The organism is Paenalcaligenes sp., assembly GCF_030152715.1.
Taxonomy (GTDB): domain Bacteria; phylum Pseudomonadota; class Gammaproteobacteria; order Burkholderiales; family Burkholderiaceae_B; genus Paenalcaligenes; species Paenalcaligenes hermetiae.
This window is the reverse complement of sequence record NZ_JASLIX010000049.1, coordinates 1-93,848: the sequence shown is the minus strand read 5'-3', so window position 1 is coordinate 93,848 and position 93,848 is coordinate 1. Positions and strand designations below refer to the sequence as shown.

Sequence of the window (93,848 nt, the reverse complement as noted above, 5' to 3'; positions counted from 1 at the left end):
AAACCCGAGAACAATAATCGGGTTGAGTTTTTATTTGAACTCGAGGGGGAGCCCGACAACCCCGATAGCATCGTGCACCTCATACCACGTGTGCGCAACGCCCCTTTGGGCTTAATCACCGCTGAAATGATGATTTTGGCTAACAATCTTTGGGGTGGCTTACTCGCCCAATACGATGTACCTGGGATTTATCGCTCACAACAAAACATGCGTACCCGCATGTCGACCCATGCCCTGCCTCACGAAAGCATTGGTGTGCCACAATATGCCTGGTCAACCTCTCCGTTACGCCGCTATGTGGATTTAGTCAATCAGTGGCAAATTATGGCGGCAGCTGAACATGGGGTATCGGCGCGGCTTGTTGCGCCTTTTAAACCTAAAGAAGCCGATTTATTTGCAATTATTGGGGCGTTTGATGCGCAATATACGGCATGGAATGAATTCCAACAACGCCTTGAACGCTACTGGGTATTACGTTGGCTAAAACAACAACAAATTGAACAAATCCCCGCCACTGTCATCAAAGAGGATCTTGTACGCTTTGATATTGCACCTTTTATAACGCGTGTGCCTAGCCTAACAGAAGTAACACGTGGGCAAAAAGTTATACTGGACTTACTCACCACCGACGAGTTAGCGCTTACCGTTAGCTGTCGCGTTCGTGAAATTCTTCCTCTACCAGAACCCGATCAGGCTCCTTTGCCCGAATGATGATAAAGCGCCTCTTATCTCCTTTTGATTACCTTTGGTTAGCTATTGCCTTATCGCTCACCATTCATGGCGCTTTTTTTTATCTTTTCTGGCCCACCAACCATTCCTTACGCTTATCCAACGAACCAGAAGTGGCTCTCATTAACTACAAAAATGATGAGCCTGTGCTTGAAGCACTGCTGTTAGCACAATGGCAGTCCGCTGGTGGAGGGAGCGGGCAGCCTACCAATGCCGCCAGCGTACCATTTAGTGGGCAAGCCCTACCCACCCCCAATGAGCTCGTGCTACAAGCGCTACGCGAGCGCTTGCGCCAAGCAGAACAAGAACAACTACAATTGCTGATGCAACTCGAATCCGAGTGGCAACATGCGCAACAAGAGTCTGCCAAAAGTCAGACTGAAACCCTTCACGCCGCTCAGGAAACCACTCATCAAAATGAGCTTGCACAAAAAATTCATGTGCTTAAAGCCAAGATCGAACACCATAATGCCCAACCACGCATTCATTTTGATGCACCTACGACCAAAGCCTCGCCCTATGCGGCGTATATCGAGGCTTGGCGCGCTAAAGTCGAACGCTTAGGCACAGAGCATTATCCGGAACAAGCCAAGGGACAGCTCTCTGACCGTTTACAAATGACGGTATATATAGATAATGAAGGGCATTTACTCAAGGTCGATATTCATCAGCCAGCTCACAATCCGCTATTTAATGTAGCGGCTCAGCGCATTATTCGTTTAGCCGCTCCTTTTGAAGCATTTAGTCCAGAAATGAAAGCAGAGATTGATGTGCTTGCGATCACACGGAGCTGGCATTTCACCCAAGGTCAACTTAGTACGCAATTACCATGACTTCTTATCCCCTACAATGTGCCGTCATCGGCAACCCCATTGCGCATAGCCGCTCTCCAGAGATTCATCATGCCTTTGCCAAGCAGTGTGGATTGGCTCTGCAGTACCAGCGTCTCTTAGCAAATGATAATGATTTCTCTGATCATGTGCGTGGTTTTTTTGCTCAAGGTGGACGGGGCTTAAATGTCACGGTCCCTTTCAAGGAAAAAGCCTTTGCTTTAGCAGATGTAATCAGCCCCCGTGCCCAACAAGCAGGTGCAATCAATACTCTCTGGATGCAAGATGGCCAACTACATGGTTGTAATACTGATGGTATTGGCTTAGTACAAGACTTAATCCGCTTAGATTTTGACCCAAAGCAGCAACGTGTATTGCTTATTGGTGCGGGTGGTGCAGCGCGCGGCGTGCTTCTTCCTCTTATCGAAGCAGGGGTCAAGCAACTACGTGTGGTTAATCGCACAGCAGCCAAAGCCCAACAACTCATCAGCCCCTTAGCACATACGACTTCAGCTTTAGAGGCCGGCGGTTTAGACAACACCCAGGGCATCTGGGATATCGTTATCAATGCCACCTCGAGCAGCCTACAAGCGCGCCACCCATTAGACGTACCCCTTAGTTTTAGCTCACAGGCGTTGGCTTACGATATGGTGTATGGGGCTCAGCCTACGCCATTTATGCAAAGCTGCTTACAACAAGGCGCCAGCCACAGTGCTGACGGCTTAGGTATGCTCGTTGGCCAAGCAGCAGAAAGCTTTGCGATTTGGCATGGACAACGTCCAGATCCTGCCCCAGTACTGACCTTTTTACGCCAACAATTGGAGTCATGAAACGCTCATCCTCTAGCCCTGCTAAACGGCTTGCCGTTGTCTTAATCGTATCCATAGCGCTAGTACTGTTGTATCAACTAAGCTTCTTAGTACGTATCGTCTGGTTTAATTTTTATAATCCTAGCTCCAGTGCGGTGATGCGTCAGACCCTAAGCGAGCTACGCAAAGACGATCCAAACGTACAGCTACGTTTTGAGTGGGTGGATTATGATCAAATCAGCCCACATATTAAACGCGCGGTAATTAGCTCCGAGGACGCCAACTTTTTAGATCACACTGGCATAGAATGGGAAGCCATACGTCAGGCCTGGGAGTACAATAAAAAACAGGCCGCTCAAGGCTCCGATCGACGTCGCGGTGGCTCTACCCTAACGCAGCAATTGGCTAAAAACCTTTTTCTTTCTACGTCCCGTAGCTATACACGTAAAGGCCAAGAGCTCATCTTAAGCTATATGATCGAATACGTGATGCCTAAGCAACGTATATTAGAACTGTATTTAAATATGGCCCAGTGGGGGCAAGTAGACTTCGGCGTCCAGGCGGCAGCGCAGCGCTATTTTAAAACCCACGCCAAACAGCTTAGCGCTAGCCAAGCGGCGCGGCTTGCTGCTATGCTTCCTAACCCTGTTTTTTATGACAGGAATGGCAACACCCCTTATTTACAACGCCGCACTAACACCATCATGCAACGTATGCGCCAAGTTCGCATACCTTAATGGATTTACTTTATGCGCACCGCTCGCCGTTACATTGCATCCGAAATTTACCGCTCCAGTGCAGTTGTCTTACTGGCTCTGATTGGTTTATTTAGCTTTTTTAATTTAATCGAGGATTTAGACAAGTTAAGTGCTACGTTTAGCCTAACCAATCTGTTGTATCTACAAGCGCTTAGCTTACCTAGTCAACTCTATGAACTTTTACCCATTGGGTTGCTCATCGGTGCAGTATTAGCATTAGCTGGACTAGCACAACGGAATGAGCTTGTTGTGCTGCGTGTTGCGGGTATTAGTGGTTTACAGCTGCTATTACTTTTGTGGGTGATTACGATTCCAGCCATGCTAGGGGCATTAGCCCTATCCGAATACATCACCCCACGCGCGGAAATCCAAGCCAGCGAAAGCAGTTTAAAACTGCTGGGGCGTGCGGGTGGAGGGCGCTTACATAGTGGCTACTGGTTTAAAGAAAACGAGAGCCAAGACACAATGCGTCTCATCAATATCGGTCGCTTAGCCGATAAATCCACGGTGCAAGAAATTACGGTTTTTGAATTTAACTCACAACAGCATCTACGCGCTTATATTCAAGCAGAAAGCGGTTACTTCCAAGACGGTCAACTGCATCTACAACAAGTGCAACATGCACAGCTTCCTGAAAATGTCTTAGATGCCTTACAGCAAGGATACGTACGTACTGAACCCTTACTCATTCGTGAAAGCATTGACCATCTACGTTTAAACACAAGCTTAAGTGCAGAGCGCTTACTCGCTCGTATTCTCACTCCTGAGCGCATGACGATCAGTGACCTGATGGATTATATTGATTACTTAGACAGTAACCAGTTGCAATCCGACCGCCAAACCGTAGCCTTATGGCGCAAAATTGCCTACCCTTTTTCTCTATTGGTCATGATTACCATTGCCGCGCCCATTAGCTTTATGCAGACACGCCGTGGTGGTGTGGGCAGTAAAATCTTTATTGGCATTTTAATCGGGGTCGGCTTTTTTATGATGAACCAGCTCGCCTTAAACGTTGGCATGCTAAGCCGTTGGCAACCTTGGGTTACGGCTTTACTACCCAGCTTATTGGCTTTGTGTTTGGCGCTACTGGCTTTGTTTATTATTGAAAATAAGCACCGCTGGCGTAAAAAAATCACTTCGGAGCATGCGGCATGACACACCCTTCTTCTATTTGGGTCATCGGCGATATACAAGGCTGCGCACACAGCCTACGTCACTTACTCCAACAACCTGCACTGCAAGACCCCAACGCTCACTTTATTTTTGTAGGGGATTTGGTCAATCGAGGTCCTGACTCTGCCGGAGTATTGCGTCAAATCCAAGCTCTAGGAAAACGCGCACAAACGGTACTCGGCAACCATGATCTGCATTTACTTGGTGTAGCGGCTGGTCAGCGCAAATGTAATCGATCGGATACATTGTCTTCGGTGCTAACCGCTCCCGATGCCGATGCGCTGATTCACTGGTTACGCCACCAACCGTTAGCGCTGCACCATGCCGGTCACCTTATCATTCATGCAGGGCTACACCCTGCTTGGTCCTTGCAGACAGTATTACACCTAGCCCATGAAGTTGAGCAAACATTACAAAGCCCTCATTGGCAGGACCATATTGCTCAACTCTTTGGCAATCAGCCCAGCCAGTGGGCAAACGATTTGGAGCCCATCGCAAGACAACGCTACACCGTTAATGCGCTAACACGCTTACGGCATTTTACAGCCAAAGGTGAAATCGACCATCAATATAAAGGCGCCCCCAAAGCCCAACTAGGCCTCACGCCCTGGTTTGATATGGAAAACCGCCAAATCGAAACACCTGTAATCTTTGGCCACTGGTCGACACTAGGCTTATATATGCGTGCCGATGTGATGGGGATTGATACCGGATGCTTATGGGGCGGACAGCTCACGGCGGTGGATTTACGTACACGCCAAATTGTACAAGTCGCCAACCAAGACGGTCCCCTACGCCCAAACTAGCATAGTGCTAAAGCGCTTTTTGGATAGCGGTCTGAGCTTGAAGTGCTGTTTCCACGCGCCCCTGCTGTCGATTCTGCGCATGCGGCAATACGGCTAAAAACTCACACTCCACCCGCACTCCGGGGCGACTTAAAAGCAACCACATATTTTGCAAAAGACTTTGTTCCCCGACAAACGCCACTCGGGGGCTGCGCTGTTCACCATCATAAAAACGCAACACTAAGGGCTGAATATCTACCCCTGTGCTCAATGCGGTTTCAAATAAGCTTGCATGAAAACTGCCCACTGCCAAACCATCAGAAGTTGTGCCCTCAGGAAACAATCCAACCGCTTGATTTTGTCTAAACAACGCCTGCATTTGCTCTGATACATGCTTAATGGCTTGGCGCTGCCCGCGCTCGATAAACACCGTGCCAGCCCCCGCTACTAGCCAACCCAATACCGGCCAACGGCGGATTTCACTTTTTGCCACAAAAGCCGTTGCACGCTGAGCATTCAAAATAAAAATGTCTAACCATGACACATGATTAGACACAAATAACACCGGTGTGGCCGTCACCACCTGCCCTATATAATCCACGCGAACTCCGCACCAGTGCAATAATCCACGGGACCACCACCGAACTTGCTGATTACGCCCTGCTTGCTGCAAAAAAGGAAAAACTAAAGCAAGTAAAAGCAGCCCCAGCCCTACCCACAAAAAAAGCGCGCTAAGGCGCCATACAAATCGCCACACGCTCATTCTGCTTTTTGATCCAACCACCGTTGTAATATCACCGCCGCTGCCACTGCATCATCGTCAGCATGCGTCGCTAAAATAGCCTGTGCCTCTAGACTTGAGCCTCGTTCATCGACTAAGTGCACCATTAGACCATAGCGTCCATGCAGTTGATGCGCAAAGCGCCGACAACGCAGCGAACTATACTGCTCCTGCCCATCTAAAGTTAATGGCAGCCCGACGACAACCGCATCAGGTTGCCACTCCTCTAATAACTGCTCGATTTGAGCGAAACGCTCTTGCTTTGTCACGGGACGTAAAATTGTCAACGGACGCGCCTGTGCGGTTAGGGTATTGCCTATGGCCACACCGATTTTTTTAAGGCCATAATCAAAGCCGAGTAATGTTGCGGCCTCAGGCATGACCTGCAGTTCCTGTCAACATAATAGGATCAATACCAAGCTGCGCTAACGCGGCTTGGTAACGCTCCGAAGCGGGGATAGTAAACAAAATATCCACATTGGCCTCCACATGGAGCCAAGCCCCTTGGGCCATTTCCTCTTCAAGCTGCCCCTCGCCCCAGCCTGCATAACCCAGAGTAACCAGCAGCTGATCAGGACCACCACCAGCTGCCACCTCTTGCAATACATCACGCGAGGTCGTTAACGCCACATCCCCCATACGAATACTCGAGCTGTAATCCCCTACAGGCTGATGCAGCACAAAACCACGATCGGTCTGTACCGGCCCCCCAAAGAACACCGGTGTGTCTTGACGCACCCCAATCTCTAGTGATAAGTCTAAATCAATGCGCTGAAGTAGGTCGCCCAAGGTTAAATCCGTCGGTCGATTGATCACAATCCCTAAAGCGCCCTCTTCGTTATGCTCACAGATATAGATGACCGTATCCGCTAAGCTTCCTCCCACCATGCCGGGCATGGCGACCAGCAACTGCCGCGAAAAATCCACGCGCTGTAGGTGGGACGATGTTGTTGTGGTTGGCATCACAATCTCCTGGAATCAAAACAACCAAGGGAATAAGGCGTTAAAGACATGGATGCGTTAGACTTCAATCATTTCAAAGTCTTCTTTACGCGCACCACACTCAGGGCACACCCAGTTAGGGGGGACGTCTTCCCATTTGGTGCCTGGAGCGATGCCCTCTTCGGGTAAACCAGCTTCCTCATCATAGATCCATCCACAGATCAAACACATCCATGTACTCATAATAAAACTCACTAAAAAACAGGGATTGCCCGAAACAAGAGGCAATCTATTAAAATGAACTGATAATACTGAAAATAAACAAAAGATAGTACCTGTTTATTTTTGATTCACGCTAATCGTTTCGCATTTTTTCATTTTCATGGCTGCTATGACTGCAACCCCTCCGCCCACCGTATTGATTTTTGCACCATTAGACCCAACGGGGGCTATGTATCTGCCTGCCGATGCCATCAGCTGCGCCGCTGTCGGTTGTCACGCTTTGAGTATCGTCACCGCATCACATGTTCAAGATACGACTCACACGGAACAAATCACCCTTACAGCACCGGATATTCTGTATGATCAAATGCGGTGCTTACTTGAGGATATGTCGGTACATAGTATCAAAGCCGGTCCTATTTATAGCATTGATACCGCCAGCGTGTTAGCGCAAATCGCAGCGGACTACCCGGATTTGCCCTTGGTGCTCCACCTACAATCCATCCCTGACGACAGTATTTTAAGCAATGATGCCGATGTAGATGAGATTACCGACGCCATCTGTCAGCTCGTTGTCCCACAAGCTGATTTGGTCGTGGCTGACCAGACCCTTCTTATGCAATGGCAGGCAGACGGGCTGCTGCCCGAGCAAAACAACCCGATCAATAGCTTATTGGACTGTGGTACCGAATGGGTATTTTGCTCACTGCCCCAGCCTGAGTCCGTTACAGTTTTGCACCAGCTTTATAATCAAGATGGCTTACAACAGCAATGGCAAAGCCCTGTGCCATCAGCACGGCTGCAAGACACCGAAGGATTATTAAGCACCAACATCTGCGCTTTTTTGGCCAAAGGACTACCAATGGCCGAGGCCTGTGCTGCAGCAATCCACCATATACATGATGCCATTCCCCATGCTTTTCAAGCAGGAATGGGCGCTCGCATTATAAACCAAGGTCTGAACCGGAACTAGAATGACAGCCTCTTTACCCTTACGCTTTCCACGTGGCTTATACGGTATCACCCCCGAATGGGAGGATACTGCGCGCCTACTGGACGCGATTCGTGCTGCTTATGATGGGGGCATGCAAGTGCTGCAATGGCGTCGTAAGCTCGCTCCAACGGCCTTACACCACCAACAACGTCAAGCGGTACAAACGCTTTGTCAACAACTGGGGCTACCGCTCATTATCAATGACGACTGGCAAAGCGCTCGCGAGCTCGGTGTGGCCGGGGCCCATTTAGGCCGCGAGGACGGTGAGCTGCGTCATGCCCGAGCCGGGCTCGCTCCCCAGCAATGGCTGGGTAGCTCCTGCTATGACCGTCTTGACCTTGCCGAACAAGCCCTGCAAATTGGTGTCGACTATGTGGCATTTGGTGCGGTGTACCCCTCACAGGTTAAACCTAACGCCCCACGTGCCACGCTCACTATTTTGCAACATGGGCGAGCGCTTTGCGAGCGCTTTGCTCAAAATGAACGTGCTGCGGTGGTGGCAATTGGTGGGATTACCTCAACCAATGCCGCGCCTTTAATCGAGGCCGGTGTAGATAGTATTGCAGTTATCAGCAGTCTATTTGAAGCCGAAGACATCTACACCGAAGCCCGTGCCTTTAGCCGCCTTTTTCAAATGTAATTAACAGGATTTTTTATGTCTACCAATAAAGAACTTTTTGATCGCGCTTGCCAGCATATTCCAGGCGGAGTGAACTCGCCCGTGCGCGCTTTTGGCTCCGTGGGTGGTACACCACGCTTCATTGCCCGCGCCCAAGGTGCTTATGTGTGGGATGCCGAAGGCAAACAATACATTGACTATGTTGGCTCTTGGGGGCCAGCCATTTTGGGTCATGCCCATCCTGACGTGGTAAAAGCCGTACAAACAGCGGCTGCCGATGGCTTGTCCTTTGGTGCGCCCACAGCAGGCGAAGTGGAACTGGCCGAGCTAATCTGTCAGCGCTTGCCCTCTATTGAAAAAGTTCGTTTGGTTAGCTCTGGCACCGAAGCCACCATGAGTGCAATTCGTTTAGCACGCGGTTATACCGGTCGCAACAAAATCATTAAATTTGAAGGCTGCTACCACGGTCACGCGGACAGCTTGTTGGTAAAAGCCGGCTCGGGCTTGCTAACGTTTGGCAATCCCACCTCGGCAGGCGTACCCGAAGATTTTATTCGTCATACCCTAGTTCTAGACTACAACAACATCGAAGCCGTTAAAGCCGCATTTGCAGAGCATGGCTCAGATATTGCTTGCGTTATTGTTGAGCCGGTAGCCGGTAATATGAATTTAATCAAACCCGTCGCCGGTTTTTTAGAAACCCTGCGCGAGCTCTGTACCGAACACCAGTCCGTTTTAATTTTTGACGAAGTCATGACCGGCTTTAGGGCAGGGCCACAAGGTGTACAAGGCCTAACCGGCATTAAACCGGATATGACCACCCTCGCTAAAGTGATTGGCGGCGGTATGCCTGTCGGTGCTTTTGGTGGCCGAGCCGATATTATGGATACCATTGCCCCGTTGGGCGGCGTTTATCAAGCCGGTACGCTATCCGGTAACCCCGTGGCGGTAGCTGCTGGTCTCGCTACCTTAAAACTGCTAGATAACGAGGCGTTTTATCAACAGCTTGCTGCACAAACCCAAAAATTAGCACAAGGCCTAGAAGCCGCAGCCAAAGCCGAAGGCATCACTTTTTGTACTGATTCCGTCGGCGGCATGCTTGGCTTGTATTTCAGCGAAACCATACCTACCTCTTTTGCCGAAGTCTCTGCCAGCAACACCACAAAATTTAACCAATTCTTTCACGCCATGCTCGATGAGGGCGTGTATTGGGCACCATCGGCCTTTGAGGCCTCGTTTACCTCCGGCGCTCATACCGACGAGGTGATTCAAGCCACGCTCGATGCCGCCGCTAAAGTTTTCAAGCAGATTAAAGACTAACTCTTTGATTCTCTCTTGATTATTCGCAAGGCATAATCATTTTGCCCCCCATAGAATCAATACCATGTTCAATTTAAAAATGGTATGACATATTGGGGGGCATAATAATGATGATTAATGACATTCCAGCCGAAACCACTCTTACCGAGCTTCCTGACCTTGAAAGTCGTTTAAATCCTACCGCTTGCGACCATTTACGGACTTGGCTACGTTTCCAAAGCTGCAACCGCTTGATTGAAAATGAAATTCGTAGTCGTTTACGCAAAGAATTCAATACGACCCTACCTCGCTATGACTTGATGGCACACTTAGAAAAATTCCCTAAGGGTATCAAGATGAGCGATTTGTCGCGTCACATGATGGTAACCAATGGCAACATCACCGGCATTACCGATCAGCTCGTCAAAGATGGCTATGTACAGCGCGTAAAACTACCACAAGACCGTCGTAGCTCCCTGCTTAAGCTCACCGCAAAGGGGCGCGTACACCTGGCAGAAATCAATGCTGCTCACAATGAATGGGTATGTGATCTCTTTGGACAACTTTCTGACCAAACCGTACAAAACATGTTAAGCAGCCTAAACGAGCTCAAAATGCTTTCTCATCTTTTCACAACGCCTAACCCCTAATCAATAAGCTAAAAGCGCGGTAATATAGATCCATCTCTATTATCAACGCTTTTGTAGGTGTGTTATGGCTGTTAATCTTGTTATTCCGCCCCAATCAGAAATCCATGCGGTCAAAGGGGTAAAAATTGGTATTGCCTCCGCTGGTATCCGCAAGGCTGGCAACAAAGACATCACGATTTTTCAGTTTGCCCCGAATACAGCCATTGCTGGCGTATTCACCACCAATCGCTTTAAAGCCGCACCCGTTCAGCTTTGCGAAGCCCATTTGGCCTCTGACAAAGACCCTCAAGCCTTAGTCATCAATACGGGTAATGCTAATGCCGGCACGGGCGAGCCCGGTTTAGTCGATGCGCGTAAAACCTGCGAAACCGTAGCCGAGCTTTTACAACTACGCCCCTCTCAGGTACTGCCCTTTTCCACTGGCGTGATCTTAGAGCCCTTACCCATGGAAAAACTACTTGGTGCCCTACCCGCCGCGGTTGCCGACCTACAGGATAACAATTGGTTTAATGCTGCTTACAGCATTATGACCACGGATACCCAACCCAAAATCCATTCCACACAGCTCCAGCTCGAAGACCAGACCATTACCATTACAGGTATTAGTAAAGGGGCGGGTATGATTCGCCCGAATATGGCCACTATGCTAGGGTTTTTGGCCACAGACGTAGGCATTGCGCCTGACCTACTCCAAGAAATGACACGCGCTATTGCGAACAAATCCTTTAATCGCATCACCATCGACGGTGATACCTCTACGAATGACTCTTTTGTGATTGCCGCTACGGGTCAAAGTGGCATCCATATTGATAGCGTAGCCAACCCGCACTATGCTCAGGTTTTTCAGGCTCTCAAGGAAGCCGCCATCGATTTAGCACAGAAAATTGTGCGCGACGGCGAGGGCGCCACTAAATTCATCACCATTACCGTAGAAAAGGCCGCCACCTCTGAAGAAGCACGAAAAATCGCTTACGCAATTGCTCACTCTCCCTTAGTTAAAACCGCATTTTATGCCTCTGACCCCAACCTAGGTCGGATTTTGGCAGCAATTGGTTATGCCGGTGTCACGGATCTGGATGTCAGCCAGCTCCGCTTATGGCTAGGGGATGTACTGGTTGCCATTGACGGGGGGCGCAATCCCGATTACCTTGAAGCCGATGGCAAACGTGTTATGGAACAAAGCGAGATTCTCGTGCGTGTGGACTTAGCCCGCGGCGAGCACAGTGAAACCGTTTACACGTGTGACTTTTCTCACGATTACGTAAGCATTAACGCTGATTATCGCTCCTAATCCTCACTGCTTTTCCTGCCCTGTAACAACAGGGCAGTAGTGCATATCACTCACGGTGCCATCCACCCCATTGGGATAGGTGTTTTATTTACCTGGAGACAACACTGTGACGGCTACCGATCTTATTCTCACTCATACTCATAATCATATTGGCTACCTGACTTTAAATCGCCCCCAAGCCTTTAATGCACTTAATATCGAGATGATTCGAGCCATGCAACAGCAGCTCGACGCTTGGCAACACGACCCAGATATTTATGCCATATGTATACGCGGTAACGGCGAAAAAGCGTTTTGTGCAGGCGGAGATATTCGTGATATGTATCACAACCACCTTAAAGATCCGGCCTTAAACGTCACTTTTTTTCAAGAAGAATACGCGCTGGATTACACTTTGCACACGTATAAAAAGCCCGTAATAGTTATTGCTCACCAGCTCGTTTTAGGCGGCGGAATGGGGTTACTCCAAGGCGCTGACTTTAGGGTAATCAGTGAGCAAACACGCTTAGGTATGCCCGAAGTTGCCATCGGCTATTTCCCTGATGTAGGTGCCAGTTATTTTTTATCACGCTTACCGCATCAAGCTGGGGCATATATGGGCATTACGGGTAATACACTCAATGCCACCGACGCGCTCACCGTGGGTTTAGCGGACTACTGCTTACCCCTTTCCCATCTGGCCCATCTGCAACACGAACTAGAACAAATCCACTGGGAGGCAGACGCTTTTGAAACCATTCAACGTCTGCTACTGCAGCAGCCCTCCACACAACCTGATTCTGAACTTAACCCCTATTGGGCGGCTATTGAACAACACTTCCAGCACAACACCGTCACCGATATCGTTGCTTCGCTACAAAATGAATCCCGTCCTGAGTACCAAAACTGGGCACAACAAACCTTAGCCACCATCACCAGCCGCTCGCCTATTGCTATGTGTATGGCTCTAGCATTACAGCAACGAGGCAAGCACATGACACTAAAAGACTGTTTCGATATGGAACTCTATATGGATAGTATTTGGTTTGAGCGAGGCGACATTATGGAAGGCGTTCGTGCCCTGAGCATTGATAAAGATAAAAAACCTGTGTGGAATCCCGCAACGCTAGAGGCGGTCACCCCCGAGAAAATTCAGTCTTTTTTTACTGATTTCAAATAAAAAAAAATGTCAACAGGCTATAACCCGATCAGTATTATCCCCTTATAAAAGCCCATACCCAAACCCACAATATATTGATATTCTAATTAAAAGATCTCATCCCCAATGTAGCAACATCCATTGGGGGGTTACTGTAATACACCATAATTAAACAGTAATTCACTACCCGTAGTATTTGTAGCAGGAGGAGGCGCATGAGTCGCAGTAGCTATGTACACGGCAGTACCCAAGTTGCACTCACCAACCAAACCATTGGTGATTATTTTGATCAAATCGTACAAAAGCAGGCGAACCATGATGCGCTCATCAGTTCTGCTGAAGGCCTGCGTCTCAATTGGCAACAACTACACCAAGCCACTCAAACCTTGGCTGCGGGGCTGCTTGCTTTGGGGCTAACCACTGGCGACCGGCTCGCCATTTGGGCACAAAACAGCAGCACGTGGCTTATCACCCAGCTCGCTTGCGCCAAAACGGGGATTATTCTGGTCAATATTAACCCCTCTGCCCGCAGCAGCGAACTAGCACAACAGCTAAATGCCGTGGAAGCCAAGGCCTTATTATTTCAAGCAAAATTCAAAAGCAGTGACTACACCCATATGGTGCAAACGCTGCTGCCAGAGCTTGCCCAAGCCCAGGCGGGTCAACTACAAGCCCAAGCCATCCCGTCATTGCGGCATGTGATCCAAATCGATGATGATGCCCCGACTGGTATGTGGGATTTACGCACGGTCAAACAGCTTGCGCAGCGCGTTTCTGCCGAGCAAGTAAACACCGTTCAGCGCACATTGCATTGCCATCAGCCCTGCAATATTCAATTTAGTAGTGCGCTTGGTACCGAAGCCGCACCGGTCACGCTTAGCCACCACAACATTCTCAATAACGGCTACTTTATTGGCCAGCAGCTTCAGCTCACTCCCGCTGATCGAATTTGTATCCCTGTACCGCTATTTCACTGTTTTGGTATGGTCATGGGTAATATGGCTGCCATCGCCCATGGGGCGACGATGATTTATCCCGATCAAGCCTTTGATCCTGAAAAGGTATTGCATACGATTCACACCGAACGATGCACAGCCTTATACGGGGTTCCGGCTATGTTTGTCAGCCTACTTGATCATCCCATGCTGGCCCAAAGCGATGTTAGCTCCCTACGTACAGGGATTATGGCCGGTGCGCCCTGCCCCATTGAGGTAATGCAGCGCGTCACTACAGAGCTCCATATGCCTCAGGTTGTCATTGCTTATGGCATGACGGAATCTTCTCCTGTTTCTTTTATGAGCTCTGTTCATGACCCGCTTGATCGACGGGTCAGCACCGTGGGTCAGGTTCAACCCCATATCGAGGCCAAAATCCTCGATGAGAATAATCAAATCGTTCCCCTTGGCACTGTAGGTCAGCTTTGTGTTAAAGGCTACCACGTCATGCAAGGCTACTGGCAACGTCCCGATCTTACCCAACAAGTCATTCGCGAAGGCTGGTTATATACCGGTGATTTAGCGCGTTTTGACGAAGACGGCTACTGCCAAATCGTGGGCAATATCAAAGACATGATTATCCGCGGCGGGGAAAACATTTATTTAGCCGAGGTCCACGCTTTTGTGCGGCAGCACCCTGCAATTGCCGAACTTATCCTCTTTGGCGTACCCGATCCGCGCATGGGCCAAGAGCTCTGCGCAGCCATTCGCCTACACGAGGGTCATACGCTAGACGCCGATGGCCTTCGTCAGTACTGCCATGGTCAAATCGCCCATTACAAAATCCCTCGTTATGTGTTGTGTTATGACCAATTCCCCAGCGCAGGACCAAATCAATCACTTAAAGATCTGTTAGAAGCAGACGCCATTCAAAAACTCGGTCTCTAGTCCGAAAACTTATACCTAGATTGGGCGACGCTACCAAAGGTCGCACTGTGAGGAAGACATCATGAGCTTAACGTCAACGTTAACGTCAACAGCACCTAACAACGAGGTGGTGTTAGCGTGTCATAACATCAGTCGGTGGTTTGGCGGGTTACACGCCGTCAAGCACGTGACGATGGAAATACGCAAAGGAGAAACCTTAGGATTAGTGGGGCCAAATGGTTCAGGAAAAACCACTACGGTAAATGCCATTACTGGCTTTTTCCCACCCCAAGAAGGTGAGATTCTCTATATGGGGCGCCCTATCCAAAAAATGCGCCCGCATGAAATTGCACAACAAGGCATTGCACGAACTTTCCAGAACGTCGCTCTGTTTAAAGGGATGAGTGTCTTAGACAATATTTTGCTAGGGCGCCATAACTTTATGAAACCCAGTGTATTACGCGCCATGCTCTATTGGTGGTCTGCACAAAAAGAAGAGGTCAGCAACCGCTATAAAGTCGAAGAAATTATCGACTTGCTGCAATTAGAGGATGTGCGCGATGAAATGGTTGACGTAGTGCCACTAGGCACCCAAAAACGGGTCGAGCTCGCCCGTGCTTTGGTCGCTGAGCCTCAGTTCTTGATCCTTGATGAACCCATGGCGGGCATGAACCAAGAAGAAAAAGAATACATGGTTCGCTTTATTTTGGATGCTAAAGAAGCACTGGGTCTCACTATTTTGCTCATTGAGCACCATATGGATGTAGTTACTGCCATTTGTGATCGACTCGTCGTGCTGAATAACGGCGAAAAAATCAAAGAAGGCCAACCGCTTGAAGCCATTAGCGACCCCACAGTTGTCGCTGCCTACATTGGGAGGGTTGATAATGCAGCAGCTTGATGCCCGTGAATTATCGCGCCAGCTCCACCCACACTGGGAGGACACAGACCATTTACTGACGCTACTGGCTGAAAATGCCAAAAATTTTCCTCAGCAAGTCGCCATGCGCGAACGCGACCACGGTATTTGGCAAGAATATACGTGGCAAGACTACCTTGACCATGTCATCGGTTTTGCGGCGGGTTTAGAACAGCTTGGTGTCAAAGAAAATGACATCGTATTGATTTTGGGCGATAACCGACCCGCGTTATATTTCGCCATGTTAGGCATTATTGCCTTGCGTGCCATCCCTTCGCCAGCCTACCCTGACACCACCCCCGAAGAGCTCTCTGGTCAAATCGAACGCGAGCGCATTGCATTTGCGGTGGCCGAAGACCAGGAACAAGTGGATAAACTGCTACATGTAGTCAAAATCCAAGGGGATCAAAGCGGCATTCGCCGTATTATTTATGATGACCCCCGCGGGCTGGAGCAGCAGAACCACCCCCTGACCATCGCGTTTAAAGAGGTGGTTGCCAACGGCCAAGCGCGCCTTAACGCCGAACCCGCGTTATTTAACGACCTAATTAATCGCCCTTCGATTCATGATACGGCGGCGCTCTTGCACTCGTCAGGGACAACCGGCGTCCCCAAAGGAATCCCTCTTAAACACGGCCATATCTTATATGGCGCACGGAATGCGGCGAATGCAGGCTACTTTTCCGAGGGGGAAGTACACATGGCGTATCTCCCCATAGCTTGGGTGGGGGATTTTATTTTCTCCATTGGGGCGGCTTTAGCCTTACGCTTTGTGGTAAATATCCCCGAACGCCAAGAAACCTCTCAGCACGATTTGCGCGAAATTGCCCCCACCTTGTACTTTTGTTCACCACGAGCTTGGTCGAACATGCTGACTCGTATCCAAGTCGGCATTGACGAATCCCCCCCCTTTAAGCAGCGCATGTATCACCACTTTATGAATTTTGCCCTTGAGCTCGAGCGCAAACGACTGAATGGCAAACAACCTTCGTTTGGGCAAAAGCTGTGGTACTGGGTCGGCGAGCAGCTTATTTATGGACCGGTCAAAGACCATCTGGGCTTATCGCGCGTTACCAAGCCCTATACCGCAGGAGAAGCCATCGGAGAAGATGTGTTCTTATTTTTCCGAGCGCTAGGCTTAAACTTGCGCCAATTCTATGGACAAACCGAAAACTGTGCTTTGGCCGCGGCGCAATCCGCTGATGAGGTCAAACTGCATACTGTAGGACGTCCTTTCCCCGGAGTAGAAATCAAAATCAATGATGATGGCGAAATCCTTATGCGGGGAGATAACGTTTTTGACGGCTATTATGAAAAGCCCGAAGACACGGCTGAAACCTTACGCGATGGCTGGATGCACACCGGTGACGCGGGCTATCTCGAAGAGGACGGTCAGCTGGTGGTGTTAGGGCGTGTCTCTGAAGTAGTGTACACCGCCCAAAAAGAGCGCTTTATTCCCACCTATATTGAAAACCGCTTACAGTTTAGTCACTACATTAAAGACGCCTGCATTCTGGGTAAGGATCGTGATTATCTCACGGTCATTATTTGTATTGATTTTCAGGCGGTGGGGCATTGGGCTACAGAAAACGGGGTGCCCTATTCTTCCTATGCCGAGCTTTCTCAGCAGCCCAAAGTCTATGACTTGATTCGTGAACAAATCCTCAAAACCAATCACATGCTCCCAGAGCCATTACAAATCCGTCGCTTTGTGAACTTGCACAAAGAGTTCGATGCTAACGATGGCGAGGTCACGCGCACACGTAAACTGCGTCGCAATGTGATTGACCAAAACTACAAAGCCATTATCGATGCTATCTATAACGGCCACGAATCCATTGAATTTGAAGCTCCTATTGTCTACGAGACTGGGGAAACTGGTGTACTAAAACGCACCCTCCAGATTCAAGACGTGACTAGCAAAAGGAATTAACCATGGCGTATTTCCTCGAACTTTTGATTAACGGTGCGCTAACTGGCTTGATGTACAGCCTCGTAGCGCTAGGGGTGGTGTTGATTTATAAATCCGCCGGGGTACCCAACCTTGCCCAAGGCGCTATGGTGATGTCCGCCGCCTACATTGTTTGGGTTTTAAGCTCCTACGGCGTGCCCATGTTGCTTGCCATTCTGATCGGGGCGATCATCATGTTCATTTTTGGCATGCTCGCCGAGCGCTTTTTACTGCGCAAAATGGTGGGGCAGCCCATCATCATGATCGTGATGTTAACGCTAGGGCTCGAGATTTTCTTGCGCGGCTTTGGTCCAGGTATCTTAGGTGCTGCGCCCAAACAAATCAGCATTGGGGTTTCGCTTGCTCCAATTATCATCGGCGATGTGTTTATCAACCGAATCTATCTTGTGGGTGGTGTAATTGCCTTGTTACTGATCGGGGCATCTGCACTGTTTTTCCGTACTCGCACCGGTACAAAACTGCGTGCGGTATCCGATGACCATATTTCCAGCTGGTCCGTAGGTATTTCGGTAGAGCGTGCCATTGGTGTGTCTTGGGGTATTGCAGGAATTTCAGCCTTGGCTGCTGGGGTGGTCTGGGGCTCTGTACAAGGCGTGGACTGGACCTTATCCGAACTACTTTTCCCTGCGATTGCCGTCGTCATCCTTGGGGGGTTAGACAGTGTGCTTGGGGTGCTGATTGGCGGCCTAATCGTTGGCATTTTAGGCAGTGTTATCCCTGGCTACCTGGACGAAATCGCAGGGGGTGGCACACGCGATGTGGTGACCTCTGTCATTATTTTGCTCACCATCATGTTCCGTCCCTATGGGATTTTAGGTCGCGAAGACATTGAAAGGGTGTAATTATGTTTTATCGTTTATCTGGCATTCACCATACTCGCTATGAAACCGCTCGTCGTCTTTGGCCTATACCCGCAGATCGACGCCAGGTTTGGTTTTTACTCCTACTCGGCCTAGCCGCCCCTTTTGTATTTAGTAATTTTTATCTTACTAGCTACATCATGCCTTGGCTGATTCTCAGTGCGGCCGCCCTTTCCCTGACGCTGTTAATGGGAATTGCTGGTCAGTTGCACTTTGGTTTTGCCTCCGTAATGGCGATAGGGGCTTATACGAGTATTCACCTGACTCGGGCTGGAGTACCTTTAGAGTTCGCCCTGCTTGGTGCCGGCTTGGCCTCGGCACTGATTGGTAGTGTTTTTGGAGCAGCCGCGCTACGCGTCAAGGGGTTATATTTGGTGATGGCGACTTTAGCAATGCAATATCTGGTCGACTGGACCATTATCAACGTGCCCGCCATTAGCGGCGGCGCACAAGCCACGCTGCAAACTCCTGCCAGCACCTTTTTCTTTATCTCCTTAAAAACCGATATGGCGCGCTATTACTTAGCGCTGCTCTGGGTAGTTTTTGTCACGCTATTGATTCTCAATATCAAACGCACCAGTATCGGCCGAGCTCTGGTCGCAGTCCGTGATAAAGACTATGCCGCCGCTGTCATTGGTGTCAACGTTGTACGTTATAAACTGGTCGCCTTTTTTACCAGCTCCTTTTTAGGTGGTGTCACTGGTGCTATCTTGGCCTTCTGCTATTACCAAGCGGTCACCCCCGAGCAATTTAATTTTAATATCTCTGTACAGTTAGTCGCCATGGTACTTGTGGGAGGCTTAGGCAGTGTACTAGGGGCATACTTAGGCGCCGGCTTTGTATTGCTTGTCCCCATCTTACTGACCAACGGTGTGATTCTGCTCTCAGGGATGGGCTGGTTAGATGTATCCACTAACCTTTTAGCACATATCCCACTCATGATTTACGGGGCACTAATCATTGGCTTCTTGCTTTTTGAACCCCTTGGCTTAGGCAAAATCTACGATAACTTCCGTAATTATTTACTGGTTTGGCCTTTCCGCCACTCAAAGCTGTAATTCCTATAACGAAGTAAAAACGATACCTCTAGGAGGATAACGATGAGACAACAGATGAAAAAACTAACCGTGGGCGCCGCTTTAGTCGCTGGCATGCTTTCTTTTGGTGTGGCGCATGCCAAAGACCCCATTAAATTTGCGGCCCCCTTAGACTACACCGCAGTCTATACTTTTTTAACCAATGAGTACGCCCAAGGACAAAAAGACTACGTCACCATGGTCAATGAAAGTGGTGGTATCGATGGGCATAAAATTGAGTATATGACCTCGGATACCGGTAACCAGCCCCAACGCGGTATCGAAGCCTATAACCGTGCCCTACGTGATGGCGCTATTTGGTTTGACTTTCTCAGTACCCCCGTTGCGCGCGCCATGGTCAACCGCGTACTTGATGACAAGGTGGTGATGATTACAGCTTTTCATGGGCGGGGTGATGCCAGTGATGGAGAGACCTTCCCTTATGTTTTTCCTGTGATGTCCACCTATTGGTCCCAAGCTGCTACGCTGATTGATTACATGGAGCAACACGAAGGCGGCTTAAAAGGCAAAAAAGTTGCTCATGTTTATATTGACTCCCCTTTCGGACGCGAGCCCATTCCCGTCTTAGAAAAACTCTCGGATAAGCTTGGGTTTACCTTGCGCACCTTCCCTTACGCCAGCCCAGGTAACGAGCAATCCTCCACATGGTCTGAGGTGCGCCGCTTCCGTCCTGATCAAGTCATTATTTGGGGTGCCGGTGGCGGCCAAGCCGTTTCTGTACGCGAAGCCATTCGTAATGGCATTGCCCCTGAAAAAATTCACTCGGTAGTTTGGCTCGCCGAAGCGGATATGGAATCCGTTGGCAAAGACACCGCCAAAGGCATACGTAAATTTGAAGGCACAGACAACGGTACAAACTCTGCTTTGATTCAAGAAATCATGGCAAAAGTCATCGAGCCAGGTAAAGGATCCGGCCCTAAAGAAAACGTTGGCCGCTCTTACTACAACATCGGTGTTGCTACCATGGCGGTCTCGGTAGAAGCTGCTCGCTTAGCCATGAAAGAATTTGGTGCTCCTTTAGATGGAGAAAAGCTACGCAAAGGCTTTGAGATGATCAAAGACTATGACGCCAATGGTTTACTGCCCCCGCTATCCTTTAGTGAAAAAGATCACCAAGGGGGTGGCTTTGGACGCGTATCCCATTGGGATGGTGAAAAATGGGCACCTTTAAATGAGTGGTCTAACCCCTATCAAGACATTGTCTGGGAGTCCATTCGTCAAGATGCCGCCGCCTTTAAGGAGGGTCGCTAATGCTTAAACTGAGCAACGTGGAGGTGGTCTATGACAAAGTGTTCTTAGCCATTCGCGGTGTCTCATTACAAGTCAATGAGGGCGGCATGGTCGCCCTACTTGGCTCCAACGGTGCGGGTAAAAGCACAACGCTCAAATCCATCAGTGGGCTTCTTGCCCCTGAGCGAGGCGAGGTCACTCGCGGTAGCATTGAGTTTCTAGGGGAAAATATTCTCCCCTACGGTGCACCCAAACGCGTTGGCATGGGACTAGTACACGTCATGGAGGGCCGTCGTATTTTTGGGCATTTGACCCCAGACGATAATTTACTTGCCGCCTATCGTAATGGCGGCTCGCGGGCGCGCTTAAACCAACTGCGCGATATGGTCTATGATTATTTTCCTCGTTTAACCCAATTTCAAAAAACCAAGGCGGGCTACTTATCGGGTGGCGAGCAACAGATGCTTGCCATTGGGCGCGCGCTCATGACCGAGCCCAAGCTCATTATGCTCGACGAACCTAGTCTAGGATTGTCGCCCCGCTTGGTACAAGAGATTTTTGGGATTATTCGTAAGATCAATCAAGAAAATAACATGAGTGTTTTGCTCGTGGAACAAAACGCCGCGGCTGCACTCGAATTTGTCGACCATGCCTACCTGATTGAAAATGGTAATGTGGTCATGAGCGGTGAAGCCAAAGTCCTCAAGGAAAACCCAGATGTGCAGGAATTCTATCTTGGGGGAGCCGATCGGGTGGACTACCATAATGTTAAGCATTATCGACGCCGTAAACGCTGGCTGGCTTAATCCACGCAACAAAAAACCCAAAAGCGAACCACGTATTCGCTTTTGGGCTCAAAGTCCACCACGTTAACTCACTCTTATCGCTACCGCATCATACCGCGGATCAAACTTAATACAGCTAATACTAAAAAGACAAAAAATAGCACTTTCGCAATGGAGGCAGCGCCAGCCGCAATGCCACCAAATCCAAATACGGCGGCTACAATCGCTACAATAAAAAACAATAATGCATAGTTCAGCATAATATCCCCCTATTTATTTTTACCTCCAGCACTCAGGTTGCACTGGAGGACTCCCCCCTACTAATTAGTAAGGGTTGTTATCGTAAAAGTTTTTCACTTCTTTTTCTGCTTCTTCTTTCGTTTTGCCATAACGCTCTTGCACCAAACCGGCTAACTGCTGGGCATCGCCTTTGGCCTGTTCAAACTCGTCATCAGTAATTTTGCCCCATGTTTCGCGAGCTTTACCTTTGAGCTGAGTCCATTTGCCTTCTAGGGTGTCTTTGTTCATAACAAAATTCCTTTACATAGTAATAAAACGGCGCTCATTCGGTCACAACCAAATATGGCCGCATGACTACTACCCTACGCCGATTTGCGCGGCACGGAAGTCGCGAGGCATTTCAAATGTAAGAAAAGTGCTCACGACTTGCCTTGCTACACACTGGTAATGGGAGTTTTCGCATACAAAAGGTTGCATTTGAAGCAGATCAGCAACTGTTGTGATTGGGTCGCAAAATCAGAAAAAAGGCTTGCATTTCAATGGCTTTGCTATTTATAATCATTAATTAGCCAAAATTTAGGCTAAAAAAGACTCAATTATTAGTTAAATTTTTAATAGGAATACCCTATGTACGCGGTGATAAAAACCGGCGGTAAACAGTACCGTGTTTGCGTCGGCCAGAAATTGAAAGTAGAACAGATACCGGCAGACATTGGGCAGGAAATCACGCTAGACCAGGTTTTATCCGTAGGCGAAGGCGATGCACTTAAATTGGGTGCACCCTTTGTTGATGGTGCCAAGGTAACTGCTACTGTTCTTGCACAAGGCCGTCACGACAAGATCAAAGTGTTTAAAATGCGCCGTCGCAAGGGCTATCGTCGCACCCAAGGTCATCGTCAAAACTACACCGAAATTCGTATCGACGCGGTTAACGCCTAACCCCTTAACCACATCGATCACGATCACGGATACAACCCATAGGAGTGCATTACCATGGCACAGAAAAAAGGCGGCGGCTCTACGCGAAATGGACGCGACTCACAGGCTAAACGACTAGGCGTCAAAGTTTACGGTGGCCAAGCTATCCAAGCTGGCTCCATCATTGTTCGTCAACGTGGTACCCAATTCCACCCCGGTACTAACGTAGGCATGGGCAAAGACCACACCTTGTATTCCTTGGTAGATGGTCACGTAAAATTCAGCATCCAAGGCGCTATGAACAAGCGCACGGTCTCCGTTATCGCTGCTGAATAAGCCCTCGTTCAAACACTGAACACCAAAACTGCACCCTTGTAGTCGGAACCTGTGTCCGCTGCAATTGGTGCAGTTTTTTGTTATTAAGCCATATTGCGCATCGGCAAGACGGGGCAAAACGGAAATACGCTACCGGTATATTGGAATAATTATGAAATTTGTAGATGAAGCCACCATTGAAGTCCAGGGCGGCAAGGGCGGAAACGGCTCTGCCAGCTTTAGACGTGAAAAATTTATCCCTAAAGGCGGCCCTGACGGCGGTGACGGTGGGCGCGGCGGCTCCATCTTTGCCGTAGCCGACCGTAACATTAACACCTTAGTTGACTATCGCTATGCGCGCCTACACAAAGGCAAAAATGGCGAGCATGGGCGCGGCTCAGATCAATATGGAGCCGCAGGTGCTGATATTACCTTGCGCTTTCCCGTCGGCACCACCATTTATGATGCCGACACCGGCGAACTACTTTTTGACCTAGACCATCATGGGCAAACGGTCACCCTAGCCAAAGGGGGGCAAGGCGGGCTCGGTAATCTGCATTTTAAAAGCAGTACTAACCGTGCCCCACGCCAATTTACCTACGGCGAGGAAGGCGAGCAGCGTCGTTTACGCTTAGAGCTCAAGGTTCTAGCGGATGTGGGTCTGCTCGGCTTGCCTAATGCCGGCAAATCCACCTTTATCAGTCAGGTCTCTAACGCGCGCCCGCGTATTGCCGACTACCCTTTTACTACCCTACACCCCAATTTAGGTGTGGTGCGCAGCTCTGCCGCCCATAGCTTTGTGGTGGCGGATTTACCCGGGTTGATTTCTGGTGCCTCCGAAGGCGCAGGACTTGGGCATTTATTTTTGCGCCACCTTTCTCGTACCCGTTTGCTGCTTCACATCGTCGATGTCAGTCATTTAGATCCCGAAATTGATCCCATCGAAAAAGCCTGCGCAGATATTGCCGCAATTATTGAAGAACTGCGCTTATACAGCCCAGACCTCTATCAAAAACCACGCTGGCTTGTTTTAAATAAGCTCGATATGGTCGAGGACCCCGACGCCTTCAAAAAAGCACTTGTTGCTCGCTTAGGGTGGACAGGTCCTGTCTTTGGGATCTCCGCCCTAACGGGTCAGGGCACACAGCCTCTGGTTTTACAGATTCAAAGCTGGTTGGATCAGCAAAAAGCCCAAGAGCAACAAGCCATCGATGAGGCTGCACCGGACTTTGAGCCCGATGATCCTCGGTTTAAACCTAACCGTCAAAACATCGATCTTGATCAATAATTGCCAGCTCAACAAGCAAAGCAACGCCTTATTTCGAGTAAAATAAGGCGACTTTGCTTTCTTTTTATGGTTCTTCTATGTCCGACACCGCACAATCTGTAGTCGCCGACTCGCATCGGCTCGTCGTTAAAGTAGGCTCTTCTTTAGTCACCAACCAAGGCAAAGGCATTGATCGTGCTGCTGTAGCGCACTGGTCCGCCCAAATCGCCCAGCTTCATCGCCAAGGCAAACAAGTGGTTCTGGTTTCTAGCGGCGCCATTGCCGAAGGCATTGTTAGACTAGGCTGGCCACGCCGACCTACAGCGATGCACGAACTACAGGCGGCAGCGGCCGTTGGGCAAATGGGCTTGGTGCAAGCCTACGAGGTCGCTTTTGCCGAACACGGCATTCGTACCGCACAGATTCTACTCACACACGAAGACCTCGCTGATCGTACACGCTATCTTAATGCGCGCAGTACACTCTACACGCTATTAAACTTGGGCGTGGTGCCAATTGTTAATGAAAACGACACGGTGATTACCGATGAAATCCGTTTGGGCGATAATGATACGCTAGGCGCTTTGGTCACTAATCTGATCGAAGCGGAATCACTGATTATCCTCACCGATCAAGCAGGCCTTTATAGCGCCGACCCGCGCAATAACCCTCTAGCACGTTTTATTTCTCATGCACAAGCCGGCGACCCGGAACTTGAGCAAATGGCTGGCGGAGCCGGCTCAAATGTGGGTACGGGTGGCATGATTACCAAAATCTTAGCCGCAAAGCGCGCTGCCAATAGCGGTGGCCATACCGTGATCGCCTCAGGCCATGAACCAAATGTCTTAGTGCGTCTGGCTGCCGGTGAGTGCATTGGTACCGAATTACGAGCTGAGCTGCCAATACAATCCGCCCGCCAACGTTGGCTCTCTAGCCATTTACGTGTACGCGGAAAAGTTCGCTTAGATGCCGGTGCCGTCAAAGCCCTTACCGATGGGCATAAAAGCCTACTGGCTATTGGTGTTACTGAGGTCCTAGGAGATTTTAACCGTGGGGACGTCGTCGCTTGCATCGATGCAGACGGCAAAGAACACGGCCGTGGGTTAATCAACTATTCCAGCGCCGATACCCGGCGCATTATGGGGGAGCCTTCCCACCGTATTGCTGATATTCTAGGCTCAATGTCTGATCCTGAGCTCATCCATCGGGATAATATGGTGGTTAACTACCCCTTATAAACGCAAACTACTAAGGAAAAATCATGAAAGTGCTTGTGCTAGGCGCAGGTGTTACCGGTGTCAGTAGCGCCTATTTTTTAGCCAAACAAGGTCACAGCGTTACGGTGATTGATCGTTTAGATGCTCCAGCCATGGAAACCAGCTTTGCGAATGCAGGGCAGGTATCATTTGGTTATGCCTCACCCTGGGCAGCGCCCGGTATCCCCTTAAAAGCCGCAAAATGGCTTTTTGCTGAGCACCCTCCTTTTAGTTTTCGTCCTGATGGTACCTTGTTCCAGCTTAAATGGATGCTACAAATGTGGGCTAACTGCACGGCTAGCAGATATAAAATCAATAAAGAGCGCATGGTGCGCATTGCAGACTACAGCCGTAAGTGTTTGGCCCAATTACGCGAAGAAACCGGCATACAATACGAAGCGCGCCAAAAAGGCACCCTACAATTATTCCGCACCGCAGAACAAATGGAAGCGGCAGCGGCCGATATGCGCGTACTCGAAGAAATGGGGGTACCTTTTGAACTTTTACAACGCGATCAACTTTCCACCCCCGAGCCAGCCTTAGCGCTAGTAAAAGACAAGTTTGTAGGAGGCCTACGCTTACCCGAAGACGAGACCGGTGATTGCCATCTTTATACACAAAATCTGGCTCAATTAGCGACAGAACTAGGTGTAGAGTTTCATTTCAATGAGTCCATTCAGCAAATCCAACGTCAGGGGGACACGATCACTGGGGTTATTAGTAATAACCGACTGATTACCGCAGATGCCTATTTGATCTGCTTAGGCTCCTGGTCTACCCGTCTGATGCGTAATATTGCTCCCATTCCAGTGTACCCACTAAAAGGCTATTCCATTACTGTACCCATTGACGAGCCTGACTATGCGCCTCAGTCCACTTTGCTAGACGAAACCTATAAAATTGCCCTAACACGCTTTGATCAGCGTATTCGCGTTGGTGGCATGGCCGAGGTCGCTGGTTTTGATAAAACCCTTAACCCAAAACGCAAAGCTACCCTATTAATGGTGCTTAACGACTTATTTCCCAAAGCCAGCAAAGAGAAGCAGAATGTGAGTTTCTGGACGGGCTTGCGTCCCAAAACCCCCGACAGCACCCCCATTATTGGCCAAGGTCCTGCTAAAAACCTATATTTGAATACAGGCCATGGCACACTCGGGTGGACCATGAGCGCCGGTAGTGGACAACTGATTGCCGACATTATTTCCGGCAAAGAGCCTGCCATCCGCGTTGACGATTTAAACCTAAGCCGCTATTAGCTATTCGATACATACGGGGGCACTAAACATATATCCCCATTTGTGCACAGAACGGATGGGGATGGCAACCCCCTCTAAGCTGCCTTTACGCTTGAGACGACTAATTATGACTCCTAGTCGGTTATGTGCGATCACAGGATCGCTGGTGTCCTCCTCTCCATCATTTAACGCGCGCAAAAGCTGTTGATGTGAGGCCCGTTTATCCGGCTGCCGACATAATTCTAATAACAAGAACCGCTCGGTAGATGTTAGTGTTATTGAACGACCATCGGGGCTAAATAACTGCCAACCCTCGTTAGCTAAAGCCCACATAGGATCAGGCGGAGAGAACGACTTCGCTGAAGAAACTTTCGTCACATCTAACATAGGCACTGATACCCTGATTCGTCGTAATAGACTAGAAAATTTCGCAGCCCATAGCTCAGGACTGTCTGTACCAATGCAGTATGCGTCTACTCCACCATACAAAAATGGCAATAAAGTAGCCTCGTCCCAAACAGACTGCACAATCACCAAGGGCACATAAGGATCCTGTGCTCGCAAACGAGCAATTAGACTCAAAGCACCTTTTAAGTGTGCAGAAAGTAGAAAAATTGCCGGGGAAAACTGACCATGATTTTTTCTTTGTGTGGATGTGACGGCTTGAAATAAGGCTTTGTGGTCAGATAACACTTGGAGCTGGAAACCCGTCGCTTCAAGCGCTTGTTGATGAGCCTGATAGATTTGCTCCATTTCAGCCTGTTCAGCACCATACCAGTAAAGAGTTGGAATACACTGTGGCAGCATTTCCCCATCCTTTTTTACCAAATGAACCCATTCGTTACATACATAGCTTAAATATCACAATAGTAATAGAAGCAATCACCAAAGTCATGAGTTTTGAGCGTTCAATAAAGGAGTGAACACATTTGCTCAACGCCTTTTGTATGCTCGTACTCAACGAGGTTATACCCAGTCTCAATTAGCTAATTTGTGTGGGGTTTCCCAAAGCACAATTGCGAGCTATGAAAGTGGGGCGCGCTTGCACACCCGAAATTTATTTAATCTTGCTAAAGCACTAAGAGTAAATCCACTTTGGCTAGATCAGGGGATTGGTGCAATGCACCCTACGCTACAAGAATCGAATCAAAGTTACAGTCAAACGTGGCCTTTTTCGCGGGTAAGCCCCGATAAAATAAATCAATTAACTGATCAGCAACGTATTTTAATAGAAAATGTACTTGAAACCTTAATCGAGACATGGGAAAAACAGAAATAAAACTGCCACTATGTTTTTATTATCCTACTACTAAATATACACACTAAGACGCGTACTGAGAGCTTCTTAATGCTATTAACTAAGGTTATCCCTAATTTATTTTAAAGCCCAAGAGAAATCTTATATACTGTTGGATACGCGGGGGTACTTATTGTGCAAATGGTTGAGCTTTCAACTACTTGCGCTTTAGGTTGAGATAAACCCTTCGTACCAGTACGGATAATGCCGATGCTGGGAGCGTGTCGCACCACACATTATCCAAAATATAAGCGACTCTTATATCTCCCCTTCGGCTCCATTTATTCACCTTGGAGCGAATCTTGACTAAAAATCCTGAATTTTCCGCACAAACCGCTACCGTAGACGAAGCGGCCATTAAGCCTTTACCAAATTCACGTAAAATTTACGAAATTGGCTCACGTCCTGATATTCGTGTACCCTTTCGTGAGATTTCTCAAAGCGATACGGGTGGTATTTTTGGTGACGAGAAAAACCCACCGATCACGGTTTATGACACCAGTGGCCCATACACGGATCCTGAGGTCAAAATCGATATTCGTAAAGGGCTTCCTGCCCTACGCGCCAAATGGATCGAGGAACGCAACGATACCGAAGTCTTAGATGGACTTTCCAGTGACTACGGGCGGGCGCGCCAAGACGATCCAGCTTTAAAAGCCATGCGCTTTGAGCTTACCCGTCAGCCTCGCCGTGCCAAGCCAGGCAAAAACGTAACCCAAATGCACTATGCACGTCAGGGCATTATTACCCCTGAAATGGAGTTCGTCGCAATTCGCGAAAATCTACGCCGCGAACAATATATTGAGTCCCTGCGCAACAGTGGTCCAGATGGCGAGCGTATGGCTCAGCGTCTAACCCGTAGTCACCCTGGCCAAAGCTTTGGTGCTTCGATCCCACCTGTGATTACACCCGAATTTGTCCGAGATGAAATCGCTCGTGGTCGCGCTATCATCCCTGCCAATATTAACCACCCAGAAATTGAGCCCATGATTATCGGGCGCAACTTCCTGGTCAAAATCAATGCCAATATTGGTAACTCTGCCCTAGGCTCCAGCATTCACGACGAAGTCGAAAAAATGACATGGGCTATCCGTTGGGGTGGTGATACCATCATGGATTTGTCTACCGGTAAAAATATTCATGAAACGCGTGAGTGGATTATCCGCAACTCGCCCGTTCCGGTTGGTACGGTACCTATTTACCAAGCCCTAGAAAAAGTAAATGGCGTTGCCGAAGACCTAACATGGGAAATTTTCCGTGACACCCTAATCGAGCAAGCTGAGCAAGGGGTAGACTACTTCACCATTCACGCTGGTGTACGTTTGGCTTATGTCCCCATGACTGCTAATCGTATGACTGGCATTGTGTCACGTGGTGGCTCAATCATGGCCAAATGGTGTTTAGCGCACCACAAAGAGAGCTTCCTCTACGAAAATTTTGAGGAAATCTGTGAAATCATGAAAGCCTATGACGTTAGCTTCTCATTAGGAGACGGCTTGCGCCCAGGCTCTGGTTACGATGCGAACGACGAAGCCCAGTTTGCTGAATTGAAAACCCTCGGTGAGCTCACACAAATTGCCTGGAAGCATGATGTACAAGTCATGATCGAAGGCCCAGGCCATGTGCCCATGCACTTAATCAAAGAAAACATGGACATGCAGTTAGAGCATTGTCACGAGGCTCCTTTTTACACTTTAGGGCCACTGACCACTGACATTGCCCCTGGCTACGACCATATTACTTCTGGGATTGGTGCTGCCATGATTGGCTGGTACGGTACAGCCATGCTGTGCTATGTCACGCCTAAGGAGCATTTGGGCCTACCGAACAAAAAAGACGTAAAAGATGGGATCATCACGTACAAAATCGCCGCGCATGCAGCAGACCTCGCCAAAGGTCATCCCGCTGCAGCGATTCGTGATAATGCCCTATCTAAAGCACGCTTTGAGTTCCGCTGGGAAGACCAATTTAACTTGGGGCTAGATCCAGATACCGCACGCGAATTCCATGATGAAACTTTACCCAAAGACTCCATGAAAGTCGCCCACTTCTGCTCCATGTGTGGGCCCAAGTTCTGCAGTATGAAGATTTCCCAGGACGTACGTGATTATGCACGTGAGCACGGTTTAGATACCGAAGCGGCCTTACAAAAAGGAATGGAAGAAAAATCCATCGAGTTTGTACAAAAAGGCGGTAAGCTCTACCACGAGGCTTAAAATCACAACAGGGCAGCATAAAGCTGCCCTGTTTTTTTTACACAAATGCCGATCTTAAATAGAAGGCTACTGCTGAATGGCGTACAAATATAGCTCAACACGACGGTTCATCGCACGGCCCTCTGGTGTGCTGTTATCAGCAATAGGGCTATTAGGTCCACGGCCCTCTGCCATCAAATACCCACCATTAACACCACGCTGCACAAGGTAGTTCGTTACCGCGTGAGCTCGCTCTAACGACAAGCGCTGATTCAAATCTGCACCACCAGTGCTATCGGTGTGACCAATTGCTTTGGCGCGAAGCTCAGGGTGCTGAACCAACGCCCGAGCAACGCTATCCAATACAGGCAATAGCTCTGCTTTTAATTGGGCTTTACCAGAATCAAAAGAAACATGGCTTGGGATATTCACGCGTAACGTGCCATCAGGCATTTCTGTTACATCCACACCTAAACTGGTTGCCCCTGATTGCTGTACATCTTGTTTAATTCCGGCCCAGTTGTAGCCAGCCACCCCACCTGCAACCGCACCAATCCCTGCACCAATAGCAGCTGCTTTACTGCTATCCCCAATTAAAGCACCTAAGCCCGCGCCTACAGCGGCACCAGCACCAGCACCCACTGCTGTGCGCCCACCCTGAGTGTCTGTAGCAGCACAACCTGCTAGCAACGCCACAATACTCACACTGGCTGCAATTTGACTGAGTTTTTTCATTTGCTTCTCCTTGTTATATCAATCTCACTTTAAAATGTAACCGATGTAGGCAATTGAGTCTGTACCCTATTGTTACAAAGACCGCTTATTAAAGGGCTTTTAACAAAGCTTAACCAAAAACGCATTTTTTATACGGTTCCCACTCTTGGGATGCTTTACGGCATAATAGGACTTTATGCTATTTTCTCTTTGCCCTTATGATTGAGTTCAAACACGTTTTTAAATCCTACGGTCGAGGGCCAAATATTTTGGCGGATATTAATTTTCATATTCAGCCTGGCGAATTTGTGTTCATTTCTGGCCCATCTGGAGCAGGTAAATCAACATTATTACGCTTAATTGGCGGTTTAGAAACTCCCACACGTGGAGCAGTACATGTCAAAGGGAATCGTATTGATCAGCTCCCTGCTCGCGCTCAACCTTATATTCGACGAAATATCGGCCTAATTTTACAAGACGTACATTTACTCAATGACCGTCGTGCTATCCAAAACGTCATGCTCCCTCTAGAAGTCTTAGGTGTAGAGTATAAAATCGCCGCAAAGCGTGCACGTGCTGCCATGGAAAAAGTCGGTTTAGCTGGCAAAGAGGACCAATACCCTATTGAAATGTCTGGGGGTGAACAACAACGCCTAGCAATAGCTCGTGCTATTGTAAACAAACCTGCCATTGTTATTGCTGATGAGCCGACAGCTAACCTTGATGCCGTCAGCGCCAAACGCATTATGGATGTTTTTAAAGATTTTAACCGCGTGGGGGTTACCACTTTGATCGCTTCACATGATCGAGCTCTCATGGCCCACTATGCACGCCGTACTCTACTCATTGAGCCAGATCGTTTTAGCGATCTCATAGGCACCCCTCTTTAATCCCCGACATTACACAACATTCTCTATGAAAAGCTGGCTTAGACAACATCAATACGCATTTCGGGTGGCTATTTTACGTTTATTAGCCCAACCCTTTTCCTCGTTGACTAATATTGTGGTCATAGCGCTGGCCTTGAGTGTGCCCCTCGTCAGCTGGGCGATCTTGTTATCAGCACAACCCGTTGTGCAACAAATCCCCGTTGCCACAGAGGTGACGATCTACCTGAAGCCTGATCTCGAAGCAAAGCAAACAGAGGCTTTAGCCAAGCAGTTGCAATCGCAGCACGCAGAACTCATAGAAAACATTCAAAAAATTGATAAAAACCAAGCTATTGACCAACTAAAAAAAGACCCCACCTGGGCCGATGCCCTCGCCGTTTTGCCTCATAACCCGCTCCCCGATACACTAGTGCTACGCCTCAAATCCGGCGAGGCTCAAAGCACAGCAGCGGTCTTGCTTGCTAACGAAATCCAACAAATGACACAAGTCGATCGCGTCCAACTGGACCGTGACTGGCTTAAGCGCCTCGAAGCGTTATTAAGTTTTGGGCGTATTGCCTTATTTATTTTGAGTGCTAGTGTAGGCATTATTGTAATTGCTACTGTATTTAACACGATTCGCCTGCAATCGCTTACTCAACGCCAAGAAATCGCTGTCGCGCGCCTCGTTGGTGCCACCGAAAGCTTTGTCCGACGCCCCTTTTTATACGTCGGTGCACTAAGCGGCGGGCTATCCTGCTTATTAGCTATGGGACTAAGTCAAATTGCTCTCAGGCCTATTAGTGAAGCCTTAAACCGACTCGCCCTAAGCTACAATACGCAACTAAGCTTAACACTCCCTGACTCTGGCGACCTGCTGGTTGCTACCCTCGTTGTTATGGTGCTGGCCGCCACCGCCGCGCGCTGGTCCGTTACTCGTCAATCTACCTTTTAATGTCTGTTTATCTTTCTACCTTTGCCCAGCGCATTGTGCGCTGGCAGCGGCAACACGGTCGCCAACATCTACCCTGGCAGCATACCCAAGACCCCTATCGAATTTGGCTGTCAGAAATTATGCTCCAACAAACCCAAGTCACCACGGTACTCGATTATTACACGCGTTTTTTGACGCGCTTTCCTACCGTGCAAAGCTTAGCCCAAGCCCAACAAGACGAGGTCATGCCTTATTGGGCTGGACTTGGCTACTATGCTCGAGCCCGTAACTTGCACCGTTGCGCTCAAGTCATCGTCAAAGACTATCAAGGGGTATTTCCACCCCATAGTGAGGTCTTAGCGACTCTACCTGGTATTGGTCCTTCTACGGCTGCTGCTATTGCAGCCTTTGCTTACGGTGAACGCGCCCCCATCATGGATGGCAACGTTAAGCGTGTTTTTTGTCGTTATTTTGGTATAGAGGGGCTCACCCATCTTCGCGCTACCGAAAAAAAACTGTGGGAGCTAGCCCATCAAGTACTAAAACTCGCCCCTACGGATCTTGATATGACCGCGTATACCCAAGGCCAAATGGATCTTGGTTCCCAAATTTGTACACGGGGGACACCTTCTTGCGCGCAATGCCCACTTGAAGACGGCTGTTATGCCAAAACACATCAAAAACAACATCTACTGCCCACGCCAAAACCACGCGCCAAACAACCCGAGCGTCGTTGTCATTTATTAATTTGGGAACAAAACGAACAGATTTTAGTAGAACAACGCCCAGATCAAGGCATATGGGGTGGCTTACTAGCCCTACCACAATTTGAAAATCAAGAGCAACTACAACAGTTTTTGCTTAATCATGGCGTATCACTGTCAACCAAACAAAAAATGGCGACACTCACCCATGTTTTTAGTCATTTTAAACTGCATATTACCCCTTGGTGGGTACGCCAAGTAACTGTCCATGAGCCTGCACCTCATCAACAATGGCTATCTTTAACTCAGGCCCCCCACGCCGCTTTTCCAGCCCCGATTAAAAAGCTTATACAAGCAATATGCGCTACTAAAGTTAAAGTCGGCGATGAGTAGAGTCCACCACAGGCTGATAACGACTAATGCCCATCAGCATGCCACACGCTACCCCTAAGGTTAACAGTGCCGTTCCCCCATAACTCATAAACGGCAACGGCACACCCACCACGGGCAAAACCCCTGTCACCATCCCAACATTGACAAACACATAGGTAAACAACATCATTGATAAAGCCCCTGCTACCAATCGGCTATATTGATCAGAGGCATTCGCGGTGATCGCCAAACCCCGCACAATGATTAACGCGTATAAAGCCAAAAGCATTACCCCACCATAAAGACCAAATTCCTCGGCAAACACAGCAAAAATAAAGTCTGTGGTGCGTTCAGGAATAAAATCTAATCTGGACTGGGTGCCAAGCATATACCCTTTACCATAAATCCCACCCGAGCCTACGGCAATCATCGACTGAATCGTATGAAAACCTTTTCCTAAAGGATCCATACCTGGGTTAAGCAGGGTGCAAACACGATGTTTTTGATATTCTCGCAAAATCACCCAGTCAAAACCCGGTTCGCATAAGGTATCCTCAAAGTACAAAATCACCCCAAGCCCTAACACGAGTAAAATAGCCGCTGGGACAAGAAGCTTAAAGGATAAACCCGCAAAATAAATCACAAAAAAACCAGCAGCTAATACCAATAATGCGGTTCCTAAATCAGGCTGACGCACAATCAGCACAAAAGGCACTGCCAACAACACCGTAGCCACCATAAAATCCACGAGTCGCAGCTCGGTGTTTTGACGCTTATGAAAATACCAAGCCAGCATAATCGGCACGGTAATTTTCAGCATTTCAGATGGCTGAATACGCGTGAAGCCTAAATTTAACCAACGAGTAGCTCCTTTACTGGTTTCCCCAAAAAACTCCACCCCTAGTAATAAAGCTACTGCGACCGCATAGACATAGGGTGCAGCGCGCATGACCCACGGCGGCGGTATCATGGCAACCGCCCACATAACACAAAAAGCCACCATAAAATGTTTAGTTTGCTCTGCAAAACGCCAATCGGTTCCACCTACAGCAGAATGCATGACGGTTAGCCCCAACACGGCCATCAACATAAGCAGTACAAACAGGGGCAAATCTAACGAACGAAATGCGTGCGCTATACCTAGCCATAACCGTTTCATTGCAGTAGATTTCCTCGCTCGATAAGCCAATAATCAAAAACAGAGCGAGCTACCGGCGCAGCCACTGTCGCCCCCCAGCCCGCATTTTCCACAATCAATCCTACTGCGATTTTAGGGTTATCTGCAGGAGCATAGGCCATAAATAAAGCATGATCACGTAAACGCTCATCAATCGTACTAGCGTTGTACTTAGCACCACGCAAACTAAACACTTGTGCTGTCCCCGTTTTGCCAGCCGCTTGATAGGGCGCATTCGCAAAGGCACGGCGTGCTGTTCCCGTACGCGTCACATCCACAAGAGCCCGCTTTACCACATCAATATTCTCCTGCTTTAACGGAATCACATGCGACGGCTCTGTCACTGTTGCTGTTTTTTCCCCTGTTGCAGGATCTACAATATGCTGTACAAGATGTGGCTTCATATAAACGCCATCATTGGCTAAGACCGAAGTAGCTTGAGCTAACTGTAAAAGCGTAAACGAGTTATAGCCCTGCCCCACCACAACAGACACCGTTTCTCCCGCATACCAACGTTGCTGCGATGGGTTTTTATACGCTTTACGCTTCCATTCGCGCGATGGCAAAATCCCTCGACGTTCCCCCTCTAAATCAATGCCTGTTATTTGCCCAAAACCAAATTGTTTACTAAAGTCATGAAGCGCATCCACACCAATTTCAGGCCCCAAAGAATAAAAATATGTATCAGAGGACACCACTAAGGCTCGATGCATATCGGTCCACCCATAAGCGGCTCCTCCTGCATTTCTAAAACGCTGACCACCAAACTCAAAATAGCCTGGATCCGGAATACGCTCATGCGCCTTACGTTTGCCCATTTCTAGAGCGGCTAGCGCCACAAATGGCTTATAAGTTGACCCAATAGGATACGTCCCAAACAAAGGACGATTAATCAAGGGGTGATCAGGAGATTCGTTAAGCTTGCGCCAATTATCTACATCAATACCATCAACAAATAGGTTTGGGTCAAATGAAGGAGCGGAAACAAAAGCCAATACCTCTCCTGTAGCAGGCTCAATGGCAACAAGAGCACCGCGTCGCCCCTCAAAAAGTGACTCAGCATGCTTTTGCAAACCGATATCAATAGAAAGCTGTAAATCAGCCCCAGGAATCGGATCCACCCGATTTAATACGCGTACGGGGCGCCCCGATGCGGTCACCTCAACCTCTTCTAACCCCGTTTGCCCATGTAGAACTTCTTCCCACGTTTTCTCTATCCCCTTTTTACCGATAATTGATGTGCCTCGGTAGTTCCCCAAACGCCCTTCTTCTTCGAGTTGTTGCTCATCGGCTTGAGATATACGACCTACATAACCAATCACATGCGCTGCGGACTCGCCTTGGGGATATTCCCGTACCCAGCGCGCCTGTAACTCTACCCCAGGAAATTTAAAAGAATGAGCGGCAAACCACGACGCTTCTATTTCATTTAGATTATTACGCAGTACTACCTGCGCATAACGACTGGTCTTGCCTAAACTCTGTAAAAATCGACGACGATCACGGGCAGAAATATAAACCAATGTGCTTAGCTCATCGAGCATGGACTCTATCCCACCCTCTACTCGAGCCGGAGTGACCATTAACGTGTAGTCACGATAATTACGCGCAAGTACAACACCATTACGGTCAACAACCTCGCCTCGCCGTGGTGGGATAGGGACCACTGCAATGCGATTCTGGTCCGCACGCGCCGCTAACCCCTCGTAACGTACTACCTGCAAATACCATAAGCGAGAAACCAAAATGCCGAGCATCAAAATCACAACCAACCCAGCCACACTGGCACGAATCACTGTGCGTCGACGTAAGAGCTGAGACGTTTTTTTGAACTCAAACATACAATCCTGCTAGGCGGAGCTTTCAGTATCCTCATCCATCAGACGATGAGGCAGTAACAACAATAAATCGGCAATAGGCCATAAAGCAGCCATAAAAACAGCTGACCACAGCCAATCCCACCCCGCCCATTCACCTGCTAGCCAAGCGTGAGCAAAGCGTGAGGGAATAAACGCCAACAGCCAAATCGGTAACAAGTGGATTAACTGTACCCATGGCCCAAATAGGAGTAGTCGTCGACGTAATAGCCCTACCCCATAAATTGCTAACACATAGCTTAAAGCATGCTCACCTAGTAATGCCCCTCCGTGTACATCCAAAAGCAGTCCTAGCACAAAGCCAGATAACATGTTGACTCGACGTGGCTCGTGCAAATTCCAAAAGCACAACACCATCAATAACAAGTCTGGAGCCATCAGCCATAGCCTCCAAGGCAACAAGGCTAACAACCACATCAGAAAAACCGACCCCCACACCATCCAAGGGCTGGAAGTAGGTTTAAAAGGCGAGCTATCAATAGGTTGCAATGAGCTCAGCGAGCTTTTTTGGGGCGCAGCAGATTTTTTAGATTGAGAATAGGAAGTATTATTCATGGTGCTGCTCAGCATCTAGCTGCAATTTGGGTTCATCCACCAATAAAACCAAAAAGTGACGATAACGCTCAGGATGAGATAATGGTTGCGCTACGGCTACCGCAAAACCTGTTGCAGGATCAAAATCAATACGCTCGACCTCGGCCACTGGCAAGCCAGCTGGGAATAGGCCCCCGATACCACTAGTAATTAAAACATCCCCAACCTTTAAGTCCACTTCATTCGTAAGGTAACGTGCTTCAACTTTTGCTGCTGAGTGCCCCCCAAAAGCCACCAGACGCAAGCCATTGCGTAACACCTGTACGGGAATAGAAACTTTGTCGTCGGTGATTAATGCGGCCTCTGCCGTATAGGGGGTTACACGTATGACCTGCCCAACAACACCACCTTCGTCAATTACCGGCATACCTGGTCGAATACCATCTGTCGCCCCTTTGTTAAACACCAAACGACGATTAAAAGCATTGGGGGGCTCATAAAATACCTCAACGGCGACCGCTGGCTGTGTTACCGTATCAGCGACTTGTAGTAAACGTCGCAGCTGTTCATTTTCAGTTGCTAGTTGTGCTGCATGGGTGGAAAGCTGTGCCAGTTCAATACGCTGACGCTGCAAGGCTTCTTTTTCACTATGCACCAACGCTGTGGCATTCATCCACGTATCGATATACTGAAACAAATCACCCGGCGCCATCACTGCGCGCTGAAAAGGGTAAATCGCCATCGACAACGCTTGCCGCGCCGGCTCTAAAACCGTCCAACGTGCATCCGTTACCATTAACACAACTGAAAGCAACGCAAAAAGGGCTAAGCGCACCCCTGGCGCCGTGCCACGCTTAAATAAACGAATAGAACGCTGTACTTGCATGTGTAACCATCAATAGCACCAGCCAAGAGAGCCAAAGCTGGCGCTATCTGAACTGGACGGCAAGATTAATCGTAAATGAATACGGCACCTAGTTTTTCTAGGTGTTCTAATGCCTCACCACAACCACGCACCACACATGTTAACGGATCTTCTGCCACCACTACAGGCAATCCAGTTTCCTCTTGGAGCAAACGATCAAAGTCATGCACTAATGCACCACCACCTGTTAGAACAATCCCTTTTTCTGTAATATCCGCCCCCAATTCTGGAGGGGTTTGCTCAAGTGCCGTTTTAACGGCAGAAACAATCTGATTTAACGGATCAGTTAAGGATTCAAGAATCTCATTAGAGGACACCGTAAAACTGCGGGGCACCCCTTCAGAAAGATTACGGCCCTTGACCTCGATTTCACGAATTTCAGTACCTGGAAAAGCCGAACCGATTTCCTTTTTGATGCGCTCAGCAGTAGGCTCACCAATAAGCATACCGTAATTACGACGAATATAGTTGATAATGGCTTCGTCGAACTTATCACCGCCAACTCGCACCGAGCCTTTATAAACCATCCCGCCTAAAGAGATGACGGCAACCTCGGTCGTGCCCCCCCCAATATCTACAACCATTGAGCCGCTTGCATCTGAAACTGCCAAGCCCGCACCAATCGCTGCTGCCATGGGTTCCTCGATAAGGTAAACTTGACTAGCACCCGCTCCCAGTGCTGATTCACGTATCGCTCTACGCTCTACCTGAGTCGAGCCACACGGCACACATACAATAATACGTGGGCTCGGCGCAAACATGCTACGCGGATGCACCATGCGAATAAACTGCTTAAGCATCTGCTCAGTCACGGTAAAATCCGCGATCACCCCGTCTTTCATGGGGCGTATGGCTTCGATGTTGCCGGGAACACGGCCCAGCATTTGTTTGGCTTCTTGACCAACTGCTTGGATGATTTTTTTGCCGTTAGGACCGCCATCATGGCGAATGGCAACAACCGATGGCTCGTCCAGTACAATGCCTTTACCCCGCACGTAAATAAGGGTGTTGGCGGTACCAAGGTCAATAGCCATGTCGCTAGAGAAATAACTGCGTAGGAATCCGAACATGGGTGCGCAATGTAGATAAGGATTGGTATAAACAGGTGTCAGTTCGACGCGGCCTTCGCACAACGCAAAGTAGGCACACCTGCCCTACGTAGGCGAACACGCAAAAAACCTGACAATGAAACTGTCAATGATAACTTATAATTTAAGTCTATTCAGGATGAATTACAGCCTAAAACATCTGCTAGGCTATATTTTTAAATAAAATAGCCCCAAAATGGGGACAATGCACTCATTTTTTAATTTTGATACGGACTCAGGGATCTATTTATGGCAATTACACAGCAAGATGTCGCGCATATTGCACAATTAGCACATATTGCGCTGACGCCTGAGCAAACTGCCCAAGCCGAACAGGATTTCACTCAAATTATCGAGCTTATTCAAGAGCTACAAAGCGTGGACACCACGGGCGTAGAGCCCTTGGTACAACCCTTAGCGGTTATCCAAGAGGTCAATCTGCGCATGCGCCCCGACGAACCTGCTCCCACCAACACCCCCGAACAGCGTGAGCAGCTCATGCGTAATGCTCCAGCACAAACCGAAGGGTTGTTTTTGGTTCCTACTGTTATCGAATAAGCGTTTATTACTATGTCTTTATTTTCCGATTTTCCCGATATCACCGCATTGGGACAGGCGCTACGCGATGGCAAAATGAGCGCGCGCGAGCTTGTCCAAGATCGCCTAACCCATATACAACAAAGCGATCTGAACGCCTTTATTGACGTCAACCCTGATCTCAGCTTGGCACAGGCCGATGCCGCAGATGCGCTTTTACAATCTGGGCAGGCCACTGCACTCACGGGTATTCCTATTGCGCACAAAGACGTTTTTGTCACCCAAGGCTGGCGCACCACCGCAGGCAGCAAAATGCTAGAAAACTACCTTAGCCCTTTTGATGCTACTGTGGTTTCACGCTTACAACTGGCAGGAACCATCTCTTTAGGTAAGCTCAACTGTGATGAGTTTGCGATGGGTTCCGATAGCACCACCTCTTATTTTGGAGCGATTAAAAACCCATGGGATCCAACTCGCACCCCTGGTGGCTCCTCAGGTGGCTCTGCGGCAGCCGTTGCCGCTGGCTTAGTCATGGCTGCCACAGGGTCAGATACAGGCGGCTCGATTCGCCAACCAGCCGCTCACTGCGGCATCACTGGGATTAAACCCACCTACGGCACCATTTCTCGTTTTGGCATGATTGCTTACGCCTCCAGCATGGATCAGGCCGGTCCACTAGCCCGTAGCGCACGTGATGCTTTGGCGTTACTCGAAGCCATGGTAGGTTTTGATGCCAATGACCCCACCAGTTTATCGGACTGCTCGGGGCAGCCTAACACGGGCGCTCGTGTGCGCGAGCAGTTTACCCAACATCAAACCCACTATGAGCAACAAGGAGAACAACCCCTCAAAGGCCTACGCATTGGGGTACCGGACGAATTTTTCAATGGCAATATCGATACCGACAGTGCCGCTGCCATTGAAGCCGCTTTACAGCTTTATGAATCCTTGGGTGCCACACGCGTTGCTATTTCATTGCCGCTCACACAAAAAGCCATCCCCGCTTATTATGTGATCACACCCGCCGAGGCCTCTAGTAACTTGTCGCGTTTCGATGGGGTTCGCTTTGGTCACCGCGCTGCTGAATACACCGACCTTCAGAGTATGATCAGCAATAGCCGCGCCGAAGGTTTTGGTCCCGAAGTCATTCGCCGTATTTTGACAGGTACCTATGTGCTTTGCGAGGGCTATTACGATGCCTATTACTTACAAGCACAGCGCGTGCGTCGCTTAATTGCCCAAAGCTTTCTCAGCGCTTTTGAGCAATGTGATGTGATCATGGGGCCCGTTGCTCCACGGCCGGCTCCTCGCTTAGATCATCAAGAATCCGACCCAACGGCGGATTGGCGCAATGATGTTTACACCCTATGTGTAAACCTTGCTGGCTTACCCGCTATGTCTATTCCATGTGGTTTTAGCCAAAACCAGCTGCCCATTGGTTTACAGCTAATAGGAAACTACTTTAGCGAAGGTCAGCTCCTTGCCATTGCCGACCGTTTCCAACAACACAGCGACTGGCACCAACGCATTGCAGGAACAAAATAATGGAATGGGAAATTGTGATTGGGCTAGAAACGCACGCCCAGCTATCAACAAAATCGAAAATTTTTTCTAACAGCAGCACAGCGTTTGGTGCTGCGCCGAACACACAAGCCTCAGCCATCGACATGGCGCTACCAGGCACGCTGCCCGTATTTAACGAGGCCGCCGCAGAAAAAGCCATTCGCTTTGGTTTAGCCGTCGACGCGACCATCACCCCGCGCTCCGTGTTCGCACGCAAAAACTATTTTTACCCCGACCTACCTAAAAACTATCAAACCAGTCAGTTTGATCTACCGGTAGTCGTCGGTGGTAAAATCCATTTTTTTGTGGGTGACGAGCCGCACTGCGTCAATCTGACCCGTGCTCACCTCGAAGAGGACGCCGGCAAATCCCTACACGAAAACTTTACCGGTTTACATGGTGAATCCTCTACCGGAATTGACCTGAACCGCGCTGGCACACCGTTATTAGAGATTGTCTCTGAGCCCGAAATGCGCTCTGCCGCCGAAGCCGTAGCCTATGCCCGTGCGCTGCATGCGCTTGTTGTCTGGTTGGGGATTTGTGATGGCAACATGCAAGAAGGCTCATTTCGCTGTGACGCGAACGTTTCCGTACGCCCCAAAGGCCAAAAAGAATTCGGTACGCGTTGTGAACTAAAAAACATCAACTCATTCCGATTTTTAGAGCGTGCTATTAACTACGAAGCTCGCCGCCAAATCGAACTTATCGAAGACGGGGGCACGGTGATCCAGGAAACACGTCTTTATGATGCCGACCGCGATGAAACGCGTAGCATGCGCACCAAAGAAGATGCGAACGATTACCGTTATTTTTCCGATCCTGACTTAGCGCCACTATTTATTAGCCCCGAGTGGATCGAGCGCGTTAAAGCCGATATGCCTGAGCTGCCCGCACAAAAGCGAGCCCGTTTCGAATCCGAACTGGGTTTAAGCGCTTATGATGCCAACCAGCTGACCGTATCACGCGATGTAGCGGACTACTTTGAGCAAACCTATGCGGCCTTAGGGCAGGATCACGCTAAACTGGCAGCCAACTGGATTATTACTGATCTAACAGCGGTATTAAACCGCGAAGAACTGGAAATATCCCAAAGTAAAATCACCCCCCAACAGTTGGCTAAACTCATCACACGTATTGCGGATAACACAATCTCTAACAAAATCGCTCGCGATGTTTTTGCTGCCATGTGGGAAGGCGAAGAAAACGCCGATGCTGACGCCATTATTGAAAAACGTGGCTTAAAACAAATCAGCGATACCGGTGCGATCGAAGCCATGGTCGATGAGGTTTTAGCCGCAAATCCCGAGATTGTGGAACAGTACCGCGCGGGTCGTGACAAAGCCTTTAACTCATTAATCGGTCAAGTCATGAAAGCCGCTAAAGGTAAAGCCAACCCCAAACAGGTTTCTGATATTCTAAAAGCCAAACTGGGTTAACACTCTGGCACATCCCCATAAAAAAACCCCAGCTTGTAATAAGCTGGGGTTTTTTATAGTAAATACTATTTAGACGCCGCGACTACTTCGATTTCAATGAGCCATTCGGGCATCACTAAACCGGCAACTTGCATCGCAGAGCGAGCGGGTAAATTAGGCTGGTCTTTAGTGCCAAAAAACTGCTGGTAGCCTTTCATAAACCCCTCAAAGTCCATTTTATTGTCCTTGTTCGGGTCAGCAACCAAATACACCTGCATTTTAACCACGTCGCCCATACCTAAACCTAACGCTTTAAGGTTGGATTCAATGGTTTTTAAAACGCTAATGGTTTGGGCTTCGGTATCACCATAATGACCTTGAGCGTCCTTGCTGGGAACCACACCACTTAAATAATGTAATTGTGCCCCTGCAGGAATACTCACAGAGGTAGCTATAGGAAAGTCATTCGGAGCTGGCACACGTTGAATCTCTTGCGCCTGCACGCTAAAGGCAAGTAATGCCCCCGCCACCAAACCAACCGTTTTTAACGTTGTTCGCATTAACATATAAGCACTCCTTAATCTAACGTGCCGTAATCCGCATCCGGTTTGCGCATTTTTGCCACTTGCTCAGGCGTGAAATCGGGTTTGAAATCATTACCAAAGCTCGTACGAATGTAATTCACAATCGCTGCTATTTGGTCGTCATCTAAATAATTTCCAAAACCAGGCATGCCCTTTTGACCATATAACACAATATAAGCTGGGTACTCCGCCGCCATTAAACGCATATTATTCGCAAAAGCCGGGAACTGCCCAGCGCCCTTAGCACCTTTGCCTTCGGCCATATGACAGCTAATACAAACGGTTTGGTAAATTTCTTTACCGGTTTTGGCTTCAATACCCGTCGTCACATCATTCATCACCGCCGAATCCGCAAAACTGGCTACAGACACGACCGATAACACCGACGCTAGACCTAAAGATAACAGGGATTTTTTCATGATCTAGACTCCTTATTGCGCCATGGCTTTTTCGTGAAGCTGTTCAATGGCAGCTAAACCCGACAACATGGCTCCTTCCATCCAGGCTGGAATATAAGAAGCATGCTCCCCTGCTAAAACAATACGCCCGTCCATTCGACACAAATTATCGTAGTGCTCTTCGCGCTTACGGTCCGTCCAGATCCCAAAACACCCCAGCGTCCAAGGTACTCGGCTCCACGCCATTGCCATACTGTTTTCCGCTTCTTCTTTAATTTGCGGGTGGATTTGTGCGCTGTATTCCAACGCTTTAGCAATACGCTCTTTGGGTGGCATCGCACTAAACTGTACGGCATCAACCCCAAACACATACCCATTTAAAAGCACCCCTTTGCCTGAGCTAAACATATTGTCGCTGGGGTAAGAAATCTGTGTAATAGGTAAGTCTGTGTAGCTGATACCACCATAAATCTGTTCGTCTTCTTCCCAGAAGCGGCGTTTATACTGCGTGCCCACTTTCACTGCTGGCGCATAAGGTACCGCATTAATGGCATCTTGCATTTTGCGATCCACATTCATGGGGATTTGGCTTAAAACAGACAAGGGCAAGGTACAAACACACCAGTCCGCCGTCTCTGTTTTTACTTCTTCGCCACCATTGCGGTCTTTGTAGCTAATGGTTACGCCGTTATCATCCTGCTTGATCTCTACCACTTGTGCGTTTAGCTGAATCAAGTCTTTTAGCTCACGATGAAAGGCTTCCCCAATTTTGCCCATTCCGCCGACTGGTTGAAACATGGTGTTTTGGAACTCTTCCAGAAAATGCACATCCATGTTTGCCCAAACACGAGAATCGATTAGCTCTTTAAAATTAATAGGCTCAGAAGGCTCTGGACGCGCATTCAATCCACCGCCCGGTGCTTTGGCATAGCCACGGCGCGCGCTGGTATCCAAGCTTTTTACATATTTATACTCGTCATTCAAAGCGCCATGATTTTTCAATGCTGCCAGAAGAATTTCTTTATCTTCATCCGTTACAGGCATATCAAGCTTATCGGTATTCACCGCTTTGGCTAACAGCTCGCTGATCCCACCTCGAAAATCCGATACCACATGCGCATAGCGCTGTGGCTTACCATCAAAAGCATTTTGAGCATGCAAATACGCATTAAAGTTCATCTGAATGAACGGCTCTAGCTTCACATTTAAGCGCTTACAGTACTCTAAGACGGCATAGTGATGATAAGGAATACGCCATGGTCCAGGGTTTAAGTAAAGGCCCTCATCAAATTCACAAACCTGCTTTTCGCCACCTAGCTCGGTATATTCGGTGCCACCGTACCAAGACCAGTTGCGACCACCAGCACGATCCTGATACTCCAGAATCTTCACTTTATAACCTGCATCGCGTAGCTCTAAAGCAGCCACCATACCAGCCAAACCAGCACCCAATACAACGACTGAAGACCCTTTTTTCGGTGCGCCTTGTAATTTCTTACCACTACGGTAAGGGGATTCTGCTGCATAGCCTAGACTTGTCATGGATTGATACATCACCGAGGCTCCGGCGGCGTAACCAATCATGGACAAGAGCTGGCGTCGTGTCATAGGAAGACCTTTTGCCATCATTTCACCTCTTAAATGCCCTTTTAAGGCATGATTGTTTTGTACCCTTTTAGGGAAAAATATCTGTGTGTAGTTGACCTACCGACAAGTAGGTCTTGCTCTTTTATGCTAATGAACCTAAAAGCTAAGCTATAAAAAAACACTACTGCTAGTAGGCGTATCGAAAAATAACACAATTAAACCAAATGTGTTTTAAGCTTAAAATATATGGATTCGACATAAAAAAGCCGCACGTACAAGGCGTGCGGCGACTTATTTGATCATAAAATAATAAAAATGGACCAATTATTTTATTTTATGACAATGTCAAGAATTATAAAGCTCAACTATAGGCAAACTGCTTAACTTGCTTACACCCCATATTTTTGACGATAAGCAGCGACGGATTGTTGATGCGCAGCTAATTCTGAATTGTTCTCCAGGTAGAACATAATATCGGCCAATGATGCGATACTAATAACAGGCATCCCATATTTTTGGCTTACTTCTTGTACGGCTGAGTGTGAAGAAAGCTGTTGATCCGTGCCCGCGCGCTCCATGCGATCAAGAGCAATCAATACACCCGCCGGCTCCGCACCCGCTGCCCGGATAATATCCACGGATTCGCGCACAGAAGTACCTGCGGTAATCACATCATCGATGATGATGACCTTGCCCTGTAATGGGGCACCCACCAGCGTGCCCCCTTCGCCATGGGCTTTGGCTTCTTTACGGTTAAAAGCAAACGGTATATCGCGACCAGCAAGATCAGGATGCTGTGCCAAGGCCACGGCTGTTGTCGCCGCTAACGGAATGCCTTTGTATGCTGGACCAAACAACATATCAAAAGGCACCCCCGAGCTAACAAGCGCTTGTGCATAAAACTGTGCCAAACGCCCCACGGCAGCACCACTATTGAACAACCCAGCATTAAAAAAATAGGGGCTTAGACGACCTGATTTAACTTTAAATTCACCAAAACGCAATACGCCCTGTTCCAGAGCGAAGCGCACAAATTCATTACGTTGAGAGAGCATGATGTGCTTCCAAATAAAGTGCATCCATAAACCCCACTATTATTCCATGAAAGCCTCAAAGATGTATGGCTAAAATCAGCCCATCGGCTTTACCTAAAAAGGAGAATTCTTATGAGCATGCCCGTTTTTTACTTATCCCATGGTGGTGGCCCATGGCCTTGGATGGAACAAGGTCTGGTGCGCTATGCGGATTTACAGCGAAGCCTAACGGCGCTTCCTGCAAGCCTACCCCGCCCACCCAAGGCGATTTTGATGGTATCTGCGCATTGGGAAACCGAAGGCCCCCTACGAGTACAAAGCCACCCTAACCCCCCAATGGTCTATGACTATTATAATTTTCCTGCCCATACCTACGAGGTCGTTTACCCGGCTTCTGGTCAGCCCGCATTAGCTCAGCACGTCCAGCAACGCTTAGAGCAAGCCGGATTCGATGTGCAACAAGACGCTGAACGCGGTTTTGATCACGGGGCATTTGTTCCTGCTTATGTCATGTACCCCGACGCCTCTATCCCTATGGTGCAACTTTCTATTGATGCGCACTATGATCCGGCTTTCCATTTACGCATGGGTGCAGCCTTACGCGCTTTACGCGACGAAGACGTATTGATTCTCGGCAGTGGTGCCAGCTACCATAATTTACGTTTGATGGGGCCCGAGGCCGCGCCCGCCTCGCAAGCCTTTGATGCATGGTTAGATCAAACACTTTTACACACCCCAGCTCCTGCACGCGAGCAAGCCCTCTTACATTGGGACCAAGCCCCTGGAGCGCGTGTGGCTCATGCGCGCGAAGACCATCTAGTGCCTTTATTTGTGGTTGCTGGAGCCGCCACAGAGCAAGACCCCGTCACACGAATTTTGAATAGCACCAGTACAACCGGTATTATGAACGGCAGTTATCGTTTCGGTTAGGATGATTCATCCGTCTTTTTTAGAGAGTTTCCGTGTTACGCATTTGTAGTTTAAATATGAACGGCATCCGTGCCGCCTATAGAAAAGGCTTTGCTGATTGGCTTCAAGCTCACCAACCCGATATGGTTTGCTTACAAGAGGTTCGCATTCAAGACAAAGACCTAAAAGATCCCATGCGCCATCCCGACGGCTATACCGGCTACTTTAATCTAGCCGAAAAACCCGGCTACAGTGGTGTGGGTTTATACCTAAAAGACGAGCCCCAAGCCGTTCATATTGGCATGGATTGCGATGAATTCGACCCCGAAGGGCGTGTGATCCGTGCTGATTTCGACAAACTGAGTGTCATCAGTGCTTATTTGCCTTCAGGCACCAGTGGTGACGAACGTCAGGCTGCCAAATATCGCTTTTTAGATCGATTTGAAGCGCTTATGCAGGGTTTTATGGCGGACCATCAAGCTACCGGTCGGGAATATATTATTTGTGGTGATTGGAATATTGCTCACCATGAAATCGACTTAAAAAACTGGCGTGGTAACCAAAAAAACTCCGGTTTCTTACCCGAAGAGCGCGCATGGCTAACCAAGGTATTTAATGAAATGGGCTGGGTGGATGTTTACCGCCACCTTTACCCTGATCATACCGGAGAAAGCTACACCTGGTGGAGCAATCGCGGACAAGCATGGGCCAATAACACCGGTTGGCGTATTGATTACCATGTGGCCACCCCAGGTGCTGCCGCGGCCGCTCAAAAAGCATGGGTATACAAAGACGAGCGCTATAGTGATCATGCCCCGCTCATTGTGGATTATGATTTAACCCATTGTTAATTGTTTTAGAGACAGACCATGCACCAACCTGACCCCGCTTTTTTACAAGCCTTAACCGCTATCGTGGGCCCAGATCATGTAATCACTGATCCTAGCCAAAGCCAAACCTATTTCACGGATTGGAGTGGCGAACAAGGCAACGCCCCTTTGGCCGTTGTACGCCCTAAAACCACCGAGGATGTCAGCCGTATTCTCGCGCTTTGCCACCAGCAGCGTTGCGCTGTTGTTCCCCAAGGGGGGCTAACAGGTTTAGCTGGCGGAGCCACGATACGCGGCGCAGCCATCGCGCTTTCTTTAGAGCGACTCAAAGGGGTCATTGAACTGGACGCCGAATCCGCTACCATGACTGTCTGGGCGGGTACCCCGTTAGAACTCATTCAAAACGAAGCCGAAAAAGCGGGCTTTTTGTTTGCGTTAGATCTTGGAGCGCGCGGCTCCTGCCAAATTGGTGGCAACGTCTCGACCAACGCTGGCGGCAACCGCGTCATCCGCTATGGCATGACTCGCGATTTGGTGCTGGGACTAGAGGTGGTTCAAGCCGATGGCACGATTTTGTCTATGCTCAACAAAATGGCAAAAAACAATGCGGCCTTTGATCTGAAACATTTATTTATTGGTTCTGAAGGCACCCTAGGCATCGTGACACAAGTCGTCCTACGCTTGCACCCTAAAGTCAATGGCGCCAATACGGCCTTGATTGCTTTACCCGATTTCAGCGCCGTAACACGCCTTTTACGCTATGCTCAACAAGAGCTTTCGGGGCTGGTGAGTGCCTTTGAGGTCATGTGGCAGGATTATTACCGCATCGCCACCACTGTAGGGGGCAGCCGTGCGCCCATTGCCGCCGATTATCCCCTCTATGTATTAATGGATCTGCAGTCCGCCAACCCTGAAACAACCGCTGCTCCCTTCGAGGCGGTGCTAGAGCATGCTTTTAATGAAGGCTGGGCGCTGGATGCCGCCGTCGCACAATCACATGCCGATGCAGAAGATTTTTGGATATTACGCGACGCCGTTGCCGAAATCCTACCCCATTATGCGCCAACCATTAACTTTGATATTTCCTTCCCTATTTCACAAATTGGGTTAGGAGTTGAGCGTTTACGACAAAGCGTACACGCGGTAGACCCAACATTAACCACAATGTTTTTTGGTCATGTGGGTGATGGCAATATTCATCTGCTCGTTGGCCCTATCCCCCACGGAGATAAAACCATGGAACACGAGATTGAAAAACGCTGTTATGAAGTAGCCCAAGCGCTTCAGGGGTCGATCTCTGCGGAACATGGGATTGGTTTACACAAAAAGCCCTGGCTTGCCTACAGCCGTACCCCCGCCGAGCTGGCTCTGATGCGTACCCTAAAGCAGGCTTTAGACCCCCATCAGATCCTAAACCCCGGTAAGGTCTTTGATTAATAGAACCAAGCCCCTACCGTTAGCTCAACACTCCTACAAAGGCGGTAATAATGATAGCGTTCACAAAATCAATGAATAAGGAGCCAACCAAAGGAATAACAAAGAACGCTTTAGGTGACGGACCATTTACCTCGGTGAATGACTGCATATTAGCCATCGCATTAGGAGTGGCCCCCATCCCAAAACCACAATGACCAGCGGCCATTACGGCCGCATCATAATCTTTGCCCATAATCCTAAAGGTAACGTAGGTCGCAAATAAAAACATGACCGCTGTTTGCACAACTAGGATCACAAGTAACGGCCCCGCTACATCCGCTAGCTCCCAAAGCTTCATAGACATTAAAGCCATTACCAAGAAAAACCCCAGAGAGACGGATCCAATAGCATCTAGCTGTGCTTGTGGAAAACGAAAACCACGCCAGTCAATAATATTGCGCACGACCACAGCAATCAGCATCGACCCCAAATACGCTGGCAACGTCACCCCTTTGGTTTGCAGCCACTCAATAAGCATCGAACCTAGCCCCATACATACGGCTAGTAACAGCACAGAGTACATCGACAAATCAAAAAGTGGTTCTTTTTGAGGGGTGGCATTTTCCTGAGTAGCAGCCCCCCCTGTAGTAGGGGTTGGCACTGACACAGCGGCTCGCTGCCGAGGACCTTTTAAGCCATGTTTACGCATGAGACGTGAGCCCACAGGCCCCCCAATCACACACCCTGCAACCAAGCCCCACGTGGCAGCAGCAATAGCAGCAGGTAGCGCGCCGGTTACCCCATACGATTCCAACAAGGGACCAAACGCTGCCGATGTCCCATGTCCACCGGTTAAAGAAATCGACCCCGCCGCTAGTCCTAATAAGGGGCTCGCTCCCATGACATAAGCCAAGCCCGCACCAATGATATTTTGCAAGGTCAACAGTAGAACTGCAGCCACTAAAAACAGGGCCACCCCTACCCCACCCTTTTTCAGCATTTCAAAACTGGCAGAAAAACCAATGGTTGTAAAAAATGCCATTAGCAAAAAGGCACGCATATTGTCATACAGCTCAACCGAGAAGCTTTGCGTCTGATGCCCATATAAAGCAATAAGCGCAAATACCAGCCCACCAATAATGGGACTCGGAATAAAATAACGCGATAAAACAGGCACTCGATTTTTGATAAGTTTCCCTATCACTAAAAACACCGCTGCCAACGCTACGGTTTGTGCCATATCAAGCTGTATAAGCATGGTTATCCTCTGTGCGACGTGGTAGCCCTAAGCGCAACGAGCGCGTACCTGCTCCCAAATAAAAGCAGCAACATCCTGAGGTTGATTTAAATCTAAGCAGATACGATCAGTCATAGCCAATGGTGTATCTGTCGCAATGGCGACCACTTTCTCTGTATGCGGATAAACTGGATCTACCCCACGCGATGGGCGATAAACCTCTAAGCGCGGAATATCTGCTTGCCGATATCCTTCTACTAAAACCACATCAACCGGTTGCAAACGTTGTACTAAGTCTACCAATAACGGCTCGTCGTTTTGATTTAAGTTATGAAACAAAGCGTAATGATAGGGGGAGGCCACAATGACCTCGCGTGCACCGGCATTACGGAAGCGAGCGCTATCTTTATGGGGTGGTTCGAATTCCAAGCGATGATGACTGTGCTTGATCACAGCCACCTCTAGACCTTGGGCATTAAACCAAGGCATCATGGCTTCAATCAGCGTGGTTTTACCACTACCTGAGCGCCCAACAATACCAAAAACCCGCTGCATAGTGATTAATGGTCGCGCTGCACCGCAGCGGTACAAAAATCAACCAATGTTTGCTTATAAATACTGTCAGGAAAAACCTGTATGGCCTGTAAAGCTAACTCAGCCTCGGCATCAGCAGCTTGACGGGTATAGTCAACCGCATCGGTATTCGCGATGGCGGCTGCCACCGCCTCAAAATCCGCATCCCCGGTTTCAATGGCGGATTTAATTAACTGTTGTTCGGCTGGGGTACCGACTTGCATCACGCGAATTAAAGGAAGCGTAGGCTTGCCCTCGCGCAGATCGTCGCCCACATTTTTTCCTAGCGCTTCCGCGTCACCACTGTAATCCAAGACATCATCAATCAGCTGGAAAGCCGTACCAATATGACGCCCATACGCAGCAGCGGCCGACTCAAGCTCGGGGCTGGCTGCAGATAAGATCGCCCCCACTTGTGCTGCGGCCTCGAAAAGCTTGGCGGTTTTATAGCGCACCACCTGCATATAGCGTTCTTCGGACACATCCGGATCGTGTACGTTTAACAGCTGTAAGACCTCGCCCTCGGCAATGATAGTAGTGGCTTCAGAGAGTACTGCCATAGCACGCATTGACTGCGTTTCCACCATCATCTCAAAAGAGCGAGAGTATAAATAATCACCCACCAACACACTAGCAGCATTACCAAACACCGCATTAGCCGTACTACGGCCTCGGCGTAAGTCAGACTCATCAACCACATCATCATGTAATAACGTGGCAGTATGGATGAACTCCACCACACCCGCCAATAGATGATGATGTGAGCCTTTGTAGCCTAATGCATTGGCGATTAACAATAACAAAGCGGGGCGCATTCTTTTGCCACCCGCGCCCACAATATATTCCCCAATAGTACGAATAAGGACGACTTCTGAGTTTAATCGCCCGCGGATTACCGCATCAAGGGCTTTCATGTCATCTGCGATGGGGGTCATTAGATTTGGGAGATTCAAAGCGCGTTCCGAACGAAAAAAATACCAACCTTGGTAAAAATCCAAGAGTAAAGGGATAATTATACGGTGTTGTGGCGATAACGCCGAATTTAGCGCCGCATAAAAATCACAAAGACAAAAAAACCACGTCTACCCAGCATCATACGTCTTTTAGCCTAAATGGAGAATATGTTGAATTACGACTTAAGCAATTTGTTACAACGCGCCGAACGTGTGCTTGAACAGCTCGAAGCCTATTTGCCGCCAGCCCCACCCGCTATTAATTGGGATGCCCACGCGTTTATCTGGCGGCGTCGAGGCGCGCGTGGCTGGTTAGATGCCGTAAAACATATTGCCACCATTGCCCCTGAAGATTTACAACATATTGAGCAACAAAAAGATATCATTACACGCAACACCGCTCAATTCGTAGCAGGCAAACCCGCCAATAATGTCCTTATGACAGGAGCCCGCGGCACGGGCAAAAGCTCTTTAGTCAAAGCTATGCTCAATCAATTTGCAGATCAAGGTTTGCGTTTGATTGAAATTGATAAAGACGACATGGGAGACCTACCAGATATCATTGAATTGATTGCTGACCGCCCCGAACGCTTTATTATTTTTAGTGATGACTTATCCTTTGAAGACGGCGAAAGCGGTTATAAAGCATTAAAATCTGTACTGGATGGCTCCGTCGCCGCTCCCAGTGATAATGTTTTGATTTATGCGACCTCAAACCGGCGCCATCTTATGCCGGAATACGCAGCGGAAAACTTACAGACCAGTACACCTGCTACGGGCGAACTGCATTATGGCGAAGCCGTAGAGGAAAAAGTCTCTTTATCTGAACGCTTTGGGATTTGGTTATCGTTTTATCAGTTTAAACAAGACGATTATTTGGATATTGTGTATTACTGGCTTAAAACACTGGGCTATCCTGCTGAGCGTGTCGAGGATGCCCGTCGCGAAGCCTTACAATGGGCCTTACACCGCGGCTCCCGCTCGGGGCGTGTTGCACAACAATTTGCACGGGACTGGGTAGCACGTCATGACAACTAAAACCCATCCCCCCTACGTTCGGGTTGCCGTGGGCGTTATTCTGGATCCAATGGGACATGTACTACTTGGCAGTCGTCCTGCCGATAAACCCTGGCCACATTGGTGGGAGCTGCCAGGCGGTAAAATCGAAACCAATGAAAGCGTGCCCCAAGCGCTCATCCGCGAGCTCCACGAGGAAATCGGTATCCATGCAACGACCCTATTACCTTGGATCCGCTATATCCATCACTATCCACGCAGTACGGTAGAGCTTAACTTTTATCAAGTCACCGAGTGGCAGGGCACTCCAACCCCACAAGAAAATCAGCAGTTAGCTTGGTGTCATCCCGATCAGCCTATTCCATTAACGATAGGGCCTATTTTGCCTGCCACCTTCCCGATTCTCCGTTGGTTACGCTTACCCAAACACTATTTACTTAGCAATATCGGACAAAAAAGTGGCGTATCGATCTGGCTAGAAAAGCTGCATCAGGCATTACAACAGGGAGTACGACTGGTGCAATTCAGAGAGCCTGCTTGGGAGAACAACCATCCCAATGACCCTGATTGTTTAGCCGCCTTACAGCAAACAGTGGATTTATGTCACCAATGGGGAGCCCTCTGCTTACTGAATAGTATCCACCCTTGGGATTGGGTTGGTTATGCTGACGGACTCCATTTACGCAGTCACGATGCGGCTCGCCTTGCACAAAATCAACACGCAGCCCCCATTAACAAGCGCCAGCTCCTTGCCGTCTCGGCTCACCACGCGCAAGATATAAAGCACGCACAACAACTAAATAGTGATTTTGTTGTGATTGGGCATGTATTAGATACGCCATCCCACCCAAATCAACCGGCACTAGGCTGGGAAAGGTTTTACGAGCTCGCACAACAAGCAGGGCGACCTGCCTTTGCAATTGGGGGACAATCCCCTACCACCTTTAAACAAGCGCAAACATTTGGTGCGCACGGTATTGCCGGTATCCGACAACTCATTACTGATTAAGACCATGGACCCTGTCACCATATCCGAACACGATGGCGTACGTTATTTACATTTAGGCACCGAATGGGTACAAGGCGCTATGCGCCTAAGCCAACCCAATGAGCTAGAGCTGCTGTATATTCAGCAAATGATGATGTGGCAGCTGTTTATGGACCAGCCCACGCATATTATGCAATTAGGTCTGGGCGCTGCCTCGCTGACTAAGTTTTGTTATCAGAACTACCCCGATAGCAAAATCACTGCCGTCGAAATCAACCTCGATGTCATTCGTGCCTGTAGGGCATTATTTGCATTACCTGATGATGATCAGCGTTTACATGTCATTCATCGCTGTGCTCTCGCGCATCTACAATCTGCACCAATGCAAAGCGTAGAAGTGCTACAAGTGGATTTATATGGTGCCGAAGCGCATGCACCGGCCCTCGGCTCACAAGATTTCTATAATGAATGCGCACGCGTACTAACGGATGAAGGCTTATTAACTATAAATATTTTAGGCAATGCTCATGTTCATGCTCGCCATTTAAACTATTTACAACAGGCCTTTGGCGCCGTGGCTTGGCTTCCTGAATCCCATGATGGCAACATTGTTGCCATCGCCTTCAAAACCCCGCCGGTGGTTGATTTTGAGGCTCTCTATGACCGCGCCACTCAAATCACCATGGCTTACGGGTTGCCAGCAGCAGACTGGGTGGAGGGATTAGAGCAGTGGATGCAGGGGGACTAAAACAACCTAATAAAAAATTTTCTGTTGCGAATGTATCGCTTTTTTAATCTGCTTTTCCCCAACGGGATCCTTTTTACAACTATATGCCTCAAACAAAGGCACCTGATCCTTATAATGAGGATGAGTTACTCCGTCAGGGCTAACAAAACCGCTCTGCCCTGGTGCGGTAACCGAACACATCGTAAACTTCCCTCCCATTAAAGACACCATGTAGCTTGAGCTACCCGTATTGCCATAAACAGGAGTTCTGACCTCATTATCTTTGTCTCCCCAAGGCACTCTCACCGCACTTTGATGAGAGAAAAGCATGGTAGCAACAGGCACTCGCCAATCATCTATATTCTCTCCATGTTGCTTTATTAAAGACGCCACTGCATTTTTTAAGGCTTGCAGCACCACATCACTCGCGGCCTGACCTTGCAATAGGTCAATCGTTTGAAGCACTGAAGACTCCTCTCCCTGTAGTGCATTCCAAACTAATTTAGCAACTAAAGCTGGTTGCGCACTGCGTGGATCGTCATTTGATATGTATAAATCAGAGAGATATCCCTCCAAGATGTCTTTGGGTAAAACGGGAGATAAAAGCAAATGTGCCATTTCTTCTAGCCATGCTCGCATAATCGCTGGTGCAGCTCCTTGATAATACGATTTTGTCTCATCAGGTATTAACTTGTAATCCCAACCCTCAAGCTCTACGGCGACCTGCTGAAAAAAATCAGGCATATTTGCTTTAGACGCTGCTTGAATAATATATGGAACAAAATAACGAGCATGTAAATCCGCCCACGCCCCTTTATTATCAATCCCCCAAATTTCATCTTGGGTAAGCTTCTCTTTGGCTTCTAGCTCTACTAATAATTCCTGCACTCGATCCACATACGAAAAATGGGCGGAGTCTGCTAGAAGCCCTGAAAATATCTTGTTGTTCCAGCTAGCAATATATCCATTTGTAGGATTTAATATTTTAGGATTATGGTCAAAATCATAAAAGCCTAACCACTCCATAGTTCCGTCACCTACTGCTGGGAACTGAATATGTTGTTGTTCTGACCGAATGGGTAAACGACCTAAACCAGCCGCTCCAATATTATTATTCTTATCCGCATAAAACCATGTAATTGAAACCGCTACCCGCTTAGCTTGTTCCATGAACTCATCCCATGATGTCGCTTTAGCGGCTTCTGCCCAGCCTAGTAGCGTTTCAATTTCTAATCCCTCCCAACTTCTTCTATTTGCGTAAGCTGTCTTACTTTCCAGATCAAAAGCACTCACAAACCCCTGCTTGCTTTTGTAAACGTCGATAAGTTTTTCACGTTCCCCTTTGACAGGTATAGAAACCTGTTTATGCTCAAAAGGAATATACTTCCCATTATAAAGATACTCTTTTGGATTATTGGGGTTGAGTTTTAGCTGATACACATCATTCGTATCTAAAGAACCTACTGTAGATCCCCATGCTATTTTTCCATTAGTGCCAAATAAAATAGCAGGCAGACCTACAGGCGTTAAGCCTGTCAAATCATAACCAGCACCATGTAAGCCCACACCATATGTCATAGCCGGGGTATACCAACCTTGCTGTGGCCCATTATATAAAACGGGAACTCCTTCTTGCGTTTTCTCTGCTCGTAACACCCAAGCATTACTCGCCGTAGGAACACCATTAATAAAAGCATCTCCTAAGGCTAAACGGTCTTTTTCTAATAAGTAACTCGCTGTATGCTGTGATAAAGAACTCAAATAAGTTGTGGTGGTCTGAGAGCGCACCTCCTGATGCTCTGATTGAATAATTACAGGGGCACTAGGATCATTTAACCATTTTACTTGTTCATAAAAATCCCGCCCTAAATCCTCACCCAGCGTGTCTCTCAACCTTTCTAAAAGAGTCAAATTAGCAATCTCTGAGCTCGTGGCAAAAAACCGATTCAAAATCAGCCCTACCCACACGAGAGCAATATCTTCCTCTTGCCAGACTGTCGGCAAAAAATCGTAATCAATAAACTCTTTTGGCAATAAGGTTTCAGGACTGGCCAAGACTTCTTCAACTCTCTTAGTAAATCCAGCAGCATAACCTTTGAAAATTTGTCTATCCTCATCAGACAACTGGCTCAACTGTGTAGTAATACTTTTAGGATCAAATCTACTATGGGTAACTTCATCTAACGACAAATAGTCCCTGCCTAGAACCTCCGCTACCCTTCCTTGCCCAATTCTTTTAGCCATTTCCATTTGGAACAAGCGATCTGTCGCTATGGCATAGCCATATCCATAAAATAACCCATAGGTATCTTTTGCATAAATATGTGGTACGCCATAGGTATCTCTTTTAATTGTTACTTGATTACCTAAATCACTAGGCGAGGTTGCACAGCCAAAAAGTAAACTAGCCCCCAGCACAGAACTGCTCAGCTTCCAGAATTTCATTCATGTCTCCATTGTTTTTATGAATAATATTTAGGAGCAAAGTAACTGAGAAGGGTGATCATTTCTAGTAGGGTTACTCTTGATACTCCTACCACTGCCCTCCAAGCGCTGTCATCAGTTTTGTTGCAGCAATAAATAACTCACTTTGTAAGCTGAGCATTGCTCGCTCGGCATTTAATGCGTTAGTTTCGACTTGCACTACCGACAAATAGTCAATCAGCCCCGCTTCATATTGATTACGCGTTAATTGTAAAGATACACGAGCAGCGTCTAAAGCGCGTTGTTGATTCGTTAGCTCTTTATGCAGGCCATGCCATTGCACTAGAGCATCTTCAACCTCGCGCACGGCTTCGAGTACCGTTTGTTTATAGGCCGCTGCCTGTGCATCGTAGGCCGCCATGGCCTCATTGACACGTGCGGTACGCGCCCCCCCATCAAAAATGCTTAATGCCAATGCCGGCCCTAACGACCAAAAACGAGCTGGCACACTGATCCAATCCGACCACGACCCGCTTCTATAGCCCCCTTGCGCTGAAAGGCTAAGATTCGGTAACCACGCCGCTTTTGCCACCCCTATCTGGGCATTGGCAGCAGCCATTCGTTGTTCAGCAGCGGCTACATCTGGTCGCTGTAATAATAGCTGTACAGGTAGACCTACGGGCACGGATGGAAGTGCGGAAAACACCGCATCAGCCTGTAAAGCAAAGTGGGATGGCACACGCCCTAATAACACCGCCATCGCATTCCGTAACTGCCCCCATTGTCGATCCAAGGCTAGCCGTTGTACACGCGCATTTTCCAACTGAGACTGAGCCGCTGCCACATCCGCCACAGACACCATACCAACAGCCAAGCGCTGCTGGTTCATAGCTAAACTGCGCTCATAAGCGGCAATAGTTTGGTCGTAAAGCTGTTGAGCTGCACGTACATATTTGGCCTGAAAATAACTTTGTGCAAACGTTGAAGCAAGACTTAAACGCGTCGCCGCTAGATCTGCTTGGCTAGCCGCTAAGTTTGCTTGATTCGCTTCTACACTACGCCGCACACGCCCCCAGACATCCAGCTCCCAGCTAACGCTCGCGTTCAGATTATATTGATTGGTAGGTGCGCTTTGCCCGGAGCCAGCACGCTGCCCCGATGCCCCCATATCTAAAGTCGGAAATAAGCCGGCTCGCGCTTGTCCTAACGCCGCTTGAGCTTGGCGATAACGCGCTTCCGCTTGCGCAAGGTTCTGATTATGCTCAAATAACTCCTGTATCCAATGTGCCAGCTGATCATCATTAAAGCGTTGCCACCACTGATCTGTTGCTTGCCCCAAAGGCGTTGCCGGCACCCAAGCGGAACGGTCCGCTGCCAGCGAATGCGCATATTCATCATTCACGTCTATATTAGGGCGTACATAGTCCGGACCCACGGCACAACCAGCCAAAATAATTACACCGCAAGCTATTACTGTTTTATACCATCGCATCATGCTTGTTATGCCTTTTTAATCCGGAATCGTTGGGCGAGTTTTTCAAGATAAATATAGACCACTGGTGTGGTGTAAAGCGTAAGCAGTTGACTTAAAATCAAACCACCCACAATCGTTAAACCGAGAGGCTGTCGCATCTCTACCCCGGGGCCGGTCGCAATAATCAGCGGCACGGCTCCTAAAATTGCCGAAATGGTTGTCATCATAATAGGTCGGAATCGCACCAGACAGGCCTCGTAAGCGGCCTCGGTCACTGTCATACCATGATGGCGTTGCGCATCTAAAGCATAATCCACCATCATAATGGCATTTTTTTTCACAATACCAATCAATAAAAACACCCCGATCATGGCAATAATAGAAAACTCTTGCCCTACCCACATAAGTGCTAATAACGCTCCAATCCCGGCCGAAGGTAATGTGGATAAAATGGTCAGTGGGTGCATATAGCTTTCATAAAGCATGCCCAAGACAATGTACATCACCGCTAGGGCAGCTAAAATCAACCAAGGCTGTTGCGCTAAGGCATTTTGCATCATGCGTGCCGAGCCCTCATAGCCTGCTTGGATTTCATGCGTAGGCAGGCTAATTCTTGCCATTGCCTCGTCAATAGCAACTAACGCCTGATCCAAAGACACACCGTCCGCTAAGCCAAAAGACACACTCTCTGCCACAAACAACCCCTGATGGCTCACACTCAAGGGGGCATTGCCATGCTCAAAATGTGTAAAAGCCGCCAGCGGGATACGCCGTCCATCGCGCGCCACGACCTCCAGTTGCTGTAATGACTCGAGGTCTCGCGCAAAACGCTTTTCTACCCCCATTACGATATAGTATTGATTCAAGCGCCCATATACTACCGACACCTGTCGTTGGCTAAACGCATTATTTAGCGTTGAAGCCACCAAAGCCATATCAATACCTAAGGCAGTCGCTTTTTCTCTATCAATACGCAATTCAATACGCGAGCCCTTATCATCAGAATCGGTATCCACATCCGTTAGCTCTGGTAGCGCGGCCATCGCCTGCTGAACTTTGGGCTGCCACTCTTTTAGTAGAGCTAAATCACTCGCTAATAAACTGTAACTATACGAACCGGCACGACCTAAACCGCCCCCTACAAAAATATCTTGCTGTGGCGTTAAAAACATCCGTGCTCCTGGCTCCGACTGCAATTGGTTACGCAGCCGTGCCACCACTTCGAACGCAGTGGCCTCGCGCTCATTCATTGGCAACAACTCAACCAAAATCATTGATGAGTTGCTCCCCCCTCTACCCCCAGCAAACACCGCCACATTCGCTACGGCGGGATCATTTAAAATAATTTTTCTAAATTTATCTAATTTTGGCACCATGGCCTCAAAAGCCATCCCACGATCTGTACGGAAAAACCCCATCAATTGCCCCGTATCCTGCTGAGGAAACAAGCCTTTAGGGATCGCCGTATATAAATAACCATTTAAAATAATCGTGGCAAACAACGACAACAACGTCAGAAACTTATGTCGTAACGCCCAGCCTAAACTACGCTGATAGCCATGTACCACATACTGACCCGTCCGATAAAACAATCGGCTTATTTTTCCAGAACGTTGTTGCTCATGACGTGGGCGTACACGTAATAGCTTGGCAGACATCATTGGCGTTAGCATCAAGGAAATCAACCAAGAAATCATCACGGCCACAGACAGCGTGACGGCAAACTCTTTAAAAAGCCGCCCCACTAAACCACCCACCAACCACATCGGGATAAACACCGCCACCAAAGAAACGCTCATGGCGGTAACGGTAAAGCCCACATCCCGAACCCCTCGGGCGGCGGCCCGTAGCGGCGTTGCCCCCTTTTCTAAATGGCGCATAATGCTTTCCAGCACCACAATGGCATCATCCACCACAAAGCCCGTTGCTACAATCAACGCCATTAACGAAATCGTATTTAGCGTAAAGCCAAAAAGATACATGAGCGCAAATGTGCTGATCAAGGAGGCAGGAACCGCTACGGCAGGAATCAATGCCGCACGCCAATCACGTAAAAACACCAGCACCACCAACACCACCAATCCCACTGCAATGAACAGCGTTTTGTGTGCTTCTTGCATCGAGGCACGTATACTTGGGGTGCGGTCTTGCGCCACATGAATCTGTACCCCTGCGGGCATCATGGCTTCAAACTGGGGGATGCGCTCACGAATGGCTTCAACCGTTTCAATAATATTGGCATCGGCTTGACGCCGCACCATCAACAATACCGCCGGCTGATCATTCACATAACCAAAATTATTAATGTCTTCTACAGAATCTTCGACCGTAGCCACATCTTGTAAGCGAATCGGGCTATCGTTACTCCAACCAACAATTAACGGAGCAAACTGCTGCGCCTGATTCATTTGGCGATCTGTGCTTAACCACCACTGCTCGTGGTCATTTTCTAAAAACCCATTCGGGCGTAATGGGTTCGCATTTGTAATCGCTGTGCGTACATCATCTAAAGCCAATCCAGCCACCGCCAACGCTTGGGGGTTGATACTAATCCGTACCGCCGGCAATGACCCCCCACCCACGGATACTTCTCCCACCCCTTTTACTTGCGCCAATTTTTGCGCCACAATCGTCGTCGCCAAATCATATAACTGCGCTTGGTTTGCCGTTGGCGAGGTCATCGCTAACACCATAATCGGCGCCGAAGATGGATTCACTTTGTGGTAAGTAGGAACACCACGCATGCCCGACGGCAACATGGGGCGTGCCTGATTAATGGCTGCTTGTACGTCTCGTGCTGCTTCATCAATATCCCGCTCCAACTCGAACATGAGCGTGATACGGGTCGAGCCTTCAGAACTACGGGAACTCATTTCTGACAAGCCAGAAATCGCCCCCAAAGCCTGCTCCAAAGGCGTAGCCACGCTGGAAGCCATGGTTTCGGGGCTCGCCCCCGGTAGGCTTGCGCTGACCGAGATCATCGGAAAATCCATTTGTGGCAAAGGCGCCACCGGCAGCTGCCGTAAAGCTAGGAACCCCGTAAACACCATCGCCACACACAGCAACGTGGTCGCCACCGGTCGCATAATAAAGCCGGTTAACCAGCGTTTCATGCTGACCTCTGTCGCATACGTGACCAACGCTGTGACCAGCGATCAAAAAACAAATAAATCACCGGTGTCGTAAACAGCGTTAATACCTGACTGCAAATCAACCCCCCTACCATCACCAACCCTAAAGGCTGACGCATTTCAGCCCCCGAGCCGCTGGCTAACATCAAGGGAATCGCACTAAATAACGCGGCAAACGTCGTCATTAAAATAGGTCTAAAGCGTAAGAGTGCGGCTTGGTGAATGGCTTGCTGAGCGGGCAGCTTGTCTTGGCGTTGTGCGACCAAGGCAAAATCAATCATCATGATGGCATTTTTTTTCACAATACCTATTAACAAAATAATGCCAATCACCCCCACCATATCGAGCTCTCGCCCTGTTATTAACAAAGCCGCTAAGGCGCCTATCGTGGCTGAAGGCAAGGTAGACAATATCGTGATAGGATGAATATAGCTTTCGTATAAAATACCCAGCACGATATACATCGTCACCACCGCTGCCAACAACAACCATAATGTGCTCGACAAAGACGCCTCAAACGCTTGCGCTGCCCCCAAAAACCGCAGCTCCGTGGAATCTGGCAACCCTAAATCCACTGCGCTTTGTTGTATTGCCTGCACCGCATCGGATAAGGAATACCCTTTTGCCACGTTAAACGATAACTGCGTTGCAGGAAACTGGTCCAAACGATCAATAGACAGCTCTACCGCCATTTGCCGCATCTGAGCAATCGCTGCCAAAGGCACGACTTCGCCCGAGCGCGTAGGCACATAAATAGCACGTAATGCTTCGGGAGACTGACTAAACGAGGGCGCCACCTCAAGCACAACACGGTACTGAGCAGACTGCGTATAAATCGTTGAAATTAATCGCTGCCCGAAGGCATCGTACAACACATCATCAATGGTAGATTTACTGATCCCTAGCCGTGCCGCAGCATCCCGATCAATCTCTACCATCACTTGCTGACCTCGGCTCTGCAGGTCCGTCGCTACCTCTGCCAGCTGAGGCAACTGTTGCAAATGCTCTAACCACGATGGTACCCAGGTATTAAGCACAAGAGGATCGGGATCTGACAACGCCATTTGATACGCAGTACGACTGATTTGATCATCTACCGTAAGCTCTTGGATTGGCTGAAAATACACTCTGAAATCGGGCTCATTGCCAAAATCACGCGCCAACTCCTCGATAATTTGCGCCGCGGTTTTTGTGCGTTGCGCATGCGGTGTCAACGCAATCTGCATACGTCCCGTGTTCAACGTGGGGTTATTGCCATCCACCCCAATAAAAGACGTCACGGTCGCCACATCCTCATGATGCGAAATGGTTTCTGCAGCTTGAGTTTGTAGCCGCGCCATTGCCTTAAACGAGGCTGTTTGTGGCCCTTCGGTGATAGCTTGCACCATGCCGGTATCTTGTTGCGGAAAAAACCCTTTAGGCACAATCCAGTACAACCCTGCCGTCACCAACAACGTAGCCACTGCTACCCATAGCGTTAAACGCTGGTGTGCCAATACCCAATGTAAACCACGATCATAGGCGTGCACCACACGCTGCATGGCCTGATCTGCCCAGTGTACAAACGCATTAGGCCGTTTTTCCATGGCCTCTGGCGCACGTAACAAACGAGCGCACATCATCGGCGTTAAGGTAAGTGAAATCAATAAGGACAGCGCAATAGCTATTGCCAACGTGATCGCAAACTCCTGAAATAAGCGTCCGATCACATCTGACATAAACAGCAACGGAATCAGCACAGCTATCAAAGACACCGTCAGCGAGATCAAAGTAAAAGTGATTTGCTGCGCCCCTTTTAAGGCAGCGGGCAAAGGCGCCATCCCCTCTTCGATGTAGCGGGCGATGTTTTCTATCATGACGATGGCATCATCTACCACAAAACCCGTCGCAATGGTCAGCGCCATCAGTGTGAGGTTATTAATGCTAAACCCCCACAAAAACATCAGAGCAAACGTGCCCGCAATAGATAATGGCACCACCACCGAGGGAATAAAAGTCGCCGTCCAAGTGCGCAAAAACACAAAGGTCACCAGCACCACGAGCCCTATCGCCATCAGCATTTCTGCTTGCACTTGCTTGACCGAGTCACGGATTGTCAACGTACGATCCGTGGCCACTTGAATATCAATACCCGTAGGTAATGATGCTTGTAGGCTAGCTAACTGGGCTTTGATACGATCGGCCACCTCGATCACGTTTGCCCCAGGTTGGCGTTGAATATTCAACAAAATCGCTGGCTCTGTGCCCAACCATGCCGCTTGGCGAATGTCTTCGGCATCATGCACAATGGTGGCAATATCCCCTAATCGTAACGGCGCATCGTCCACATATTGCACTATGAGATTTTCATAGTCAGCCACCGAACGTAGCTGCTCGTTAGCGCTAATTGTGGTCGAGCGCTGTGGTCCATCCAAACTGCCTTTAGGCTGATTGACATTCGCCCCCACGACCGCTTGGCGCACGGATGCCATGGTCAACTGACGCGCTGCTAACGCCTCGGGGTCCACTTGGATGCGCACGGCTGGGCGCTGCCCACCCGCAATGCTGACCAAACCCACCCCATTTACCTGTGACAGCTTTTGTGCCACACGCAAATCAATTAGGTCGCGCACCTGTGGCAACGGAATCGTCGGTGAGGTCACCGCCAAACTTATGACCGGCTGATCCGCCGGATTTACCTTGTTATATAAAGGTGGCGAGGGCAAATCAGAAGGCAGCATATTTGACGCTGCATTGATTGCGGCCTGTACCTCTTGTTCTGCAATAGCTAACGACAGCCCTAAATCAAACTGTAATGTAATCCGCGACGCCCCCCCAGAGCTGGCGGAGCTCATTTGTGCCAAACCTGGCATTTGTCCAAACTGCCGCTCCAGTGGTGAAGTCACCAAGGATGCCATTACGCTTGGGCTAGCCCCTGGGTACAAGGTCACCACCTGAATAGTCGGATAATCCACCTGTGGCAAAGCGGCCACGGGCAACGCCTTATATCCCATTAGCCCTGCTAACAATAACGCCACCATGGCTAAAGTAGTCGCTACTGGCCGCAAAATAAATGTACGGGAAATGCTCACCTATTCCCCCTTAGGGTTGTACCAACGTGGGAGCTGCTGCGCGCGCTGCGTCCCCTTGAGCCTGCCCTTTACCGTTAATCGGATTGACTTGACTACCCTCTCGCAGCCTATCAGTGCCCTCTACCACCACCTGCTCACCCAGAGCCAAACCGTCTGCAATTAAGCTTTGTTCATCGGCCGTAAGCTGAACCTTTACTGGGCGTATAGACACCTTTTGATCAGCGCCAACCACATACACAAAATCCCCAATAGAGCCAGTTTGAACAGCGGCAGCAGGTATCACAATCCCCTGATGTTTGGTTAGCAATACATTCACGCTCACAAACTGATTAGGAAATAATCGATTATCTAAGTTTGGCATTGAGGCCTTAACTCGCACCGTACCAGTATTCAAATTGATTTGATTATCTACCGCTAAAATCGACCCTGTGCTAATGAGCTTATTTTGACGATCACTAACTTGCACAGGCAGCGACTGCTCAAGTTGCAAATGCTCAAATAAGCGGGATAAATCTTTTTCTGGTAGTGAAAAGCTCACCGCAATCGGTTGCGTTTGCGTAATCACGACTAGACCATCCGTATTGGCTGCAGAAATTAAATTCCCCTCATCTAAATTACGCAGCCCTAGACGTCCATCAATAGGCGAGGTGATTTTGGTGTACTCAAGTTGTAGCTTCGCGTCCTCAACGGCCGCTTGTGCCGTGGTAACTGAGCCTTTAAGCTGCTCTACCAAAGCCCGTTGATTATCAACCTGTTGCTTAGCAATGGATTGCTGCTTTTCTAACTGGAGAAACCGTTGTAAATCGCTTTGTGCTAGTTGCAACTGAGACTGAACCTGACGTAACTGCCCCTGAGCTTGGTCCAGTTTTGCTTGATAAGGACGTGGATCAATCTGGGCTAAAACAGTGCCCGCTTGCACAAATTGACCGTCTTTAAAAAATAACGTTTGTAGCTCGCCTTCGACGCGACTACGTACAGTAACGGTATTAAACGCCTGCACAGTCCCTACCGCATGCAAACGTTCCTCGACTATACCCTGAATGGCTTCAGCCACACGCACGGGTGTTTGAGGAGCACGCATGCCCATAGGAGGTCGCCCCGCAGACGGTGCTGCTGGCTTTTTTGCCCACCAGAACCATGTCCCGCCTATAACGAGGATAAAAATCACTACCAATAGCCAGCTACGCTTTTTAGCGATGGGCTGCCCCGTTTTTTCTGCCATATATGTCGGATCCCTAACCTAGTGTTAACCTATATTACAGCGCGCTAGCTGAAAAGGAATCGCCTGCTTAACCGTAACGGGTTTATGATCAGCGCCATGACGAGAAAACCGCACTAAAATCACGTATTTATTTGCACTCATGTCGGGATAGACCCCATATTGCTCATCGACCCAAACACGTAACAATTGAAAAGTTTTTCCGCCCAGCATTTCTTGATAAGCACCCGCTTCTGCCACCTGCTGCACGCGATCACCCGCCCCGCGCAAAATACGCAAAATAAGATCCAACGCCTGATACAACGGCATAAAAGACTGCGTCCACGCTTTAATATCGGCCTGACGATGCTCAGGGCTCAACATCTGCCAACTATAAAAAGAAGGGATATCAACCTGAGACGCCCCTCCAGGAACAGCTAATCGCCCACGTATGCTGCATAACCACTCATTATCACGCAAATCTTGAGCGATCCGACCTTGCGCTGATAAACCCTGAACAATGCGTGCAATCTCATTTAACGTACTTTCTAAAACATCCAAAGAGACCTGCGGGTGCTCACGCAATGCATTAAGCGCCACACGCTGGCGCTCTAAATCTTGTAATACCATCCCACGCAAATCGGTACGTTCAGTTACATCAAGCAGGTCAAACAAGGTCGCTATCGCCACCTGATGTAAATAAGGGTCTGAGCCTTGGGTAAAGTAAAAAAGGCGCTTGAATAAAGATTCAATACGCAGAAAAGTCCGTACTCGTTCGTTACAGGGGTACTCGTACAAAATCACGTAATAAAAACCCTAAATGATTCAATCAGTTATTGAGAGGCTACTACTTTTTTGCCTACTCACACCATTTTGCGTGCATTTGCTGCACCTGCACATTTAACTGCTCAATAGAGGTGGTCCCGTCGTTGACGATGACATCATCAGCATGCGCTAGCCTTTGTTGACGAGAGGCTTGAGCCTCCATGATACGCTGGACTTGAGAGGCTGTCAGCCCGCTGCGCTGCATCACACGTTCGATTTGTGTTGGCTCATCACAATCCACGACACAAACCCTATCCACATATTGACGCCATGTGCCAGACTCAACCAGCAATGGCACAACCACAACAACATAACACCCTTGAGCTTGCTGCACCTTTCTAAATGTAAAGTCTCGAATCAAAGGGTGCAAAATAGCTTGTAGCTTCTCGCGCTGATCTGGCTGCTGAAAGACGAGTTCGCGCATACGCGCTCTATCCATAGCGCCCTCAGCCGTTATGTATGCACTGCCAAACTGCTGGCGAATGGCAGGTATCGCAGCACCACCTGGAGCTGTTAGCTGATGTGCCACCACATCGGTGTCCACGATGGCTGCACCATGCTTTTGTAAAAGATCCGCCACAAAAGACTTACCCGAACCAATCCCACCAGTTAACCCTATTTTCAACATATTTTGATCACCTAGAAGAGTCGGCTATCAGGAAGTAACCACACCAAAAAAGCTGCCGCAACCAAATACGGACCAAATGCACACTGCCCTGTGGGCCAACACGTTTTTTGCCAAATTATCTGTATGATAAAACAAAAAAGCGCCGCCCAAAACCATAACACCCCCAGCGTACCTAGCCCTAGCCAAGCAGATAATGCCACCAGTAATTTAACATCACCGTGCCCCATGACTGGATGTTTAAAACAAAAAACGCAAAAAGCGTTCAAGGCCCGCAAAAATACATAACTGCCCAGCACCCCCCACAACGCCTGTGTTACTACTGGCTCTGAAATGAGCAGTTGATAAAGGAGCCCTATCCACAATAAAAGCTGGGTTAATACATCTGGCAATAGCCTACAGAGTGCATCGATACGTGCTAAACATAGCAAACATCCAAGCCATACACTCATCATTACTACGTTTAAGTCTGGCTGAGTTGGTAGCCATGGCCAATAAAGAGCAAAGACTGCCAGCCCCATCCCAAATAGTCCTGCGGTGCCTACGCGCCACACCAAAGCATAGGAGGAGCGCTGCAGAAAACCATGCCGTACACTCATCCACCACAAGGACTCGTCAGCAGTCTGCCCTAAATGCACTCGTTGTGCATAAAATGGGAGCGCATCCAAATACACACGACTTATGACGGCTGCGCTCAGCCCAATATATAATGCCCATAAATACATCCTGCCCGCCTTCGCCTCAAAAGGAGCTGTCTATGCATAAAAAATCACTTTTACGCCTGTGGTTACCCCTCTGTACACTCACTACCGCCGCTGTTTTGGCGGGTTGCGCCCAAAACCCTGTAACGAGCAGCCCACGTGGCAGCTTAACCGAGGCTCAAGACCACGCCCGCGGAGGTCGCGATAAGGCTAAAGCAACGTCACAAGTCAACTTTGGCCTAAATCAACCCCTTAGCCAAAACAAAGCTGACGGTCTTACATCGGGGCAAATCCGTGAGCTCCTAGAGCCGCGCACCTTTTTAGGCACGATGTCCTGCCCACCAGCGGATAAAAGCTGCATGCCTGTACGCTTAGTCGTTACCATGAGCCCAGAGGGTGTATGGCGTATGCGTGCCACCGATATCACACAAAATGTAGCTCCAGTCACCAGCGAAGGCTGCTGGCACCAAATTGGCAGTAACCCTACGCGCATTGTGTTAATGACGCAAAACGAAACCGTTTTTGGTGACTTTAGCTTCATGTATGACCACCAGCTCCGCGTCAATGTGTTTAACTACGTACGTCCCACCCTAGAAACCCATCTCAGCCGTCAACCCGATATTGACCCGATCGAGGAGCTACCAAACCACGTAGGGCTTAATTGTCGTCCTTGAGCTTGCTCTAAAGACTTACGCTGTAACACACTCTGGAGCTCTAACGCATTGCGCAGTCGTATTTTAGTCATACCACTTGCGCGATGCGCTTCCACAGTACGTAACGACATGGTCAAATCCCCTGCTATACATTTATTAGGGGTCCCAGCCATCACCTGATACATCACTTTGCGTTCTTGGACCGTCCAACGGCTTAAATACACAGCTACAGACATAAAAAAAACCTCCTATGCTTTTCGCTACAAAAAGCATAAGAGGCTTTAAGAAAAATCCCACTCCGTATCCCGCTAGGCGGGTTTGAGCTCAGCGCTCAAACTATCCATATGAGCGATTAGATTTCTAAATTATCAATCAATCGCGTTTGCCCTAAACGGGCTGCACCTAGTGCCACTAAAGGCTCACCTTGAGCGACTTGCTCGGCTGATGGCATTAACAAATCGCTTTGACGCCGCAAGGATAAATAATCCACTTGCCACCCTTGTTGCTCTAGCTGCTTTGCTGCTTCGCTTTCGATTTTTTTAATATCAGTTTCACCGGCTAACACACGCTCTCGCACTGCTTGTAAACAGGCGTAAAGCTGTGGGGCTTGGCTGCGCTCGGCTTCGGATAAGTAACGATTACGCGAGGACATGGCCAAACCATCCGTTTCACGTACCGTTTCGTGTGCCAGAATTTCTACTGGCAGCTGAAACTGCCTACACATCTTACGCACCACCATTAACTGCTGGTAATCCTTTTTACCAAAGACGGCGACGCGGGGCTGCACACAAGAAAACAACTTCATCACTACCGTGCTAACACCATCAAAAAACCCCGGCCTAAACTCACCTTCGAGAATGTTCCCTAAGTCATTAGGCGGTTGCATACGAAAACTTTGTGGTTCTGGGTACATCTCTTTTTCAGATGGGGCAAAAAGCACATAAACATCCCGTGCTTTTTCTAACTTTTCAATATCTTGTGCAAGGGTACGCGGGTATTCAGCAAAGTCCTCATTTGGCCCAAATTGCAATGGATTCACAAAAATACTGGCCACCACAGGGTCTCCGTGTTGCCGTGCCATTTTCATTAAGGCCAAATGCCCGTCGTGCAGATTCCCCATTGTGGGTACAAACGCAACCCGCAATTGACCTTGCAACTGATCACGCAACTCTTGAATGGTGTGAACAACTTTCACTCGGAACTCCGATGGAAAAAATCAAGCAGGTACTGCTGGCTGCCGATAAGCCAACCGCAAATAGATCGGATCATACGGCTTGGCTTGGCTAATCGCAATCAATGCTTCTTTTGCCAGTTCCAACATGGCTAAAAAATGCACTACCACCACGGCAGTAGCATCTGCAGTATGCTGCTGTAACAATTCATTAAATAACTGATTAAACTCTAAAAACTCGGTCGTTGACAAGCGCCTTAGAATTTGACTCATATGATCACGCACCGACAACTGCTCTCGCGTGATGGTGTGCGACTGATGGAGCTTGGCGCGCCGCAATATATTTTGCCATGCTTGGCGTAAATCCTCTGCGCAGACCTCGGGCAGAATTTCCTCAATATGCAAGTCAGCTTTAGCGTGCGCTATCCAAAAATCTCGCTCTACGCGTGGTAGCGCATCTAAATCCAAAGCCGCCTGTTTCATTTGCTCATACGCCAAAAGACGACGCACTAATTCTGCGCGAGGATCTTCAACTTCCTCGCCCGTATCGGCTTTCTTGACGGGGAGCAACATACGCGACTTAATTTCGATCAGTAGCGCCGCCATCAATAAGTACTCACCCGCTAATTCAAGATTAGATTGACGTAACTGCTCTACATATTCCAAATACTGCTCGGTGACTTCGGCCATCGGAATATCTAATACATCAAAGTTCTGCTTACGAATCAAATAAAGCAGTAAATCTAAGGGCCCCTCAAAACTTTGTAATACCACTTCTAATGCTTGAGGGGGGATGTATAAATCCTGTGGAATCGCAAAAAGCGGCTCCCCATATAGGCGAGCGTAGACCTCCTTAGAGTCTAAGGCGGAATGACGACTATCTGCTGCGGTGTTCAATCTATATGACGGCCGTAGACCTTAAGCTACTAACTAATTGTCTTGGTAATACACATAGGGAGGTTGTGGCACAGCGGCAGCACGATACCCCTCTTGAAGCTCGGGATCAATATGCTTGTCCCAAAGCCGAGCGCGCCCTTCACGCTGACCGGCTTCGATTGCAGGGTTTTGTTTTTTGAAATCATTTAAAAATTGGGTGATTTCAGATTCGTAATTCTTTGCCATAATGGTGCGTAGAGAAGTCATTAAACATACACGTAGTGTACTGCAAACTGAGCCCACAAAACACATGTCATCGGAACCAACCCCACTTTCCCCCCAAGAACGCCGTGCGATTCGCATTATTCCCTACATTGTAGGCTGTGCCCTCTTTATGCAAATGCTCGATTCCACCGTAGTGGCTACGGCTTTGCCCATGATGGCAGCATCGTTGAACACCGATGCCATTCGCATGAACACCATTATCACCAGCTATTTGCTTGCCGTTGCGGTCTTTGTGCCAGTCAGCGGCTGGGCTGCAGATAAATTTGGCGCCAGACGCGTATTTATTGCCGCGATTTTACTCTTTACGCTAAGTTCACTAGCCTGCGCCATCTCACAAAGCCTGAACCAGCTAATTGCTGCCCGCATTGTACAAGGGCTGGCAGGAGCCATGATGGTGCCTGTTGGGCGTATTATTTTGCTACGACGCACCCCAAAATCCGATCTGCTCAGTGCCATGGCCATTTTAAGCCTACCCGCCCTACTTGGTCCTATTGTGGGCCCACCCGTAGGGGGATTTTTTGTGACCTATTTTTCTTGGCACTGGATTTTTTTAATCAATATCCCTGTTGGCCTATTAGGTATTGCTTTGGTTTTACGCTATATACGAGCCGATTTACCCAATGAGGCGCCTCCTTTAGATTGGCTGGGCTTTTTTTTAAGTGCGACGGCCTTAGCATGCTTAGTAGTGAGCTTTGAGTCCATCGGGCATAGCGAATTGAGCCCTAAGCAATTAGCACTATTGTTTGGCACAGGGCTAATTACAGCTACTTGGTATATATGGCATGCCAAACACATCGCCTTTCCTATTATTGATTTGTCATTATTACGCACGCGCAGCTTTGCGATTTCTATTTTTGGCGGTAATTTATGCCGCTTTTCCTTGGGCTCAGTACCCTTTATGTTAGCCCTTTTATTGCAACTTGGCTTTGGCATGAGCGCTTTGGCAGCAGGGCTTGTGACTTTTACCAGTGCCATAGGCGCGATTGTAATTAAACCCCTTGCGCCACGGATTATTCGCCGCTTTGGCTATAGAAATGTGCTGATGTATAACGCTTTGCTCACGGGTCTATTTATTGCCTTATGCGGCTTTTTTAGCGAATCCACACCGCTATGGTGGATGTCATGCATTTTAGGCGTAGGTGGGGTGTTTAGGTCTCTTCAGTTTACGGCCGTAAACACCCTTACCTACGCCGATCTAGATCAACAGGCCATGAGCCGAGCCAGCTCTTTTGCGGCGATGGCTCAACAACTAGGGATCAGCTTAGGCGTGGCCTGTGCTGCGATCACGCTAAACATCAGCATGCATTGGCATCAACATGCTCAAGTCCATACTCAGGATCTCTTTTGGGGGTTCATGGTCATCGGCGGGCTCACTGCGATTTCCTTTTTTTCCTTTAAACGCTTGCCACAACAAGCTGGCGCTAGTCTACAAGGCAAGAAAAGCAGTTAAAATCGCTCAACGGTAAGCAAATCACCCTGATTTGCACTAATTAACACAAAGGAAACCCAATGCAAAATATTCCAGCCTGCCCCCAATGCGCCATGGAGCACACTTATCCCGATGGCGATCTTTATATCTGTCCCGACTGCGCCCATGAATGGCCCATGGTGGCTGACACCCCTGTAGAAGAAAGCCGCGAGATCCGTGACAGCAACGGCAATCTTTTACAAGACGGCGACGACGTGCTTTTAATCAAAGACCTCAAAGTCAAAGGTTCTTCCACCAATTTAAAAAAAGGCACTAAGGCCCGTGGAATTCGACTTATCGATGGCGATCACGATGTGGCTTGTCGCATCAACGGTATTTCATACGAACTAAAATCTGAGTTTTTGAAAAAAGCTTAAATGTAATACTACTGTTTACACACCAAACATTCTGGATCTTTTCTAAAGCGAACCGTATGCCATTGCATGGTAAGCGCATCCACGCTTAATAAACGACCAACTAAAGGTTCGCCAAAGCCGCCAAGCAGCTTTAAGGCTTCGGCGGCTTGTACACACCCCACCATGCCTACCAATGGCCCCAAAACACCGGTAGTCGCACAACGTAATTCCTGCACATCATCGGCTTCGGGAAATAAACAGTGGTAACAAGGGGCGTTGGGGTCGCGTAGATCATAGACGCTGATTTGCCCAGAAAAACGAATCCCCGCGCCCGATACAACAGGGACGCGGTGCGCCACCGCAGCGCGGTTAATAGCGTGACGAGTAGCAAAATTATCGGTGCAATCTAAAACCACATCGTGTTGTGGGACAAGCTGATGCAGCGCTGCCTCATCCAGACGATCTGGTAAAGGAACAATGTGAATGAGGGGGTTAAGTGCATGCAAGGTTTGCTGACCTGAAAGGGCTTTATTCACCCCAACACGTTCGGAGTTATGCAAAATCTGGCGCTGTAGATTACTTAAATCCACCTCGTCATTGTCTACCAATGTGATCTGCCCCACCCCTGCGGCGGCCAAATAATAGGCGGCGGGAGAGCCCAAGCCCCCCGCACCGATGATTAAAACTCGAGCAGAGGAAATGCGCTCTTGGGCTTCAATGCCAAATTCATCAAGCAAAATATGCCGCGCATAGCGCATTAACTGCGCATCATCTAAAGACGTATCCGCCATTTACTGCACCGGTTGTAAGCCCTCGGGCGTAATACGGTAACGTTTTACGTCCCCGGACTTAGTTACTGGAGTTTTTTTTTCAGCCTCGGGGCTTGCCGTTTCACTGGTATCCTTTGTGTCGCTATCCGACTTAGGCTGTGCAGAAGGATCGGACTTCTTCACTGGACGCCCCTCGAGATGGTTAATAGCTTGCTGTAGCTGGAAATCATCCTCGCCACCAAACTCAAACATCTTCGGCTCTTTGACATAGCTGTCCTCGTCCGCATTAAAAGAGGACTCATCCTCGACCCCAGCATTGTTCAAATGGCGCTGCAAATCGGCTTCGCGCGGGATACGGAATAGATTACCTTGGGCGGTATCATCCACATAAATATCCGGCTCAACCCCCGTGACCTGAATGGATTTACCGCTTGGGGTGTAATACAACGCGGTAGTGAGCTTGATGCCAGACGTACTATCCAACGGCAACACACTCTGTACAGAGCCTTTACCAAAGCTGCGCGTGCCCATGACGGTAGCGCGGCCATGGTCTTGTAATGCCCCCGCGACAATTTCCGAGGCCGAGGCTGAACCCGCGTTAATCAGAACTACAATAGGGATATCTTTGAGCCAAGATAACTGCTGGGCCACATCCCGATCATTGCTACCTACCACCTGTGTTAGTGGCTTCACGTAGTATTCACGGTTGGACGAGGGAATACGCCCTTTAGTCGACACCACCAATGCCCCCTGATCCAAAAAAGCGGAGGTCACACCAATAGCGCTATCCAATAACCCACCCGGGTCATTACGAACGTCAAGCACCAAGCCGCGTGGACGTTGATTATTGCTTAGGGTCTGAATTTGTGTGATTAGATCGGCAGCCGTACGCTCTTGGAACTGAGAAATACGTACATATAAAATATCATTATCAAGCCGCTTACCACGAATGCTTTTGACTTTAATGTGGTCGCGCACAATTGTGACGTCAAAAGGCTTTTGCTCACCGCGCTGGATGCTCAATGTAATCGACGTTTTAGGCTCGCCACGCATCTTTTTGACGGCTTCATTTAAAGACATATCTTTGGTGGACTTGCCATCAATGCTCACAATCACATCACCAGCGAGAATCCCAGCTTTGGCCGCAGGCGTGTCTTCGATCGGCGAGATCACAGTGGGATAACCATTTTCGTGGCCAATCTCGATCCCTAACCCCCCAAAACCGCCCTGCGTCATGGATTCCATTTCTTTAAACGCCTCGGCATCCAGATAAGTGGAATGAGGATCCAGATCATTAAATAAACCTTTAATGGCTTCGTTGATTAAAGCACTGTCTTCGAGGGGTTCGACGTAGCTGCTTTTAATGGCTGAATAGACATTGGCAAACTGTTGTAGTTCGCGCAATGGCAAAGGTTCTCCACGCTGTGCCACGGCATTAATAGCCAAGCTAGCGAGCACCCCCCCCACACCACCTAATAAAATTAACCCAATTCGGTTTAGCCTACGAGAGCCCATGCAAAGAGTCCTATATTTGTAATATCAACAACGCAATCTGTTTGTGCTTTATGCCGCATTATAGGCGTTTAGGCAATCAGTTGCCTAGCCAAATCAAGGGGTTTACGGGCTGACCATTTTGTCGTATTTCAAAATAGACACCCGGCTCTACCTGCCCGCCTGTTGCCCCAACTCGTGCTACCGCTTCACCTGCTTGCACTACGTCACCGACCTGTTTTAACACACTTTGATTATTACCATAGACACTTAAAAAACCCGCGCCATGATCAATAATTAACAAATTACCAAAGCCACTCATCCAGTTTGCAAATACAACCCGCCCAGCACTGATGGCCTTAACAGGAGTACCTGCTGGCGCGCGAAACACCACCCCACGCCATGGCCCACCCTCAGGGCGCTCAGCACCAAACCGCCCTAGAGTCTCACCCCGTACTGGTGGGGTTAAGCCCCTTTTTAAGCCCGCAAAGCCACGCTCCGGCTCTACAGCAGGTGGCGGCGCTGGAGCTTTGGGAGAAGGCGGTGGCGGGGGTGGCGCCACGGGTGCTGCTGGCTGAGCGGGCGTATGCGCTAAGGCCTGCCAACGCGCATCCTCGGCTTTACGAGCTGCCTCTTGTTCCACGGCTGCAAGGGCTTGGGTTTCTTGAGCCTGCTGTTCACGCTGCTGCGCTAAACGCTGCGCGGCTTCGGCTTGACGCTTTTTTTCCTCGGCCAAACGCTGAGCTTGCTCTGCCTGACGGCGCTGCTCTTCTGCGCGACGACGTGCTTGCTCTGCCTGACGGCGAATTTCGGCTTGACGCCGTAGCTCTGCTTGGCGGGCGATTTCTTTTTCTAAACCGTCGATCAGCTGCCCTAAGCGCACATCATTATTGGCTAAGGTTTTGGCCTGCGTTTGCTGCTGTTTTAGCTGATCTTGCACCTGCGCCAACACCTTTTCCCGCTCGGTCTGCTGTTGCATGAACTGTTGTTTTTGCACCTCGGTTTGTGCGGCTAGCTGCGCTAATTCTTTTTCATTACTGGCTACGGCAGCATGCAACTGCTGTAAATGTGCTAAGCCCTGCTGCAATACCCGAACCTGTTCAGTTTGAGCTTGGGTCACATACCCTAAATAACCAAGCTCACGTTGGATCTGCTGGGGGTCTTTGCCCGACAACAATGCCGTCCATGGTGATAAGCCACTGGCATATTGCGCCCGAAGCTGTTCCGCCAACTGCTGTTGACCTTGTTCTTGCTTTTTTTGTTGTTGTTGAATTTGTTGTTTCAGATCAGCCAGATGTTTTTGCACCTGCGTTTGCCGTTGTTGCAAAAGTGTTAGCTCACGATCGGTATCTGAAATGCGGCTTTCTATATCGCGCAAAGCCGTGAGCGCTTGTTTTTTATCGCTTTGTGTGGATTCAATTTGTTTTTGGATTTCAGCAATGCGCCGTTGAAGCTCGGCGCGCTGCTTTTGTGCCTCGGCCTGCTGCGCACTGAGCGATGCCTGAGCCCAGGCCCCACTCATAACACCCATACTCAGTAAAAGAAGCGCCCAGATACGCAACAGCATAATTACCTTTTGATTGATTAGTTGGCTTTCGCCTGGTTTGCAACCTCGGCCATTTGTGCCTTGATGGCCTCTTCATCGCCTAAAAAATAGTGGCGAATCGGCTTAAGATTTTCATCAAGCTCAAAAACCAAAGGTTGCCCCGTCGGTAGGTTCAAATTCACAATATCCTCTTCGGAGATATTGTCGATATGTTTAATCAGAGCACGTAAACTATTACCATGTGCGGTGACTAATACGCTGCGACCTGAACGAATCGCTGGTGCAATGGAATCATTCCAAAATGGAACAACGCGCGCTACGGTTTGCTCTAAGCATTCTGTAGCGGGCAAGTCTTCTGGTTTAAGATTGGCATAACGGGGATCATGTTTAGGATGACGAGGGTCATCCTCGGCAACTGGGTCTGGACCAATTGAATAAGCGCGACGCCAGATATGAACCTGCTCATCACCATATTTTTGAGCGGTTTCCGCTTTATTCAAACCCTGCAGCGCCCCATAGTGACGCTCGTTTAAACGCCAGCTTTTGCCTACGGGGATATGGACGCTATCCATGGTATCCAAAACAATCCATAATGTACGAATCGCCCGTTTTAAAACGGAGCAAAAGGCAATATCAAATTTAAAACCGTTTTGCTTTAAGAGCTCACCGGCTTGGCGGGCTTGCTCACGCCCCGCTTCGGTAAGATCGACATCTGTCCAACCGGTAAAACGGTTTTCTAAGTTCCACTGGCTTTCGCCATGGCGCATCAGTACAAGTTTATACATGGTAAAAATAGCCTTTAGATTACAAAATTTTTGTCCATTATAATTAGTCGATTTTGCCCAATTAACTCTTTTATTTAAACTAGGTTTTACACAGGACTCATCGTGGACTTTTTAACCGATACCAACAATCTGCTGATTTTAGTCGTGGCATTTATTTCTGGCATGATGTTGTTGTTTCCAGGTCTATCCAAACGTGGTGGAAACTTCATCAGCCCCAATGATACCGTACAACAAATCAACCAACGCCAAGCTATTTTAATCGATATACGCAAGCCCGATAGCTATAAAGCAGGGCATATTCCCCAAGCGCGTAACATTCCCGCGGCAGAGCTAGCCTCCAAGACAGAAAAACTCGCTAAAGACAAACCCGTTATCGTGGTTTGTGACACAGGCCGCAGCGCCAACAGCAGCGCCGCCTTGCTACGTAAACAAGGCTTTAAAGAAGTCGCTATCCTGGAAGGCGGTCTCATGGCTTGGAAACAGGCCGGTTTACCCACTAAGAAATCCTAAACTATCTACAAAGGTATGACGAATGGCTAAGGTAACAATGTATTGCACCCAAGTGTGCCCATTTTGCACCCGCGCAGAGATGTTACTCAAACAACGCGGTGTAACAGAGATTGAAAAAATCTTCATTGATCGTGATCCCGCCCAGCGTGACATCATGATGGAGCGCACGCAACGCCGCACTGTGCCCCAGATTTACATTGGCGATCAACATATTGGCGGCTATGATGATTTAGCCGCATTGGATCAAGCGGGTGGCTTAGTGCCCTTATTATCGGCGTAATACGTCTTATTTATTATTTATTCATTTACCCCACAGGAGTACATCATGGCTGAAAACCAAGAAAATCAAAACGTAGGTGCCGAAGAGCAAAACGCCCCCGTCTTTAGCTTGCAACGCAGCTACGTCAAAGATTTATCTTTGGAAATGCCCAACGCGCCAGAGATCTTTTTAGAACAAGAGGGCCCAAGCGTTTCCGTAGAAATCAATGTTGGTGCAAAGCGCTTGGCGCAAACGGTATTTGAATCCACCGTAACCGCCACCGTAACCACCCGCATCGAAGACAAGGTCTTATATTTGGTCGAGGCCACCCAAGGCGGTATTTTTGAAATCGCCAACATTCCTGATGAGCAGCTCGATCCACTCATTGGTATTGTTTGCCCCACCATGTTGTACCCCTATCTGCGAGCCACCATCGCCGATGCCATCAACCGGACCTCGTTGCCTGCTTTGCATCTAAGCGAAGTTAACTTCCAAGCACTCTACGAGCAGCGGGTGGCAGAGCAAATGGCTGCCGCCAATGGTGAAGAAAACCAACAGGTTCAGTAATGCCAAACGCCCTATCTACTGTTCCCGTCACGGTACTGGGCGCAGGTAGCTGGGGCACCGCATTAGCGGCGCTTGCCAGCCACCGTGCGTCCACCTTAATCTGGGCGCGTAATGCCCACAGCGCCGCCGCCATTAACCAGCAACACCAGCTGCCGCACTATCTGCCGGGGGTAAAGCTGCCCACCACGCTACAGGCTACCGATGATTTTGCCCGCGCCATTGATCACGTTTTGGGCGATGATAGCCAACCCGGATTAATTATTCTGGGTGTGCCCTTAGCCGGTTTACAAGACATCTGCGTTCGTTTACACGATTACTTACCAACGCAGCGTCGTCATCCGTTGTATATTTTGCGCACCTGCAAAGGCTTTGATCCGAAAACCTCCCAACTGCCGCATCAAATCACCGCTCAATACCTGCCTGCTTACTCATGGCTCAAAACCGGTACCTTATCGGGCCCCTCATTTGCGCTAGAGGTCGCCCAAGGTTTACCCGTAGCGCTCACTGTGGCAAGCCACGCACCAGATTTGGCCGCCTGCACCGTATCCATTTTGCATGGACAGTCTGCGCGCATTTATAGCAGCACTGATTTAATCGGGGTAGAAATAGGCGGGGCGCTCAAAAACATCATCGCCATCGCCTGCGGTGCTAGCGACGGGCTTGCTCTGGGCACTAACGCCCGCGCGGCACTCATTACTCGAGGCTTAGCTGAAATGCAACGCATCGGTACCGCGCTGGGTGGCCAAGCCGCTACCTTCTCTGGACTAACTGGATTAGGCGATTTGGTGTTAACCACTACCGGCGACTTATCACGCAATAGACAGGTGGGGCTAGCTATTGCCCAAGGCAAAACCTTGGATGCTATTTTGGCTTCGGGCTTAACGGCCGAGGGAGTGCGTTGTGCTCAAGCGGCCTTGCGTATTGCCCAACAACACCAAATCGAAGCCCCGATCACCCAAGCGGTGTGCGACGTATTATTTCATGGCTTATCTCCCATGGAAGCCGTGCAGCAGCTGCTCGCCCGCGTCGCCCGCTTAGAACATTCCTATGATGACTAACTATGCTTAAATTTTTACAAAAAACAGTGCTTGCCGCTGCCACTGGTGTGGCATTACTGGCCTCGACTGGCGCGGCGATCGCTGCCGACTGGCCTAAAAAAACCATTCAAATGGTTGTTCCCTTTCCCGCAGGCTCATCGCCTGATGTATTGGCGCGCACGATCGCCGAGCCCATGTCTCAAGCCCTCGGGCAAACCATCATCGTCGACAACAAGCCTGGCGCAGGTGGCAATATTGGCACACGTTTTGTCGCCAGAGCCAAACCCGATGGCTATACGCTACTATTGACCATCAATGGTCCTATGGTGACAGCCCCCACCCTGTATAAAAAATCATTAGGATACGATCCACTCAAAGATTTACAACCCATTTCTTTAGTGGGTACCAGTCCCAATGTGTTAATTGTGCCCGCCGATTCACCCGCTACTAACCTAACTGAATTCATCGAGCTAGCTAAAAAAGAAAAAGGGGCGTTAAATTATGGTTCGGTCGGAGCCGGTAGCGCATCGCATCTGAGCATGGCTATGTTAGAACATGCGGCTGACATTGAGCTCACCCATATCCCTTATAGCGGTTTTCCGCAGATTATTTCAGGTGTGATTGCAGGGGATATTCACGGCGCATTCATGGTACCCGGTATTGCCATGCCCCAAGTCAACTCGGGCAAAATCCGTGCCTTAGCCGTAACCAGTTTGGAGGAAAGCGAGCTGGTGCCGAATATGCCACCCGTGGCCGCAACCAAGGGCTTTGAAGGCTTTGAGGCCATTTCTTGGGATGCTCTCTTTGTACCCTCCGGCACACCAGAAGCCATCGTAACCCGTTTAAACGAACTGACCCAAGAGGTCTTAGCTCGCCCCGAGGTACAAGAAAAAATCCGTGCGTTGTACTTTACGCCCGAATCCTCTAGCCCCGCCGCCATGACCGAACGCATTCAATCGGAAAAAGTGGTTTGGGACGAAGTCATCGAGCGCTTACAATTAACACTGGATTAAACCCCGCCCTCATAACCCAGCTGGCGCCAGGCCTCAAACACCGTTACGGCGACAGCATTCGATAAATTCAGGCTGCGCTGCTCAGGCATCATGGGTAGTCGCAGCCTTTGTGCTGGTGCAAAAAGCGCCACTTGCTCGGGTTTCAATCCTGCCGTTTCGCAGCCAAATACAAATACATCCCCTTTTTGAAAACGCTGCCCACCTAACAGCGATGAGCCTTTGGTCGTCATGGCAAAACAGCGCTCTGGTACTGCCCCAATATGCTGCAATGCCTGGGGTAAATTGGGGTGGATCTGTAAGCGTGCCCACTCGTGATAATCTAAACCCGCTCGCTTAAGCTTGCTGTCTTCGAGCCTAAAACCTAATGGCTCCACCAAATGCAAATAGGCACCGGTATTAGCCGCAAGGCGAATCACATTACCGGTGTTAGGAGGGATTTCAGGGGATACAAGAACAATATGGAACATAACACCATCACAACATCGACCACGGCACACGCGCTAACGTCACAGCATAGACCTGTTTCACCCCATGATTTAGGGCGCAACAAGCGGCACTGTGTAGCGTACTGCCCGTAGTCAATACATCATCAACCAATAATAACGTTTCAGGAGGCGGTGCCCCCCGCCAAACAAAAGCATGCTGTGCATGCACCCAGCGCTGCGATTGCGTGCGGTGTTTTTGCGCTTGATCTGCTTTGGGCTGCGTCAACGCTAACAAATCCGAGGCTAAAGGCAAACCCAAATAACGCGCCAAATAACGCGCCAGCTCCATGGCGGGATTAAATCCACGCCGGCGCAATGCCTGCCGCCGCGAAGGAATCGCCGTGACCACCATCGCTGTAGGGAGCTCCCAACCATCACGCCACATCGCTTGTTGCATCATACGCGCTAACATTGGCGCTAAACGCAGCTGGTGGTAATTTTTAAAACGCCAAATCAAACTGTCTAAAGGCGCCACATAATCAAAAGCGACTGCTAGCGCATGCCAAGCCTGCGGCTGTACTAAACAACGCTGACATAGCTGCTGCGCACGACATACACCACTCAACTGCGCTACTTTACACCTTTGGCAGCGCCAACGCACATGTTTATAACGATAATGCCAATCGGCGACACAAAATGAACATAAACCGCCCCCTTGTGTGCGCTCCCCACACAACACACACGCTGTAGGAATACGCTGACGCAATGCATCCACTATCTGCCACCATCGCCCTAAGTCGCCTAGAGATAGGAAATCAGCCATAATAAAACCTTTAGGAGTATGTTTACCAAAAGGCTGTGTGTCATGACCCCTTCCCGCCCTATTTCTTCCGAAACCGTGCGACAGCAATTTAATCGTCGTGCGCCATTAGATGCGCCCCAGTTTTTGTACGGCGAAATCGCCCAACGTATGCTGTCCCGTTTAGCGTATATCGTAGTGCAACCAGAGCAGATTCTTGATGCGGGCTGCGGTGCGGGTCATGCCATTGACCCCTTGCGCGCACGCTATGTAGATATGGACTACGTAGGGATAGACCACAGCGCTGCGTTATTGGCCGTTGCCCAACAACGCTACGGCCACCAGCCTAGTCTATGGCAACGTTTACGAAAAAAAGCCCTAAAATCACCCACTTTCGTAGAAGCCGACCTAGCTAAAACAGGCCTATCCCCCCAATCTTTTGATTTGATTTGGTCCAATTTGGCTTTACATTGGCACCCTAATCCCCCGCAGGTGATTCAAGAGTGGCGTCGACTACTGCGCCCGGATAAATTATTAATGTTTTCTACCTTTGGCCCGGCTACGCTACAAGAATTACGCCACGCGCTTGAGCAAGCCCAAGTCACGACGGCAACCATGGCTTTTGTAGATATGCATGATTATGGTGATATGCTGCTGCAAAATGGGTTTAGTGACCCCGTCATGGATCAAGAAATCATCACCCTGACGTATAAATCGGCAGAAACCCTATTGCAGGACGTGCGCGCGATGGGCGGCAACCCAAACCCCCATCGGCATATTATCGGCCGAGCCGACTATTTACGTGTGATCGATGCACTGGAAGCCCAACGCCATATGGATGGCACAATCCATTTAAGTATAGAAGTCGCCTATGGCCACGCTTGGCGCGCAGCCATGCAAAAACAAGGGAATGAAATCCATATCCCCTTGTCGAGTATTAAGCGCAAAAACTAAGACGACTGCTGACGCCGACGCGCGGAGGCATCGATACCCAGTTGTTTTAGTTTGCGATATAAATGGGTGCGCTCTAGTCCCGTGCGCTCGGAAACCCGTGTCATGCTGTAGTTTTCGCGGGCAAGATGAAATTCGAAATAAATACGTTCGAACTCATCACGTGCTTCGCGTAACGGCAGCTCCAACGATATCGAACCCAAATACGACTCGTCTTGTTGCTGCACCACCGCTGGTGCCGCGGCAGCCGCCGGAGCAGTCGCAGTACGTGCCGTATTTTGAGCGATAGTTTTAGGTACCACCACCGTACGCTCTAACCCAGACGCCACCGCATCGAGCAGCTTTTGCATGGCAATGGGCTTTTCGAGAAAATCCACCGCGCCAATACGGGTGGCTTCCATAGCAGTGTCCACTGTCGCATGACCACTCATCATAATGACTGGCATATCCAGAAGCCCTTGTGCTGCCCACTCTTTGAGCAAGCTGACCCCGTCGGTGTCAGGCATCCAAATATCCAATAACACGAGATCAGGTCGTGCGCGTAGACGCGCCTCGCGAGCTTGTGCCGCATTTTCGGCGACCTCTACGGAGTGTCCCTCGTCGTATAAGATTTCCGATAAGAGTTCACGGATACCGATTTCGTCATCAACTACCAGAATTCTGGCCATAAACCGTCCCTACGTTCTTTTTAGGCATCATCACTGCCTTCGGATTGATTATGCAGTGTTTGCGTCGTGTTGGCTAGGTGCGTAAATAAAATCGAAATACGCGCCCCCCCGTCGTGGCGATTTGCAATATCAATTTTACCGCCATGTTCTTCAATAATTTTCTTAACTATAGCAAGTCCTAAGCCAGTACCAGTGGATTTGGTTGTGATATAGGGTTCAAATACCCGTGCCAAAATAGCTTCGTCAAAGCCCGGCCCATTGTCTGACACCACTAATCGTACCGCAGACTGGGCGTTTTGGTTATCCGCCGTTAGGCTAGTGCGTACTACGATGCACGGATGCGGTTGACTAGCATCCTGCTGCAACGCATCCGTTGCATTGCTAAGTAAATTATGAATAATCTGTCGTAACTGGGTTGGGTCGCCTTCCACCAAAGGCAGATTGTCCTGAAGGCTAATTTGTAATTGTACCTGTTGATTTTCTGCTGTACTTTGGGTTTGTGGATCCCAACCATATAAGTGTAAGACTTCTGTAATCAGCGCGTTAATATCTACCGCCTGCATTTGTGCCGGTGGAGTCCGTGCATACTCACGAAAATCTTCCACCATTTGTTTTAACGAGGCCACCTGATTCACAATGGTATTGGTAGCCCGCTTCAACATATTCGCATCGCGCTCATCAAGCTTGTCGACTAATTTTAACGCAAGACGCTCAGCTGACAACTGAATCGGTGTTAAAGGGTTCTTAATTTCATGCGCTAAACGGCGCGCGACCTCACCCCATGCAACCAAACGGTTTGCCGAAATCACATCACTGATATCATCAAACACGACTAAATAGCCATTGCGAATTCCGTCCACAACCAAAGTGGTGCCCCGCGCTAACAGCGTAATCGTCACCGGCTCCACATCGTGCTCGGTGGCGATTTGGGTCTCAAACTGCTGCTGCCAGTGTTCGCGCTCGGACTCCACCGCCACATGGGCTGCAAAGGCGTCTTGAATATGATGTTCAAAATCCATGACGGCATCATTAAGATGCAAAGGTTTACCCAAAAGTGCCGCTAAATCCACCTGCAAAATACGCGCTGCGCCCTCGTTATAACGCGTTAGCCTAAAGTCCCGATCAAAAACCAACACCCCCGAAGATAAGTGGCTAAGCACGGACTCTAAATACACATTGGAGCGCTCAAGCTGACGGCGGTTATTTTCCACCATGCGCCGCGCCTCTTCGAGCTGACGTGTCATGGCATTAAACGAACGCGTCAGCTGTCCGACCTCGTCCTTAGCCGCCGTTTCAGGTAAGGGGCGGTAGTCCCCCACCCCGACGGCTTGGGTGCCACTAGCTAAGGTCAAAAGTGGGCGCACTAAACGCCGTGATAACGCAAAAGCTGACAAAACCGCCGCCAACACCGCCAGCACCAGCGCCAAAGTTAACGTCAGGCTGTATAGTTTGCGCAAGCCGGTACGCGATAAGGCCAACTCTTGATAATCGCTATACCCTTGTTGAATTTGATTGGCATGACGGGCGAGCTTTTCGGGTACAGGCTGTAATACCTGTAGCCAACGTTTATCAGGATTGATCCCGTATTGGCTTAACGTATTGTCATTTCCTGTTAAAGGCAAAACCACACGTAAGCGCAGTCCCATTTCATTCGGACTTTGCTCATCGACTTCGGCGGCCGCATATTCGTGTGCTACCCGCAACTGGTTGAACACCTGCTGCGGCGGCATATCAGGCATCAACACGGCATAATTTGATGAGGAAAACGCCAACAAACGCCCCCCGCCCGTAAACACCATGGCCTCGCTCACGCCGGAGCCTTCGCGCAACGTGCTTAAAATCAATGCCACGTCGCCTTGACTATCGTCAAGATTACGCGCGAGCTGCCGCGCACGGATTTTTAAATCATCAAGTTGCTGGTCCAGCGCCGCACGCCCTAAATTTAGCCCCGATTCCAGCGCGGTATCCACCCGCACATTAAACCAAGATTCGATCGACTTGGATAAAAACTGTACGGAAAGCACATAAATCAACGCTCCGGGGATAATACCAATCAAGGTAAAATACCAAGCAAAACGCGCGGTCATGCGCGAGCCAAACTGACGCCGACGAATTTGCCGTAATAGTCGCACCGTCAGAATCAGCACCCAAGACATCAGCGCAAAAGCCAGTACTACGTTTAAGCTAAATAAAACGTCATAGTACTGTGCAAAACGAGAAGCATTCGCCGTCGACCAGACCAACAGCGCCAGTAGTGCCACGGCACTGATCCCCGCCACAAAAGCAGCGGTACGTAGCGACCAGCGGATTAAGGCTGGAGCGCGTCGACGGAGAAACTGAAATTTTTCCATGGGGTGGCGACAGTCCATGCACGGCCATTTAAAGCGTCCACCTGTAGCGGACGAGTGAGTAACGAGGTATCTAAACGCAGGCGGATTTTGCCGTCATACACTTGGTTCGGATCTAGATCAATCGCATACGCTACCGCCCAATTACGAATATGACGCATGGGGTATAACGCGTCTTGTAGAGAAGACTCCGGCCATAATAAGTCCCCAGAACCCACACGCCACTGACGCGTCAACGCGTTATATACCACGCGCCAAGTTTGACTTTCTTTGACTTCGGTTTTATCGAACCACCACCAGCGTCGGCTTTTAATTTCCACATCAGCGGTGAAATGCAGAGGCACCCCTTTTAGAGCAACTTCGCGTAGTTGCTCAGGCAAGTCAAAATGAATATCCGCATCGATATAAAGCTTGTTATCAGCGATATGAGGAGAGACCATAGTCACCTCTTCCGTCGCCGATAGGGTGGGCTCATCTGCTACGGCCATGCTTAAAGGGCTTAGCAGGCTCAATAGCCAAAGCAGCATAAAAGTAGTAACAAGACGATGCCAGCTCATTGCGTGTCCATTAGTTTGGGCGTTTTTGCAAAAGCGCATAGAAAAACCCATCGCCACCTGCTTGTTCAGGCGTATCTACGGTGGGTAAGCGTTGTAAAGGCGACTGTGGTAATAATACCGCATCTGCCTGCTGTGTTAAGAAATGATCAATTTGTTGCTGCCCCTCTTCGGGGAAAATCGAACAGGTCACGTATAATAAATGCCCCCCTGGTTTCAGCGTGCCCCACAGCGCTTGCAAAATCTGCTGTTGTAATGCTGCCGTTGCCGCCACATCGGCGGCTCGCCGTAACCAACGAATATCGGGGTGGCGCCGTACAATGCCCGATGCCGTACACGGCACATCAGCTAAGATGGCATCAAACGGTTTTCCATCCCACCACTGCGCCACCGCTTGAGCCTCTGCAGCTTGAATCTGTACATGCGCCCCATCTAGGCCCAAACGGGCTAAGTTTTCATGCACCCGCGTCAGCCGTCGGGCATCCGCATCTAAAGCGATAAGCTCAATATCAGCTTGCTCTAGCAAATGCGCGGTTTTGCCGCCCGGGGCAGCACATGCATCTAATACCCGCATCCCATCCGCTAATGGTAACAGCTGCCCTGCCAACTGAGCCGAATGGTCTTGTACTGACCACCACCCCAAATCAAAGGCTGGAATCTGCTGCACGGGCCGCGCTTGCGCCAACACGATGGTAGGCTCTGCGGGCGACCAAGCCTCGATCCCCGCTTGCTCTAATAAAGCCAACATACGTGCTACCGAACAACGCCGCTGGTTCACGCGCAAGGTTAACGGCGCAGGGATATTAGCGACCTGTAAAATAGTTTGCCATTGCGAGGGATACGCTTTTTTTAAAGCCCGAATCCACCACATAGGATGATTCCAACGAGCTTGCGGCTTACGTTGTGCCTTTTCTAATAACGCGCTACGCTCACGAATAAATCGACGCAACACCGCATTCAGCAAGTTCTTTAGCGGACGCATCGATCGCTGTGATTGCGCGGCCTCCACCGCCTGATCTACCACCGTATGCACCGAATACACCGGTGTTTCAGGGCGATCTGCAAATACGTTTTTATCTGCTTGTACCTGCACTGCCACATCCACTAACAACAACGCTTGTAGCATTAACGCATCAAACCATGCCTCTTTAGGCTGGCGCGGCACCAATAATTGGCGTAATTCCTGTGCCAAGCCTAGGTGGCGTAAGCAATAAAAGCTATGCGCTTGCGACGCTGCCCGTAACGGTGCAGGTGTTTGAGCTAAGCAATCGGTAAGCGACGCCCCCTGAAGCACGTCTTGAATATGGCGCGCTGAAGCGAGCAAAACCTGAGAAAGAGCGGGTTGTAATGCGGTAGACATGAAGACATTGAGAATAAGAAGCGTTTAAGATGCTAAAAAGCCGCAACCCTCACTTTATCATTTTTTGTTAACAAAATGCGACATTCTTTGCCCTTTGGCTTACCTCGTCACCAAGTGCCCTCCATCACCGCGTTGCAGTGTTTTGAGGCCGCTGCACGCCACTTGAGCTTTACGCTGGCGGCCCAGGAGCTTAACCTGACCCAAAGTGCCGTCAGCAAACAAGTAGCACAACTTGAGTCCAACCTACAGACCCAACTATTTAGTCGGGTACGCAAACGTTTAATCCTAAGCCCAGCCGGTCTGCGCTATCTACAACATACCCAAAAAATCCTCCAACATATCGAGCATGCCACCTTAGAAATGCTCAGCCAAGATGCCACATTAGAAACTCTTACCATCGGTGCTCACCCTAGCTTTGGGGCGTATTGGCTGATCCCCTACCTCAGTCCCTTTTTTCACCAACATCCACATATTCAATTAAATTTTGTTGATTTACTCCACCCTCACGAGCGGTTGCATTTAGACTGTGATGCTGCCTTTTTATTTGGCCAGGGCAACTGGGAAGGCATCAGTGCACTTAAATTATTTGATGAAGGCATGATTGCCGTCTGTCACCCCGATTTATTACAGCGCCATCCCGTCCAACAGGCCGCTGATCTACAACACATGACTCTCATTCAATGTGGCTCACGTCCCAACGCTTGGCATCAGTATCTCCTCGAACAAGGCGTCGAGCCACTACACAGCTATCAAGGCCCGCGCTTTGCCACGTGGTCAGCGTGCATTCAAGCCGCACTCAGCGGATATGGAGTCGCCTTAGTGCCGCATTTTTTAGCTGCCCCCGCTTTAGCTAAGCAACACTTAATCCAACCATGGCCTGCCGAGCTGGCTAGTCAAGGGGCGTACTATTTAACCTATGCCGAGCACGAAGCCCACGAACCTGCACTACGCCAGTTTATTACCTGGATTCAAGCTAACCCCTGCATCACCGCAAACCATCATGAAAAAAAGGAATAAATCCATGTGTTAATTTCGTTTGTCAGGCTCATGAAATTTTGGTGTGATCATAGTGACCTCCTTTTGCTGACACCGCTAAAAATAAGGATACCACCATGACTATCAGCCCCCACATCAGCCCAGCACTCTCGATTGTTCACCCAATTACTTTGGATTACGGAAAAAATGCACGTGTTTGGGATACCGAAGGCCGTGAGTATATTGATTTTGTCGGTGGTATTGGTGTACTCAATCTTGGTCATTGCCACCCACAAATCGTAGATGCCATTGTGCAACAAGCACAAAAAATGACGCATTATGCATTTAACGCTGTCCCTCATCAACCTTATAGTCAGCTGATGGACGCACTTGCACATTTCATCCCTACATCCCAGCCCTTAACAGGCATGTTCACTAATAGCGGAGCCGAGGCCACAGAAAATGCCTTAAAAGTAGCGCGCTTTCATACCCAACGCCAAGCGGTTATTGCTTTTGATGGTGCTTTTCACGGACGAACACTAGCTGCTTTAAACCTCAACGGCAAAGTCGCTCCTTACAAAAATCGCTTAGGCCCACTCCCAGGTCCTGTCTTTCATATCCCCTTCCCAAGTAAAGATACAGGCATCTCAACACAAGAAGCCATCAATGCATTGCAACGTATTGGTAAAATAGAAATTGGCTTTGACGAAATAGCGGCGATTATTGTAGAGCCCATCCAAGGTGATGGCGGTTTTCAAGCACTGGATCCTGATTTTGCCCATTACTTGACTCAATTCTGTAATGAGCACGGCATTCTCTTAATTTTAGACGAAATCCAATCGGGTTTTGGGCGTACAGGGAAGCGTTTTGCGTTTGAGTGGCTAGGCATAGAACCAGACATTTTGCTATTAGGCAAAAGCATTGCTGGAGGTATGCCTCTGGGCGCGATGATGGCGCGCTCCAGCCTCTTTAACGCTATGCCTAAAGGCAGCCTAGGCGGTACCTATTCAGGCAACCCTATCGCTTGTGCGGCCGCCTTGCAGGTGATTGAAATCCTCAGTGACGCCCCCACCTTACAACGATGGGCACACGATTATGAAAACAGCCTTCTCCATCATTACCAACAATGGAAAGCATATCCCTTAGTAGGACGGCTCACTGGTATAGGCACCATGCGCGGTATTGAGCTCCGTTACCCTGACGGCACAGCCGGCACCGCCGCCCTCGCGCAGGTTCTACAACAAGCCCGGGAAAAAGGGCTTCTATTAATGCCCAGCGGAGAAAGTCGTCATATTATTCGTCTATTAGCCCCGCTTACTATCGAAGCAGACACTCTGAACCAAGGGCTGGCGATTCTGGGTGACTGCTTAGCCCATTGCTAAGGAAGACATGAAACACATTGCCTTTTTACCTGTTCCGAACACGCCGCAAACGCAGCGTTATGCTGATTTCTTAACCGACTTAAAGCAACAAGGCTTTAAAGGTGAAATCGAATCGCATTATGCTAAACGCGTCGTGTTCGCTACGGATAACTCTGTCTATCAACGCTTACCTCAAGCCACCGTGTTTCCTCGACACACCGAGGACGTCATCTGTTTGACCCGCCTAGCAGCACAAGAAAAATACCGTGGCATTGTATTGAGTCCACGCGGCGGCGGCACCGGCACCAACGGGCAGTCACTTACCGATGGCATCATGGTGGACTTATCCCGCCATATGAATCAAATTCTGCACATTGATGTTCGTGAGCGCGTTGCTATTGTGCAGGCAGGGGTAGTCAAAGACCAGCTCAACGCCGCACTCAAGCCGCATGGCTTGTTCTTTGCCCCCGAACTTTCCACGTCGAACCGCGCTACCATTGGCGGCATGATTAACACCGATGCCAGCGGCCAAGGCAGCTGCACTTATGGCAAAACCCGTGATCATGTTTTAGGGCTCAAAACCGTTGTCTTGGGGGGGCATGTTCTAGATACCTTTGCTATACGCGAAGACGAGCTTCCAACATTTAAAAACGATCCTCAGTTTGGTGACATCTACCAGCAGGTCGATGCTTTGGTCACCACCCATGCCCAAGCAATTCAAGACACTTTCCCTCCGCTAAACCGCTGCCTAACAGGCTATGATTTGCCGCATATCAAAGAAAACGGCGAATTTAACCTAAACAACTTACTGTGCGGTTCCGAAGGTTCCTTAGGCTTTATTACCGAGGCCAAGCTCAATGTGCTCCCCATCCCTACCGAGCAGATTCTGGTCAACGTCCGCTATGCAGATTTTCAGGCGGCGCTGCGTGACGCCAAATCACTCATGGCGCTCAAGCCACTCTCTATCGAAACCGTGGACTCCAAAGTCCTTGAGCTTGCGCAAAATGATATTGTTTGGCACAGCGTTGCCGACTATTTCCCCAACAACGCCGACGGCACACCCACCCGCGGCATTAACTTGGTCGAGTTTGCTGGCAATGATCTCGTTGCCTTACAACAACAAGTCGATGCGTTTATTGATCACTTAAATCAAGACCAAAGCGTCACGCGCTTAGGCTATACCGTGGCTACCGGCGCGCAACAAGTCAACACCGTGTATGGCATGCGTAAGCGCGCCGTCGGCCTGCTGGGTAACGTCCAAGGTGAAGTCCGCCCCCAACCCTTTGTAGAAGACACCGCCGTCCCCCCCGAAAATCTGGCCGATTTTATTGCCGAATTCAGAGCGCTGCTAGACAAGGCTGAGCTCAGCTACGGCATGTTTGGGCACGTGGATGCGGGGGTGCTGCACGTGCGCCCCGCGCTCGATATGAAAGACCCCGAGCAAGCGGCAAAAATCCGCCCTATTACCGATCAAGTGGTCGAGTTGGTACATAAATATGGTGGCGTACTCTGGGGGGAACACGGCAAAGGCTTACGCTCGGGTTATGCTCCAAAGTTTTTTGGCGATCTATACCCCGTTCTCCAACAGATCAAAGCCCTCTTTGATCCATATAATCAGCTGAATCCGGGCAAAATCGCCACCCCCGCCACCCTGCCCAATGCCACATTACTAGCAGTAGATGATGTCGCGTTTCGGGGGGATTTTGATCGCCAAATCTTTTCTTCTAACTGGCAACAGTTTGACAGCGCGGTGTACTGTAACGGGAACGGCGCTTGTTATAACTACGATGTAGACGATGCCATGTGTCCTTCGTGGAAAGCCACCCGCGACCGTTTACACTCTCCAAAAGGGCGTGCTTCGGCCATACGCGAATGGCTACGTTTACAAAACCAGGCGGGTGTGGATCTTAGCCAATACCAAACCCCTAAAGGCTGGCTTGAACACGCCAAACAGTTTGGGCAAAAGCTAAAATTCACTTGGCAACAACCACGCAAAAAACAAAGCGATTATTCCCATCAGGTCTACGAAGCCTTAGACGGCTGCTTGTCCTGTAAATCCTGTGCTGGCCAATGCCCTATCAAGGTCAATGTGCCCGATTTTAAATCCAAATTCTTGCACTTGTATCACAGTCGCTATCTGCGCCCAATCAAAGACTATGCGGTAGCATCCCTAGAATACGCATTGCCCTATGCTGCCAAAGTCCCTGCTCTCTATAACGGGGTCATGCGCCAACCCTGGGCACAAAAACTCATGGAAAAAACCATGGGGCTAAGCGATATTCCTTTACTTGCCGAAGACAATTGGCAAGAGCTACTTAACCGCTATGGGGCGCAGGTTGCCACACCAGAAACCTTGTCCCAACTGAGCTCCGAGCAAAAGCAAAATAGCGTGGTGTTGGTTCAAGATGCGTTTACCCGTTATTTTGAAACCCCATTATGGGCAGACTGGCTCGAACTGCTGCATCAGCTAGATGTTCGTATCTTTATTGCCCCCTTTATGCCGAACGGCAAACCGCTCCATGTTCATGGGTTTTTACCGGCATTTAAAAAACAAGCCCAACGCCATGCCCAACGACTTCATCAATTTAGCCAACAGGGCGTGGCGTTAATTGGGATCGATCCAGCCATGACCTTGGTCTATCGTCAGGAGTACCAACAAGCGCTCGCCCCCCACACCGCCGTACCCACCGTGCTTTTACCCCAAGAATGGCTCCACCAGTGGCTCAGCGCCAAAGGCCTGA

The 93,848-nt window shown here is 49.1% G+C and carries 92 protein-coding genes and 1 riboswitch; of the genes, 50 read left to right on the top strand and 42 right to left on the bottom strand.

Annotated elements, in window-relative coordinates; translation table 11 throughout:
- The 6 genes from Q1V74_RS04165 to Q1V74_RS04140 form a co-directional block, all read left to right on the top strand.
- The coding region (locus Q1V74_RS04165) for an RNB domain-containing ribonuclease (protein WP_300647185.1) at nt 1-711 on the top strand (711 nt) is incomplete at its 5' end.
- Complete coding sequence (locus Q1V74_RS04160) at nt 708-1,562, top strand: energy transducer TonB (protein WP_300647184.1); 855 nt, start codon at nt 708-710, stop codon at nt 1,560-1,562. The genes Q1V74_RS04165 and Q1V74_RS04160, both read left to right, overlap by 4 nt.
- Nucleotides 1,559-2,389 (top strand): shikimate dehydrogenase, encoded by an 831-nt coding sequence (gene aroE, locus Q1V74_RS04155; RefSeq protein ID WP_300647183.1) that lies wholly within the window; start codon nt 1,559-1,561, stop codon nt 2,387-2,389. Before Q1V74_RS04160 ends, aroE begins: the two co-directional genes overlap by 4 nt.
- On the top strand, nt 2,386-3,105 hold the full coding sequence (mtgA, locus tag Q1V74_RS04150) for a monofunctional biosynthetic peptidoglycan transglycosylase (RefSeq protein WP_260650040.1): 720 nt from the start codon (nt 2,386-2,388) through the stop codon (nt 3,103-3,105). Before aroE ends, mtgA begins: the two co-directional genes overlap by 4 nt.
- Nucleotides 3,106-3,117: 12 nt before the next feature.
- Nucleotides 3,118-4,281, top strand: coding sequence for an LPS export ABC transporter permease LptG (gene lptG, locus Q1V74_RS04145; RefSeq protein ID WP_300647182.1), 1,164 nt, complete (start codon nt 3,118-3,120; stop codon nt 4,279-4,281).
- Nucleotides 4,278-5,105 carry a symmetrical bis(5'-nucleosyl)-tetraphosphatase gene (locus Q1V74_RS04140; protein WP_300647181.1) on the top strand — a complete coding sequence of 276 codons (828 nt, stop codon included), beginning with the start codon at nt 4,278-4,280 and terminating at the stop codon, nt 5,103-5,105. Before lptG ends, Q1V74_RS04140 begins: the two co-directional genes overlap by 4 nt.
- A gap of 7 nt (nt 5,106-5,112) precedes the next feature.
- On the opposite strand, the gene Q1V74_RS04135 is transcribed toward Q1V74_RS04140, so the two are convergent.
- Genes Q1V74_RS04135 through Q1V74_RS04120 form a run of 4 tightly spaced genes read right to left on the bottom strand, consistent with a single transcriptional unit; the run spans nt 5,113 to nt 7,050 of the window.
- The gene (locus Q1V74_RS04135; protein ID WP_300647179.1) at nt 5,113-5,847 is read right to left on the bottom strand and encodes a lysophospholipid acyltransferase family protein; all 735 of its coding nucleotides are present in this window, start codon (nt 5,845-5,847) and stop codon (nt 5,113-5,115) included.
- A complete protein-coding gene (ruvX, locus tag Q1V74_RS04130) occupies nt 5,844-6,245 on the bottom strand; it encodes a Holliday junction resolvase RuvX (RefSeq protein ID WP_300647178.1) in 402 nt (133 codons plus the stop codon). The genes Q1V74_RS04135 and ruvX overlap by 4 nt, the downstream gene beginning before the upstream one ends.
- Entirely contained in the window at nt 6,238-6,828 is a 591-nt protein-coding gene (locus Q1V74_RS04125) for a YqgE/AlgH family protein (protein ID WP_260650035.1), read from the bottom strand. Before Q1V74_RS04125 ends, ruvX begins: the two co-directional genes overlap by 8 nt.
- A gap of 57 nt (nt 6,829-6,885) precedes the next feature.
- The gene (locus Q1V74_RS04120; protein ID WP_077733889.1) at nt 6,886-7,050 is read right to left on the bottom strand and encodes a rubredoxin; all 165 of its coding nucleotides are present in this window, start codon (nt 7,048-7,050) and stop codon (nt 6,886-6,888) included.
- Nucleotides 7,051-7,198: 148 nt separating this feature from the next.
- On the opposite strand from Q1V74_RS04120, the gene Q1V74_RS04115 reads away from it, so the two are divergent.
- The 13 genes from Q1V74_RS04115 (at nt 7,199) to Q1V74_RS04055 (ending at nt 21,766) form a co-directional block, all read left to right on the top strand.
- Nucleotides 7,199-8,002, top strand: coding sequence for a hydroxymethylpyrimidine/phosphomethylpyrimidine kinase (locus Q1V74_RS04115; protein WP_260650034.1), 804 nt, complete (start codon nt 7,199-7,201; stop codon nt 8,000-8,002).
- Between the two features lies 1 nt (nt 8,003).
- Nucleotides 8,004-8,663 carry a thiamine phosphate synthase gene (thiE, locus tag Q1V74_RS04110; RefSeq protein ID WP_300647177.1) on the top strand — a complete coding sequence of 220 codons (660 nt, stop codon included), beginning with the start codon at nt 8,004-8,006 and terminating at the stop codon, nt 8,661-8,663.
- A gap of 15 nt (nt 8,664-8,678) precedes the next feature.
- Entirely contained in the window at nt 8,679-9,962 is a 1,284-nt protein-coding gene (gene hemL / locus Q1V74_RS04105) for a glutamate-1-semialdehyde 2,1-aminomutase (protein WP_300647176.1), read from the top strand.
- A 107-nt stretch (nt 9,963-10,069) separates the two neighbouring features.
- Nucleotides 10,070-10,591, top strand: a complete 522-nt coding sequence (locus Q1V74_RS04100; RefSeq protein WP_300647175.1) for a MarR family transcriptional regulator — start codon at nt 10,070-10,072, stop codon at nt 10,589-10,591.
- Between the two features lie 64 nt (nt 10,592-10,655).
- Nucleotides 10,656-11,882, top strand: coding sequence for a bifunctional glutamate N-acetyltransferase/amino-acid acetyltransferase ArgJ (gene argJ, locus Q1V74_RS04095; RefSeq protein ID WP_300647174.1), 1,227 nt, complete (start codon nt 10,656-10,658; stop codon nt 11,880-11,882).
- Between the two features lie 106 nt (nt 11,883-11,988).
- Nucleotides 11,989-13,041, top strand: coding sequence for an enoyl-CoA hydratase/isomerase family protein (locus tag Q1V74_RS04090; protein WP_300647173.1), 1,053 nt, complete (start codon nt 11,989-11,991; stop codon nt 13,039-13,041).
- Between the two features lie 194 nt (nt 13,042-13,235).
- Nucleotides 13,236-14,903, top strand: coding sequence for an AMP-binding protein (locus Q1V74_RS04085; RefSeq protein WP_300647172.1), 1,668 nt, complete (start codon nt 13,236-13,238; stop codon nt 14,901-14,903).
- A 61-nt stretch (nt 14,904-14,964) separates the two neighbouring features.
- Nucleotides 14,965-15,783, top strand: coding sequence for an ABC transporter ATP-binding protein (locus Q1V74_RS04080; RefSeq protein ID WP_260650027.1), 819 nt, complete (start codon nt 14,965-14,967; stop codon nt 15,781-15,783).
- Nucleotides 15,770-17,734 carry an AMP-binding protein gene (locus Q1V74_RS04075; RefSeq protein ID WP_300647169.1) on the top strand — a complete coding sequence of 655 codons (1,965 nt, stop codon included), beginning with the start codon at nt 15,770-15,772 and terminating at the stop codon, nt 17,732-17,734. The genes Q1V74_RS04080 and Q1V74_RS04075 overlap by 14 nt, the downstream gene beginning before the upstream one ends.
- 2 nt (nt 17,735-17,736) lie before the next feature.
- Nucleotides 17,737-18,615, top strand: a complete 879-nt coding sequence (locus Q1V74_RS04070) for a branched-chain amino acid ABC transporter permease (protein WP_260650025.1) — start codon at nt 17,737-17,739, stop codon at nt 18,613-18,615.
- A gap of 2 nt (nt 18,616-18,617) precedes the next feature.
- Nucleotides 18,618-19,691, top strand: a complete 1,074-nt coding sequence (locus Q1V74_RS04065; RefSeq protein WP_300647168.1) for a branched-chain amino acid ABC transporter permease — start codon at nt 18,618-18,620, stop codon at nt 19,689-19,691.
- A 42-nt stretch (nt 19,692-19,733) separates the two neighbouring features.
- Nucleotides 19,734-20,981 carry an ABC transporter substrate-binding protein gene (locus Q1V74_RS04060; RefSeq protein ID WP_300647167.1) on the top strand — a complete coding sequence of 416 codons (1,248 nt, stop codon included), beginning with the start codon at nt 19,734-19,736 and terminating at the stop codon, nt 20,979-20,981.
- The gene (locus Q1V74_RS04055) at nt 20,981-21,766 is read left to right on the top strand and encodes an ABC transporter ATP-binding protein (RefSeq protein WP_260650022.1); all 786 of its coding nucleotides are present in this window, start codon (nt 20,981-20,983) and stop codon (nt 21,764-21,766) included. Before Q1V74_RS04060 ends, Q1V74_RS04055 begins: the two co-directional genes overlap by 1 nt.
- Nucleotides 21,767-21,846: 80 nt before the next feature.
- Here the strand turns inward: Q1V74_RS04055 and Q1V74_RS04050 are convergent, their stop codons facing one another.
- Both Q1V74_RS04050 and Q1V74_RS04045 read right to left on the bottom strand, forming a co-directional pair.
- Nucleotides 21,847-22,005 carry a DUF1328 family protein gene (locus Q1V74_RS04050; protein ID WP_260650021.1) on the bottom strand — a complete coding sequence of 53 codons (159 nt, stop codon included), beginning with the start codon at nt 22,003-22,005 and terminating at the stop codon, nt 21,847-21,849.
- A 64-nt stretch (nt 22,006-22,069) separates the two neighbouring features.
- A complete protein-coding gene (locus Q1V74_RS04045; RefSeq protein ID WP_300647166.1) occupies nt 22,070-22,273 on the bottom strand; it encodes a CsbD family protein in 204 nt (67 codons plus the stop codon).
- Between the two features lie 339 nt (nt 22,274-22,612).
- On the opposite strand from Q1V74_RS04045, the gene rplU reads away from it, so the two are divergent.
- From rplU to Q1V74_RS04020, 5 genes are all read left to right on the top strand, one after another.
- Nucleotides 22,613-22,924, top strand: coding sequence for a 50S ribosomal protein L21 (gene rplU / locus Q1V74_RS04040; RefSeq protein ID WP_260650019.1), 312 nt, complete (start codon nt 22,613-22,615; stop codon nt 22,922-22,924).
- Nucleotides 22,925-22,978: 54 nt separating this feature from the next.
- On the top strand, nt 22,979-23,239 hold the full coding sequence (gene rpmA, locus Q1V74_RS04035; protein WP_260650018.1) for a 50S ribosomal protein L27: 261 nt from the start codon (nt 22,979-22,981) through the stop codon (nt 23,237-23,239).
- Nucleotides 23,240-23,390: 151 nt separating this feature from the next.
- Nucleotides 23,391-24,506, top strand: coding sequence for a GTPase ObgE (gene obgE, locus Q1V74_RS04030; RefSeq protein ID WP_300647165.1), 1,116 nt, complete (start codon nt 23,391-23,393; stop codon nt 24,504-24,506).
- Nucleotides 24,507-24,583: 77 nt separating this feature from the next.
- Nucleotides 24,584-25,723 carry a glutamate 5-kinase gene (gene proB / locus Q1V74_RS04025; RefSeq protein WP_300647164.1) on the top strand — a complete coding sequence of 380 codons (1,140 nt, stop codon included), beginning with the start codon at nt 24,584-24,586 and terminating at the stop codon, nt 25,721-25,723.
- 23 nt (nt 25,724-25,746) lie between these two features.
- Nucleotides 25,747-26,997, top strand: coding sequence for a D-amino acid dehydrogenase (locus Q1V74_RS04020; protein WP_300647163.1), 1,251 nt, complete (start codon nt 25,747-25,749; stop codon nt 26,995-26,997).
- Here Q1V74_RS04020 and Q1V74_RS04015 read toward each other — a convergent pair whose 3' ends face one another.
- Nucleotides 26,998-27,783, bottom strand: a complete 786-nt coding sequence (locus tag Q1V74_RS04015) for a winged helix-turn-helix domain-containing protein (RefSeq protein ID WP_300647162.1) — start codon at nt 27,781-27,783, stop codon at nt 26,998-27,000.
- A gap of 112 nt (nt 27,784-27,895) precedes the next feature.
- On the opposite strand from Q1V74_RS04015, the gene Q1V74_RS04010 reads away from it, so the two are divergent.
- Together Q1V74_RS04010 and thiC are read left to right on the top strand one after the other, a co-directional pair.
- Nucleotides 27,896-28,255: a helix-turn-helix transcriptional regulator gene (locus Q1V74_RS04010; protein ID WP_300647161.1), complete on the top strand. Its 360-nt coding sequence runs from the start codon at nt 27,896-27,898 to the stop codon at nt 28,253-28,255.
- 130 nt (nt 28,256-28,385) lie between these two features.
- Nucleotides 28,386-28,509: riboswitch (TPP riboswitch) on the top strand.
- A 66-nt stretch (nt 28,510-28,575) separates the two neighbouring features.
- A complete protein-coding gene (thiC, locus tag Q1V74_RS04005) occupies nt 28,576-30,489 on the top strand; it encodes a phosphomethylpyrimidine synthase ThiC (protein ID WP_260650012.1) in 1,914 nt (637 codons plus the stop codon).
- 66 nt (nt 30,490-30,555) lie between these two features.
- On the opposite strand, the gene Q1V74_RS04000 is transcribed toward thiC, so the two are convergent.
- Complete coding sequence (locus Q1V74_RS04000) at nt 30,556-31,203, bottom strand: OmpA family protein (protein WP_300647160.1); 648 nt, start codon at nt 31,201-31,203, stop codon at nt 30,556-30,558.
- 197 nt (nt 31,204-31,400) lie between these two features.
- On the opposite strand from Q1V74_RS04000, the gene Q1V74_RS03995 reads away from it, so the two are divergent.
- The 3 genes from Q1V74_RS03995 to mutY are packed head-to-tail and all read left to right on the top strand — an operon-like array spanning nt 31,401 to nt 34,082.
- Nucleotides 31,401-32,072 carry an ATP-binding cassette domain-containing protein gene (locus Q1V74_RS03995; protein WP_300647159.1) on the top strand — a complete coding sequence of 224 codons (672 nt, stop codon included), beginning with the start codon at nt 31,401-31,403 and terminating at the stop codon, nt 32,070-32,072.
- A gap of 25 nt (nt 32,073-32,097) precedes the next feature.
- Nucleotides 32,098-33,006: an ABC transporter permease gene (locus Q1V74_RS03990; protein ID WP_300647158.1), complete on the top strand. Its 909-nt coding sequence runs from the start codon at nt 32,098-32,100 to the stop codon at nt 33,004-33,006.
- The gene (mutY, locus tag Q1V74_RS03985) at nt 33,006-34,082 is read left to right on the top strand and encodes an A/G-specific adenine glycosylase (RefSeq protein ID WP_300647157.1); all 1,077 of its coding nucleotides are present in this window, start codon (nt 33,006-33,008) and stop codon (nt 34,080-34,082) included. Before Q1V74_RS03990 ends, mutY begins: the two co-directional genes overlap by 1 nt.
- Here mutY and rodA read toward each other — a convergent pair.
- From rodA to Q1V74_RS03960, 5 genes are all read right to left on the bottom strand, one after another.
- A complete protein-coding gene (gene rodA, locus Q1V74_RS03980; protein ID WP_300647156.1) occupies nt 34,063-35,220 on the bottom strand; it encodes a rod shape-determining protein RodA in 1,158 nt (385 codons plus the stop codon). The two genes, mutY and rodA, sit on opposite strands and share 20 nt — an antisense overlap.
- Nucleotides 35,217-37,079 (bottom strand): penicillin-binding protein 2, encoded by a 1,863-nt coding sequence (gene mrdA, locus Q1V74_RS03975; RefSeq protein ID WP_300647155.1) that lies wholly within the window; start codon nt 37,077-37,079, stop codon nt 35,217-35,219. The genes rodA and mrdA overlap by 4 nt, the downstream gene beginning before the upstream one ends.
- Before the next feature lie 9 nt (nt 37,080-37,088).
- Nucleotides 37,089-37,670 carry a rod shape-determining protein MreD gene (gene mreD, locus Q1V74_RS03970; RefSeq protein ID WP_300647153.1) on the bottom strand — a complete coding sequence of 194 codons (582 nt, stop codon included), beginning with the start codon at nt 37,668-37,670 and terminating at the stop codon, nt 37,089-37,091.
- The gene (gene mreC / locus Q1V74_RS03965) at nt 37,663-38,535 is read right to left on the bottom strand and encodes a rod shape-determining protein MreC (RefSeq protein WP_300647152.1); all 873 of its coding nucleotides are present in this window, start codon (nt 38,533-38,535) and stop codon (nt 37,663-37,665) included. Before mreC ends, mreD begins: the two co-directional genes overlap by 8 nt.
- Nucleotides 38,536-38,600: 65 nt before the next feature.
- Nucleotides 38,601-39,644, bottom strand: coding sequence for a rod shape-determining protein (locus Q1V74_RS03960; protein ID WP_300647151.1), 1,044 nt, complete (start codon nt 39,642-39,644; stop codon nt 38,601-38,603).
- Nucleotides 39,645-39,911: 267 nt separating this feature from the next.
- Between Q1V74_RS03960 and gatC the strand changes: the two genes are divergently transcribed.
- Genes gatC through gatB form a run of 3 tightly spaced genes read left to right on the top strand, consistent with a single transcriptional unit; the run spans nt 39,912 to nt 43,198 of the window.
- Nucleotides 39,912-40,220 (top strand): Asp-tRNA(Asn)/Glu-tRNA(Gln) amidotransferase subunit GatC, encoded by a 309-nt coding sequence (gatC, locus tag Q1V74_RS03955; RefSeq protein ID WP_260650001.1) that lies wholly within the window; start codon nt 39,912-39,914, stop codon nt 40,218-40,220.
- Nucleotides 40,221-40,226: 6 nt separating this feature from the next.
- Complete coding sequence (gene gatA / locus Q1V74_RS03950; RefSeq protein WP_300647188.1) at nt 40,227-41,744, top strand: Asp-tRNA(Asn)/Glu-tRNA(Gln) amidotransferase subunit GatA; 1,518 nt, start codon at nt 40,227-40,229, stop codon at nt 41,742-41,744.
- Entirely contained in the window at nt 41,744-43,198 is a 1,455-nt protein-coding gene (gatB, locus tag Q1V74_RS03945) for an Asp-tRNA(Asn)/Glu-tRNA(Gln) amidotransferase subunit GatB (protein ID WP_300647150.1), read from the top strand. The genes gatA and gatB overlap by 1 nt, the downstream gene beginning before the upstream one ends.
- Nucleotides 43,199-43,263: 65 nt before the next feature.
- Here gatB and Q1V74_RS03940 read toward each other — a convergent pair whose 3' ends face one another.
- The 4 genes from Q1V74_RS03940 to pyrE form a co-directional block, all read right to left on the bottom strand.
- Nucleotides 43,264-43,743: a RidA family protein gene (locus tag Q1V74_RS03940; protein WP_260649999.1), complete on the bottom strand. Its 480-nt coding sequence runs from the start codon at nt 43,741-43,743 to the stop codon at nt 43,264-43,266.
- An 11-nt stretch (nt 43,744-43,754) separates the two neighbouring features.
- On the bottom strand, nt 43,755-44,180 hold the full coding sequence (locus Q1V74_RS03935) for a cytochrome c (protein ID WP_260649998.1): 426 nt from the start codon (nt 44,178-44,180) through the stop codon (nt 43,755-43,757).
- Between the two features lie 12 nt (nt 44,181-44,192).
- Nucleotides 44,193-45,767 (bottom strand): flavin monoamine oxidase family protein, encoded by a 1,575-nt coding sequence (locus Q1V74_RS03930; protein WP_300647149.1) that lies wholly within the window; start codon nt 45,765-45,767, stop codon nt 44,193-44,195.
- Between the two features lie 368 nt (nt 45,768-46,135).
- Nucleotides 46,136-46,801, bottom strand: coding sequence for an orotate phosphoribosyltransferase (gene pyrE, locus Q1V74_RS03925; protein WP_300647148.1), 666 nt, complete (start codon nt 46,799-46,801; stop codon nt 46,136-46,138).
- Between the two features lie 111 nt (nt 46,802-46,912).
- Here pyrE and Q1V74_RS03920 point away from each other — a divergent pair, with 111 nt between their 5' ends.
- From Q1V74_RS03920 to Q1V74_RS03910, 3 genes are read left to right on the top strand one after another with little or no spacing between them, the layout of a single operon-like run.
- Entirely contained in the window at nt 46,913-47,710 is a 798-nt protein-coding gene (locus tag Q1V74_RS03920) for a class III extradiol ring-cleavage dioxygenase (RefSeq protein ID WP_300647147.1), read from the top strand.
- Nucleotides 47,711-47,742: 32 nt separating this feature from the next.
- Nucleotides 47,743-48,540, top strand: coding sequence for an exodeoxyribonuclease III (locus tag Q1V74_RS03915; protein WP_300647146.1), 798 nt, complete (start codon nt 47,743-47,745; stop codon nt 48,538-48,540).
- Between the two features lie 18 nt (nt 48,541-48,558).
- Nucleotides 48,559-49,956: an FAD-binding oxidoreductase gene (locus Q1V74_RS03910; protein ID WP_300647145.1), complete on the top strand. Its 1,398-nt coding sequence runs from the start codon at nt 48,559-48,561 to the stop codon at nt 49,954-49,956.
- 19 nt (nt 49,957-49,975) lie between these two features.
- On the opposite strand, the gene gltS is transcribed toward Q1V74_RS03910, so the two are convergent.
- The 3 genes from gltS to ispB are packed head-to-tail and all read right to left on the bottom strand — an operon-like array spanning nt 49,976 to nt 52,698.
- Nucleotides 49,976-51,193, bottom strand: coding sequence for a sodium/glutamate symporter (gene gltS, locus Q1V74_RS03905; protein WP_300647144.1), 1,218 nt, complete (start codon nt 51,191-51,193; stop codon nt 49,976-49,978).
- Between the two features lie 27 nt (nt 51,194-51,220).
- Nucleotides 51,221-51,727, bottom strand: a complete 507-nt coding sequence (gene mobB / locus Q1V74_RS03900; RefSeq protein ID WP_300647143.1) for a molybdopterin-guanine dinucleotide biosynthesis protein B — start codon at nt 51,725-51,727, stop codon at nt 51,221-51,223.
- A gap of 5 nt (nt 51,728-51,732) precedes the next feature.
- Nucleotides 51,733-52,698: an octaprenyl diphosphate synthase gene (ispB, locus tag Q1V74_RS03895; protein ID WP_260649991.1), complete on the bottom strand. Its 966-nt coding sequence runs from the start codon at nt 52,696-52,698 to the stop codon at nt 51,733-51,735.
- A 168-nt stretch (nt 52,699-52,866) separates the two neighbouring features.
- Here ispB and Q1V74_RS03890 point away from each other — a divergent pair, with 168 nt between their 5' ends.
- Genes Q1V74_RS03890 through Q1V74_RS03880 form a run of 3 tightly spaced genes read left to right on the top strand, consistent with a single transcriptional unit; the run spans nt 52,867 to nt 55,451 of the window.
- The gene (locus tag Q1V74_RS03890) at nt 52,867-53,736 is read left to right on the top strand and encodes an ATP-binding protein (RefSeq protein ID WP_300647141.1); all 870 of its coding nucleotides are present in this window, start codon (nt 52,867-52,869) and stop codon (nt 53,734-53,736) included.
- Nucleotides 53,726-54,724, top strand: coding sequence for a Nudix family hydrolase (locus Q1V74_RS03885; RefSeq protein WP_300647140.1), 999 nt, complete (start codon nt 53,726-53,728; stop codon nt 54,722-54,724). Before Q1V74_RS03890 ends, Q1V74_RS03885 begins: the two co-directional genes overlap by 11 nt.
- A gap of 4 nt (nt 54,725-54,728) precedes the next feature.
- On the top strand, nt 54,729-55,451 hold the full coding sequence (locus Q1V74_RS03880; RefSeq protein ID WP_300647139.1) for a spermidine synthase: 723 nt from the start codon (nt 54,729-54,731) through the stop codon (nt 55,449-55,451).
- Nucleotides 55,452-55,457: 6 nt separating this feature from the next.
- Here the strand turns inward: Q1V74_RS03880 and Q1V74_RS03875 are convergent, their stop codons facing one another.
- The 8 genes from Q1V74_RS03875 to Q1V74_RS03840 all read right to left on the bottom strand — a co-directional run bounded on the left by Q1V74_RS03875 (nt 55,458) and on the right by Q1V74_RS03840 (nt 68,903).
- Complete coding sequence (locus Q1V74_RS03875) at nt 55,458-57,875, bottom strand: penicillin acylase family protein (RefSeq protein WP_300647138.1); 2,418 nt, start codon at nt 57,873-57,875, stop codon at nt 55,458-55,460.
- 88 nt (nt 57,876-57,963) lie between these two features.
- Nucleotides 57,964-59,349, bottom strand: coding sequence for an efflux transporter outer membrane subunit (locus Q1V74_RS03870; protein ID WP_300647137.1), 1,386 nt, complete (start codon nt 59,347-59,349; stop codon nt 57,964-57,966).
- A gap of 5 nt (nt 59,350-59,354) precedes the next feature.
- Entirely contained in the window at nt 59,355-62,441 is a 3,087-nt protein-coding gene (locus Q1V74_RS03865) for an efflux RND transporter permease subunit (protein ID WP_300647136.1), read from the bottom strand.
- Nucleotides 62,438-65,530 carry a multidrug efflux RND transporter permease subunit gene (locus Q1V74_RS03860; RefSeq protein ID WP_300647135.1) on the bottom strand — a complete coding sequence of 1,031 codons (3,093 nt, stop codon included), beginning with the start codon at nt 65,528-65,530 and terminating at the stop codon, nt 62,438-62,440. Before Q1V74_RS03860 ends, Q1V74_RS03865 begins: the two co-directional genes overlap by 4 nt.
- Nucleotides 65,531-65,540: 10 nt before the next feature.
- Complete coding sequence (locus Q1V74_RS03855) at nt 65,541-66,752, bottom strand: efflux RND transporter periplasmic adaptor subunit (protein ID WP_300647134.1); 1,212 nt, start codon at nt 66,750-66,752, stop codon at nt 65,541-65,543.
- Nucleotides 66,753-66,776: 24 nt separating this feature from the next.
- Nucleotides 66,777-67,532, bottom strand: a complete 756-nt coding sequence (gene zapD, locus Q1V74_RS03850; protein ID WP_300647132.1) for a cell division protein ZapD — start codon at nt 67,530-67,532, stop codon at nt 66,777-66,779.
- 55 nt (nt 67,533-67,587) lie between these two features.
- On the bottom strand, nt 67,588-68,181 hold the full coding sequence (gene coaE / locus Q1V74_RS03845; protein ID WP_300647131.1) for a dephospho-CoA kinase: 594 nt from the start codon (nt 68,179-68,181) through the stop codon (nt 67,588-67,590).
- Between the two features lie 11 nt (nt 68,182-68,192).
- On the bottom strand, nt 68,193-68,903 hold the full coding sequence (locus Q1V74_RS03840) for an A24 family peptidase (RefSeq protein ID WP_300647130.1): 711 nt from the start codon (nt 68,901-68,903) through the stop codon (nt 68,193-68,195).
- A gap of 32 nt (nt 68,904-68,935) precedes the next feature.
- On the opposite strand from Q1V74_RS03840, the gene Q1V74_RS03835 reads away from it, so the two are divergent.
- Complete coding sequence (locus Q1V74_RS03835) at nt 68,936-69,553, top strand: hypothetical protein (RefSeq protein WP_300647129.1); 618 nt, start codon at nt 68,936-68,938, stop codon at nt 69,551-69,553.
- Here Q1V74_RS03835 and Q1V74_RS03830 read toward each other — a convergent pair.
- The 4 genes from Q1V74_RS03830 to Q1V74_RS03815 all read right to left on the bottom strand — a co-directional run bounded on the left by Q1V74_RS03830 (nt 69,490) and on the right by Q1V74_RS03815 (nt 71,825).
- Nucleotides 69,490-69,768, bottom strand: a complete 279-nt coding sequence (locus Q1V74_RS03830; protein WP_300647128.1) for a LuxR C-terminal-related transcriptional regulator — start codon at nt 69,766-69,768, stop codon at nt 69,490-69,492. The genes Q1V74_RS03835 and Q1V74_RS03830 overlap by 64 nt on opposite strands.
- Before the next feature lie 116 nt (nt 69,769-69,884).
- Complete coding sequence (panC, locus tag Q1V74_RS03825) at nt 69,885-70,727, bottom strand: pantoate--beta-alanine ligase (protein ID WP_300647127.1); 843 nt, start codon at nt 70,725-70,727, stop codon at nt 69,885-69,887.
- Nucleotides 70,728-70,748: 21 nt separating this feature from the next.
- A complete protein-coding gene (locus Q1V74_RS03820) occupies nt 70,749-71,600 on the bottom strand; it encodes a ScpA family protein (RefSeq protein WP_300647126.1) in 852 nt (283 codons plus the stop codon).
- A gap of 33 nt (nt 71,601-71,633) precedes the next feature.
- Nucleotides 71,634-71,825: a DUF3460 family protein gene (locus Q1V74_RS03815; RefSeq protein ID WP_260650695.1), complete on the bottom strand. Its 192-nt coding sequence runs from the start codon at nt 71,823-71,825 to the stop codon at nt 71,634-71,636.
- A gap of 64 nt (nt 71,826-71,889) precedes the next feature.
- Here Q1V74_RS03815 and Q1V74_RS03810 point away from each other — a divergent pair, with 64 nt between their 5' ends.
- Both Q1V74_RS03810 and Q1V74_RS03805 read left to right on the top strand, forming a co-directional pair.
- Complete coding sequence (locus Q1V74_RS03810; RefSeq protein ID WP_300647125.1) at nt 71,890-73,314, top strand: DHA2 family efflux MFS transporter permease subunit; 1,425 nt, start codon at nt 71,890-71,892, stop codon at nt 73,312-73,314.
- A gap of 59 nt (nt 73,315-73,373) precedes the next feature.
- The gene (locus tag Q1V74_RS03805; RefSeq protein ID WP_300647124.1) at nt 73,374-73,709 is read left to right on the top strand and encodes a zinc ribbon domain-containing protein YjdM; all 336 of its coding nucleotides are present in this window, start codon (nt 73,374-73,376) and stop codon (nt 73,707-73,709) included.
- A gap of 8 nt (nt 73,710-73,717) precedes the next feature.
- On the opposite strand, the gene moeB is transcribed toward Q1V74_RS03805, so the two are convergent.
- The 4 genes from moeB to gpmA form a co-directional block, all read right to left on the bottom strand.
- Nucleotides 73,718-74,479, bottom strand: a complete 762-nt coding sequence (gene moeB, locus Q1V74_RS03800; RefSeq protein ID WP_260650618.1) for a molybdopterin-synthase adenylyltransferase MoeB — start codon at nt 74,477-74,479, stop codon at nt 73,718-73,720.
- The gene (locus tag Q1V74_RS03795; protein ID WP_300647123.1) at nt 74,480-75,973 is read right to left on the bottom strand and encodes a S41 family peptidase; all 1,494 of its coding nucleotides are present in this window, start codon (nt 75,971-75,973) and stop codon (nt 74,480-74,482) included. It lies immediately after the preceding gene.
- A 76-nt stretch (nt 75,974-76,049) separates the two neighbouring features.
- Nucleotides 76,050-77,516 carry a peptidoglycan DD-metalloendopeptidase family protein gene (locus Q1V74_RS03790; protein ID WP_300647122.1) on the bottom strand — a complete coding sequence of 489 codons (1,467 nt, stop codon included), beginning with the start codon at nt 77,514-77,516 and terminating at the stop codon, nt 76,050-76,052.
- A 17-nt stretch (nt 77,517-77,533) separates the two neighbouring features.
- Nucleotides 77,534-78,280 carry a 2,3-diphosphoglycerate-dependent phosphoglycerate mutase gene (gpmA, locus tag Q1V74_RS03785; protein ID WP_260650621.1) on the bottom strand — a complete coding sequence of 249 codons (747 nt, stop codon included), beginning with the start codon at nt 78,278-78,280 and terminating at the stop codon, nt 77,534-77,536.
- A 102-nt stretch (nt 78,281-78,382) separates the two neighbouring features.
- Here gpmA and Q1V74_RS03780 point away from each other — a divergent pair, with 102 nt between their 5' ends.
- The 5 genes from Q1V74_RS03780 to Q1V74_RS03760 are packed head-to-tail and all read left to right on the top strand — an operon-like array spanning nt 78,383 to nt 81,666.
- A complete protein-coding gene (locus Q1V74_RS03780) occupies nt 78,383-78,790 on the top strand; it encodes a rhodanese-like domain-containing protein (RefSeq protein ID WP_260650622.1) in 408 nt (135 codons plus the stop codon).
- Between the two features lie 22 nt (nt 78,791-78,812).
- Entirely contained in the window at nt 78,813-79,070 is a 258-nt protein-coding gene (gene grxC / locus Q1V74_RS03775; RefSeq protein WP_260650623.1) for a glutaredoxin 3, read from the top strand.
- A 42-nt stretch (nt 79,071-79,112) separates the two neighbouring features.
- Nucleotides 79,113-79,616 carry a protein-export chaperone SecB gene (secB, locus tag Q1V74_RS03770; protein ID WP_300647187.1) on the top strand — a complete coding sequence of 168 codons (504 nt, stop codon included), beginning with the start codon at nt 79,113-79,115 and terminating at the stop codon, nt 79,614-79,616.
- Nucleotides 79,616-80,674 carry an NAD(P)H-dependent glycerol-3-phosphate dehydrogenase gene (locus Q1V74_RS03765; protein WP_300647121.1) on the top strand — a complete coding sequence of 353 codons (1,059 nt, stop codon included), beginning with the start codon at nt 79,616-79,618 and terminating at the stop codon, nt 80,672-80,674. Before secB ends, Q1V74_RS03765 begins: the two co-directional genes overlap by 1 nt.
- Nucleotides 80,675-80,676: 2 nt before the next feature.
- Entirely contained in the window at nt 80,677-81,666 is a 990-nt protein-coding gene (locus Q1V74_RS03760) for a tripartite tricarboxylate transporter substrate binding protein (RefSeq protein ID WP_300647120.1), read from the top strand.
- Here Q1V74_RS03760 and Q1V74_RS03755 read toward each other — a convergent pair.
- Together Q1V74_RS03755 and Q1V74_RS03750 are read right to left on the bottom strand one after the other, a co-directional pair.
- Nucleotides 81,663-82,133 (bottom strand): tRNA (cytidine(34)-2'-O)-methyltransferase, encoded by a 471-nt coding sequence (locus Q1V74_RS03755; protein ID WP_300647119.1) that lies wholly within the window; start codon nt 82,131-82,133, stop codon nt 81,663-81,665. The two genes, Q1V74_RS03760 and Q1V74_RS03755, sit on opposite strands and share 4 nt — an antisense overlap.
- 7 nt (nt 82,134-82,140) lie before the next feature.
- The gene (locus Q1V74_RS03750) at nt 82,141-82,914 is read right to left on the bottom strand and encodes a ComF family protein (RefSeq protein WP_300647117.1); all 774 of its coding nucleotides are present in this window, start codon (nt 82,912-82,914) and stop codon (nt 82,141-82,143) included.
- Between the two features lie 42 nt (nt 82,915-82,956).
- Between Q1V74_RS03750 and Q1V74_RS03745 the strand changes: the two genes are divergently transcribed.
- Nucleotides 82,957-83,844 carry a methyltransferase domain-containing protein gene (locus Q1V74_RS03745; RefSeq protein ID WP_300647116.1) on the top strand — a complete coding sequence of 296 codons (888 nt, stop codon included), beginning with the start codon at nt 82,957-82,959 and terminating at the stop codon, nt 83,842-83,844.
- Here the strand turns inward: Q1V74_RS03745 and Q1V74_RS03740 are convergent.
- From Q1V74_RS03740 to rsmB, 4 genes are read right to left on the bottom strand one after another with little or no spacing between them, the layout of a single operon-like run.
- Nucleotides 83,841-84,509 (bottom strand): response regulator, encoded by a 669-nt coding sequence (locus Q1V74_RS03740; protein WP_300647115.1) that lies wholly within the window; start codon nt 84,507-84,509, stop codon nt 83,841-83,843. The genes Q1V74_RS03745 and Q1V74_RS03740 overlap by 4 nt on opposite strands.
- 20 nt (nt 84,510-84,529) lie before the next feature.
- Nucleotides 84,530-86,818 carry an ATP-binding protein gene (locus Q1V74_RS03735; RefSeq protein WP_300647186.1) on the bottom strand — a complete coding sequence of 763 codons (2,289 nt, stop codon included), beginning with the start codon at nt 86,816-86,818 and terminating at the stop codon, nt 84,530-84,532.
- Nucleotides 86,818-87,414 carry a DUF4390 domain-containing protein gene (locus Q1V74_RS03730; RefSeq protein WP_300647114.1) on the bottom strand — a complete coding sequence of 199 codons (597 nt, stop codon included), beginning with the start codon at nt 87,412-87,414 and terminating at the stop codon, nt 86,818-86,820. The genes Q1V74_RS03735 and Q1V74_RS03730 overlap by 1 nt, the downstream gene beginning before the upstream one ends.
- A 10-nt stretch (nt 87,415-87,424) precedes the next feature.
- Nucleotides 87,425-88,771, bottom strand: coding sequence for a 16S rRNA (cytosine(967)-C(5))-methyltransferase RsmB (rsmB, locus tag Q1V74_RS03725; RefSeq protein WP_300647113.1), 1,347 nt, complete (start codon nt 88,769-88,771; stop codon nt 87,425-87,427).
- A gap of 75 nt (nt 88,772-88,846) precedes the next feature.
- Between rsmB and Q1V74_RS03720 the strand changes: the two genes are divergently transcribed.
- From Q1V74_RS03720 to Q1V74_RS03710, 3 genes are all read left to right on the top strand, one after another.
- Nucleotides 88,847-89,788, top strand: coding sequence for a LysR substrate-binding domain-containing protein (locus tag Q1V74_RS03720; protein ID WP_300647112.1), 942 nt, complete (start codon nt 88,847-88,849; stop codon nt 89,786-89,788).
- Nucleotides 89,789-89,883: 95 nt separating this feature from the next.
- The gene (locus Q1V74_RS03715) at nt 89,884-91,128 is read left to right on the top strand and encodes an aspartate aminotransferase family protein (RefSeq protein WP_300647111.1); all 1,245 of its coding nucleotides are present in this window, start codon (nt 89,884-89,886) and stop codon (nt 91,126-91,128) included.
- Nucleotides 91,129-91,135: 7 nt separating this feature from the next.
- The coding region (locus tag Q1V74_RS03710) for an FAD-binding and (Fe-S)-binding domain-containing protein (RefSeq protein WP_300647110.1) at nt 91,136-93,848 on the top strand (2,713 nt) is incomplete at its 3' end.

Excerpts from the sequence above, each read along its gene's own strand:
- Q1V74_RS04160 (WP_300647184.1), top strand. The coding sequence starts at position 708 with ATGATGATAAAGCGCCTCTTATCTCCTTTTGATTACCTTTGGTTAGCT.
- aroE (WP_300647183.1), top strand. The coding sequence starts at position 1,559 with ATGACTTCTTATCCCCTACAATGTGCCGTCATCGGCAACCCCATTGCG.
- mtgA (WP_260650040.1), top strand. The coding sequence starts at position 2,386 with ATGAAACGCTCATCCTCTAGCCCTGCTAAACGGCTTGCCGTTGTCTTA.
- lptG (WP_300647182.1), top strand. The coding sequence starts at position 3,118 with ATGCGCACCGCTCGCCGTTACATTGCATCCGAAATTTACCGCTCCAGT.
- Q1V74_RS04140 (WP_300647181.1), top strand. The coding sequence starts at position 4,278 with ATGACACACCCTTCTTCTATTTGGGTCATCGGCGATATACAAGGCTGC.
- Q1V74_RS04135 (WP_300647179.1), bottom strand. The coding sequence starts at position 5,847 with ATGAGCGTGTGGCGATTTGTATGGCGCCTTAGCGCGCTTTTTTTGTGG.
- ruvX (WP_300647178.1), bottom strand. The coding sequence starts at position 6,245 with ATGCCTGAGGCCGCAACATTACTCGGCTTTGATTATGGCCTTAAAAAA.
- Q1V74_RS04125 (WP_260650035.1), bottom strand. The coding sequence starts at position 6,828 with ATGCCAACCACAACAACATCGTCCCACCTACAGCGCGTGGATTTTTCG.
- Q1V74_RS04120 (WP_077733889.1), bottom strand. The coding sequence starts at position 7,050 with ATGAGTACATGGATGTGTTTGATCTGTGGATGGATCTATGATGAGGAA.
- Q1V74_RS04115 (WP_260650034.1), top strand. The coding sequence starts at position 7,199 with ATGACTGCAACCCCTCCGCCCACCGTATTGATTTTTGCACCATTAGAC.
- thiE (WP_300647177.1), top strand. The coding sequence starts at position 8,004 with ATGACAGCCTCTTTACCCTTACGCTTTCCACGTGGCTTATACGGTATC.
- hemL (WP_300647176.1), top strand. The coding sequence starts at position 8,679 with ATGTCTACCAATAAAGAACTTTTTGATCGCGCTTGCCAGCATATTCCA.
- Q1V74_RS04100 (WP_300647175.1), top strand. The coding sequence starts at position 10,070 with ATGATGATTAATGACATTCCAGCCGAAACCACTCTTACCGAGCTTCCT.
- argJ (WP_300647174.1), top strand. The coding sequence starts at position 10,656 with ATGGCTGTTAATCTTGTTATTCCGCCCCAATCAGAAATCCATGCGGTC.
- Q1V74_RS04085 (WP_300647172.1), top strand. The coding sequence starts at position 13,236 with ATGAGTCGCAGTAGCTATGTACACGGCAGTACCCAAGTTGCACTCACC.
- Q1V74_RS04080 (WP_260650027.1), top strand. The coding sequence starts at position 14,965 with ATGAGCTTAACGTCAACGTTAACGTCAACAGCACCTAACAACGAGGTG.
- Q1V74_RS04075 (WP_300647169.1), top strand. The coding sequence starts at position 15,770 with ATGCAGCAGCTTGATGCCCGTGAATTATCGCGCCAGCTCCACCCACAC.
- Q1V74_RS04070 (WP_260650025.1), top strand. The coding sequence starts at position 17,737 with ATGGCGTATTTCCTCGAACTTTTGATTAACGGTGCGCTAACTGGCTTG.
- Q1V74_RS04065 (WP_300647168.1), top strand. The coding sequence starts at position 18,618 with ATGTTTTATCGTTTATCTGGCATTCACCATACTCGCTATGAAACCGCT.
- Q1V74_RS04060 (WP_300647167.1), top strand. The coding sequence starts at position 19,734 with ATGAGACAACAGATGAAAAAACTAACCGTGGGCGCCGCTTTAGTCGCT.
- Q1V74_RS04055 (WP_260650022.1), top strand. The coding sequence starts at position 20,981 with ATGCTTAAACTGAGCAACGTGGAGGTGGTCTATGACAAAGTGTTCTTA.
- Q1V74_RS04050 (WP_260650021.1), bottom strand. The coding sequence starts at position 22,005 with ATGCTGAACTATGCATTATTGTTTTTTATTGTAGCGATTGTAGCCGCC.
- Q1V74_RS04045 (WP_300647166.1), bottom strand. The coding sequence starts at position 22,273 with ATGAACAAAGACACCCTAGAAGGCAAATGGACTCAGCTCAAAGGTAAA.
- rplU (WP_260650019.1), top strand. The coding sequence starts at position 22,613 with ATGTACGCGGTGATAAAAACCGGCGGTAAACAGTACCGTGTTTGCGTC.
- rpmA (WP_260650018.1), top strand. The coding sequence starts at position 22,979 with ATGGCACAGAAAAAAGGCGGCGGCTCTACGCGAAATGGACGCGACTCA.
- obgE (WP_300647165.1), top strand. The coding sequence starts at position 23,391 with ATGAAATTTGTAGATGAAGCCACCATTGAAGTCCAGGGCGGCAAGGGC.
- proB (WP_300647164.1), top strand. The coding sequence starts at position 24,584 with ATGTCCGACACCGCACAATCTGTAGTCGCCGACTCGCATCGGCTCGTC.
- Q1V74_RS04020 (WP_300647163.1), top strand. The coding sequence starts at position 25,747 with ATGAAAGTGCTTGTGCTAGGCGCAGGTGTTACCGGTGTCAGTAGCGCC.
- Q1V74_RS04015 (WP_300647162.1), bottom strand. The coding sequence starts at position 27,783 with ATGCTGCCACAGTGTATTCCAACTCTTTACTGGTATGGTGCTGAACAG.
- Q1V74_RS04000 (WP_300647160.1), bottom strand. The coding sequence starts at position 31,203 with ATGAAAAAACTCAGTCAAATTGCAGCCAGTGTGAGTATTGTGGCGTTG.
- Q1V74_RS03995 (WP_300647159.1), top strand. The coding sequence starts at position 31,401 with ATGATTGAGTTCAAACACGTTTTTAAATCCTACGGTCGAGGGCCAAAT.
- Q1V74_RS03990 (WP_300647158.1), top strand. The coding sequence starts at position 32,098 with ATGAAAAGCTGGCTTAGACAACATCAATACGCATTTCGGGTGGCTATT.
- mutY (WP_300647157.1), top strand. The coding sequence starts at position 33,006 with ATGTCTGTTTATCTTTCTACCTTTGCCCAGCGCATTGTGCGCTGGCAG.
- rodA (WP_300647156.1), bottom strand. The coding sequence starts at position 35,220 with ATGAAACGGTTATGGCTAGGTATAGCGCACGCATTTCGTTCGTTAGAT.
- mrdA (WP_300647155.1), bottom strand. The coding sequence starts at position 37,079 with ATGTTTGAGTTCAAAAAAACGTCTCAGCTCTTACGTCGACGCACAGTG.
- mreD (WP_300647153.1), bottom strand. The coding sequence starts at position 37,670 with ATGAATAATACTTCCTATTCTCAATCTAAAAAATCTGCTGCGCCCCAA.
- mreC (WP_300647152.1), bottom strand. The coding sequence starts at position 38,535 with ATGCAAGTACAGCGTTCTATTCGTTTATTTAAGCGTGGCACGGCGCCA.
- Q1V74_RS03960 (WP_300647151.1), bottom strand. The coding sequence starts at position 39,644 with ATGTTCGGATTCCTACGCAGTTATTTCTCTAGCGACATGGCTATTGAC.
- gatC (WP_260650001.1), top strand. The coding sequence starts at position 39,912 with ATGGCAATTACACAGCAAGATGTCGCGCATATTGCACAATTAGCACAT.
- gatB (WP_300647150.1), top strand. The coding sequence starts at position 41,744 with ATGGAATGGGAAATTGTGATTGGGCTAGAAACGCACGCCCAGCTATCA.
- Q1V74_RS03940 (WP_260649999.1), bottom strand. The coding sequence starts at position 43,743 with ATGTTAATGCGAACAACGTTAAAAACGGTTGGTTTGGTGGCGGGGGCA.
- Q1V74_RS03935 (WP_260649998.1), bottom strand. The coding sequence starts at position 44,180 with ATGAAAAAATCCCTGTTATCTTTAGGTCTAGCGTCGGTGTTATCGGTC.
- Q1V74_RS03930 (WP_300647149.1), bottom strand. The coding sequence starts at position 45,767 with ATGACACGACGCCAGCTCTTGTCCATGATTGGTTACGCCGCCGGAGCC.
- pyrE (WP_300647148.1), bottom strand. The coding sequence starts at position 46,801 with ATGCTCTCTCAACGTAATGAATTTGTGCGCTTCGCTCTGGAACAGGGC.
- Q1V74_RS03920 (WP_300647147.1), top strand. The coding sequence starts at position 46,913 with ATGAGCATGCCCGTTTTTTACTTATCCCATGGTGGTGGCCCATGGCCT.
- Q1V74_RS03910 (WP_300647145.1), top strand. The coding sequence starts at position 48,559 with ATGCACCAACCTGACCCCGCTTTTTTACAAGCCTTAACCGCTATCGTG.
- gltS (WP_300647144.1), bottom strand. The coding sequence starts at position 51,193 with ATGCTTATACAGCTTGATATGGCACAAACCGTAGCGTTGGCAGCGGTG.
- mobB (WP_300647143.1), bottom strand. The coding sequence starts at position 51,727 with ATGCAGCGGGTTTTTGGTATTGTTGGGCGCTCAGGTAGTGGTAAAACC.
- Q1V74_RS03890 (WP_300647141.1), top strand. The coding sequence starts at position 52,867 with ATGTTGAATTACGACTTAAGCAATTTGTTACAACGCGCCGAACGTGTG.
- Q1V74_RS03885 (WP_300647140.1), top strand. The coding sequence starts at position 53,726 with ATGACAACTAAAACCCATCCCCCCTACGTTCGGGTTGCCGTGGGCGTT.
- Q1V74_RS03880 (WP_300647139.1), top strand. The coding sequence starts at position 54,729 with ATGGACCCTGTCACCATATCCGAACACGATGGCGTACGTTATTTACAT.
- Q1V74_RS03875 (WP_300647138.1), bottom strand. The coding sequence starts at position 57,875 with ATGAAATTCTGGAAGCTGAGCAGTTCTGTGCTGGGGGCTAGTTTACTT.
- Q1V74_RS03870 (WP_300647137.1), bottom strand. The coding sequence starts at position 59,349 with ATGATGCGATGGTATAAAACAGTAATAGCTTGCGGTGTAATTATTTTG.
- Q1V74_RS03865 (WP_300647136.1), bottom strand. The coding sequence starts at position 62,441 with ATGAAACGCTGGTTAACCGGCTTTATTATGCGACCGGTGGCGACCACG.
- Q1V74_RS03855 (WP_300647134.1), bottom strand. The coding sequence starts at position 66,752 with ATGGCAGAAAAAACGGGGCAGCCCATCGCTAAAAAGCGTAGCTGGCTA.
- coaE (WP_300647131.1), bottom strand. The coding sequence starts at position 68,181 with ATGTTGAAAATAGGGTTAACTGGTGGGATTGGTTCGGGTAAGTCTTTT.
- Q1V74_RS03840 (WP_300647130.1), bottom strand. The coding sequence starts at position 68,903 with ATGTATTTATGGGCATTATATATTGGGCTGAGCGCAGCCGTCATAAGT.
- Q1V74_RS03835 (WP_300647129.1), top strand. The coding sequence starts at position 68,936 with ATGCATAAAAAATCACTTTTACGCCTGTGGTTACCCCTCTGTACACTC.
- Q1V74_RS03830 (WP_300647128.1), bottom strand. The coding sequence starts at position 69,768 with ATGTCTGTAGCTGTGTATTTAAGCCGTTGGACGGTCCAAGAACGCAAA.
- Q1V74_RS03815 (WP_260650695.1), bottom strand. The coding sequence starts at position 71,825 with ATGGCAAAGAATTACGAATCTGAAATCACCCAATTTTTAAATGATTTC.
- Q1V74_RS03810 (WP_300647125.1), top strand. The coding sequence starts at position 71,890 with ATGTCATCGGAACCAACCCCACTTTCCCCCCAAGAACGCCGTGCGATT.
- Q1V74_RS03805 (WP_300647124.1), top strand. The coding sequence starts at position 73,374 with ATGCAAAATATTCCAGCCTGCCCCCAATGCGCCATGGAGCACACTTAT.
- moeB (WP_260650618.1), bottom strand. The coding sequence starts at position 74,479 with ATGGCGGATACGTCTTTAGATGATGCGCAGTTAATGCGCTATGCGCGG.
- Q1V74_RS03795 (WP_300647123.1), bottom strand. The coding sequence starts at position 75,973 with ATGGGCTCTCGTAGGCTAAACCGAATTGGGTTAATTTTATTAGGTGGT.
- Q1V74_RS03790 (WP_300647122.1), bottom strand. The coding sequence starts at position 77,516 with ATGCTGTTGCGTATCTGGGCGCTTCTTTTACTGAGTATGGGTGTTATG.
- gpmA (WP_260650621.1), bottom strand. The coding sequence starts at position 78,280 with ATGTATAAACTTGTACTGATGCGCCATGGCGAAAGCCAGTGGAACTTA.
- grxC (WP_260650623.1), top strand. The coding sequence starts at position 78,813 with ATGGCTAAGGTAACAATGTATTGCACCCAAGTGTGCCCATTTTGCACC.
- Q1V74_RS03765 (WP_300647121.1), top strand. The coding sequence starts at position 79,616 with ATGCCAAACGCCCTATCTACTGTTCCCGTCACGGTACTGGGCGCAGGT.
- Q1V74_RS03760 (WP_300647120.1), top strand. The coding sequence starts at position 80,677 with ATGCTTAAATTTTTACAAAAAACAGTGCTTGCCGCTGCCACTGGTGTG.
- Q1V74_RS03755 (WP_300647119.1), bottom strand. The coding sequence starts at position 82,133 with ATGTTCCATATTGTTCTTGTATCCCCTGAAATCCCTCCTAACACCGGT.
- Q1V74_RS03750 (WP_300647117.1), bottom strand. The coding sequence starts at position 82,914 with ATGGCTGATTTCCTATCTCTAGGCGACTTAGGGCGATGGTGGCAGATA.
- Q1V74_RS03745 (WP_300647116.1), top strand. The coding sequence starts at position 82,957 with ATGACCCCTTCCCGCCCTATTTCTTCCGAAACCGTGCGACAGCAATTT.
- Q1V74_RS03740 (WP_300647115.1), bottom strand. The coding sequence starts at position 84,509 with ATGGCCAGAATTCTGGTAGTTGATGACGAAATCGGTATCCGTGAACTC.
- Q1V74_RS03730 (WP_300647114.1), bottom strand. The coding sequence starts at position 87,414 with ATGAGCTGGCATCGTCTTGTTACTACTTTTATGCTGCTTTGGCTATTG.
- rsmB (WP_300647113.1), bottom strand. The coding sequence starts at position 88,771 with ATGTCTACCGCATTACAACCCGCTCTTTCTCAGGTTTTGCTCGCTTCA.
- Q1V74_RS03720 (WP_300647112.1), top strand. The coding sequence starts at position 88,847 with ATGCGACATTCTTTGCCCTTTGGCTTACCTCGTCACCAAGTGCCCTCC.
- Q1V74_RS03715 (WP_300647111.1), top strand. The coding sequence starts at position 89,884 with ATGACTATCAGCCCCCACATCAGCCCAGCACTCTCGATTGTTCACCCA.